Annotated in this window: 101 protein-coding genes, 1 pseudogene and 3 riboswitches (1 of these 105 only partly in view); of the genes and pseudogenes, 77 read left to right on the forward strand and 25 right to left on the reverse strand. The window is 32.6% G+C overall.

Features of this window, described 5'->3' with window-relative positions; translation table 11 throughout:
- Window positions 1–74: 74 nt before the first annotated feature.
- From LC076_RS13990 to LC076_RS14005, 4 genes are read left to right on the forward strand one after another with little or no spacing between them, the layout of a single operon-like run.
- Window positions 75–974 carry an HIT family protein gene (locus LC076_RS13990; protein WP_226669716.1) on the forward strand — a complete coding sequence of 300 codons (900 nt, stop codon included), beginning with the start codon at window positions 75–77 and terminating at the stop codon, window positions 972–974.
- A 17-nt stretch (window positions 975–991) separates the two neighbouring features.
- Complete coding sequence (locus LC076_RS13995) at window positions 992–1,318, forward strand: nucleoside triphosphate pyrophosphohydrolase (RefSeq protein WP_226669717.1); 327 nt, start codon at window positions 992–994, stop codon at window positions 1,316–1,318.
- On the forward strand, window positions 1,311–3,722 hold the full coding sequence (locus tag LC076_RS14000; protein ID WP_226669718.1) for a DEAD/DEAH box helicase family protein: 2,412 nt from the start codon (window positions 1,311–1,313) through the stop codon (window positions 3,720–3,722). The genes LC076_RS13995 and LC076_RS14000 overlap by 8 nt, the downstream gene beginning before the upstream one ends.
- Window positions 3,722–4,567, forward strand: a complete 846-nt coding sequence (locus tag LC076_RS14005) for a GIY-YIG nuclease family protein (RefSeq protein ID WP_226669719.1) — start codon at window positions 3,722–3,724, stop codon at window positions 4,565–4,567. The genes LC076_RS14000 and LC076_RS14005 overlap by 1 nt, the downstream gene beginning before the upstream one ends.
- A 203-nt stretch (window positions 4,568–4,770) precedes the next feature.
- On the opposite strand, the gene LC076_RS14010 is transcribed toward LC076_RS14005, so the two are convergent.
- Both LC076_RS14010 and LC076_RS14015 read right to left on the reverse strand, forming a co-directional pair.
- On the reverse strand, window positions 4,771–7,734 hold the full coding sequence (locus LC076_RS14010) for a UvrD-helicase domain-containing protein (protein WP_226669720.1): 2,964 nt from the start codon (window positions 7,732–7,734) through the stop codon (window positions 4,771–4,773).
- Between the two features lie 159 nt (window positions 7,735–7,893).
- Entirely contained in the window at window positions 7,894–9,207 is a 1,314-nt protein-coding gene (locus LC076_RS14015) for an HRDC domain-containing protein (protein WP_226669721.1), read from the reverse strand.
- A gap of 443 nt (window positions 9,208–9,650) precedes the next feature.
- Here LC076_RS14015 and LC076_RS14020 point away from each other — a divergent pair, with 443 nt between their 5' ends.
- The 19 genes from LC076_RS14020 to LC076_RS14110 all read left to right on the forward strand — a co-directional run bounded on the left by LC076_RS14020 (window position 9,651) and on the right by LC076_RS14110 (window position 26,480).
- The gene (locus LC076_RS14020) at window positions 9,651–11,666 is read left to right on the forward strand and encodes a deaminase domain-containing protein (protein WP_226669722.1); all 2,016 of its coding nucleotides are present in this window, start codon (window positions 9,651–9,653) and stop codon (window positions 11,664–11,666) included.
- Between the two features lie 15 nt (window positions 11,667–11,681).
- On the forward strand, window positions 11,682–12,038 hold the full coding sequence (locus tag LC076_RS14025; protein WP_226669723.1) for an Imm3 family immunity protein: 357 nt from the start codon (window positions 11,682–11,684) through the stop codon (window positions 12,036–12,038).
- A gap of 562 nt (window positions 12,039–12,600) precedes the next feature.
- Window positions 12,601–12,762, forward strand: a complete 162-nt coding sequence (locus tag LC076_RS24175; protein ID WP_264191550.1) for an RNase A-like domain-containing protein — start codon at window positions 12,601–12,603, stop codon at window positions 12,760–12,762.
- A 156-nt stretch (window positions 12,763–12,918) separates the two neighbouring features.
- Window positions 12,919–13,218 (forward strand): contact-dependent growth inhibition system immunity protein, encoded by a 300-nt coding sequence (locus LC076_RS14035; RefSeq protein ID WP_226669724.1) that lies wholly within the window; start codon window positions 12,919–12,921, stop codon window positions 13,216–13,218.
- Window positions 13,219–13,580: 362 nt separating this feature from the next.
- Window positions 13,581–13,850, forward strand: coding sequence for a hypothetical protein (locus LC076_RS14040; protein ID WP_226669725.1), 270 nt, complete (start codon window positions 13,581–13,583; stop codon window positions 13,848–13,850).
- Between the two features lie 387 nt (window positions 13,851–14,237).
- The gene (locus LC076_RS14045; protein WP_264191556.1) at window positions 14,238–14,333 is read left to right on the forward strand and encodes an HNH/ENDO VII family nuclease; all 96 of its coding nucleotides are present in this window, start codon (window positions 14,238–14,240) and stop codon (window positions 14,331–14,333) included.
- An 89-nt stretch (window positions 14,334–14,422) separates the two neighbouring features.
- Complete coding sequence (locus LC076_RS14050; protein WP_226669726.1) at window positions 14,423–14,878, forward strand: SMI1/KNR4 family protein; 456 nt, start codon at window positions 14,423–14,425, stop codon at window positions 14,876–14,878.
- 552 nt (window positions 14,879–15,430) lie between these two features.
- A complete protein-coding gene (locus LC076_RS14055; RefSeq protein WP_226669727.1) occupies window positions 15,431–15,682 on the forward strand; it encodes a hypothetical protein in 252 nt (83 codons plus the stop codon).
- 308 nt (window positions 15,683–15,990) lie between these two features.
- Window positions 15,991–16,239, forward strand: a complete 249-nt coding sequence (locus tag LC076_RS14060; protein WP_226669728.1) for an Imm59 family immunity protein — start codon at window positions 15,991–15,993, stop codon at window positions 16,237–16,239.
- A gap of 291 nt (window positions 16,240–16,530) precedes the next feature.
- Window positions 16,531–16,704 carry a hypothetical protein gene (locus tag LC076_RS14065; RefSeq protein WP_226669729.1) on the forward strand — a complete coding sequence of 58 codons (174 nt, stop codon included), beginning with the start codon at window positions 16,531–16,533 and terminating at the stop codon, window positions 16,702–16,704.
- A gap of 39 nt (window positions 16,705–16,743) precedes the next feature.
- Window positions 16,744–17,151, forward strand: coding sequence for a hypothetical protein (locus LC076_RS14070; protein ID WP_226669730.1), 408 nt, complete (start codon window positions 16,744–16,746; stop codon window positions 17,149–17,151).
- Window positions 17,152–17,456: 305 nt separating this feature from the next.
- A riboswitch (cyclic di-GMP riboswitch) is annotated at window positions 17,457–17,539 on the forward strand.
- Window positions 17,540–17,624: 85 nt separating this feature from the next.
- The gene (locus LC076_RS14075) at window positions 17,625–18,374 is read left to right on the forward strand and encodes a hypothetical protein (protein WP_226669731.1); all 750 of its coding nucleotides are present in this window, start codon (window positions 17,625–17,627) and stop codon (window positions 18,372–18,374) included.
- Window positions 18,375–18,879: 505 nt separating this feature from the next.
- Window positions 18,880–21,276 carry a T7SS effector LXG polymorphic toxin gene (locus LC076_RS14080; RefSeq protein ID WP_226669732.1) on the forward strand — a complete coding sequence of 799 codons (2,397 nt, stop codon included), beginning with the start codon at window positions 18,880–18,882 and terminating at the stop codon, window positions 21,274–21,276.
- A gap of 19 nt (window positions 21,277–21,295) precedes the next feature.
- Window positions 21,296–21,751 carry an immunity protein YezG family protein gene (locus LC076_RS14085; RefSeq protein ID WP_226669733.1) on the forward strand — a complete coding sequence of 152 codons (456 nt, stop codon included), beginning with the start codon at window positions 21,296–21,298 and terminating at the stop codon, window positions 21,749–21,751.
- 370 nt (window positions 21,752–22,121) lie between these two features.
- Complete coding sequence (locus LC076_RS14090) at window positions 22,122–22,625, forward strand: hypothetical protein (protein ID WP_226669734.1); 504 nt, start codon at window positions 22,122–22,124, stop codon at window positions 22,623–22,625.
- A gap of 141 nt (window positions 22,626–22,766) precedes the next feature.
- On the forward strand, window positions 22,767–23,252 hold the full coding sequence (locus tag LC076_RS14095; protein WP_226669735.1) for a DUF6985 domain-containing protein: 486 nt from the start codon (window positions 22,767–22,769) through the stop codon (window positions 23,250–23,252).
- Between the two features lie 407 nt (window positions 23,253–23,659).
- Window positions 23,660–24,100 carry an SMI1/KNR4 family protein gene (locus LC076_RS14100; protein ID WP_226669859.1) on the forward strand — a complete coding sequence of 147 codons (441 nt, stop codon included), beginning with the start codon at window positions 23,660–23,662 and terminating at the stop codon, window positions 24,098–24,100.
- A 298-nt stretch (window positions 24,101–24,398) separates the two neighbouring features.
- Window positions 24,399–25,778, forward strand: coding sequence for a toll/interleukin-1 receptor domain-containing protein (locus LC076_RS14105; RefSeq protein ID WP_226669736.1), 1,380 nt, complete (start codon window positions 24,399–24,401; stop codon window positions 25,776–25,778).
- Between the two features lie 42 nt (window positions 25,779–25,820).
- Complete coding sequence (locus tag LC076_RS14110; RefSeq protein ID WP_226669737.1) at window positions 25,821–26,480, forward strand: YdcF family protein; 660 nt, start codon at window positions 25,821–25,823, stop codon at window positions 26,478–26,480.
- A gap of 338 nt (window positions 26,481–26,818) precedes the next feature.
- Here the strand turns inward: LC076_RS14110 and LC076_RS14115 are convergent, their stop codons facing one another.
- Complete coding sequence (locus LC076_RS14115; RefSeq protein WP_146950281.1) at window positions 26,819–26,965, reverse strand: BH0509 family protein; 147 nt, start codon at window positions 26,963–26,965, stop codon at window positions 26,819–26,821.
- 593 nt (window positions 26,966–27,558) lie between these two features.
- The gene (locus LC076_RS14125; protein ID WP_264191551.1) at window positions 27,559–29,301 is read right to left on the reverse strand and encodes a glycoside hydrolase family 13 protein; all 1,743 of its coding nucleotides are present in this window, start codon (window positions 29,299–29,301) and stop codon (window positions 27,559–27,561) included.
- 255 nt (window positions 29,302–29,556) lie between these two features.
- On the opposite strand from LC076_RS14125, the gene LC076_RS14130 reads away from it, so the two are divergent.
- The 6 genes from LC076_RS14130 (at window position 29,557) to LC076_RS14155 (ending at window position 39,145) form a co-directional block, all read left to right on the forward strand.
- Window positions 29,557–30,834, forward strand: a complete 1,278-nt coding sequence (locus LC076_RS14130) for an extracellular solute-binding protein (RefSeq protein WP_226669738.1) — start codon at window positions 29,557–29,559, stop codon at window positions 30,832–30,834.
- Between the two features lie 309 nt (window positions 30,835–31,143).
- Window positions 31,144–32,460, forward strand: coding sequence for a carbohydrate ABC transporter permease (locus tag LC076_RS14135; protein WP_413465990.1), 1,317 nt, complete (start codon window positions 31,144–31,146; stop codon window positions 32,458–32,460).
- A gap of 1 nt (window position 32,461) precedes the next feature.
- Window positions 32,462–33,304, forward strand: a complete 843-nt coding sequence (locus LC076_RS14140) for a sugar ABC transporter permease (RefSeq protein WP_226669740.1) — start codon at window positions 32,462–32,464, stop codon at window positions 33,302–33,304.
- A gap of 211 nt (window positions 33,305–33,515) precedes the next feature.
- Complete coding sequence (locus LC076_RS14145; RefSeq protein ID WP_226669741.1) at window positions 33,516–34,328, forward strand: nucleotidyltransferase domain-containing protein; 813 nt, start codon at window positions 33,516–33,518, stop codon at window positions 34,326–34,328.
- A gap of 14 nt (window positions 34,329–34,342) precedes the next feature.
- A complete protein-coding gene (locus LC076_RS14150; protein WP_226669742.1) occupies window positions 34,343–34,999 on the forward strand; it encodes a hypothetical protein in 657 nt (218 codons plus the stop codon).
- 639 nt (window positions 35,000–35,638) lie between these two features.
- Window positions 35,639–39,145 (forward strand): bifunctional 2',3'-cyclic-nucleotide 2'-phosphodiesterase/3'-nucleotidase, encoded by a 3,507-nt coding sequence (locus LC076_RS14155; RefSeq protein WP_226669743.1) that lies wholly within the window; start codon window positions 35,639–35,641, stop codon window positions 39,143–39,145.
- Window positions 39,146–39,534: 389 nt separating this feature from the next.
- On the opposite strand, the pseudogene LC076_RS14160 reads toward LC076_RS14155, so the two are convergent.
- Window positions 39,535–39,630, reverse strand: a pseudogene (locus LC076_RS14160) (glutamine amidotransferase); the annotation flags it as partial.
- A gap of 119 nt (window positions 39,631–39,749) precedes the next feature.
- Here LC076_RS14160 and LC076_RS14165 point away from each other — a divergent pair.
- The 6 genes from LC076_RS14165 (at window position 39,750) to LC076_RS14190 (ending at window position 43,173) form a co-directional block, all read left to right on the forward strand.
- The gene (locus LC076_RS14165; RefSeq protein WP_226669744.1) at window positions 39,750–39,899 is read left to right on the forward strand and encodes a hypothetical protein; all 150 of its coding nucleotides are present in this window, start codon (window positions 39,750–39,752) and stop codon (window positions 39,897–39,899) included.
- A gap of 294 nt (window positions 39,900–40,193) precedes the next feature.
- Window positions 40,194–40,670, forward strand: coding sequence for a hypothetical protein (locus tag LC076_RS14170; protein WP_226669745.1), 477 nt, complete (start codon window positions 40,194–40,196; stop codon window positions 40,668–40,670).
- A gap of 78 nt (window positions 40,671–40,748) precedes the next feature.
- Window positions 40,749–41,513, forward strand: a complete 765-nt coding sequence (locus LC076_RS14175) for a MerR family transcriptional regulator (RefSeq protein ID WP_226669746.1) — start codon at window positions 40,749–40,751, stop codon at window positions 41,511–41,513.
- A gap of 136 nt (window positions 41,514–41,649) precedes the next feature.
- Window positions 41,650–42,111, forward strand: coding sequence for a hypothetical protein (locus LC076_RS14180; protein ID WP_226669747.1), 462 nt, complete (start codon window positions 41,650–41,652; stop codon window positions 42,109–42,111).
- 116 nt (window positions 42,112–42,227) lie between these two features.
- On the forward strand, window positions 42,228–42,659 hold the full coding sequence (locus tag LC076_RS14185) for a VOC family protein (protein WP_226669748.1): 432 nt from the start codon (window positions 42,228–42,230) through the stop codon (window positions 42,657–42,659).
- A 58-nt stretch (window positions 42,660–42,717) separates the two neighbouring features.
- Entirely contained in the window at window positions 42,718–43,173 is a 456-nt protein-coding gene (locus LC076_RS14190; RefSeq protein WP_226669749.1) for an SRPBCC family protein, read from the forward strand.
- A 161-nt stretch (window positions 43,174–43,334) separates the two neighbouring features.
- On the opposite strand, the gene gdhA is transcribed toward LC076_RS14190, so the two are convergent.
- Entirely contained in the window at window positions 43,335–44,717 is a 1,383-nt protein-coding gene (gene gdhA, locus LC076_RS14195; RefSeq protein ID WP_226669750.1) for an NADP-specific glutamate dehydrogenase, read from the reverse strand.
- A gap of 142 nt (window positions 44,718–44,859) precedes the next feature.
- On the opposite strand from gdhA, the gene LC076_RS14200 reads away from it, so the two are divergent.
- The 9 genes from LC076_RS14200 (at window position 44,860) to LC076_RS14240 (ending at window position 53,224) form a co-directional block, all read left to right on the forward strand.
- Entirely contained in the window at window positions 44,860–45,765 is a 906-nt protein-coding gene (locus LC076_RS14200) for a LysR family transcriptional regulator (RefSeq protein WP_226669751.1), read from the forward strand.
- Window positions 45,766–46,069: 304 nt separating this feature from the next.
- Complete coding sequence (locus LC076_RS14205; RefSeq protein ID WP_226669752.1) at window positions 46,070–48,196, forward strand: BglG family transcription antiterminator; 2,127 nt, start codon at window positions 46,070–46,072, stop codon at window positions 48,194–48,196.
- Between the two features lie 36 nt (window positions 48,197–48,232).
- Complete coding sequence (locus LC076_RS14210) at window positions 48,233–48,541, forward strand: PTS sugar transporter subunit IIB (RefSeq protein ID WP_226669753.1); 309 nt, start codon at window positions 48,233–48,235, stop codon at window positions 48,539–48,541.
- A gap of 39 nt (window positions 48,542–48,580) precedes the next feature.
- Entirely contained in the window at window positions 48,581–49,870 is a 1,290-nt protein-coding gene (locus LC076_RS14215) for a PTS sugar transporter subunit IIC (RefSeq protein ID WP_226669754.1), read from the forward strand.
- Between the two features lie 31 nt (window positions 49,871–49,901).
- A complete protein-coding gene (locus LC076_RS14220) occupies window positions 49,902–50,300 on the forward strand; it encodes a tetratricopeptide repeat protein (protein WP_226669755.1) in 399 nt (132 codons plus the stop codon).
- Between the two features lie 41 nt (window positions 50,301–50,341).
- Entirely contained in the window at window positions 50,342–51,208 is an 867-nt protein-coding gene (locus LC076_RS14225; RefSeq protein WP_226669756.1) for a class II fructose-bisphosphate aldolase, read from the forward strand.
- A gap of 104 nt (window positions 51,209–51,312) precedes the next feature.
- Window positions 51,313–51,933, forward strand: coding sequence for an AAA family ATPase (locus LC076_RS14230; RefSeq protein ID WP_226669757.1), 621 nt, complete (start codon window positions 51,313–51,315; stop codon window positions 51,931–51,933).
- 260 nt (window positions 51,934–52,193) lie between these two features.
- Complete coding sequence (locus LC076_RS14235; protein ID WP_226669758.1) at window positions 52,194–52,439, forward strand: HPr family phosphocarrier protein; 246 nt, start codon at window positions 52,194–52,196, stop codon at window positions 52,437–52,439.
- Window positions 52,440–52,927: 488 nt separating this feature from the next.
- Window positions 52,928–53,224 carry a hypothetical protein gene (locus tag LC076_RS14240; RefSeq protein WP_226669759.1) on the forward strand — a complete coding sequence of 99 codons (297 nt, stop codon included), beginning with the start codon at window positions 52,928–52,930 and terminating at the stop codon, window positions 53,222–53,224.
- Between the two features lie 294 nt (window positions 53,225–53,518).
- Here LC076_RS14240 and LC076_RS14245 read toward each other — a convergent pair whose 3' ends face one another.
- Window positions 53,519–54,382, reverse strand: coding sequence for an RNA polymerase sigma-70 factor (locus LC076_RS14245; RefSeq protein ID WP_226669760.1), 864 nt, complete (start codon window positions 54,380–54,382; stop codon window positions 53,519–53,521).
- Complete coding sequence (locus LC076_RS14250; RefSeq protein ID WP_226669761.1) at window positions 54,372–55,667, reverse strand: phytoene desaturase family protein; 1,296 nt, start codon at window positions 55,665–55,667, stop codon at window positions 54,372–54,374. Before LC076_RS14250 ends, LC076_RS14245 begins: the two co-directional genes overlap by 11 nt.
- Before the next feature lie 406 nt (window positions 55,668–56,073).
- On the opposite strand from LC076_RS14250, the gene licT reads away from it, so the two are divergent.
- The 6 genes from licT (at window position 56,074) to LC076_RS14280 (ending at window position 67,244) form a co-directional block, all read left to right on the forward strand.
- On the forward strand, window positions 56,074–56,901 hold the full coding sequence (gene licT / locus LC076_RS14255; protein ID WP_146950295.1) for a BglG family transcription antiterminator LicT: 828 nt from the start codon (window positions 56,074–56,076) through the stop codon (window positions 56,899–56,901).
- Between the two features lie 406 nt (window positions 56,902–57,307).
- A complete protein-coding gene (locus LC076_RS14260; protein WP_226669762.1) occupies window positions 57,308–59,149 on the forward strand; it encodes a beta-glucoside-specific PTS transporter subunit IIABC in 1,842 nt (613 codons plus the stop codon).
- A 54-nt stretch (window positions 59,150–59,203) separates the two neighbouring features.
- On the forward strand, window positions 59,204–60,646 hold the full coding sequence (locus tag LC076_RS14265; protein ID WP_226669763.1) for a glycoside hydrolase family 1 protein: 1,443 nt from the start codon (window positions 59,204–59,206) through the stop codon (window positions 60,644–60,646).
- 190 nt (window positions 60,647–60,836) lie between these two features.
- On the forward strand, window positions 60,837–62,570 hold the full coding sequence (locus LC076_RS14270; RefSeq protein ID WP_226669764.1) for a methyl-accepting chemotaxis protein: 1,734 nt from the start codon (window positions 60,837–60,839) through the stop codon (window positions 62,568–62,570).
- A gap of 377 nt (window positions 62,571–62,947) precedes the next feature.
- A complete protein-coding gene (locus tag LC076_RS14275; protein WP_226669765.1) occupies window positions 62,948–66,703 on the forward strand; it encodes an alpha-L-arabinofuranosidase C-terminal domain-containing protein in 3,756 nt (1,251 codons plus the stop codon).
- Window positions 66,704–67,073: 370 nt separating this feature from the next.
- Window positions 67,074–67,244 (forward strand): hypothetical protein, encoded by a 171-nt coding sequence (locus tag LC076_RS14280; protein ID WP_226669766.1) that lies wholly within the window; start codon window positions 67,074–67,076, stop codon window positions 67,242–67,244.
- Between the two features lie 186 nt (window positions 67,245–67,430).
- Here the strand turns inward: LC076_RS14280 and LC076_RS14285 are convergent, their stop codons facing one another.
- Window positions 67,431–67,613, reverse strand: coding sequence for a hypothetical protein (locus LC076_RS14285; RefSeq protein ID WP_226669767.1), 183 nt, complete (start codon window positions 67,611–67,613; stop codon window positions 67,431–67,433).
- Window positions 67,614–67,789: 176 nt separating this feature from the next.
- On the opposite strand from LC076_RS14285, the gene LC076_RS14290 reads away from it, so the two are divergent.
- The gene (locus LC076_RS14290) at window positions 67,790–73,054 is read left to right on the forward strand and encodes a LysM peptidoglycan-binding domain-containing protein (protein ID WP_226669768.1); all 5,265 of its coding nucleotides are present in this window, start codon (window positions 67,790–67,792) and stop codon (window positions 73,052–73,054) included.
- Between the two features lie 95 nt (window positions 73,055–73,149).
- Here LC076_RS14290 and LC076_RS14295 read toward each other — a convergent pair whose 3' ends face one another.
- Genes LC076_RS14295 through LC076_RS14305 form a run of 3 tightly spaced genes read right to left on the reverse strand, consistent with a single transcriptional unit; the run spans window position 73,150 to window position 75,804 of the window.
- Window positions 73,150–73,707, reverse strand: coding sequence for an SCO family protein (locus tag LC076_RS14295; protein ID WP_226669769.1), 558 nt, complete (start codon window positions 73,705–73,707; stop codon window positions 73,150–73,152).
- Window positions 73,708–73,728: 21 nt separating this feature from the next.
- Window positions 73,729–75,129 (reverse strand): sensor histidine kinase, encoded by a 1,401-nt coding sequence (locus LC076_RS14300; protein ID WP_226669770.1) that lies wholly within the window; start codon window positions 75,127–75,129, stop codon window positions 73,729–73,731.
- Window positions 75,130–75,132: 3 nt separating this feature from the next.
- The gene (locus tag LC076_RS14305) at window positions 75,133–75,804 is read right to left on the reverse strand and encodes a response regulator transcription factor (protein ID WP_226669771.1); all 672 of its coding nucleotides are present in this window, start codon (window positions 75,802–75,804) and stop codon (window positions 75,133–75,135) included.
- Between the two features lie 215 nt (window positions 75,805–76,019).
- Between LC076_RS14305 and LC076_RS14310 the strand changes: the two genes are divergently transcribed.
- From LC076_RS14310 to LC076_RS14355, 10 genes are all read left to right on the forward strand, one after another.
- Entirely contained in the window at window positions 76,020–77,381 is a 1,362-nt protein-coding gene (locus tag LC076_RS14310; RefSeq protein ID WP_226669772.1) for a PepSY-associated TM helix domain-containing protein, read from the forward strand.
- A 17-nt stretch (window positions 77,382–77,398) separates the two neighbouring features.
- Window positions 77,399–77,869: a FixH family protein gene (locus tag LC076_RS14315; RefSeq protein ID WP_226669773.1), complete on the forward strand. Its 471-nt coding sequence runs from the start codon at window positions 77,399–77,401 to the stop codon at window positions 77,867–77,869.
- Window positions 77,870–78,127: 258 nt separating this feature from the next.
- The gene (locus LC076_RS14320; RefSeq protein ID WP_226669774.1) at window positions 78,128–78,268 is read left to right on the forward strand and encodes a hypothetical protein; all 141 of its coding nucleotides are present in this window, start codon (window positions 78,128–78,130) and stop codon (window positions 78,266–78,268) included.
- A gap of 279 nt (window positions 78,269–78,547) precedes the next feature.
- Complete coding sequence (locus LC076_RS24525) at window positions 78,548–78,691, forward strand: YjcZ family sporulation protein (RefSeq protein ID WP_413465993.1); 144 nt, start codon at window positions 78,548–78,550, stop codon at window positions 78,689–78,691.
- A 309-nt stretch (window positions 78,692–79,000) separates the two neighbouring features.
- Window positions 79,001–79,234 (forward strand): DUF3953 domain-containing protein, encoded by a 234-nt coding sequence (locus tag LC076_RS14330; protein WP_226669776.1) that lies wholly within the window; start codon window positions 79,001–79,003, stop codon window positions 79,232–79,234.
- A gap of 110 nt (window positions 79,235–79,344) precedes the next feature.
- The gene (locus LC076_RS14335) at window positions 79,345–80,067 is read left to right on the forward strand and encodes a YqjF family protein (RefSeq protein WP_226669777.1); all 723 of its coding nucleotides are present in this window, start codon (window positions 79,345–79,347) and stop codon (window positions 80,065–80,067) included.
- A 216-nt stretch (window positions 80,068–80,283) separates the two neighbouring features.
- Entirely contained in the window at window positions 80,284–81,048 is a 765-nt protein-coding gene (mreC, locus tag LC076_RS14340; RefSeq protein WP_226669778.1) for a rod shape-determining protein MreC, read from the forward strand.
- 344 nt (window positions 81,049–81,392) lie between these two features.
- Entirely contained in the window at window positions 81,393–81,944 is a 552-nt protein-coding gene (locus LC076_RS14345; RefSeq protein WP_413465991.1) for a sigma-70 family RNA polymerase sigma factor, read from the forward strand.
- Window positions 81,929–82,339 carry a PadR family transcriptional regulator gene (locus LC076_RS14350; protein ID WP_226669779.1) on the forward strand — a complete coding sequence of 137 codons (411 nt, stop codon included), beginning with the start codon at window positions 81,929–81,931 and terminating at the stop codon, window positions 82,337–82,339. The genes LC076_RS14345 and LC076_RS14350 overlap by 16 nt, the downstream gene beginning before the upstream one ends.
- 5 nt (window positions 82,340–82,344) lie before the next feature.
- The gene (locus tag LC076_RS14355; protein ID WP_226669780.1) at window positions 82,345–83,607 is read left to right on the forward strand and encodes an FtsW/RodA/SpoVE family cell cycle protein; all 1,263 of its coding nucleotides are present in this window, start codon (window positions 82,345–82,347) and stop codon (window positions 83,605–83,607) included.
- 131 nt (window positions 83,608–83,738) lie between these two features.
- On the opposite strand, the gene LC076_RS14360 is transcribed toward LC076_RS14355, so the two are convergent.
- Window positions 83,739–85,376, reverse strand: coding sequence for a hypothetical protein (locus LC076_RS14360; RefSeq protein ID WP_226669781.1), 1,638 nt, complete (start codon window positions 85,374–85,376; stop codon window positions 83,739–83,741).
- A 2-nt stretch (window positions 85,377–85,378) separates the two neighbouring features.
- Window positions 85,379–86,158, reverse strand: coding sequence for an ABC transporter ATP-binding protein (locus tag LC076_RS14365; RefSeq protein WP_226669782.1), 780 nt, complete (start codon window positions 86,156–86,158; stop codon window positions 85,379–85,381).
- Window positions 86,159–86,995: 837 nt separating this feature from the next.
- Between LC076_RS14365 and LC076_RS14370 the strand changes: the two genes are divergently transcribed.
- Window positions 86,996–87,514, forward strand: coding sequence for a DUF4871 domain-containing protein (locus LC076_RS14370; protein WP_226669783.1), 519 nt, complete (start codon window positions 86,996–86,998; stop codon window positions 87,512–87,514).
- A 79-nt stretch (window positions 87,515–87,593) separates the two neighbouring features.
- Entirely contained in the window at window positions 87,594–88,064 is a 471-nt protein-coding gene (locus LC076_RS14375; RefSeq protein ID WP_226669784.1) for a hypothetical protein, read from the forward strand.
- 162 nt (window positions 88,065–88,226) lie between these two features.
- Here the strand turns inward: LC076_RS14375 and LC076_RS14380 are convergent, their stop codons facing one another.
- Window positions 88,227–89,420 (reverse strand): MFS transporter, encoded by a 1,194-nt coding sequence (locus LC076_RS14380; RefSeq protein ID WP_226669785.1) that lies wholly within the window; start codon window positions 89,418–89,420, stop codon window positions 88,227–88,229.
- An 86-nt stretch (window positions 89,421–89,506) separates the two neighbouring features.
- A riboswitch (purine riboswitch) is annotated at window positions 89,507–89,606 on the reverse strand.
- A 465-nt stretch (window positions 89,607–90,071) separates the two neighbouring features.
- On the opposite strand from LC076_RS14380, the gene LC076_RS14385 reads away from it, so the two are divergent.
- On the forward strand, window positions 90,072–90,338 hold the full coding sequence (locus LC076_RS14385; RefSeq protein WP_226669786.1) for a hypothetical protein: 267 nt from the start codon (window positions 90,072–90,074) through the stop codon (window positions 90,336–90,338).
- A 436-nt stretch (window positions 90,339–90,774) separates the two neighbouring features.
- Window positions 90,775–90,975 carry a hypothetical protein gene (locus LC076_RS14395; protein ID WP_226669787.1) on the forward strand — a complete coding sequence of 67 codons (201 nt, stop codon included), beginning with the start codon at window positions 90,775–90,777 and terminating at the stop codon, window positions 90,973–90,975.
- Window positions 90,976–91,166: 191 nt separating this feature from the next.
- On the opposite strand, the gene LC076_RS14400 is transcribed toward LC076_RS14395, so the two are convergent.
- Entirely contained in the window at window positions 91,167–92,549 is a 1,383-nt protein-coding gene (locus LC076_RS14400) for a PLP-dependent aminotransferase family protein (protein ID WP_226669788.1), read from the reverse strand.
- Between the two features lie 114 nt (window positions 92,550–92,663).
- Between LC076_RS14400 and LC076_RS14405 the strand changes: the two genes are divergently transcribed.
- Both LC076_RS14405 and LC076_RS14410 read left to right on the forward strand, forming a co-directional pair.
- A complete protein-coding gene (locus LC076_RS14405; RefSeq protein ID WP_226669789.1) occupies window positions 92,664–93,080 on the forward strand; it encodes a GNAT family N-acetyltransferase in 417 nt (138 codons plus the stop codon).
- A 101-nt stretch (window positions 93,081–93,181) separates the two neighbouring features.
- Window positions 93,182–94,501, forward strand: a complete 1,320-nt coding sequence (locus LC076_RS14410; protein WP_226669790.1) for a D-serine ammonia-lyase — start codon at window positions 93,182–93,184, stop codon at window positions 94,499–94,501.
- 75 nt (window positions 94,502–94,576) lie between these two features.
- On the opposite strand, the gene LC076_RS14415 is transcribed toward LC076_RS14410, so the two are convergent.
- On the reverse strand, window positions 94,577–95,593 hold the full coding sequence (locus tag LC076_RS14415) for an FUSC family protein (protein WP_226669861.1): 1,017 nt from the start codon (window positions 95,591–95,593) through the stop codon (window positions 94,577–94,579).
- 528 nt (window positions 95,594–96,121) lie between these two features.
- On the opposite strand from LC076_RS14415, the gene LC076_RS14420 reads away from it, so the two are divergent.
- Together LC076_RS14420 and LC076_RS14425 are read left to right on the forward strand one after the other, a co-directional pair.
- Window positions 96,122–96,736, forward strand: coding sequence for a DJ-1/PfpI family protein (locus LC076_RS14420; RefSeq protein ID WP_226669791.1), 615 nt, complete (start codon window positions 96,122–96,124; stop codon window positions 96,734–96,736).
- A 251-nt stretch (window positions 96,737–96,987) separates the two neighbouring features.
- A complete protein-coding gene (locus tag LC076_RS14425) occupies window positions 96,988–97,209 on the forward strand; it encodes an inner-membrane translocator (RefSeq protein WP_226669792.1) in 222 nt (73 codons plus the stop codon).
- Window positions 97,210–97,556: 347 nt separating this feature from the next.
- Here LC076_RS14425 and LC076_RS14430 read toward each other — a convergent pair whose 3' ends face one another.
- Window positions 97,557–97,703 carry a BH0509 family protein gene (locus LC076_RS14430; RefSeq protein ID WP_226669793.1) on the reverse strand — a complete coding sequence of 49 codons (147 nt, stop codon included), beginning with the start codon at window positions 97,701–97,703 and terminating at the stop codon, window positions 97,557–97,559.
- Between the two features lie 271 nt (window positions 97,704–97,974).
- A complete protein-coding gene (locus LC076_RS14435; RefSeq protein ID WP_226669794.1) occupies window positions 97,975–98,466 on the reverse strand; it encodes a CBO0543 family protein in 492 nt (163 codons plus the stop codon).
- A 681-nt stretch (window positions 98,467–99,147) separates the two neighbouring features.
- Between LC076_RS14435 and LC076_RS14440 the strand changes: the two genes are divergently transcribed.
- Together LC076_RS14440 and LC076_RS14445 are read left to right on the forward strand one after the other, a co-directional pair.
- Window positions 99,148–100,170, forward strand: a complete 1,023-nt coding sequence (locus LC076_RS14440; RefSeq protein WP_226669795.1) for an SGNH/GDSL hydrolase family protein — start codon at window positions 99,148–99,150, stop codon at window positions 100,168–100,170.
- A gap of 640 nt (window positions 100,171–100,810) precedes the next feature.
- The gene (locus tag LC076_RS14445) at window positions 100,811–100,993 is read left to right on the forward strand and encodes a hypothetical protein (protein WP_226669796.1); all 183 of its coding nucleotides are present in this window, start codon (window positions 100,811–100,813) and stop codon (window positions 100,991–100,993) included.
- A 129-nt stretch (window positions 100,994–101,122) separates the two neighbouring features.
- Here the strand turns inward: LC076_RS14445 and LC076_RS14450 are convergent, their stop codons facing one another.
- The 4 genes from LC076_RS14450 to LC076_RS14465 form a co-directional block, all read right to left on the reverse strand.
- Window positions 101,123–101,269 carry a BH0509 family protein gene (locus LC076_RS14450; RefSeq protein WP_226669793.1) on the reverse strand — a complete coding sequence of 49 codons (147 nt, stop codon included), beginning with the start codon at window positions 101,267–101,269 and terminating at the stop codon, window positions 101,123–101,125.
- 346 nt (window positions 101,270–101,615) lie between these two features.
- The gene (locus tag LC076_RS14455; protein ID WP_226669797.1) at window positions 101,616–103,076 is read right to left on the reverse strand and encodes a DHA2 family efflux MFS transporter permease subunit; all 1,461 of its coding nucleotides are present in this window, start codon (window positions 103,074–103,076) and stop codon (window positions 101,616–101,618) included.
- Between the two features lies 1 nt (window position 103,077).
- On the reverse strand, window positions 103,078–103,665 hold the full coding sequence (locus LC076_RS14460; protein ID WP_226669798.1) for a TetR/AcrR family transcriptional regulator: 588 nt from the start codon (window positions 103,663–103,665) through the stop codon (window positions 103,078–103,080).
- A 413-nt stretch (window positions 103,666–104,078) separates the two neighbouring features.
- Window positions 104,079–104,387, reverse strand: coding sequence for a transposase (locus tag LC076_RS14465; protein ID WP_226669799.1), 309 nt, complete (start codon window positions 104,385–104,387; stop codon window positions 104,079–104,081).
- Between the two features lie 324 nt (window positions 104,388–104,711).
- Here LC076_RS14465 and LC076_RS14470 point away from each other — a divergent pair, with 324 nt between their 5' ends.
- Window positions 104,712–105,185 (forward strand): YjdJ family protein, encoded by a 474-nt coding sequence (locus tag LC076_RS14470; protein WP_226669800.1) that lies wholly within the window; start codon window positions 104,712–104,714, stop codon window positions 105,183–105,185.
- 108 nt (window positions 105,186–105,293) lie between these two features.
- Here LC076_RS14470 and LC076_RS14475 read toward each other — a convergent pair whose 3' ends face one another.
- Together LC076_RS14475 and LC076_RS14480 are read right to left on the reverse strand one after the other, a co-directional pair.
- Window positions 105,294–105,440, reverse strand: a complete 147-nt coding sequence (locus LC076_RS14475) for a hypothetical protein (protein WP_168714496.1) — start codon at window positions 105,438–105,440, stop codon at window positions 105,294–105,296.
- 235 nt (window positions 105,441–105,675) lie between these two features.
- Window positions 105,676–106,239: a TetR/AcrR family transcriptional regulator gene (locus LC076_RS14480; protein ID WP_226669801.1), complete on the reverse strand. Its 564-nt coding sequence runs from the start codon at window positions 106,237–106,239 to the stop codon at window positions 105,676–105,678.
- 265 nt (window positions 106,240–106,504) lie between these two features.
- Between LC076_RS14480 and LC076_RS14485 the strand changes: the two genes are divergently transcribed.
- The 5 genes from LC076_RS14485 to thiM all read left to right on the forward strand — a co-directional run.
- Entirely contained in the window at window positions 106,505–108,451 is a 1,947-nt protein-coding gene (locus tag LC076_RS14485) for an efflux RND transporter permease subunit (protein ID WP_226669802.1), read from the forward strand.
- Window positions 108,451–110,268 carry a YhgE/Pip domain-containing protein gene (locus LC076_RS14490; RefSeq protein ID WP_226669803.1) on the forward strand — a complete coding sequence of 606 codons (1,818 nt, stop codon included), beginning with the start codon at window positions 108,451–108,453 and terminating at the stop codon, window positions 110,266–110,268. The genes LC076_RS14485 and LC076_RS14490 overlap by 1 nt, the downstream gene beginning before the upstream one ends.
- 618 nt (window positions 110,269–110,886) lie before the next feature.
- Entirely contained in the window at window positions 110,887–112,821 is a 1,935-nt protein-coding gene (gene fbp / locus LC076_RS14495; protein ID WP_226669804.1) for a fructose-1,6-bisphosphatase, read from the forward strand.
- Window positions 112,822–113,091: 270 nt separating this feature from the next.
- Window positions 113,092–114,774 (forward strand): hypothetical protein, encoded by a 1,683-nt coding sequence (locus tag LC076_RS14500; RefSeq protein ID WP_226669805.1) that lies wholly within the window; start codon window positions 113,092–113,094, stop codon window positions 114,772–114,774.
- Between the two features lie 266 nt (window positions 114,775–115,040).
- A riboswitch (TPP riboswitch) is annotated at window positions 115,041–115,149 on the forward strand.
- 159 nt (window positions 115,150–115,308) lie between these two features.
- Window positions 115,309–115,343, forward strand: partial view of a hydroxyethylthiazole kinase gene (gene thiM, locus LC076_RS14505; RefSeq protein ID WP_226669806.1) — the start only. It continues 772 nt past the right edge of the window; only the first 35 of its 807 coding nucleotides appear in the window; it begins with the start codon at window positions 115,309–115,311; its stop codon lies off the right edge, out of view.

Below are 115,343 nucleotides of genomic sequence, written 5' to 3' on the forward strand. Positions count from 1 at the left end.
AAAAACATAAGAAAATGAAGTGTCAAATAAACACTGAAATGATAAAAGTGAGATGAGGGTTTAAGGTGGTTACAATGAATGAAAATTCTATTAAAATCCCAAAACAATTAAGAGGACGAGATTTACATACAAATATAATTCCTACAGTGTGTAACCTAAAAAACATGTTGAATAAACTCAAAATAGTTAACGGTGATTATAAAAAATTAAAACAATGGGAAAAAAGAAGTTATCAAGCATATTTAATTGATGAAATAAATGAGCAAATTCTAAATTCAGCAATAGAAGAAAATATTGAAATTATTAGAAATCACATCTTGAAAAACAACCCTTACAAGTTAGGTGCTAGTTGTATTGATATTTACTTAGTTGCTTATGTAGCTGAAACATATGGAACAGGAAAAGACACCTTTTTTAAATATATATTTGAAAGTGGAATTTCGGATAAAAAAAACTCAGCTCAAGCAATTTGGCAAGTTGGAAAAGGCGATGGAATTTTTCTAAGGATATTGAATGAAGATGGGTCTGTACGTGATTGGAATTTCTTTATTAACTGGATAAAGGGAGAAGCTACAAGTATTCAACAACTTCAGGATAACATCGATAAAGAAGAATCTTGTCCATTTTGTACAATCACCGATCCTATTCTCCAAAATGAATTAGCCATCGGTTTTTTTGACAAATACCCAGTTAATAAAGGTCACCTGCTAATCATTCCTAGGAGACATGTAGATCAATACTTTGATTTAAAAATAGAAGAAAGACAAGCGATAGATGACTTACTTTTTCAAGGAAAATCATTAGTAGATGAAGAATACTCTCCAGCTGGATACAACATCGGAATAAATAATGGTGAAGTAGCAGGACAAACAATTTTTCATGTTCATGTGCACCTTATTCCAAGATATAAAGGAGATATGGAAGAGCCTCGAGGTGGTGTACGAGGAGTTATTCCTGAAAAAAGAATGTATTAACTAAAAGGAGAAAAATAATGCCAGTATACAACAAGCTTGTACGAGATAAAATTCCATTTATCATTGAAAAGACTGGGAAATCATATAAAACTACTATATTAGGAAATGATGAATACATAAAGAAACTGCAAGAGAAAGGATTTGAAGAGTTACAGGAATATGTAGATGCAACGAATACTGCTAACTCTCTAGAGGAATTAGCTGATGTATTAGAGATCATACATGCATTAGCAGAATATCACGGTTCTTCTATAGAAGAAATTGAGAAAATCAGAGCTGAAAAAGCAGATGTACGAGGTGGATTTAAAGAGAAAATATATTTAATTGAGGTTGACGATGAGTAAGGTCCAACTAATTACTGATCATTTAATATCACATCTACTTGAGAAAATAGAGCAAGCCTCAACAATATGCATACTAACGTCATTTGTTATGAAATCAGGTGTTGAACTGCTTCGAAACCCTCTGAAAACTGCTGCTGAAAGAGGGGTAGATATTAAGGTGTGTACTGGAGATTACTTATATATAACTCAGCCAGAAGCGCTAAGGACTTTAATCGATATTCATCCTGAGATAGAAGTAAGAATATGGAATAGTAACGGAATTTCTTTTCATCCAAAAGCCTATCTTTTTCATCTTCAAGAGGATGGTCATCTAGTTATCGGTTCTTCTAATTTATCACGGTCTGCTTTAACAAGCGGAGTTGAATGGAACTTATCGATAGAAAGGGAGCCAGTCATTTTTAAAGAAGCACTCGATCAATTTACAAAGTTAATGTACCATAAGCAAACAATCTCAGTAAATGTAGAAACAATTAAAGGATATCAAGAAAACTATGAGAAGTATCACAAGAAGCATCCTAATCTTGTGAAAAAATGGACTGAACAAGAAGAAATAGAGATAATGCTCCCAGGTATAGAAAATCAACAACCAATTATTGTAATAGAAGATACACCTGATTATTGTGAAATACAACCTCGGTTTGCCCAAATAGAAGCACTAGATGAATTAGAAAAAACCTATTCGGAAGGATACAAATCTGCTCTAGTTGTAATGGCGACAGGGCTAGGTAAAACTTACCTTGCTGGTTTCTTTGCAAAAAAATTCAAAAAAGTTCTATTTATTGCTCATCGTGAAGAAATACTAACTCAAGCCAAGAAATCTTTTTCTAGCATTATGAAAAATAGTTCATTTGGAATCTACAATGGGATACACAAAGAAGCAAATGTTGATTATGTGTTCGCATCCATATTTACGTTAAGTATGAAACAGCATCTGGAGAAATTTAAGGCAGATGATTTTGATCTTATCATTTTAGATGAATTCCACCATGCAGCGGCAGCTTCTTACCAAAGAGTTTTAGATTATTTTCAACCAGATTTTTTATTAGGAATCACAGCGACACCAGATAGAAATGATAATAAAGATGTTTACTCTATTTGCGATGGTAATGTGGCGTATCGAATTGACTTTTTAGAAGCTATACAACGACAGTGGCTAGCTCCGTTTCAATATTATGGTGTATACGATGATACGGATTATAATAAAATCACTTGGTTAGGTAATCGATACGATGAAGAACAGCTCTTACAAGCTCAGTTAAAAGACGATATGGCTAAAAATATACTTGATGCTTGGAAAAAACATAAAAAAACTAGAACGATTGTATTTTGTTCATCAATAAGGCAAGCGGAATTTCTATCAACTTTTTTTAACCAGCATAATTATCACACATTATGCTTACATTCAAAGCAAAAGGAAGTACGTAGGGTAGATGCAATCAAATTATTAGAGCAAGGAAAAATAGATGCTATCTTCACTGTTGATCTTTTCAATGAAGGAGTTGATATCCCCAGTGTTGATACACTTTTATTTGTCAGGCCAACAGAATCGCTGACAGTGTTTACTCAACAAGTAGGACGCGGACTCCGCTTACATAATCATAAGGATCACTGTGTCATTATTGATTTGATTGGGAATTATCGAAATGCTGATATTAAGCTAAGTTTGTTTGATATTGGAGAGAAGATAGAGAAGAAATCATCAACAATTCCAACAGTTCCGCAGAGTTGTGTCATTGATTTAGAGCTGGACGTTATAAATCTACTAAAAGAAATGACAAAAAAGAAACAACCAAGGAAAGAGAAATTATTTAAAAATTACTATGCCCTTAAACATGATATTGGAAGAAGACCTTCATATCTCGAATTACATTTAAAAGGAAAGTCAGAGTCTATTCAATATAAACAAGAATTCAACTCTTATGTTGGCTTTTTAAATTGGGCTGAAGAACTATCTGAGAACGAGAAATTAGTTTATAACAAATATGAGAATTGGCTTATAGAAGTTGAGAAAACCGGAATGGCTAAAAGCTATAAAATGGTTGTTTTATTAGCAATGTTACAAAGAGGACGATCAGAATGGTATAAGTCAATAACACCCTCAGAAGTGGCACCTTTCTTTCATCAGTTTCTTACAGAAACGCAATACAGAAAACGAATTGATTTTTCTGATAAAGAAACTAGATCATTATGGAATTATAAAGAAGATAAAGTTAGTAGGTTGATTGTTAAAATGCCAATGACTAAGTGGAGTGGAAGTTCAAAAGGGCTTGTTACATATGAAGATAATATGTTTTCTTTTAACTTTCAAATAGATAGACAGCACGAAGAAGTATTATTTCGTTGGACAAAAGAAATTTGTGAATATAGATTACATTATCATTTTGAAAGGAAGGCTGAAAATTAGTGGAGCTAGGAAAAACTATTCAAATATATATGCCAGATGGATCGCCAACTAGTGTTAAAATTGCTGAAATCACAACTCGCATTGTTCAAGTTATATTAATTCCTAGAAGTAAATTAAATGAGATGAACGTACGAGAAGAACCCAAAAGTGTTGGTATTTACTTCTTATTTGGCAAATCTGACATAGATGGTAAGCCAAATGTCTATATTGGTGAGGCTGAAAATTGTTATGATCGCTTAAAACAACACAATCGTGATACCACTAAAGATTTTTGGAATGTAGCCGTTATTGTTGTTTCAAAAACAGCAAGCTTTACTAAATCACATGTGAAATTTTTAGAATCCTATTGTTATAAAAAAACTTTAGAAATTGGTCGTTATAAATTGGAAAATGGGAACATTCCAACACAATCATCCTTACCTGAACCAATGATAGCTGATTTAATGGATAACTTTGATACGATGAAAACTCTATTATCAGCTCTGGGATTTCCTATTTTCGAGAAGCTTAGCAGTAATGAAGCACAGGAAATTTTCTATTGTAAAGGAAAAGATGCACTTGCAAAAGGAGAATTTACAAATGAAGGATTTGTTGTTTTCAAAGATTCAATCTGTAATCTTGTAGAATCTGCAACTGCAGGAAATTGGATAGAAAATATGAGAAAAGATTTAAAAGAGAACGGTATTCTTATCCAAGAAGATAGTGTTCTAAAGTTTGTAGAAGATCATATCTTTAGTTCTCCGAGCGCTGCTGCAGGAACAGTGTTAGCTAGGAGGGCAAACGGATGGACTGAATGGAAGGATGTCAGTGGTAATACGCTTGATCAGATTAAAAGGCAGGGGTAGATGAATGACGCCTGTTTAGAAAAGATTGGTGACAGTTCGCCCCCGACCACCGGTATCTAAATAAAAGGTAATGATTATTTCTTTTATATTTTAAACAATCTAGATTCAATCATTTTAAAGGTTAATCCCAATCAACAAACATAAGGATAAGTAGTCTTCTAACCTACTTATCCTTAACTTTAAACACGCACAAATTACAACCCCTATATTTTCATCTTCCCTTCACACCTTGGATAATGATTACATCCATAAAACTCTCCATATCTCCCTTTTCTTCTAACCATATACCCATCACAAAGTGGACATGTAATTGGTTGATTCAATAGCTCTACATTTTTGATGGTATAGTCGCAGCCAGGGAAATTTGTGCAACCAAGAAAGTGATTTCGATTTCCTGCATTTTCTCTTATAGTTAGTTGCCCTGATTTACATTTAGGGCAGGGTGGGTTATCTAGAATTGATTTCTCGTTTGTTTCATAAGTGATGTTGTAGTTGCTTCTCAGTTCCTTGACGAATGATGATTGTTTTTGTTCTGGTGCTAGCACATAGGTTGTGTTTTGCGTTCTTGTTAGTGCAACATAAAATAGTCTTCTTTCTTCAGCGAACCAATAGCTTTCTTGCTCATTTAAAACCCAGGAAAGGATAGGATCATCTGATATTTTATTTGGAAAACCAACAGAGCTATTTTGTCCATTGATGATAATGACATTTTCAGCTTCAAGTCCTTTTGAACGATGTGCTGTTAAAAACGTTATCTTAAGTTTAGGATATTTTTGATAGACGATTTGTTTCGTTCCTTCTGATCGATTGTCTTTAATATGAAAGGAAGATCCACCTATAAGACGTTGAATATCAAAATTATTTCTTCCGAGTAACATCACTGACGAGTTTTCACCGAAAGCTTTGACAACCTCTTCTAGCGCTTGTTTGAGAGAGTCCAGAAGATCTCGTTTATAGCCTAGTACTCTAATGGGTTGTTCCTTAAGTTTATTTGATGTTAAGTTTTTCTTAAATTGTATTGGGTTTTTCATAACGAAATCTCCAGCAATATTGATTAGTTCCTGAGAATTTCGGTACGTTTTTTCCATTTTGAGAAGTTCATAGTGACCAAAATAGTCACCAAAGTTGGTGAATAGCTGAATATCACTTCCAGCAAAACGATAGATAGATTGCCAGTCATCTCCAACACACATGATTTTCGCATTTGTTTTCTCTCGAATTGCTTTTATTAAGTGATAGCGGCTTTTTGAGATATCTTGATATTCATCAATCATAATGTATTTATAGGGAAAGGTTATATCTTGTTGTATTACGATATCTGTTGCGATATTGATCATATCATTAAAATCTATCTGCTTATGCTTCTTTAAGTAGTTTTCATAATAAGTGAAAATTGGCTTTACAAGCTCGAAAAACAAATTCGATCTTTTTTGTGAAAAAGGATGTTGAATGCTTTGCTGATGTTGCTTGAATTCATCAAATTTCGTTGCTTCGTATCCATTTGATTTAAATAAGTTTAAGAATGTTGAAATGAGTTTTTTAAACTCAGTAAAATATGGATCGTTTGTTGAATCATAAATCGAAGAAAACAGCTCATAATAATCAATTTTCTTAAATTCTACGTGATGATTCTTTAAGTTTTGCTCTAATTTTTCAAGTAGGACGCCTTGCTTATTATAGTAGGAGTAGGACTCTATTAATGTTGTACCATGTTCTTTATGTTTACTTCTTTTCCAAACGATTCCATCAATATATTTTGCTTCTTCTATTTTCGATAGCCAAGGTGCTGTATTGTTTTCAGTTATCCCAAAGTGTTCGATGTAAAGATCATAATCTGGTAAATAAAAATCAGGTTTATAGTGTCGGTACGTTTGATTTTCTTCATGAAAAGGGTAGGGATGTTCATATTTATATGAAATACCATTTAAAAATAAGAAGTTAGCAATAATAAATTCTTCAATACTTTTCACCGTTTCACCACTATACGTCATATATTGATTTTTTAATTTATTCGTTTGTTCGGAAAGATAGCGATCCATTTTATCTTTTTTTCCTTTTAACGTTTCAAAATCAACATTACGATAATGCTCGTGATATTCACCTAAGTCTTCAAATTCATCGATATCTTTAGGAATATTTAAGAAATAACCAAAGAAAGTCATCAATTTTTGAATTAACTCTTTATCTTTATAAATTTCTTTATGGAAATAGTCGTCTAGTAAACTTGTCATATTTTGAAAAACATCAGGCTTATTATTTGTATTTTTAGAGATAATATCTAACCCTAATTTATGGAATGTATTTACCGTCACTTTGAGACCAAGACGATTTGAAATTCTCTCATTCATTTCTTCAGCTGCTTTTTTTGTAAAGGAGATGAGAAGAATTTCTTCTGGCTTGACCTGTTTCTTTTCGACTAAATACTTTACCTTTCCTGATATAGTTAAGGTTTTTCCACTACCAGCTCCAGCAAGAATCAAATTGCTATCCTCATCAGTGACAATAGCGGTGCGTTGCTGTAAATCAAGAGATTTCCCATCAATATCGTTGAAAAATGCCTCGTAAGTAGCTAATTCCTTTTGTATAAATTCTTTGTTCCATTTTTCAACAGAATCATCTAAGTTTTCATAAAAATGAAGAAATCCTTTTATCTCTTTATCTACTACGTGATCTTGATTTGAAACGCTGAAGAAATCGTAAGTTTCCTTAAAAGATGTTCTAATATCTTCACGTTGGGAAGAGGTAAAATAAACTTGACGGTTTCCCACGATTTTCTTTTTAAAGGAATTAATATCATCCTTGTATGTTTTGATAGTAGTATTTACAGTTCTCTGAATATCCGGTAATTCGTTATGTATAGAATGGGTTTTAGTTTGTATCATTGAAACCATTTCTTCAAGCTGTTGCAACTTTTTTTCATGTACTTTTATATTGATTATCTGCTGTGAAAGAGAGGAGAACTTCAGATTCTTTATTTCATTTATGTACTTGTTCTTTAAAAAAGTAATTTGATCATCAGTTATTAGTGTTCGTTGATGTGAAAGAGCTTCAACTTGTTTTTCGAATTTTTTAAAGAACATATGAAGATCAGCAACTGTTTGCTTTATTTCTTTCAGCTGTTTCTTTGTTTTTGTTTGTTGAAAATAATTTACGATGTAGTTAATCATTATTCTTAAATCCTATCTATTTCTATTTTGGTAAAATTGTCCCAATTGATATTGTAACATAGTGGAAATATGATGTTACTAATGATGTGCGAATCATCTTAAAACAAATAAGTCCCCAGCTTCTTGATGAAACAAAAAGGAGGGGACAAAGTAAAAATATTAATAAACCTTCTTACAAACAGCGATAATGTCTTGCCCAAACTCTTCGGCCTTTTTAGGTCCAATTCCCTCTATCTCTAGAAGTTCTTTCATTGTACGAGGCTTTTTTTCTAAAATCTTATCTAGAGTATTATTTGTAAAAATGTAATATGGTTTCGTATTTAGTTTTTTAGAAAGCTGAGTTCTAAGCTCTTGTAAAGATGATCGTAATTGATCTGAAGGAACTTGTATAGTTTCATTAGATTTTGTAGTTATGTCTTTAGTACTTTCGTTATTACAATTTTGAATAATATTCAGTATATCTTGTCCAAAATCATCAGCTTTCTTTTGACCAATTCCTTCTATATGAAGCAGTTGATCTAAAGTTTGTGGTTTATTTTGTAAAAGGTTTGCTAAGGTTTTGTTGGTGAAAATATGATATGGTTTTATGTCTAGTTCCTTAGAACGTTTTAATCGGAATTCAGTTAATGCCTGCTGCATATTTTGGATATTAACAGGTGAAGAAGTATCATCTTTGCTACTAGTTTCACTTTCTTTGACTACTGGAATTGAAGTGTGAGTAGTCGTCAACATATAGTCTTCAATTTTTATCGTTTTATTTCTATGTAGATTCATGATAGCATCTGATATTTGGTAAAGCTCTTTATCTAACATATTGACCGGAGACTTTAATTCTAGTTCACTTTTAATAAAGTTTTTAATTTGATCATGACGAATAAGTCTTGTTTTGATATCGTCAGGAGCATTTGAAGATACTTCTAACATCGTTTTATCATTTGCAAAAGTAACTGCATATTTAATTGGACACTTGTTAATATACCCTCTAGATTTCAAGAACTTTTCAAGAATTGCTACTTGTCTCTCGACTTGATTTATTGGACTATACATACCTTCTTTATGAATCACTTTATTATTCTTAGTCATTACTCTGAAAAATTCACCTTTTTCAGAAACTTGCACATTTCCATATAATTTCTTAACTTCTAACACCAATATGAATTTATGTGTAATAACAACAAAGTCTAATTGAGCAGCATGATTCTCAAATACTAGGTTGACATCATGCAAAATCAATAGGGGAAGCATCGAATTCTTCAGTTCATAACAAACTTTTTTCTCTCCAACTTGGCCAATAGAGAACATTTTCAAATGCTTCTGAACTTTCTCTATATCTATATCTTGTCGATTGCTTTCTGATAGTTCTGTTAAAGCCTTAATCAACTCAGATTCCTCAGGAAAGTCTTTAATCATTTTTGGTTCTTTTAATTCTCTAGGATCTGTTAATCCTTTAAACATATTTTTTAAGAAAGACATAATTAACCTCACTGTTTTATTTGTTGGATATCTTGATGGTAGTATTTAATACTATATTAGTACTATTATAACAAATATTTTTACTAATTTTACATTAATTAGGCAAATTAGGTGTTTTGAATTTGGTTCTTTCGGTCTAGTAAACGAGTAAGGGATTGAATGAAGAAATATTAATCTATATTAATGGTTGGAATTTATTTCTCTATCTAACTTTTAAAGGTTTTCTAAAAATCCTTGCACTCAATTTTCATTATTTCTTCCTATAGACAACAACCATTCATAAGTATAAAGTTCCTTTCTTTAACAATTACCTGTTAAATTGTGTATTTAATTGGGTGTATATGGTATTTATAATAAGTGGATATTATTGGATATTAAAAATACCTAACCTAGAGTTGATACATAACAACGTATAGAAATTGAAAGAAAGGTAGTCGATGTCTTTGAAAGTTTATGAGGCAAGAAGCTTAATAGAGTCAATGGAAGATCGCGCCAAGGAGTATTCTAGCCTGAGGGAAAAGCTGGTTCTTCTACGGAAACGTTTTTTGGATATTGTGCAGCTTGATGATGCTCTTCAAGGAAAAGGGGCAAATTCGATCAAGGGTTTTTATCAAGCTCAAATAGATGTTGTTGATGCATGGATGCGACTTGTTGATCGGCAAATCGCCTTTTTTAATGGAGTATCAGGTGATGCAGGAGATAATGATTTATCAGGGAACACCGTTGTTTATCAAAGCTTTCTAGAATCAGAATTATCACATCATGAGAAAAATTACATGATGATGGTTGATAGTCAGCAGGATGAACTAAAACGAATATTTAATCGAGTGGATGATTTAGTTCCTTTAAATGTATTTTCAACAGATCGGTTCATGGATGCGGTCGCAGAGGCAAAAAAAGGTCGAAATGAAACACTTCAAGCTGTTGAAAATTTTGATGAAAAGTTAAAATCAGAATATACATTATCTGAGGATGATGAGCATTATGTTGTGGCACTATTTCAACAACTTCTAGAGGCAACTCGTCAAGGAAATGAGATTCTTCCGATCCATTTTAATGCGGAACAATACCAAACTAGTGATGTTTATCTACTAAAAGAACAAGCAGAAAATCAAGCTAACGACTATCTGAATTTTAAAGAAGAACAAGAAAAAGCCAGAGAACAAATGAAACGCCTTGAAGAGCAAAAACAACGTCCATGGTATGAAAAAACATGGGATGGCGTAAAGAACTTCACAGGTGAGTTAACTGGATATTACGATTACATACGTGCCTCTGAAGGTGTTGATCCCGTCACTGGTGCTGAACTTACAACAGCTCAACGTGTGACAGCTGGAGCAATGGCAGCAGCAGGTTTTATCCCAGTTGTAGGATGGGCCGGAAGAATCGTTAAAGGTGGAGGAGCCATCTATAAAACCGCCAAAGGTGTGCATGCAGCGGATCAGGCTTTGGATGTTTACTTAAATGCGAAGACATTCTCAAATCTCGAAAAAGCAGAACTAGGAATCTATGGTCTTGTATCAGTTAATGGCTTTAACGAATATATACTTGGCAAAGATATGTTCGGTAACGAGTTAACTGATCTTCAGCGTCAACAAAGCTTGTATTATAGTATTCTAGGTCCTGCGCTAATGGCTACGCCGTTTATCCCAAGTTTAGTGAAGAATGGTAAAGTTGTTACAGAAGAAACCATCGGGAAGTTGCATCAGTTAACACAGAAAACAAAAACTGGGGCTGTTTCTTTTGGTAGAGAATTACAAGGTGGTATGAATGTCCTTCTTCAAAATCCTAAAAGTAATTTGGCGATTAGTTCAATTGGGAATTCACCAATAAATGTTATGAATCCTATGCGGATATTGAAGGATATTGACCAGGGAATGTCGAAGTTTTCTTTTGGAGATATGAAGGATAGTACGAAAACTGTTAATCCTCTTAATGTATTAAACGATGTTAGAACTAAGAGTACGGGTAAAGTATATCCAACAAGACAAATAGATTCAGTAGAAGAAGCACAAATAATTGATAGAGTGAAAGAGTTAAGAGGGGTTTTACCGAGCAAATATAAAAAATCCGGTAATTTTGCCTTTGCTGAGGTAGATGTTAATGGCATTAATAAAAAGGAGTTTTATGCTTCAAGTAAAATAGATGAATTTAAAGGGGTTTTAGAAGAAAAGATTCCTGAAATTTCATTAAAACCAAATGAGCCCATTTTCAAGGCATCTTTAGCGCCTGGTAAAGATGGAAAACCCTTCATGCGAGATTCTGACACGGAGTATAAGATTTTAAATGAAATTGCATTAAAACTGGGTGATGACGTTAATGCTACTGGAAAAATTAAGTTATTTACTGAATTAGACACTTGTGATAGTTGTAGTAAAGTAATAGCTGAATTTGCAAATAAATATAAAAATATAGAATTGGAAATTATTCATAATAACGATGAAAGAATTAGACCATAAAAGAGGAGTGAGAGCGTGGAAGATTGGGAATATAATGAAATTTTTGAAGCTATTAACGAAGATTATAATGATTATTTGAAATTAAATAGGGGTCATGAATATGCTATAGCAAGAACTGTTAATGAGTATATAAACCTAGGGAAGGTAGAAGACTTTATTGTTGATACTGCCATAGGTGAAATATTGTTATCCAAAGATAAGGTCTTTATTGGATATGTTGAAGGTATAATAAACAGATTAAGTATGTTTAAAGATTTAAATGTTACAGACGAACTGACACAAGAGGAAATAGCAGATTTGACTAATAGAATAGAAAAAGTATTAGAGGGTCTTAGTAAAGTTGGGAAAGATTATAACCCATATTCCGAGTAAGTTATATGAGAGTTCCAACAAACAGATAACTTAAAAGCACTTGATTGTCTTTAAGGCAACAAGTGCTTTTTTGTAAGAAATGTTACTTGGGACAACATAAAAATGCCTACGTGAAATTCATAACTCATGATGTTTGTACCATCAAGGCATTATGTTTTAATACTTATTTTGTAAAAATAATAAGATAAATATGCGAGATGACATTTTACATGCCAAGATGACTTATGTAACCGTAAACCCACAAACTAAGGACAATGATAAAGGTCGTGGCAATAAACAGTGGGTAAAGTAAAAGGTCTACTTACTTTTATGGCTAATAAGATTTTTGTTTGTTTTTTATAAGAAAAGGTCATATAATACTCGATATTTGTAAAAAACGTTAGATAAATTTTAATTTACGGTACGATAAGTTTAATAGACTCTGATTTTATTTACTAAGGGTATAGATAATGTTAAGCAAGGAGATAAAAGTTCTCTAGCCCCAGGTGGTGGATTAGCTGCTCATGAGTTAAAAGGTGGGCATTTAATAGATAGGCATGTCGGAAAAACGGATGAACAATTATTGGAAAGGTTGAAAAATAACCCTAAAATTACTGGTTCTTCTACTTTTAAATATAGAATGACAGCTGAAAAAGTTGCTGATACAGTTCTTAGCGACACTAAGAATATACAGAAAATCCAAAAGTGGCTATCTGACCCAAATAGAGACCTACTTTACCTTTAAAATTCAAAGGTAACGGGGAAATAATTGGTAGAAGTACTACTAGGAATTCAGAAGGAATTGAGAATGTTACAAACGCAAAAATAATACTTAAAAAGGATAATAATGATAGTTTTATTTTAACAGGATATCCTGTTAAATAGAAAGAAGGGATAGTTTATGGATGAAACTTATGATTACTTAGAAGAGCTGGAAGATTTTTTAGGAGGAACATTTCATCAAGACATCAGTTCTCCAGAACAAGCATTAGTTGAGTTTGTAAACGAAGCTAGCAAAGAATGTCTGCTGTCTACAATAAAGGATTGTGAGAAGTTTTTGAATAGTAATTTAACAAAACAGGAGAAAGAAAATATTATTCAAAATAATGCTGAAGTTTATTTTCCAGCTATTGAATTAAATCCTCTACAGTGGCTAAATAATGTAGTAGAGAAAATGAAAGTAGGAGTGAAAATAAAATAGAAATAAATTAAAGATAACCTTGAGTAGCTAATGCCTTTCAAGGTTTCTTTTTTTATGGGGGCGACCTAGTGTCGAATGAACCGACAGTTATTTATAGAATATAGATAAACCTTGTAGCCCCATATGATATTAAAGCAAATTCTTTAGTACGATAACCCTATTAAAGCGTATGACCTATTTAATGTATTCTACCTCTTAAAGTGCCAAAAGGACAAATCTTAAATATAGGTAGAGTAGAAAAGCAATATACAAAAACAGGAGCGCTACTAGAAGGTGATGGAGATCAAACATTATTAACTCAAGACTGGCCGTCAGAATGGGTAAAGGAGATAAGAGAGTTTCCTAATAGATAGGAGGATATAATGGATAAGAAAAAGCAGTTAGTCGAACAGATAAAAGTTGTGATATATAATCTAGAAAAAGATTACTATGAAGAACTAAATAGTGGTATTTTAAAACTTATTTATACGAGATATAAGAATGCATTAGATATATTAGAAAATAATAAAGATATTAAAGGTATCAATTTCATTGGTGGTATAAGAGCCTATATGGATAGTTATAATGACTTTCAAAATCCACTGTTAGGAGAAATGCATAAAGCAGAAAAATTAAATGAAGAATTATTATAAAAATAGATGTTTAGAAATATAATATAGAACTTCATGAAAAAACCTTGATGGACTAATGCTAATCAAGTTTTTTGTTATTATAGTTATTAAAAATAAGATGAAAGTCCAATAACAAAATACTAGAGACGTTTCTTTATTTGTCCCTATAAACACAAATACCTCGAAAAATTTTATTCGTAATGAAGGGTAGAAAACTTTAATAGACCATCATTACCTAACTTCCAATTTAGATAAAGTATAAACCAAACAAAAACAGCATTTTTATAAGCTACAATTGCTGTTTATTTATAGCATCATTCAATTATTAAAATATATTTCTTACATATAATCGTAAAGAGAATCTTCGAATTAGAACTTCATCATTTAATTAAAAGAGAACCTGGTTCACTGGTTGAGCTCCCGAGTAGTATGCATAAAGAATATGATAGAATATTGCATGGTCTAGTGGAGAATGGAGGAAGTTTTAGAATGACCTTGTTTTGAAAAAACAATATGAAAACTTTAGATCGAAATATTAGATATGGAGAGCTAAACAAATAGATAAAGGCAAATTGTAAAAGGAGAAATTCTGAATGAACAAAGATGAATTAATCAATTTTATTAAGAGGAATATGGTTTTGGATGATGTTACTGGAGGAGTAAATAGCAAACAGGTTAATTATGTTCAAGACACGCTTAAGTTAAAATTGACAGAAAGTTATAAGTGGTTCTTAAATAATTACGGTTCTGGCGGTTTATTTGGTGTAAATATTTTAGGAGTAGCTAAGTCCGATATTGCTACTGTTATTATTGAAACGGAGAATTATAGAGATTTAGGAATGAGTGAGTATTTAGTAGTTATTGAGGATATAGATGAATATGCTTATTGTTTAGATACAAGTAAGTTGGAGAATAATGAATGTCCGGTAATTGCGTGGAATAGGCAAAGGCAAGGAGGACTTGATGACTACAATACAGCAGAAACTTTTTATGAGTTTTTATCGCAAAGGTTAATGGATGCAAAAGAAGCTTGGGAAGAAATTTTCTAAGATAAATAGAAAAAATTTTAAAAAATATTAATGAAAATCAAAAAATAATGAAATTGTCCCATCAAAGTTTTTATAATAATATTTTGTTTTTAACTTGTCTCCTATAATTATAATAGATTACATTTTATCTAATGAAGTATTCTCAAAGGGAAATTAAGAGATTTAACAGGAACGTTGCTTTAAAGTCGTAAAAGTAAAGAAGTATTTTATATTGCACTTGATTACCTATTAGATGTTTTTCGTTTTTTATTTGAAATTTTTGCTTTGGATTAAGATGAATGTTGTATTACTGATTTCATAGCTTATGAAGGTGGTACCATCATGGAGTATTATTTTATTTGAGATTTTGTGTGTGTTATACATATTATATACAAGTGAGATGAAGCTATATATAGCTAGAGTAGGTAAAAACGGGGATAGGTAACAAACTCACGAGGATGACACAGATGGTGGCGAAAAATTATGGTGGAGTTGCACAAATCGTAACTCATCTAAATACACAAACATTGGAAACGCTTGGAGTTATACCGACATATTAGAAGGAGGGTAGAAATGACAAAACAAGAGTTCTTAAAGAGATTAGAATCTGAAAAGTTAATTATTGGTGAATATATTATAAAACTCGATAAGCTATCTGATGCTCCACTTGTATTAGGGTGCGCATTTGATCAAGGGGTATGGAAAGTATATGAAACAAGAGAACGTGGTGGTCATTTCATAATTAAAAAGATAGATAATGAAGATGAGGCGTTTGATTATTTTTATAAAATAGTGTTAAGTCAACAAAACAGACTTAACACTTAAAATACTTTAAAATTTGATGTTTAAATAGCTGAATCGTTAGAGTATTTTTTGAAAGAATTTTGCAATTATACTGAATATTATATAGTTGGTATTTAAAATTAGCCTTATTTGGTAGAAGAAGTAAAAATTAGTTGACCTTGATTGGCTTAGAACTACCTTTCAAGTTTTTTACTTTTTATTCAACCACTGTTTAGTAGACAAAATAAGAAAATGATTAAATGGAAAATCTAAAACTCATGATGTTTGTAACATGAAGGAGTATCGTTTTAAGTAAGATTGTAGAAGGAAATTAAATAGGAGGATTAACCATGAATATAAAAGAGGCAATAAGAATTATACATGAGGAGAAATTACAAGATTATAATATGAATGAAGTTAGAGATAATAAAGAAAATGAAGTTGTGTTAAGGCATGAGAATGATAAATGTATTGTTTATGTAACAGATGAAAGAGCTAGCAAGATTACAAAATCAGAAGATACCTATGCGGATGAGGAAGAAGCTTTAGATGATTTTATTGCTAGATTAAGAGCTGGAAAAATATTAAGGGAGCTATAAAGCTTTTACGATTCAATGAAACTTACAAACTTAAACTCAAACATGGAAGCTTAGAAATACATGAATTTAAAGCACTCGATTGTCTATTACGCAATAAGTGCTTTTTTCAATAAATGTATACTTAGTCCACATAAAAAATGACTGTATGAAAACCAAACTAAAATAGCGTTTGTATATGATACAAATGCTGTTTATTTATATAATTATTCAATTATTATCATATTAGATATAAAACCAATAATGAAGTATCTGAAATATCAATCCCATATGTAACAAGCATGGGTGGTTCAATTGAAGATGCTGCTCTATTCACAGGTAAATGGTTTTACTAGATCCAGAAATGGTGAAATAGTTCCAGAATGGCAATTTGATAGTAGATATTTTCCTGATAATGGAGCTGAATTATATAGAGTTACAGACGGTATTGAAAAACTAGTAGCCATATTTTATTTGATAGTGACTTAAAAGTATTTATTCCAGTTAAATAGAAAGGAGTGGAAATGTATGGAAAGAGGAACTTTTGCAAAATATACAAACAAAACCTTTAGAGTTAGTAATAATGATGGTGATAGTTTAAGATTAGTCAGTGACGATCAAGCTGATTTGAAGAATGGTTTTAAAGAGAAAATTTATCCTAGCAACTTTAAAGATAGTGCTAACTTACCTAGGCTGTATATTAAGGAAGTAAATAAATCAGATATTGATGAAATTTATGAAGTTGATTACAAAGCAAAGTACAAAGGGAATATATTTAATTTGAGTTTTAATAAAACAGGTTCACAATTAAGACTTGGAACTATTAATGCAGACCTTGCAAAGCAGTATGGATTCGAACGAACAGATAAATACTACTATGAAAAGATAGTAAATCAAGATGAAATTGAGGTTTTAGAATTTATAAAAAAACTTTAATTCTTAAGAAATCTGTTAAAGATAAATAAATTGGTACATTTTTTAATTGGGTAAATAACGTGAACTTTAGTTGTTTCACCAAATAATTATTTAGTGTAGCTATATTACAAAAAAGCTTTTAAGAGTAATGATCTCTAAAGAGCTTTTTTTGTTTTACAGGGACATTAAAAATACTTGATGACAACAAATACACTTAATGTCTCTTAATAAAATCTTATAAACTAACTGAAATATATTAATTTTTTAAAATATTTCGTTTGATAATAGCGTATTTCGTAGTACAATTAACCTATTACTTTTAGATTATTAGATAAAGGCAAACCTATCGAAAGGTAGGGACGCAAAACTACGGGCCTAAAGCAAATGCTATGGTAGCCGAGTCGCCTATTAAGATGGATGTTCTTACAAATGATGATCCACCTATTTAGGTGGGTCTTTTTCTAGTTAATCAACTATTGAGGAGGATTACAGTTATGGGATTTTTAAGAGATATGGGTAAATTTGCTGGTAAAGCAACAGGAACTGTTATTGGTGGGGCAATCAATGTTGTTGGAGATGTAACAGGTAGTAAGTTTATTAACGAAGTTGGAGATGGTGTTAAAAAAGCATCCGAATTTGCTGGTGACACTGTAGGGCAAATTGCCGATGGTGCTTGGAATACTGCTTCAGGATTGATCCAAGATGATAAGCATAAAATGGATCAAGGATTGAACGATATGGGAGATTCAGTAGGTAGAACAGCAAAGGGAGTCTATCATACTGCAAAAAATACATATGGTAGTGGCAAAACTGCATATGAGGGATTTAGAGATGGAGACGACATAAAAGTCAAACAAGGATTACGAGATATTGGTAAAACAGTAGCAATAAGTACACTTGCTGTTGGAATGGTAGATTTAGTTGATGGAGCAGATGGTGGTGACCCAGCTTCACCTACTCAAAATATGGCCGATGCAGGAACAGAAGGAGTATCAAATGTGCAATATGCAGAAACTCATGTGGCTCAAACAGAGGTTGCATCTACGACAGAAACACCAGAACAACCTGGAACACACCATGTACAACCTCATTGGGTAGAAGGACATTGGCGGGATGGTGTATGGATTGAAGGTTATTGGAGAGACGGAGATGGGAATACTGCCGTCAATTTGAGTGAAGAAGAAGGTGGAGGGTATTTACGAACTGATGCCGATGGAAATCCTACTAATAATTTAAATTCATAGGATCCATGCTAGTCTAATAGTTTAGTATTGTTTTAATAGAGTTCCTTATTAATGGTAATTAACGTTTACTTTTTTTATCAAAAATTTTAGACTCAGTAATATGAAAAGTTTTAGAACTGCTTAAACATACTTACTTCAATGGTTATTGAGTTCAAGTAAAAAGGTTAACTTGAAGAATTTTTCAAGTTAGCCTCTTTTGCGTTTTATCAAATTTAACTCACTTGTTTAAAAAACTATTAATGCATGATGATATCATTCTTCTTATTTTAACCTCGATTCATAAGTCATTTCGCCTAATCAAGATAAGTTATTTTGTTATTTTCTTCCTACAGACAACAACTATTCATAGGCACAAAGTTCCTTTTTCTAACAATTGCCTGTTAAATTGTATATTTGATTGGATTTATATGGTATTTATAATAAGTGGATTTAATTGGATATTACAAATACCTCGCCTAGAGTTAATACATACAAACAGAAATTGAAAGAAAGGTAGTCGATGTCTTTGAAAGTATATGAGGCAAGAAGCTTAATAGAGTCAATGGAAGATCGCGCGAAGGAATATTCAAGCCTGAGGGAAAAGCTGGTTCTTCTTCGGAAACGTTTTTTAGATATTGTGCAACTGGATGATGCTTTAAAAGGAAAAGGGGCAAATGCCATCAAGGGTTTTTATCAGGCACAAATAGATGTTGTTGATGCATGGCTACGACTTATTGATCGGCAAATCGCCTTCTTTAAAGGAATATCAGGTGATGCTGGAGATAATGACTTATCAGGGAACACTGTTGTTTATCAAAGCTTTCTAGAATCAGAATTATCACATCATGAGAAAAATTACATGATGATGGTTGATAGTCAGCAGGATGAACTAAAACGAATATTTAATCGAGTGGATGATTTAGTTCCTTTAAATGTATTTTCAACAGATCGGTTCATGGATGCGGTCGCAGAGGCAAAAAAAGGTCGAAATGAAACACTTCAAGCTGTTGAAAATTTTGATGAAAAGTTAAAATCAGAATATACACTATCAGAGGATGATGAGCATTATGTTGTGGCACTATTTCAAAAACTCCTAGAGGCAACTCGTCAAGGAAATGAAATTCTACCGATCCACTTTAATGCCGAACAATTCCAATCTAGTGATGTATACCTATTAAAAGAACAAGCAGAAAATCAAGCAAACGACTATCTAAACTTTAAAGAAGAACAAGAAAAAGCAAGAGAACAAATGAAACGTCTTGAAGAACAAAAACAACGTCCATGGTATGAAAAAACATGGGATGGTGTAAAGAACTTCACAGGTGAGTTAACTGGATATTACGATTATATTCGTGCCTCAGAAGGTGTTGATCCCATCACTGGTGCTGAACTTACAACAGCTCAACGTGTGACAGCTGGAGCAATGGCAGCAGCAGGTTTTATCCCTGTTGTTGGATGGGCAGGAAGAATCGTCAAAGGTGGAGGAGCCATCTATAAAACCGCCAAAGGTATGCATGCAGCGGATCAGGCACTGGATGTTTACTTGAACGCGAAAACTTTCTCAAACCTTGAAAAAGCAGAACTAGGAATCTATGGTCTTGTTTCAGTCAATGGTTTTAATGAATATATACTTGGCAAAGACATGTTCGGAAACGAATTAACAGACCTTCAGCGTCAACAAAGCTTATATTATAGTATTCTAGGTCCAGCATTAATGGCTACGCCGTTTATCCCAAGTTTAGTGAAGAATGGTAAAGTTGTTACAGAAGAAACAATTGGAAAATTGCATCAACTAACACTGAAAACAAAAACTGGGGCTATTTCTTTTGGTAGAGAATTACAGGGTGGTATGAATGTTCTTCTTCAAAATCCTAGAACAAATTTAGCGTTTAGTTCAATTGGGAATTCACCAATGAATGTTATGAATCCTATGCAAATATTGAAGGATATTGACCAAGGAATGTCGAAGTTTTCTTTTGGAGATATAAGGAGCAGTGCGAAATCTGCTGGAAGTACAAATAAGTATACTCAAGTTGAAAATGTAGCAGTTAAACAAACATTCACAGACGAAGAAATCGAAGCACTGAAGCAATTTATGAAGAGCAACCCAGAATCCAATATTAAAGACTATCTGAAAATTACACCTCCTGAATACACATCAAGCTTTGATGATATTCGAAGAGTTCTTGGTGGTCAATCCGAATTAGCTGGGGATATGCATCAAGCAGGACATTTGAACAAAGCTGCGCTTGATTTCTTACTAGAAGATGTCATGACGGTTGTAAGTAAAGATTCTAGTTTGTCTGAACGGGCTTTGGCGGGTTTCTTTTTGATTAATAAACCTGGTAAAGTAGTTGATAAAGTCTATGATGGGATTGGCAAGAAGATAGATGGTGTTGGTGATGGTACTAAGGGTACAGGAAATCGTTTGGCTGGAGCAAGTGATGTTAAAACATTAGTGGGAAGAGGAGAACAGTATACAAACGGAAGGAAAAATCGATTAAAATCTAATATTAGGTATAAAACTGGAGAGTATAACTACTTCTATGAAACAGATATTGCAGGTAGGATTGTAAAATTTGAAACAGAAAATTTACATTTAACAACGAGAACAGATAGATTGTCACACAGTAAAAATACACCAGGTAAAGTAAAAGGTCAGGACCACGCTGGACATTTGGCAGGTGATAGGTTTGGAGGCTCACCTAAAATTGATAATTTGGTTTCGCAATTGTCTGATGTTAATTTGAAGCAATATAAGAAAATTGAAGATGAATGGGCTGCAGCTTTAAAGGAAACCCCTCCAAAAGAAGTAACAATTAATCTAGAAGTAATATACTCTGGGAAAAACGTGAGGCCGGAAAAATTCCTAGTAAAATACACAATTGATGGTGACTCGTTCTCCGAAGTCCTTTTAAACTAATCTAAGGAGTGAAAACTAGATGAATACTTTTGAAGATAGATTTAGTGAATTGCAAGCTGATATGATATCCATATGTATGGAGTATATTAAAGAGAGAGCGGATAAAGTATATGTTTACGCTTCATGTGAGGAAACTGTTATTTCGAGCAAGTTTTTTTATTTAATTAATAATCAGTATGTGAAGCCTCATAAAGTGAATGATGCATTGGCGAATGGGGATGAAAGTTACGATGTATCTTCGGAACGCCAGTTTATGGTATTAGATATCTTAAATGAAGATATTGAAAAAATTAAAGAATTATGTTTTGAATATGAAAAAGACATGCCTACTGAAATGAAGTTAATATATGATGTTAAGAGTGGCAAATTCAAAGCTGAATACAAGTATGATTTAGTTTATACTAATCATGAAACTAAAACGGCTCGTCAGATTGCTGATGAGTGGTTTGATGAGATACAAAATAATAAACTTTAAGGTTTGATTATCAAGCCGTTTTATTATTGAAACTATAAAGCACTTGATTGCTTGCCGATTAGGAAACAAGTGCTTTTTGTTTTTTATGAGACAATTATGCTTTAGATATCATGAAAGATGCTTTACTGAAATTCATAGCTCATGATGGTACTACCTTCATGGAGTATTGATTTTATATTTGGTTTAATGAGAAGTACGATAAACAGGCGAGATGACATTTTACGTGGTAGGAGGACTTATGACAGGGCATTGACAATAAACATACGAAAGAAGCAAGGGGACGGATCTCTTGCTTCTTTTGTTTCGCTAAGCTAAGGACGCAAAAGAAACGTCCCTATGGTTTTCGCTTGATTTCTTATTAGAAGATGTGATGACGGTTGTAAGTAAAGATTCAAGTTTGTCTGAACGGGCTTTGGCGGGTTTCTTTTTGATTAATAAACCTGGTAAAGTAGTTGATAAAGTCTATGATGGGATTGGCAAGAAGATAGATGATGTTGGTGATGGTACTAAGGGTACGGGTAAAGGTAAACCGATTTATACAAAAGGTTTTGAAATAGAGCCTAAGTATAGTTCTTATGAGCAAAGGGTAAAAACAACACCAGTTAACAAAGGAGAATGGATTAGCGAACGTGCAGAGTCGTTATTTATCTCAGATAAGACTGGTGAAATAAAAAAGTATCTTGATGAAGCTGGTATTGACGGCGTTGAGTACAAAAACGGTATGCCAGACTTTTCTCCATTTTCTAAAGGTGAGGTCAAGCTAGAAAATATGACTAATGATCGAAAATCTAATTTTTCAACTGCGGATGAAAACTTAGCCAAAAAATGGAGTACTCCAGAACAAAAGTGGACAGCAGACGATATTGCTTATTGAAGAGAAGATAATAAATATACTTAGTATGAACTTAACGATTTGGAAACAATTCACTTAGTACCAAATAAGATTAATAGCGTCTTTAAACATTAGGGTGGAGTTGGCGAATACAACAAAAGTTAAGTTAGGAGAGTATATAAAATGACATTGATTAATGATGAATTGTTTGGAAAACTTGAGTATAAAAATAATTTCTGGCGAGGCGAAATGACTATTAAAATGTTTAATCTCGAAAAAAAAATATTATTGAGTGTTGATGCACATGAAGATGCAGACTTTTCAACTACACAAAGAGATGCATTTATTAATTTTATTCAAGATATGAACCATATTATGAGCGAGGCGGAAAAGGAAGTCTATGAGTACTATAGTGAGAATGTCGATGAATACAGAGAAATGTTAGAAAATGAATCACTAGAAAATAAAATTGCTCCTAAGATAGATTCTTTATCTAGCTTAGCAGAATTAGTGAAACCTACTGAATTAATTGTTAGAAGAGTAAGGAAGAATGGTAAGAGAAGATTGGGGTTATTGTGCGATGTTTCTTGGGACATTGAGGATGGATTGGGTATAAAAATTGAAGATGAAGTTGTAGAAGAAGTAGGGTATCAAGATATAGTTTTATAATATTTCTACTTACAATTTGAGCTAATGAAAAGCACTTGAATCAGAATTTGAGCATCAAGTGCTTTTTTGCATTTATTTAGAATACTTGAACACAGTAAAGAAAACACTGACATACTAAGGAGATTTATTTATTTTAAGATAAACGTAAGGTTCCTAGCGAAATAATAGTGAAATATAAAAATCTTGTTCCAAAAGAAATAATAGACTTGTGGTAGGAATATGGATTTGGAACATTTATGCAGAAATATTTTAAAAGTGTTAATCCAGAAGAGTACATTGATATTTTACAAGGGTGTAGTCCAAGGTATACGGATTCTGTAGTGTTATTTGCTACTGTTATGGGAGATTTAGTATTATGGGCTGGTTATGTAAGATTGCTTAATTTTAGATACGGAGAGGTATTAATAATGCGCTATGAACTAATTAAGACAAACGAAGAAAATAGTTTTTATCCAGTTACTGAAAATAATATAAAAGAGGTTGAGCAGAAACTCGGGTTGAATTTTCCTAAGGAGTTAGTTAATTTTTATATAGAAGTTGGCTACGGGTTTATTAAAGGTTCAGGGTTTAATATTAATTGTATTATGGATCCTTATTCCGTAAGAGATTATCGGTTAAGAATTAATGATTTTGAGTTCTATCCCGACATAGAAATCTATGATGAATTTGAAAGTGACAAACTAATATTTTTTGAAGGTAGTGAATCAGCTTTAATGTCAATCGAATTGAATGAAAAGAATAGCAGCCCAGTATACTATTATGATATTCAAATTGCGACTTCTCTTGAAGAATTTTTAAGAAAATTAGAAGAAAATGATAAATATTACTTGGAGTTACTAGTTGATTAAAAACAAAAGTTTAAAGATTTTGGGTATATACAATTCTGTCTCATGACTTAGCATATTTGGATATTGTTCTCCTGACTTAGGTAGGTACCAAATTTCGATTTAAAGAACTAGATCAACTACAAAGGTCATATAAAATCAATAAAATTGTAGGAAAATATCACATACTTTATTATAATAACCACTAGATAGTAAACTACTATATTCAAACAATAAATTATAAAAAGACTTCAGATGTTCGGTTTATGTCAGGTATCATTTTGACTTCTAAACAGTCTTTATTTGAATGGAATGATTTTATATGAAAATTAATATCGATGTGTTTATAAGTTATAGTTCTAGTGAGTTTAATAATGTATATTCGATAAAAAATATATTAGAAAAAAACAATATTCATTGTTGGATGGCACCTCATAGTATTCCAGGGGGTTCCAGTTATGCCAACGAAATTCCTGTAGCGATAAAGAATAGCGGGATGTTTTTATTAATGTTGTCGGCTAAATCCCAAAAATCTCAGTGGGTCCAAAAAGAAGTGAGTCTAGCTCTTAGTTACGGAAAAACCGTATTACCTTTTATGCTGGAAAAATGTGAGTTGTCTGAAAGTTTTAACTTCTTTTTAACAGATGTACAACGTTATAATGCTTATGAATCCCAATCAGAAATACTTAAGCAGTTAATAGCAGAAATTCTGAGTCAATCCACTAAACGAGAATCTGCCGAGAATAGTTCTACAGTTACAGGAAATCATCATTCACCTATTAAAACTGATGCAATTTTGATGGATAATGAAAATCGAGATATAAAGGAACTGGGAGTATGGTTGTCAACAAAAGAAACTTCCACTGTTGATCGAACTTTAGCAAGCATTCTTACTAAAATTAAACGTGCATATAAAAACAATCCGAATGCTCAATTTATCAAAAGCTTGTTGGAGCAGAGTTACATGGACACATTTAAGCTTGAAACCTTCTTAGACACGTTACCAATGATAGGTATATATTCTAACATTGCTGCTGAAATTGATATTCAAGTAGCTGTCATGTATATTCACTCAGGAGAGCGAGTATTCACAAAGCAGGCAAGAAAGTACATAGAACGTGCTGTTACTATTTTAACTAAATCTTCGTCATATGATGAATCAAAGTTTAAGAGAATAGTACATGCAAAATGGCTTTTAGCTGTTACATATAAACAAGAGAGAAACTATGGTTATGCAATAGATATCTGCGAAGAACTTATTAACTTCATTAAGGATGAGAATGAAATATTTGACGTTCCCTTTGCGGATGCTTTACTTTTACCACAGCGTGAAATTGCAGTTATCAACAAAGATAGGGGTTTGAGTGACTATCTAATGGTTCAGACGGATGAAATTCGTTATAATGTTAAAGAATTATTTTTCACTCAACGACGAATTTTTGAATTATATATTAGCAATAAAGACTTCGACAAAGCCAAAACGCTTCTTCCAAATCTACTTGATTCATTTTCAAAATGTAAAAATCATATTGACGATATCTATCAGATTGCTTTATATCAGAACCTTTTTGAATACTACATTAGTATTGGCGAAAAAGTAAAATCTCAGCTTTATTATAAATTGGCTTATAACAGTGCAGAAAGGAACTACTGGAAAGGCAAACAACAAAAATTGGTCGATATTAAGAATCTATATAATTAGTCACGAAATTGATTTATAGAATAAATAAGGAGGAAGTTCCGTATGTATGATTTTAACGCTGATGCAAAACTGTTGTGGGATTACCATCACTTAAATAATAAGCTTAGTAAAAAAGATTGCATTATAGCATTTGGCAGCCACGATACCAATGTTGCAGAAAGAGCAGCTGAGTTATATAATCAAGGCTATGCCAAATTTGTCATTTTTACAGGTGGTTTTGGTAGAATAACTAAAAATAAGTGGGAAAAAACCGAAGCAGAGATGTTTTCAGACATTGCTATTGCTCGCGGTGTTCCAAGTGATAAGATATATATTGAGACTGAATCAACAAACACAGGACAAAATATTGACTTCACAAAAAAATTAATAGAGAAAGAAAAGCTTACGTTTTCAGATTATATTGTCGTGGATAAACCATTTAAAGAAAGAAGAATATATGCAACGTTAAAAAAGCAGTGGCCTACTCTTCATTTCATCGTCACCTCACCTCAAAATTCTTATGAATCGTATTGCACATACTATAATGAATCGGTAGAGTTTGATCTTTCAGATTTCATAAATATTATGGTAGGGGACCTCCAACGAATTGATCTGTATGGAAAAAACGGCTTTCAAATTCCACAAGATATACCTGAAAATATTATGGAAGCTTATATGCGATTAGTTTCTAATGGATTTGATACACAACTTATTAAGGCATGATTTACTTATTGTATTGATATCAAATTAGCTTAAATTTGGCTGTGTGATATCTTCGCTAAAGAGACCTAAGCGAATCTCATATGCAGGGATTTTATTATTATAAACGGTAAAAAATAAGATGAAATGCTGGATTTTAACTCCAAAAAGCTATAGGCCTTTCTTTAGTAATCCTATATACACACCAATTTCAAAGTTCCATCTTGGAACCATGGGTAAATAAGAATGAAAGACAATCTAAAATTAGTAAAGTAAATATGACGAAAACAAAAACAGCATTTGTAGTAGCTACAAATGCTGTTTATTTATATATTCATTCAATTATTAACGAATTTCACACCTTACATATAATCGTATACAGAATCTTCAAAATAGAGCCAGTGAAAGTATTCAATCTGTGGATCTGTCATATCTGAAATTTGTTTCTCGCTGAATTTTTGCTTATTTAATAAGTCTTTCACTTTAGAATCTCTTGCTGTTTGGCTCATTTTAAATCCTCCCTTATGTACTTGTAAACATTTCCTTTGTTCTTCTTGATCTCATTATATATCTCAATTTGATATTAAACCAATATCATTTTGAGATGATTTAGTTAAAACTAATATAGAAATTGTAAGTTAGTCTTCAAAAGGTATCATACTAGGTCATTTATGTATTTTAGGTAACGATAATAGTTAGAAAAGAATAAAAAAATGGCTGATATTAGTGAAATACATCCGATAATTTCAAAGGGATTTGCTCAAGATAATGTTTATCTCTTTATTTGAATAAAAGGGGAGGATGAGAAAAAGGATATAATGAAAAAGATGTTGACAATGTAGAAGCCTGTAAGAAAGAGCAAGGGGACAGTAAAGAAGCAGTTACTTCAATACTGCCTTTTTTTGTATAAGGTTGCTTATAAAAAATTTTTAAAACAAGTCGAGCTTAAATTGATTTATACAATACAAAATAGAATACCTAGAAGTTGAATTCTTAAGTGAAGGCGCTACTTCAAATGCTTGGTGTGATTCAACAAAACATGCAATTGTTTTAAGAACGGCATAGTACTCATGTGTTATTTTAATATAATGTAATGAACGAATTATTCACCTAGTATCATTACCTCATATTGAGATAAAGTAACAAAATGCTGAACAGTTTCACTATTTATTAAATTTGTCAAAGGAGCATCATGTGGTAACGGCACTGTTAACTCTTCGTTTGAGTTATTCATTAAAAACCATATTGTTTGAGTTTGATGGCTTTTCGTATAAATAAGTAGATTAGTAGCTGGATTGGCCTCAACAATATCAAACTTTCCTAAATGACCCATTGCAGGTATTGTTTTTCTAAGTGTTATAAGTTTTTTAACATAATTTAAAAGCTCTTGATCTTGTTTTTCCTCGTTCCATTCCATACAAGCTCGACAACCAGGATCTTGATCTCCTAACATACCGATTTCATCACCGTAATAAATGCAAGGAGTTCCTATATATGAAAGGAGGAACGTGAATAACATTTTTACTTTGGATGTGTTGTTTTTACACATTGTTAAAACACGAGGTGTATCGTGACTTCCTAATAGATTGAACGCTACTTCATTTATATTTTGTGGGTACATATGATAGACGTTTTGGATTTTGTTCGCAAATTCTTCTACATGAATGCTATCTTTTGCAAAAAAACTTAACGCAGCGTCTGTAAAAGGGTAATTCATCACTGCATCAAATTGATCACCTTGCAGCCATGTTATGGAGTCATGCCATATTTCGCCCAAAATATAAATATCAGGTTTACACTTTTTCACTTCTTGTCGAAATTCTCGCCAAAATTGATGATCCACTTCATTTGCTACGTCTAATCTCCAGCCGTCAATATCAAATTCTTCTACCCAGTAACGACCGATTTTTAATAAATACTCTTTCACTTCAGCATTTTCTGTATTTAGCTTTGGCATATTTCCAACAAAACCAAAGGTCTCATAATTAGGAATTGGTTCTAGGATTAAGGGGAATTCATGGATGTGAAACCAGTTAACAAAGCTAGAATTAGCTCCATGTTTTACTACATCTTGAAACTTATCGAAAAAGTATCCACTATGGTTAAAAACAGCATCAAGCATGACTTTTATTCCGTGTTCATGGCACGTTTCTATTAATCTTTTAAATGTATGCTTATCTCCAAATTGTGGGTCAATTTCCATATAGTCGATTGTGTCATATTTATAATTTGAATGTGCCTTAAATATCGGAGTGAAATAAATTCCTGTAATTCCTAAGTCAGAAAGGTAATCGACTTTATACATAATGCCTTGAAAATCTCCACCAAAGAAGTTGTCACGATTTGGATCTTCACTTGCCCATGGACGAGTATGTGGAGGATTTATCGAAACATCTCCATTTGCAAATCGATCCGGAAATATTTGATACCAAACGGTGTTCTTTACCCATTCAGGAGGAGAGAATACATCGATTTTATTTAAGAAAGGAAAACAAAAATAGTACGCAACATCATCAGTAGGAGGTTGATCAAAAAAGCCTTTTTCTGTATAAACAAATGTTTCACAATTATTAAATGAAGTAAACTCAAAAGCATATCTTAACCTTCGGAAGTGTGGATTTACAGCTATTTTCCAATAATCAAACATCGCATCTGTCCCAGTTTTCACCATATCTGCTTTTGAAAAATCCCATTTTGAATCAATAAAAGCGTAGGGATCTCCATATAAAAGAGAAACATGTTTTGCTTCATTTTTTTTACACCTTACCATCATATGCAAGGTGTTTTCATCATAAGCATAAGCATAATTGTTACATGATCTGTGGTAAATGGCTTCCCTTAACATAGAAAACCTCCTTTTTTTGTAAGCAATCGCTTGTATAATTTTAGGATAAAAAGAAATGTTTTTAAAGTCAATAAGCGAATAATCTAATAAATTAAAAAATTCTGAAAAGTGGGTTGTCAAATTAATCCAATGAAACTATAATGAAAATGTACTTGAGCAAGCGCTTTCACAAATTGGTTAGCGGAAATATTCGTTTTATATTTTTTGTCGATTTGTGCAAACGTTTGTGCAAAAAATAGAAATAGGGGGATGACAATGAAAAAGTACTTAACAATTTTTATGGTTTTCATTCTTGCGTTAAGTGTTCTTGCAGCATGTGGACCGAAAGATGTAGAAGAGACTTCTAGTGAAAATGACGGGAATGAAAAAGCAACGGAAGAAACAACAAAACCTGAAAAGTTAGTTGTGTGGGAGGATAAAGATAAATCTCCATGGTTAAAGGAAGTAGCCCAGAAATTTACCGAAGAACATGGAATTGAAGTAGAAATTACTGAAGTATTAATGGCAAGTGATATGCGTGAGCAATTGCGCTTAGATGGTCCTGCTGGAACAGGTCCAGACGTTTTAACTTTACCTCATGATCAAATCGGAGAATTAGCAGTTCAAGGACATCTTGCAGAATTAACTGTTGATCAAGCAGTTGTTGATCGTTTCTCTGAATCTTCTATCAGTGCTCAAACTTATGATGGGAAACTTTACGGTCTTCCAAAATCATCTGAAACACCAGTCTTCATCTATAATAAAGAGTTAATGGATGCTCCTCCAGCAACAATGGATGAAGTATATGACTTCTCAAAAGACTTCACTGGAGATAAAAAATATGGATTTTTAGCTGTATGGGATGACTTTTACATGGCTCACGGCGTAATTGCTGGTAACGGTGGATACGTATTCGGTGAGGAAAACGGTATTCCAAATCCTAAAGATCTTGGTTTAAATAATGATGGCGCTGTTGAAGGTGCTACATATATTAAAAAATGGTATGACGAAGGATTATTCCCTAAAGGATTAATTGGTGAAAATGGTGGATCAACTCGTGATGGATTATTCGGCGAAGGAAAAGTCGCATCTGTTATGAATGGACCATGGCAGTTCCAACCTTACAAAGATGCTGGTATTGATATCGGTATTGCTCCAATGCCTAAGCTTCCAAACGGTGAAGCTATGAAAACATTTATGGGTGTAAAAGGTTATCATGTATCAGGTCACTCTAAAAACCAAGAGTGGGCTACAAAGTTTGTTGATTTTATCACAACTGATGAAAATTCATTAATTCGTTTTGAACAAACACAAGAAGTTCCAACAAACCTTGCATTAGCTGAAGATCCTAAAATCACAGAAAATGAAGGAGCAGAAGCTGTTGCTGTTCAATCACAAGATGCTATTCCAATGCCTAACATTCCTGAAATGGGAACTGTTTGGGAGCCGATGGCAAATAACTTACAAACAATTGTTACTGGAAAATCTGAACCTAAGAAAGCGTTAGATACTGCTGTTGAACAAATTAGCAAAAATATTGAAGCTAGTCACTAAGAAAAGCGCAAGCGCCTTGGTCAACGCCGTACAAACTGGAGGAGCATCGACTGAGATAAAGGAAACACGAAGAGCGTTAGCGATTCGATGTTGAATTATCGTAGGAAGATGATCTGAAGTTTGATAGGCGATAGGTGCTGGAGCTAGACAACAAAACTAAGTAAAAAATTTTATACTTTCTGATACTGTAAATAAAAATAGCGGTATCTCCAATAAAGAGGTACTGCTATCACTTTAACAAGATAGCTTACTAAAAGGTAATCAGAGGCATTATGAATAAGTTGCTTTCTATTCATAATGCCTCTGCTGATGAATGGTTGTTTGAAAGGAGAGTGTAAGTTGAGTAAAGAAAAGCAAAATCAAACCAACCATAAAAAAACAGCGAGTATCCTTTCGATTATTCCTGGACTGGGACAACTCTATAATAAGCAATTTGTCAAAGGCGGTTTATTTTTAATTTTAACAATCGCGTTTTTTGGTGTATTTAGAGATTTATTAAATATGGGGCTATGGGGAATCGTCACATTAGGTGAAAAAGTTCCTAGAGATAACTCGATTTTCTTATTAGCTGAAGGAATATTAGCCATCATTATTTTGACATTTTTTCTTCTCTTTTTTATTTTCAATATGTTTGATGCTTATAAAAATGGTCAGAAGCGAGATAAAGGGGAACCCCTCGCTACTTTATGGGAACAATACAAAAACTTAATTGACTCTGGTTTTCCCTATTTAATTATGACTCCAGGCTTCATGTTATTAGTGTTCGTTGTTGTATTTCCAATCATTTTTGTTATTTTACTTGCTTTTACGAACTACGATCTATACCATTCACCACCGGCAAAGTTAGTTGATTGGGTATTTTTTAAAACATTCATCGACATATTTGAAACAGATGTATGGCGTGAAACGTTCTTTGGTGTTTTATCTTGGACACTCGTTTGGACGTTTGTGGCAACAACCTTACAAGTATCACTCGGTATTGTACTAGCTGTCATTGTTAATCAAAAAGATTTAAAAGGGAAAGCCATCATTCGTACGGTGTTAATTTTACCATGGGCGATACCGGGCTTTGTTTCGATTTTAATTTTTGCTGGAATGTTTAACGAATCGTTCGGTTCGATTAATCAAGATATCTTAGCTTTATTTGGCATAGAAGGATTGCCGTGGATGACAGAGGTTTTTTATACGAGAATCGCTTTAATTTCCATTCAAACATGGCTTGGTTTTCCATTTGTATTTGCCATGACAACTGGTGTCTTACAATCGATTCCAAATGAATTGTATGAAGCGGCAACTGTTGATGGTGCAAATAACTTTCAAAAATTCAGAAAAATTACGTTACCACTCGTTCTTTTTGCCACAGCACCAGTGTTAATTACACAATATACGTTTAATTTTAATAACTTTAATGTCATTTACCTTTTTAATGGTGGAGGACCTGCATTACCAGGACAAAATGCTGGGGGAACAGATATTTTAATTTCCTGGATTTATAGCTTAACGATGACATCTGCTGAATACTCAAAAGCTGCAGCTATTACTTTATTATTATCAATCATTGTGATAACCGTTGCGATCTGGCAATTTAGAAAAACGAAATCTTTCCAAGAAGAGGATATGATGTAATATGAATATAAAAACACAGAAGATCATCAGACTCGGACTATCGTATTTAGTCATTGGGATTATGTTTGCGATTATTCTCTATCCAGTGGCTTGGATTATCGGTTCCTCTTTTAATCCAGGTCAAAGCTTATCCGGAACAACGATCATACCTGAAAATGCTTCTTTAAAACACTATAAGCATTTGTTTAACCCAGAAGAAACTCCTTATTTAAAATGGTATCTCAATTCAATCATTGTAAGCTTATCAACTATGTTGTTTACCGTCATCTCCGTTAGTTTAATTGCGTACGCGTTCTCAAGATATCGATTTTTCGGGCGGAAATATGGTTTAATGACATTCTTAATTCTTCAAATGATCCCAAACTTTGCGGCGTTAATAGCCATTTATGTATTAGCATATCGCTTTAATTTATTAGATACGTTAAGAGGTTTAATCCTTATTTATGTAGGAGGACAGATTCCTCTTAATACATGGCTAATGAAGGGGTATTTAGATACAATTCCAAAAGAGCTTGATGAATCTGCAAAAATTGATGGTGCAGGTCATTTCCGAATTTTCTTCCAAATTGTTCTGCCATTGGCCAAACCAATCATTGCTGTGGTCGCATTATTTTCATTTATCGCACCATTTGCAGACTTTATTATTGCAAGTATTTTACTCCGAACGGAAGATAGATACACATTACCAGTGGGATTATTTAACTTGATTGACGATCAATTTGGGGCAGAATTTACAACATTTGCTGCTGGCTCTGTATTAATTGCTATACCAATTGCGTTACTTTTCTTGATTTTCCAAAAATATTTCGTCTCAGGCTTAACAGCTGGTGGGACAAAAGGGTAGAAGGAAACAGGTTGCTTAGGGCAGCCTTTTTTTCTTTCAAAATACTTATCTTAATTTCATATTTTTAGTTTTAAACCAAGATATAGTAGTGTTGTAATGTGTTTTTAATGGATAGAGATAACAAATGGGTTAATTTGTAAAAAATACATTGTGTTTGTTCTAGAGAAGCGTTTATGATGATAAAGTAATCTTTTCTTTAAAGGAGAGTTTTATGTTGAAGACAATAAAAAAAGCTGTTTTAAACATATCACACGAATTTTCTAAGCTGAATGAGGTAGAAGCTGTTGTACTCTCAGGTTCTCTTGGTGCAAATACAGAAGATGAATACTCTGATATTGACTTATATATATACAGTGATGTAGATATTCCGATCAATAAGCGTAAAGAGATCTTTGAGCCGTTAACTAATGTCATGGAATATCATAATCAATTTTGGGAAACGGAAGATGATGGAATATTGATACATCCTCCTATAGGAATTGAAGTCATTTACCGTAATATAAATTCGATGAAAAAAGAATTAGAAAATACGTTAACTAACTTTCAAGCAAACGTTGGTTATTCTACATGTTTTTGGAGTAATGTACTCAACTCAGAAATTTTGTATGATAAGTTTGGGAGATTAGAAGAATTGCAGAAAAAGTGCAAGATCCCATATCCTCCTAAATTGAAGAGGAATATTATCGAAAAAAACTATCCGTTACTTCGTGATAGTGTAGCATCATATTATCATCAAATTGATAAAGCACTTAAAAGAAATGATCATATAAGTGTTAATCATAGAATTACCGCATTTTTAGCGAGTTACTTTGATATTATATTTGCAGTCAATGAGTTGCCTCATCCTGGTGAAAAAAAATTAGCTACACTCGTTAAGAGTCAATGTAAGCATATCCCAGAAAACATGGAAAAAAGTATAAACAAAATTCTACATAACAAAACGGAAACTTTGCTTGAGGATGTAAGTGAACTTATTGATAACTTAGATAAATTACTAGTAAAACAAAATCTTAAAAACAAATAAAAGGAATGTTACTTTTGAAAAAATTCATCTATCTCTTGTTTGGAAAACCTCACGATGAAAATAAGTATTATTCACTTATCTACAAGTTCGCTGTTGGTTTTTATTTATTGTCTATGACTTTATTTCTGATACAGAGTATCTTATATGGTGGTATGGTCTGGTTTTCCTTCTTTTTCTCAGCTATTGTATTTCCAGTTTTATTTAGAGTAGTTTATAAAGTGAATATTAGCTTCCGTCAACATTTCACTAAATCAGGTTCACTTAAAAAGAAGTTGAAATGGCCTTTGATTATTGGAAGTGTATTCGTTTTATTTACAACCTTGGTCATCACTTTGTTTTTATTTGGTAATCAAGTAGCAGTAAACGTGAATAAAACAACAGTTAACGGTGATATCGAATTATCTATTGGTTCTTTAAAAGGGGACTACCAAATTGAGACGTTTGAGTTATCTGAGCCACAAGAGGAAACGATCGTCATCCCTTTTCAATTAAATGTTGAAGAAGGCGAGGTGACACTTTATATTAAGCATCAAAATGAAACGGTTTGGGAAAAGACGTATGTTTCATCAGAAGAAGAGACGATTGAGTTCATAGGTGTTAAAGGCGTGTATGAAGTCGGATTTACAACAGAATCAGCAAGTAATATCCAATTAAACCTCTCACTATACTAAATTCGAAATAATCATACGAAAACATACTATAATAAAACTTACTCAGAAATAAATGGAGATAAAAACCTGATTTATGTGATGTTTAGAAAACTTTGATATTTATGTGTAAAGAGTGTTTTTATACAATAGTCAATTCCAAAATTCCAACTTGTTTGTTAAAGGGGAATTTTTACAAAGGCTTAGTATCTGACTGGATATAATATTTATTAAAATTAGGAAATATTAGTAAAATATAATAGCGATATAATTTTTAAGGAAATAGAGAAAGAGGCCCCTACCTATTATTCTAATAAATATACTTCATGTAAAAAGATCTATTCCACAACTAAACTAAAGTCATTAAAAAAACGTTTAAATACCCTTCATAGTTAGGGATTTAGACGTTTTTTTAAATCTCTAATTAATGCAAAGTGTTATTAATACATCTTTTGTGACGGATTTTAGAGGCATTATACCCAGATTACCCTTGTTATAAAACGTAAATGATAAGTATCTAGAACTACTTATTTTTACACGAAAAAAATTATGATAGTAAAATATAATCATTATTCAAAAGTATTAAACTATTACAAAATAATTCTGCTATATTTAGCTTTAGAGATTTTATCTCATAAAAAAATTAAAGGATGGATGGATCGAATGAAGTTGCAAAGCAAGCTTAAAGGTAAGAAGATTTTGACTAGTACACTGGCAATTTGTTTGTTATCAACCCCGTTTATGACAAGCGTTGTAAATGCAGCAAAGCCTACTACTTCTAAGGTTCAATCACAAGTAGAGCTTCGAATTATGGAAACAACAGACATTCATACGAACCTATTAAACTTCGATTATTACAAAAATGCTGAAGCTCCTAAGCTGGGACTAGCAAAAACAGCAACACTTGTGAAACAAGCAAGAAAAGAAGCAGAAAATTCGGTTCTTGTAGACAATGGTGACCTCATTCAGGGTACTCCTCTTGGCACTTATAAAGCTAAGATCGATCCATTAGAGGACGGCGAGGTACATCCAGCGATTGAAGCAATGAATATCATGGACTATGACATGGCTACACTTGGTAACCATGAATTCAACTATGGTCTAGACTACTTAGATGAAGTGTATGATGATGCTGAATTTCCTTATGTAAATGCAAATGTATATATCGATGACCATGATAATAATCCTTCAAATGATGTTAATAAATATAGCCCTTATAAAATCGTTAATAAAAAAGTAAAAGATGAAGATGGCAAAACAAAGGTTATAAAAATAGGATATATTGGTTTTGTTCCTCCACAAATTAATGAATGGGACAAAGCTAACCTTGATGGCAAGGTGATAACAAAAAACATTATTGAAAGCGCTGAAAAATTTGTTCCTCAAATGAAGGAAAAAGGGGCAGATGTTGTTATCGCATTAGCTCATTCTGGTTTTAGTGGTAATGAAGATAACACAGAAGATACTGTTTATGGTTTAAGTAAAGTCGATGATATTGATGCGATCACATTCTCACATACTCATAAAACATTCCCTGCTAAAGATGAATCTAGCCTTGATTCACTTTTTAAAGGCTCTGATGGAAAACCGTTACCTGGAGTAGATAATAAAGAAGGTACTATTAATGGTGTGGCTGCTGTTCAAGCAGGATATGGCGGTGGATCACTTGGAATCATTGATCTTACTCTTCAAAAGATAAAAGGAAAATGGGAAGTTGCTGAATCTCAATCTTCTACTAGAGATGCTTCAGTAGTTGAAGCAGACCAAGAAATTGTCAAATCTGTAAAAGGTGTACATGAAGATACGATAAAGTATGTGAATACACCAATTGGTACAACAACAGATGATATTTACAGCTATTTTGCTCTAGTCCAAGATGATCCTTCGATCCAGGTTGTAACAAATGCACAAAAATGGTATGTAGAAAAATACATTTCATTAAATAAGCCTGAATTAAAAGACCTACCAATTTTATCAGTTGGTGCACCATTTAAAGCAGGGCGTAATGGTGTTGAGGAATATACAGAGATCAAAAAAGGTGATTTAACCATCCGTAGTGCTGGTGATTTATATCTTTATGACAACACATTAAAAGCTGTCAAAGTAAAGGGTTCTGTTGTGAAGGAATGGATCGAAATGTCAGCTGGCAAGTTTAATACAATTGATGAAACTAAAACAGAAGAACAAGAATTATTAAATTCTTCTTTCCCAGTGTATAACTTTGACGTGATTGATGGAGTTGAGTACAAAATTGATGTAACTAAGCCGGCTAAATATGATTCAAAAGGGAGTATTGCTAATCCTGACTCAAGCCGCGTTGTTAACTTAGAATACAATGGTGAACCAATCGATCCAGAACAAGAATTTGTTGTGGTAACGAACAACTATCGTGCTGGTGGTGGAGGGAATTTCCCTGGTTTAAAAGGTAGTGAATTAGTAGTAGATTCAGCTGATGAAAACCGCCAAATTTTAATGGATTATATTTCTGAAGAAAAAGAAATTACTCCAACTGCTGATAAAAACTGGTCAATTGCACCAATCTCAAGTGATGTGAATGTTACTTTTAAAACGTCACCTAATGCAAATCAATACATTTCAGAGGGAAGCCCATTTTCTTATACTGGACAAAAGGATGATAAAGGATTTGGTATTTTTCATATTGATTTAAACCGTGGAATAAAAGTTCAACTTTTAGGGTTAAATGATTTACATGGTCAATTAGATACCGCTACAAAAGTAGGTGAAGCATACGCTGGGAAAATTGAATATACAGCAGCTGCTCTTAAAGCGGAAGAAGCAACAAATCCAAATACACTTATCGTTCATGCTGGTGACATGATTGGTGGTAGTCCTTTAGTTTCAGCTCTTTTCCAAGATGAGCCAACAATTGAAGTTTTAGAAGAGATTGGCTTTGATGCTGGAACATTAGGAAATCATGAGTTCGATGAAGGAATCGATGAGCTAAAGCGTATGATAAATGGTGGAGTTCACCCAAATGGTAGCATTGGGTATGACGGAATGAACTTTCCGCTTGTAGCAGCTAATGCCTATGATATGCGAGACGGACAGCTAATCACTGAACCTTATACAATATTAGAAACTGGTGGTCAAAAGATTGGTATTATTGGAGTTGTAACACAAGAAACTCCCTCTATGATTGTGACAAAAGGAAACGAATTTCTAAAAATTACAGATGAAGTAGCTGCAATTAATAAATATACGGCAGAATTAAAAGCACAGGATGTAGAATCAATTGTTGTTCTAGCTCATAACCCTGCTAGTCAAAATGGTTATACTGATTCCTTTGACGCAAGCAGAATTGCTGAACAAATCAATGATGAAGTTGATGTGATCTTTGCCGCTCATAACCATGTAAGAGTTAATAGAGTGGTAGATAATAAATTGATTGTCCAAGCCTATTCTTATGGCACGGCTTTCTCCGATGTTGATCTTGAAATTGATCCGTTTACAGGAGATATTTATAAAAAAGAAGCAGAAATCAAAACCGTTTATCATGACAAGTATTCACCAGATCCAGCAGTGTTTACCATTATGAAGAAATATATAGAAAAAGTTGAACCAATCAAAGCACAGGTAGTTGGTCAGTCTGTATCTACCCTTGAAAAAGGCTATCCAACGATTGCAACAGAGTATGGCGACCTTGGTCTTGGTAACCTGATCGCTGATGGCATGAAAAAAGCAATGGACGCTGACTTTGCTCTGATGAATGGTGGTGGAGTTCGTGCACCTCTAGAAGCTGGTGAAATCACATTCGGTGACTTATTCGCGGTACAACCATTTGGTAATGTATTAAATAAAGCTACCCTTAGTGGTGATGATTTAAGAATGATTCTTGATGAACAAATTTCCGCAAGAGGTCTTGATTATCATATTTCTGGCTTCAACTACACATACACATTTGATGATCAAACTAAAACAGGTAAAGTCGTTGATATCTTTTTACCTGATGGCACTCCAATTGATCCAACAAAAGAATACACAGTGGTGGTAAATAACTATATGTACGGTAATCTTAACACTAGTTTTGGAAAACTTTCTTCAAGCATGGAAGTGGGTCCAGTAGATCTTGATGCTACAGTTGATTACGTGAAGAGTTTACCTTCTTCACTTGACTACAAACCTGAAGGAAGAATTAAAAGAGTAAACTAAATGAAAAGAGGCTGACATATTTTTGTCAGCCTCTTTTGTTATTTGTAGGTGCTACATTGTTGTTTATTTTCGTTACAGACTTCTTATCGTTGAAGTAAAAGGTGGAACAATGGTAACGTTAGCTATTTCATTAATATATTCTCTATTTGCTGTTATAATCGCCATGATTATATGTTTTAAAAATAGAAAGTGAATAAAATAACTAGGAGTAACTTTAGTTGTAATTCCTTGTATTTCAATTTAAATTACTGTAAGTCAATCGTTTGAATTAAGTTCAACATTAAATGATGTCGAGTACTATTACCGAATGTTAACTATAAGGAATATCCAAGTTAAAAATTCTAACTTCTCTACAAATCAAGATAGAGAAATTGAGCTCTTCAATTACTTCATTTATTTATTGAATTCATTAACTTGAAGAAGCATTCAGGTTTATGAGTCTTATTTAGGTTATAACGTGAATGTAATGTATCTACAGCACAAATCGTGCGATAAATTCAGGATTTATAATATCTGTGACTCCAATGTCATTATTTTTCATAGTTAAATATTATATTGATGATATAATTAAGTATATGGAATATCTTGAGCGGAGATAAATACTGTGGAGGATATATTAAAACAGATTTTAAGTGAGCTGAAAGACATAAAAACAGATGTTGGTGTTTTAAAGACAGATGTTAGAGATCTGAATGCAGATGTTGGTGCTCTAAAAACAGACGTTGTAGATCTAAAACAGGACAAGAAAGGTTAGAAATTGGGCAACAAAAATGACAGAAAAACTTAATTGAAAATCTAGGTACCTCCACAGAAAAAATGACTAAACATGTTGATGACAAAACGGAAGTACTAAACAAAAGAGTGTACAATGTAGAATTTGAAATAGAGGGATTTAAAAGGCAGTAGAGAAGATATCACTTCACCACTGTCTTTTTCTTTTGAATTATCTGATACTGATAATAACATCATTCCAGAAAAGATCAGTAAAAACGAATATAAATAAGGAATTGGAACGGCTTCACAGTACCCTAAAAAAGTGAGGAATAAAATGAGAACTTACATCTTGATTTTACTAGTACCTTTGTTATTCATACTAACTGCTTGTTCTGGAAATGAAGAAGAAAAACAGGACTATTCAGGCATTATTGGTGAGGAAAATGTTTTGGGTTATGAATATATCGTAATAAAAGAAAAAGATACATATACATGGGAGATCAAATATAAAGAAGAGAGATATATAATTAAAGAAGATACACATAACAAAGATACCTTAGAGAATTTTAGAATGGCAGTTAATGAAAGTGAATTAACATTAGTCACGTTAAGTATTACATTAGGATACTTTCTAATTGTTGCTTTCACCTTATTCATTTTAATGAAGAAAAATAGAAAGTTGTTAAAACAACCGGGACCAATAATCGCTTTAGCAGCTTTTATTTCACTCTATATTTCGTCAGATGCATATTTTGAATTAACTACAACCTTTCAAGATGTAAAATACTATTACAGAATGCTCACAAGTTAAGTAAAAAAACTGAAAATAACCTATTGACCTTCAGGCAACGTAAATGTGTAAAGTAAAGTTATCAAGGAGGTTTAGAAGATGGAATATACAATCCAAAAGCTAGCAGAAATCGCGGGAGTTAGTACGAGAACATTACGGTATTATGATGAGCTTGGTATTCTTAAGCCGGCGAGAATCAACTCATCAGGATACCGAATTTATGGACAATATGAAGTCAATCTTATGCAACAAATTCTCTTTTACCGTGAGCTAGGATTACAGCTAAATCAAATAAAAGACATCATAACTGATCCTTCCTTTGACTTTTCTAGAGCGTTAAAGGAGCATAAGGAACGTCTCCTTGATAAACGTAGCCAATTAGATCTACTAATTGAAAACGTGGAAAAAACCATCGCACAAAGTGAAGGGAGAATAACCATGACTGATAGTGAAAAATTTGAAGGTTTTAAGAGAAGAGCTCTAAACGAAAATGAAGATCAATTCGGAAAAGAAATCCGTGAAAAATATGGGGAAGAAACCATTAATAAATACAATGAAAATTTCATGAATATGCCCAAAGAAAAGTATGAGGAATCGGTGAAGATTGAAAATGAATTGATGGAAACATTAACTGAGGCTATGAAAACCGGTGATCCTGCAGGAGAATTAGCACAAAAAGCGGCCCAATTGCATAAACAGTGGCTAACATTTTATTGGCCAACTTATAGTAAAGAAGCACATGCAGGTGTTGCACAAATGTATGTAGATGATGAAAGGTTTACTGCTTATTATGATAAAAATCAGCCTGGTACAGCCCAGTTTTTAAGAGATGCTGTTGCTATTTACACAGGTATAAAAGAGTAAGAATAATATTGTTTTGAAAAAAACTTCTAAAACAGTTCAGTACATAAAATGTGCTGAACTGTTTTTTTCTACTTGAAACTTTTTCACTCTTGTTTCGTAAATAACTGTAGAAGGTTTTCATTTGGAGGTTATTACTATGAAGCAACATGTTGAAAAGATAAAAGCAACAATAAATGAGTTAAAAAGAATTGATAACAAAAAGATAAATACAAAGCTTGATTTAAATAAATCTGAAAGAGTTCTCGATAAGTTAGGCACGTTAGCAAGTGATTGCCAAGAATGTGAGCAGCAATTAGTAGAATTTGAAAATCATTATAACCAAATTCTTGATAAGAACAAGCATCTCCAAGAATCTGATTATAAGCAACATAAAAAGCTCATTCGTGAAGCTTACTCACATCTTCAAAAAAATCATAAGCTTTTACCAGAAGGATATTATCTTAGTGTGTTTATTTCAGTGGGAATAAGTATCGGTGTTATGTTTGGATTAACGATATTTGATAATATTGCTTTAGGTTTACCAATTGGCATGTGTATTGGAATAGCCATTGGATCAGGCTTGGATGCAGACGCGAAGAAAAATGGAAAAACAATATAATTTTTTCACATATAGATCTTAGAGATAAAATTATTGTTTATGTTAAACAGTAGCAGGAATAATTGTTTCTACTATAGAAAGGTAACCGTACTTAATTATTTTAGGAGGTTACAGTTATGGTGTTACAACGTGTAAGTTTGTTAACAATTGGGGCTTATAATTTGCCTTTGCTTCGTTCTTTTTACCAAAAATTAGGTTGGGAAGAAACAGAATTTAGTTCAGATAACTATGCAGCATTTAAAACTGCAGGCGTGATGTTTTCGATTTTTCCTATTGAAGAGCTAGCGAAGGATGCTGGAGTAGAAATCGCTCATCATCCAGAGCAATTCCGTGGAGTTACGTTTGCTATCAATGTTGATTCTTCAGAAGAAGTTGATGCGACGATTGAAGAAGTTCGCTCTGTTGGTGGGAAAATTCTAAGACAACCAAGTGAAGCCTTTTGGGGAGGTAGAACAGCGTATTTTGCCGATCCTGAAAATAATCTTTGGGAAGTTGCGTGGAATCCATCAGCTGTTTTTGATGAAAGAGGTGCGATGGTTTCATACTAATTTAGCTGTTATTATACTTATATGCTTTCGATAACAATATTGAGTTAAGGAGGGGTGAATGTTGAGTATTAATTTTGAAGTAAAAAAAACAACTGATGTATCTATACAAAAAGCTTACAAAGGTTTGCTTGAACTTGATGCTGCTAAGAACTGGATGCAAGGATTAGTGGAAATTACTCGCTTAGATGATGGTCCTGTGCAAGTGAAAAGCGAGTGGAAGGAAACAAGGAAAATGTATGGCAAAGAAGCTTCTGAATATTTTGAAGTAGTTGAACTTCATGAACCTAATAAAATTGTGCTTCGCTGTGATGGAACAAAAGGTACAACAGGCAAAGGCGAATATTTGTATACATATTTACTTACTTCGATAGAAGATAAAACAGAGATTACATTAAAAGGTGAGATCCACGGCCTTACTGGTATAACTAAATTGTTCGGTAAAATGATGGCAGGAATGTTTAAGAAGGCCTGTGCAAAAGATTTGGATGCACTAGTTGATTATTTAGAGAAATAAGTTGATTACACCTAATCAGGATAAAATACCTTAACATAAAACTCACCAAAAAAATATTGCCTTTCTCTCTTCCTGCAAGAAAAAGAGAAAGGCTTCAAAGAATATATGGTGAAATATTTATTTAAGAAATTAACTACATATTAATAGTAAATAACCCTAAATCAAATTACTCCTTGCTCAATCATGGCATCTGCTACTTTAACAAATCCAGCAATATTCGCTCCAACGACAAAATTACCTGGAGCTCCATATTCGCTAGCTGCTTTTTTACTATTTTGATAGATATTTTTCATAATGGTTTGTAATTTGCTATCAACTTCCTCAAATGTCCAAGATAGTCTTGAGCTATTTTGAGACATTTCTAATGCTGAAACAGAAACTCCGCCAGCATTTGCCGCTTTAGCTGGGGCAAATAAAACGTTATTTTCTAAGAAAATTTCTACAGCTTCTAATGTTGAAGGCATATTTGCTCCTTCGCCAACAGCTTTTACACCATTTGAAACTAACATCTTTGCAGAAGCTGAATCAATTTCATTTTGTGTTGCGCAAGGTAAGGCAATGTCACAAGGTACGCTCCAAATGCCAAGACAATTTTCTGTATAGATCGCTTCTGGGTGATCTGTTACATAAGCACTTATTCGTTTCTTTTCCACTTCTTTAATGCGCTTAACAGTTTCTAAATTGATTCCATTTTTGTCATAAATATAGCCATTGGAGTCACTGCATGCTACAACTTTAGCTCCTAGCTGAGCCGCTTTTTCCATAGCATAAATTGATACATTTCCTGAGCCTGAAACAACAACTGTTCTTCCTTTAAAGCTTAAATTTTGGTCTTTTAACATTTCTTCTACAAAATATACAGTTCCATATCCTGTTGCTTCTTTACGAGCTAAGCTTCCTCCATAACCAATGCCTTTTCCAGTTAAAACGCCAGCTTCATAGCCGCCACGCATTTTTTTATATTGACCAAACAAATAGCCAATTTCTCTAGCGCCAACACCAATATCACCTGCTGGAACATCTGTATTAGGTCCGATATATTTACTAAGCTCTGTCATAAAGCTTTGACAAAAACGCATAATTTCTCGATCTGATTTTCCTTTAGGATCAAAATCAGCACCACCTTTACCTCCGCCAATTGGTTGACCAGTTAATGAGTTTTTAAAAATTTGTTCAAAGCCTAAAAACTTAATAATACTGGCATTTACAGAGGGGTGAAATCTTAATCCTCCTTTATAAGGTCCTATTGCACTGTTATATTGAACACGAAATCCACGGTTCACCTTTACATTACCTTCATCATCAACCCAAGGAACACGAAATGAGATCACTCTTTCAGGTTCAACGATTGTTTCAAGGATACCTTGCTTAATATAGTAAGGATTCTTAACAAGAACAGGTATCAAAGAATCAAATACTTCTTTAACTGCTTGATGGAACTCGTTTTCATTCGGATTGCGTTTTTTTACTGTTTCAAATACACGATTAACATAATGGTGGACACTTTCTGTATATAATTCTTGCTTGTTTTCAATTGTTTTCATATTTTACTCTCCTCATTTTTATTTTTATATTTACAGAATTGTTATTATGGAATATTTTATAATTAAACAAACGATCGAATCAATATAAAGAAACGATAATATTAATGCGTTTTTTGCATTAATTAAATTGGAGGATAAGACATTGGATTTTAGACAAATTCGTTATTTTATGGAAGTTGCCATTCGTGAACATGTAACAGAAGCAGCAGATGCTTTACATGTTGCACAATCTTCTGTAAGCAGACAAATTGTTAATTTAGAAAGTGAACTTGGAGTCGATTTGTTCATAAGAGAAGGAAGAAGGGTTCATTTAACACCTATAGGTAAAATATTTTATGAGCGGATGAAACACGCGATGAATGTGATGGATGATGCAAGACGTGAAGTTGAAGAATATTTAGATCCGGAAAAAGGGACAATCCGTATTGCGTTTCCAATTAGTTTAGCAGCTTATACATTACCTACTGTGATTTATGCATTTAGATTGCGTTATCCTGAAGCCAAATTTCAGCTAAAACAAGCACTTTATCGTGACTTAATTGAAGGTGTTATTAAAGGAGATTTTAATCTTGCCTTGATGGGACCACTGCCTCTTGAAGAAAAGAAATTAAATCGTAAAGCACTATTTACTGAAAATATCGTAGCTCTATTGCCAATTAATCATAAACTGGCAAAAAAATCTTCAATAAAACTATTAGAGCTAATAGATGAACCTTTCGTTTTATTGCCACAAGGCTTTGTATTTCGAGATATTGTTGTAAAAGCATGTCAAAACCTTGGTTTCACCCCACATGTTGCTTTTGAGGGTGATGATATTGATGCGTTAAAGGGTCTTGTTTCAGCAGGCTTAGGTGTTACCCTCATGCCTGAAGTGACATTAGTCGATAGCTTGCCAAGATCAACAGTGAAGATACCAGTAGAAGAACCAAATGTTACTAGAACAGTTGGGGTTATTACTCCTAAAGATCGAGTATTATTACCAACAGAAAAGATGTTTTATCAGTTTCTACTCGAATTTTTTGCGAGATTGGATCATTTTAAGTATTGAGTATTATATATAAAACCTAGTGAAATTAAATAATAGAAGCTAATTTTTACTTAAAATGTTAGGAGTTCGATTCTCTAGGAATTTTTCAAAAAGAGAAGCAGAGAAGCTCCAATTCCTTGGTAATTAAGGGATTGAAGCTTTTATTCTTTTTGATTCTACATTATTCAACAAATAAAACTAATTAAATACTTTATATGTCTAAAGTTGTTAACGCTTACATTATTGCAATTTCAAGTTGCAAAAAGATACACTAAACTATTAGAAAATTCCGACTTATAATGAAATTAAGAAAGGAGTTACTTAGATGAAAGAACGGACTCAACGAGTATTAACCAGATTTTTATCAGTAAATACCTTCTTGACTTGTAAGGATTTAAGTAAAGAATTCAATATTAGTGAGCGTACTTTTCGAAATGAATTGACACTCATTAATAACTATCTAGTTGAAAATAAATATCCAATCATTGCATCGACTAGAGGAAGAGGTTTGAAGTTAGCACTGTCTGATAAAGATAGGGAAGAACTCATCTCTAGAATTGGTGATAGCAAAGAATCAAATTATTATAGTCCGAATGAACGCTTTCTAGCTTTACTTTTGGAAATATCAGATAACACGAAAACAACATTACTTTATGAAATGGAAGAAATTCTTCAGGTATCGAAAAGTACAATGGATGAAGATATGAGGAAACTGCGTCACTATTTAAAGAAATATGGAATTTTTGTAGTCAGTTTAACTAAGCAAGGGATCGTATTAAAAGGTGATGAACGATCAATACGTTCAATGCTATATGACGTGATTAATAGTATGACAGATATCGATTATCTAATGGGATACCGAGAGAAAGATGGAGTAAGTAAGTTTGTAGATCAATTTGTCTTGGAATATTTGGATAGTCGTGTATTGAGGATAATTGGGAAGCAGTATGACAATATCATGAAAAAGTCCGTAATAGAGATTAATCATGTATATCGAAATCAAAGCATTCTATTTTTAGCTATTTGGATACGAAGGCTGCAAGAAGGAAATACACTTAGTGAATTGGGTAAAGTTCGGACGGCTATAAAAGAAGGTTCTGTCAGAAATTTAATAGATTCGATCTGTATAGAGCTCGGCTTATTTCCATCAGTAAATGAAATTAAATATGTGAACTTTACAATCGAATCATTTAATCCAAAAGATATGAATAATTCGTTCGATTGGGTTACCGCACAATTATTAGCTATTCAATTAATCGAACATGTTGAAAAAAAGACGAACATTCCATTTTCTAAGAGAGAAGAAGATTTATATGAAGGGTTATATAAGCATATCATAGGCCTATTAAGCAGGTCGAAGAACGATTTGCAAGTGTTTAATCCGTTGAAAGAAACAATTAAAGAATCTTATGCTGAGATTTATCAGGCAGTTAATAGCTTTAGAAAGCAAATAGAAAGTTACATTAAAATACCATTATCCGATGATGAAATTGGGTTCTTGACCGTTTATTTTTCAACTTCTGCAATCCAAATTAAACAGAAAGAACACCATGTCTATCAAGCTGTTGTACTTTGTAATCATGGAATTTCAACAGGGAAACTTTTGGCTGCTAATCTGAAAGAGCAATTCAATATTGAAATTGTCGCCGTATTAAGTACCTATGAGCTAGGCTTTATTGATAAGCTCGATGTTGATTTGGTTTTTACGACAATTACCATTAATTATCCAAGAAAACCAGTATTAGTTCTTAATCCTATATTAAGAGATAGTGATAAAAAAGAAATTAAAGATTTTCTACACAAAAATATAAATATGAGAAGAACTGTATCTAATATAGTAGATGCTACACAGCTGATGCAGGATATTTTAAACGTAATTGTAGAAAGTGGTGGCAGAGTAACAAAGGATAGCTATCAAAAAGTAGAAAAGACTTTCAAAGAACATCATTTAAAAATTAATACAAGGGAGATACAGCCGATGTTACAGGATATTTTAAAGGATTCCAACATTTTATTAAATCAAGAATGTAACGATTGGAAAGAAGCGATAACAAAATCGGCTCAACCGTTATTCTCAGATGAGGTTATTGAAGAACGATATATAAACGCAATGATTAAATCTGTGGAAGATTTTGGTCCTTATATTGTGGTAGGTAAGCACTTAGCTCTAGCACACGCAAGACCTGAGGATGGTGTAAATAAATTAGGTGTTAGTGTTATGACATTAAAGGAACCGGTGATTTTCGGAAATCCAGAGAATGATCCAGTGAAAATTGTTTTTTGTCTAGCTGCAGTGGATTCATATTCACATTTAAATGTTATGAAAAATCTACTTGAGCTAATTAATGATGAACAGAAATTAAACAATTTAATTTTAGCAAACGATCTAAACAGTTTTAATGAGGTGTTATATGGAAATGAAGAGATCGAGAGTGATGAACTAAAGTTTTAATAGAACCTATAAATTTTGAAAAGAGGAGAGAGTGAAATGAAAAAAGTAAATATATTATTTGTATGTGGTGCAGGTTTAGGTAGTAGTTTTGCCTGTCAAATGGCTGCGGAGGATGTTTTAAACAAGTTAGGGATCAACGCAATGTTAGATCATAGTGATATTTCTTCTGCTGTTTCAATGAAACCAGATATTATTATTACGGCACAAAATTTCAAATCGCAATTTGAAAAATTTTCAGTAGATCCTAAACAAACGACAATTGTTTATTTGAAAAATATTGTATCAAAAAAGGAAATTGAAGAAAAGGTCACACCTGTTTTGAAGGATAAAGGTATATTAGCATAAAGATTTTTAGAGATTCTATCTAGAGAAGGGGGCTAAAAAATGAGTGTTGTAAACTTTATTATCGATAATATTTTAACACAGGCTTCTGTCACGATTGCTTTGATTGCTATGTTGGGGTTAATTTTACAAAAGAAATCAGCAGGTCAAGTTACTTCTGGATCGTTAAAGACGATGTTAGGCTTTATGGTATTATCAGCAGGTTCTAGCATTATTGTTGGTAGTTTAATCTATTTCGGTAAGATTTTTACAGAAGGCTTCGATATGCAAGGAATTATTCCTTCCATTGAAGCAATTAATGGTCAAGCGATGAATGACTTGGGTTTGGGCCGTGATATCGCACTAACTTTTTTAGCAATCTTTGTTTTTAATATTCTTATTGCACGGTTTACGAAATGGAAATATATCTTTTTAACTGGTCAGGCTATTCTTTGGATGGCTACAATGACAACAGTCTTTGGATACTTTGCAGGCTTACGTGGTACTGCATTGATTTTAGTAGGTGGTTTCATCGGTGGTATCTTTGCGGTTGCTATGCCTGCAATTGCACAACCATTTGTACGAAAAATAACTGGCATGGATGATATTGCTTTAGGACATTTTTGTACAATTGGATATGTTTTTGAAGCAGGTGTGGCAAAGATCTTTGGAGGTAAGGGAGAAAAGAAAAGATCTGTTGAGGATTTAAAATTACCAGCACAATTTGAATTCTTACAAGACACTTATCTATCTTTAATGGTAGTAATGACGCCGCTTTTTATTATTACAGCAGCATTTGCAGGATCTGAGTTCGCTTCCACATTATCAGGAGATACGCATTATTTAATGTTTGCTTTCTTACAATCTATTCAATTCGTCGTTGGAGTGTATGTATTATTAGCCGGTGTTCGCTTATTACTAGGAGAAATTGTACCGGCATTTAGAGGAATTGCGATGCGTTTGGTTCCGAATGCAAAGCCAGCATTAGATTGCCCGGTATTATTTCCTTTTAGTCCTAATGCCGTTATTGTAGGTTTTATTACAACGACGATAGGTTCGATTATTGCGATGTTTGTTCTACCTGTATTTGGATTAGCCATGATCTTACCAGGAATGCTTACAGCCTTCTTCGCAGGAGGTACTGCCGGTATATTTGGAAATTTAACAGGTGGCCTTCGCGGAGCAGTTATAGGTGGTATTGTACATGGATTCTTCATTACATTATTACCAGCACTTTTAGTCACGACTTTCAATACTATGGGATTTGTAAATGCAACAGCTACAGATGTTGATACTGTAACAGCTGCTTTATTATATGCATGGCTCATTGGTCCACTTATCAAAGCTTTCTAAGATTTGTTTAGAGATAAGGAGGTTTTAAGGAATGTTTGGATTCGGTAAGAAGAAAATGAAGGAATTTCCAAGTGAAACAAAGGAAGAGGTACTGTTGACACAAGAAAGAAAAGAAGAGTTATTACGTACCATTTCTATTAAAAAAGATCAGGTGAATCAAAAAAATTCAGAAGAACAAGCGAAAATATATGAAGAGATTGGCTTAGCTTTTAATGAACTGGGTGAAGAAGATGATGCTATTGAAATGTTAGAGAATAGTATTGAGTCTAAAAAGTCATTAGGTGATGGGTACAAAACTTTATTAAAACTATATAACAAGAAGAGAGCAGAAGCAGCAAAAATGCAGGATGAAGAGTTATTACAAATCTATTTAAAGAAAATGGATCAAATGATGCAAGTTTCAAAAGAAGTAACACGTGGTGTTCGGTAAAGGGAAAATAAATCATTCATATAAAGGGAGAGTAATAGATTATGTTTATAACATTAAAAGAAGTAACACGTAGAGCTGAAGAATTGAATTATACAGTTGGTTCATTTAATGCACATAATTTAGAGATGTTACCAGATATGATACGTGCAGCAAAAGAGCTTGGAGCACCAATTATTATTCAAACAAGTATTGATACTGCAAAATATATAGGCCATGAAAACTTTGTTGCTGTTTGTAAATCAATGGCTTCTAATGAAATGGTAGATGTGGTATTACACCTAGATCATGCAAGAGACTTTGATGATATTAAAGAGGCGATCAAAAAAGGGTATACGTCAGTGATGTTTGATGGATCTCATTTACCCTTCAAAGAAAACATCATGAAAACAAGAGCAGTAGTAGAATATGCACATCACTACGGTGTTTCAGTAGAAGGGGAATTAGGAACGATTGGTGGAACGGAAGAAGGAATTCACGTAGCTGAGAATGATAAGGTTTACACTGACCCTAAAGATGCCGCAGAGTTTGTCAAAGCAACAGGGGTTGACGCACTTGCTGTTGCAATTGGTACAAATCATGGACAATATAAATCTAAAACAGAAGTTAACATACCACTACTAAAAGAAATAAATGATGTAGTAGATGTACCTCTAGTTATTCATGGAGGGACAGGTGTAAATGAAATGGATATACATGAATTAATTAATAACGGTATTCGTAAATTTAATGTTGGAACCGAATTGTTGGTAGCATGGACAAAAACGGCAAAAGAAACATTCAGAGAAACAAAAGAAACAAAATCTTTACGACATAATATTATTCCATGTAATCAGGCAGTCAAAGAAATCGTAAAACATAAAATTGACATTTTCATGAATAAGGAAGACCGTACTATTTTATTAAAGTAAAACAAAAATAATTTTGAAATAAGTCTTTTGTTGGGTTGAAAAAGAAAGAGTACGGGGGAATTCCTAGTACTCTTTCTTTATTCGTTAAAACATGAGGTGATCGAATGGATAAAGTCTTAATCTTATTAGCTGGTTTACCAGGAACTGGTAAAACCTATTTAAGTAATGTTATAAAGAATAAGCTAGGGTCATTTTTTGAACTGTCTCAGGATGACTTGAAAGAATATTTTAGTGATATATACGGTTTTCATAACTTAGAAGAAAAGCAAGAGATTGAAAAAATAGCATGGACGAAATATTACGAGATAATGGAACAGAAAATGCAAGAAAGTACAAATATGATTTCAGATTATCCCTTTAGTCAAAAACAAAAACCTTATATTCAGAATTTTGCAGAAAGATATAACTATAAAGTTATAACCATTAGATTGGTTGCAGATCTAAATGTATTGTTTGAAAGACAAAAGAAACGAGATATGGAGTCTACAAGGCATTTGAGTCATATTGTAACAAAATACAAAAAAGGGGACCAATTATCTGATAGAAGCAATGCAGATCATTTGTTAACTTATGAAGAGTTTATAACAAGATGTAAAACAAGAGGATATCACTTGTTCGAATTAGGAGAATTATATGAAGTAGATGTAACAGATTATACAAAAGTAAATTATTCTACATTGTTAGAAAAAATAAGTTTAAGTTATACCTTTAGGATAAATTTTTAAACTAGAAAGTAAGTGAATTAAGATGATTTTCTATTATTAAGGCTTTTTTCTGAAAGAATGTTACTATTTAACCAAAAAATATGTACTAGAAAACAGTGTATTTTCGTAGAAAGGCTCCTATTTTATGAAGAAAATATGCCACTAGACTTCATAAAATGCTGATTTCTTAAGTATTTATAAGCAACAATGTATTCTAAAACAGCCTTTATTCATTAAAAACTAATAAACGGAGGAATAAAATGATTGAAAAATTATAAACAGTGACAAATGATTCTGGAATTCATGCAGGACCAGCAACATTATTAGTTCAAGTAGTTCCACCATTTTCTTCAGAAGTAATCCTTGAGTGCAAAGGAAAACAAGTAGATTTGAAATCAATTTTGGGAGTGTTGTCCCTAGGAATTCCTAAAGGAGAAACCATTAAAATAATTGCTCAGGGTGAAGATGAAGAACAAGTTCTATCTAGAGTCAATGAAATAATGGAAACAGAAGAACTCTGTGTATAAATATGCGTTAGTATTACTTGGGATGTGTTTTTGATGTACTATTGTCGTCATCTGAAAGAAAAAAGAATTAAAAAGAAAAATGTTCAGAATCCTCAACCAAGTAAAAGAATAAAATCTCTAAAAAAAGGGTGTGCTAAGGGGTATACCCTTTTTAAACTAACTTATTAAAGAGAATTATATTCCACGATAATATCAATCTTCTTATATTTAACTTCTCAATGCATAAGTCATTTCACCTATTTCGCACAATATAATTTGTTATTTTCTTACTATAGACAAAGACCACTTCTAAGTAAAAAGTTTCTTTATTTAACAATCATCTTTTAAATTGTATATTTAACTGGATGTTTATGGTATTTATAATATGTAGATTTTATTGGATATTATAAATCACCTAGCCAGGTAATTGAGGATTAGACTTAATTTACTTTCTATGAAGATACGATGTAAATATAAATATTTTATAGATTATTGTTAGGGGGAAAGAAATGGCTGAACAAATTGGGTCTGTCATAGGAACGATCATAGGAGGATTTGTTATAGGTTTTATAGGATTTAAGGTTATTCAGATTATTTATTTAGCTATTAGAGGGATTTTTAGGTTTATTAGATTTCAAACAATGACTCCTGAACAAAAAAAAGAAGCAATCTATAAGCGGAAAAAATATAAGAGAGCAGCCTCAAGATCAGATACCGGTGGTGGTAATTGGTTCTGGTCATCTTCGGATTCAGGCTATGATGGTGGTGGAGATTCCGGCGGAGGAGATGGTGGTGGTGGTGATTAATCACCCCATTTAATAACTACTATCAAAATTTAAGACTGTTATTAAAATAAATAATTTAAACTTTCAAGCATTAAAGATTGTTAATAAACAATGTTAAGTGAGGAATGTAGGAAAGACAATAATGAGATCAACAGGTGTTTTTAGATAAGCCGATTAATTTATAAGTAGATATAAAACGAGGCTGTTCATAAGTACAAATAAATGTACTTATGTAGAACGGCCTCATTTTTAATAGTTAACCAACTCTAAAAATCAGGACTATGGCTAGCCCTGATTTTATTAAATCGTTTATCTCTATAAAATAGGCAACTTATCAGGATTCATCGTTATATAGATTTCGTTAATTTTGTTATCACAAATATAAAAACTAAGGATGCTCTGAAGTGTTCCATTCATATAAATGATGATTGCAGGTTGACCATTGACATTTTTAATTTCAAAATAAGAGTCTTCTGGAGCCTTTTTTAGGATACCGAATAATAATGCCAAGACGTTAGGAAGGGAAACAATTGGACGAACAGCAGCATTAACTTTTCCTCCGCCATCGGAATATAGTGTGACATTTTCTGATATAAGTTCTAATAAAGCATCCATATTTTGCATTTGAAACGCTTCTATAAAACGATTAATCAATGACTTATTCTTCTCATAGTTTAAGCTTTCACCTTCAACAAGGGAGATCTTTTGCTTAGCTCTGCTAAAAATCTTTCTACAGTTTTCATCTTTCTTTTCTATGATGTTAGCAATCTCTGAGTATGGGAAATCAAATACCTCTCTTAACAGGAGGACTGCTCGTTCATCTGGTGTCAAATGCTCCATCATCCGTAAATATGCAATACTTAATCCTTCATTTTGTATCATTTTTTCAGATGGATCAAAGGTATGCAATTTCTCTAGTAATAGTGGCTCAGGATTCCAAGGACCTACATATTGTTCTCGTTTGTATCGAGCTGACTTTAGTACATCAAGACAGCGGTTGGTCATCATTTTGCAAAGATACGCTTTTTTATTATCTATGTTTTGTTCATTTATTTCGAACGCTTTTAAAAAAGTTTCTTGCATAATATCTTCTGTTTCTATGACTGAACCCAACAGCCTGTAACCTAATGAAAACAACAATGGTTTATATTGTTTATACTCCTCATTACTAATTTGCACTATTTTTCCTCTTTTCGTTTAAAATTAGATCTTCTGCTGCATCTTTTGCGCTGCTAACTGCGCCGTCTGCCAAAATGGAGTCTGGAGAAGCCCAATCTCCTGCAATATATAATCCTGGAATTTTTGTTTTAAGACGGTTCAACATATTCTCATCACCTATTTGAGGTAAACGTTGATTAACCGTAATGTTAGGCAGAAAACGTTTTGTGATGACATATTGCTGCCAACCTGGCTGCAGGTTATCTAAAAAGTGTTCAAGCTCAGTTTGAACAATTGCTCCATCTATATGCTCATCATGATGATGATATTTAAATACATAAAGAACAGCACTTTTTGCATCATCAGAGAGGCGGGCATAATGTGAATGCACAGAATAATAGAGGGGATCAGAAATACCCATAGCGAACAATACCTTTGGGTTTGGTAGCTGTGTTAAAGCAATATCCAATGTTGCGCCTTTTACAGGTGTTAGTTGGTTATATACGCTGTTTTGTTCATAATTACCTTCTTCAATTAACATTTCACTTAGTTCATGAGGACCAGTTGTACAAATGACATACTTCCCGAGAATTTCTTCGTTAGTAGAGAGAATCAATTTAAATTCATCTTGTTCTATAGGTTTTATTTTTTTTACAAGAGCTTGTGATTGAACCTGAACACCTGAAACGATTGCTTTATTGTGAAGTTGGTCAACAATCATTTGCCAGCCACCATCTAAATAAAGTACGCCTCCCATAGCAATTTGCAGATTCGATACCACTACTTTTGCACTTACCAATTCATGAGCATGACAATAGGTAGCAAGTCTTCCAAGTGTATATAGTATTGATTCAACTTTTTTAGATTGTGTTACGTCTTTAGCCCATTGTTGGAACGTTTGATCTGCCAATTTTTCAGGGTTTATCTTCATCATTTTCAGTAAAACTGACATCCATTCGATACGTTCTTTCCAATTCAAAAGCTTAGTCGTAAAAAGACCTAAAGGTGAAAATGGAGCAACATATTCGATATTGTCTTCAATTAAAACACCATCTAATTTGGGGGATTTTCCATTAAGAGTAACTCCTAATTCTTCGAGAAAAGACTTTGCTATTCCTTTTTTATTAAGGGCGTGAGGACCTAAATTAAAAAATTGTTGTTTCATCTTGTTTGTTCTAGCTCTTCCACCAACACTTTTGCCTTTCTCTAATAATAATATAGATAAGTTTGTTCTACTTAAAAGATTAGCTGCGACATAACCTGCCAATCCACCACCAACAATGACAACATCCCATTTTTGAGTCATGAGATAACCTCCTTTTATTATTTCATAACTCAAGACGACTAAGGGTGGTTAGATGTGACATCGTTTTAAAAATTTATTAGAGATTAAATGAAAGTGAGAATAAGAACCATTTTATTCATAATTGTACGTTATAACTTTTATCATAGCTTTTGCTTTTTCAGTCATATCCTTCTATTTGTAATGAGATATAAATGCATTCATAAACTATTTCTATTTAAAATCATTTGATGCTGGATATATTTACAACAACCAAGCCAAGAAGAAAGGGGTTGCACATAAAAAAATCATGTAGTATAATCAACTCAAAGTTAATATAGTACGGATTGTTACTGTTAAATCAGGCAAAACCGAGTCCTTGTTACACAGGGAGGGTTTTGTCTTTTTTTGACTCTTCGGGGGTGATTAAATGAAGATTGCAAAGATACTAAATAACAATGTCGTAATCTCAGAAAAAGACAAACAAGAAGTGATTGTCATGGGCCGTGGTATTGCTTTTAATAAACGTGCCGGTGATGATGTAAACGAAGAACAAGTAGAAAAAGTCTTTATTTTGGAAGGTGAGGACCTAACAAGTAAATTCAAAACATTAATTTCATATATACCTATTGAATATATGGAAACCTCTGAAAAAATAATCCAGTATGCTAAATTACAGCTTGGTAAGAAGCTTAACGATAGTATTTATATCTCTTTAACAGATCATATCCATTTTGCTATAGAGCGTCACAAAGATAACTTACCGATTAAAAATGCATTACTATGGGAAACAAAACATCTTTATAAAGAAGAGTTCGAAATCGGGCTAGAAGCATTGAATATGATTTGTGATCAATTTAATGTGATTTTACCCGAGGATGAAGCTGCATTTATTGCGCTCCATATTGTGAATGCTCAACTAAATGAAGACATGTCGAACATCATGGATATGACAAAGGTGATGCAAGACATTTTATCCATTGTTAAATATCATCTTAAAATGGAATTTGATGAAAATTCCTTAAACTATTATCGCTTTATCACTCATCTGAAATTCTTTGCACATCGATTAGTAAAAGGCACTCATTATAAAAATAACAATGAAGATGACTTGTTAAATGTGATTAAAGACAAGTATCCAAAAGCCTATCAATGTACAGAGAAAATCAAACGCTTTGTTGAAAAACAATATCGCTATGAATTAACAGAAGAAGAAATGCTCTACCTAACGATTCACATCCAAAGAGTTATAAAATAATTCAATAATTTATTAGGATTGTTACTTTTATTAGGCAAAACCTAAACTAATCTTTTCAAAACTAGAAGAGATCAGTTTAGGTTTTTATTTTTGCCAAAATATAGTAAGTAACTATTGTTAATTGAATCTATTATCTCTTGGTTTTGTTAGTATTTAACGTTAATTTAAACCACTTTGTTGATTGTAGTGAAAGGTATGAGACTCCTGCGGGAGAAGTGTGTCAATGGGAGACCCCACAGGCGCTAGCGCCGAGGAGGCTTCCGGAACACCCGCGGAAAGCGAATACCTGTAACGGAAATCAACAACTAAGTTAATAGAACCATCATATTAGAACCATTGTATTTTAAATTTAAATTTACATTATCTGTAATTAAACAGAAAACACAACCTAGAGGAGGAAAAAACAATGAAGTACGAAAAATTAGCAAAAGATATCGTGCAAAACGTTGGTGGAGAAGAAAATATTTCAAGCCTTGTCCACTGTGCAACTCGCTTAAGATTTACACTAAAAGACATAAAAAAAGCTAATAAAAATGAACTAGAAAATAATGAAGGTGTACTTAGCGTCGTTCAAGGTGGCGGTCAATTCCAAGTTGTTATTGGTTCACATGTGTCAGAAGTTTTTAAAGAAATCTTGAAGAATACCAATATTAATAATGGAAACTCCTCAGAAGAATCAAAGGGATCCATTCCTTCACAAATTTTTGATGTAATTTCACGAAGCTTTTCACCATTAATAGGAGCACTTGCTGGGGCAGGTATGCTAAAAGCGTTATTAACCGTTTTAGTAATGGTAGGATGGTTATCAGCTGAAAGCAGCACGTATTTCATCTTGTCTGCTGCTGGAAACGCTGTATTCTTCTTTCTACCAATATTTCTAGGAATTACACTTTCTATCAGATTAGGAGCTAATCCATATGTTGGTGGGACGATTGGGGCAGCTTTACTAGAGCCTAATTTAACTGGTTTAATTGGAAATCCAGCTTCTTTCCTAGGAATTCCAGCGATCGTTGTTGATTACTCTTCAACAGTATTTCCGGTGTTTATTGCCGTTTGTATTTATGCTGCATTAGAAAAAGCACTAAAGAAAATGATTCACAAAGATATTCAAATGTTCTTAGTTCCGATGATTTCATTAGTTGTCATTGTACCGTTAACTGTTTTACTGTTTGGTCCATTTGGTACGTATGTTGGTAATGGAATTGGTGTAGGTATCGAATTTTTATCTGAACGAAGTGGTTTATTAACTGGTGCTGTTATGGGTGCTGGTTGGACATTCTTGACATTATTAGGATTACATTGGGGTCTTGTTCCAATTATCCTACAAAACCTTGGTGCTGGTGGAGATCCACTTGCTCCTATGTTAGCTGCAGCACCTTTTGCACAAATTGGTATAGCATTTGCAATATTTATGAAAGCCAAAGACAAACAACTCAAAGCATTAGCAGGATCAACAATGCTTCCTGGAGCATTAGCTGGTGTAACAGAGCCAATACTATATGGTATTATCCTTCGTTATAGAAAGACACTTGTTTATGTTATTATTGCCGGTGCAATTGGTGGCGCAATAAATGGTTTACTTGGTTCAAAAGCTATGGTATTTGCTTTCCCAAGCTTCCTTGCTATCCCAGCATATTCACCAATGAGTTTATTTATCGTAGGTGCGTTTACTGCTTTCATTTTAGGAGCTCTATTAACAATATTCTTAGGCTTTGAAAATAAAAAGAAAGAGAATAGCGATCATGAAATTATTACTCCAAATGATGAACAGTCTGATGCTTTAACAAAAAGAGAAATACTTGTAAGCCCATTAACAGGAGAAGTAAAAGAGTTATCTGAAGTTAGTGATGCTGCATTTTCTTCTGAAGCAATGGGTAAAGGAATTGCGATTATTCCTTCAAAGGGCGAAGTTGTATCACCAGTAAATGGAACCGTAACAGCAGTTTTTCCTACAGGTCATGCGATCGGAATTACTTCTAATGATGGAGCAGAAATCTTAATTCACATTGGAATTGATACTGTTCAACTAAATGGAGAGCATTTCACACCACTAGTACAATCAGGAGATACTATCACTCAAGGTCAACTTCTAGTAAAGTTTGATAAAGAAAAAATTCAAGAAGCAGGCTTTGATATTATCACTCCTATCATTATTACAAATACAGATCGTTATATTGAGATTTTAAATGTAAATAAAAACAAAAGAACTATTGAAACTAACGAAGATTTATTAACACTTATTGTTTAAATAGAAGGGGATACTTTTCCTTTCTTACTACATACATTTTAGGAGGAAAATCACATGACAAATTCAACTAATCAATTTCCAGAAGGCTTTTTATGGGGGGGAGCAACAGCAGCAAACCAAATTGAAGGTGGCTATCACGAAGGAAACAAAGGCTTAAATATTGCAGACGTTCTTCCAGGTGGAAAAGAAAGATTAGGTATATTAGCTAATCCAGGATTTGATTTTGAGATTGATCATGATAAATATAGCTACCCAAATCATGAAGCGATTGACTTTTATCACCGTTATAAAGAAGATATCGCGTTGTTTGCAGAAATGGGATTCAAAGCATATCGTATGTCGATTGCTTGGTCACGAATTTTCCCTAATGGAGATGAACTAGAACCAAATGAAGAGGGCCTTGATTTCTATGATCGTGTATTTGATGAATTACACAAGCGCGGAATTGAGCCAGTTGTCACGATTTCACACTATGAAATGCCTTTAACATTAGTAAAGCAATATGGTGGATGGAGAAGTCGTGAAGTGGTACCTTTCTTTGAACGATATGTGAAAGCTATTTTTGCTCGTTATAAAGATAAAGTAAAATACTGGATGACATTTAACGAAATAAACAGTGCTCTACATTTCCCGATTATGAGCATGGGCTTTTCGATTGAAAAGGAAGAAGACAAATATCAATCGATTTTCCAAGCGTTTCATCATCAATTTGTCGCAAGCAGTATTGCTGTAAAAGCATGCCATGAAATGATTCCAGATGCTACGATTGGTTGTATGCTGTTATCTGCTCCTGTTTATTCTTATGATAGTAATCCTGAAAATGTTATGTATGCATTACAAGAAGAACGTATTTTTAATTATTTCTGTGGTGATGTTCAAGTTCGTGGTGAATATCCAGCATTTGCGAAACGTTTCTTTAAAGAACATAATGTCAACTTAGATATTCGTGAAGGTGATTTAGAATTAATTAAAGAACATACAGTTGATTATATTGCATTAAGTTATTATATGTCTCTTACACAAGTAAAAGATAAATCTGGATTTGAAGTAACGCCTGGTAATTTGCTTGAAGGAGTGAAAAACCCATTCTTAAAAGCGAGTGATTGGGGTTGGGAGATTGATCCAGAAGGATTACGTATTACATTAAATAAATTGTATGATCGCTACCAGCTTCCTTTATTCGTCGTTGAAAATGGCTTAGGAGCTTATGATAAAGTAGAAGAAGATGGATCAATTAATGATGACTACCGAATTGATTATTTACGTAGCCACATTAAAGCAATGGGTGAAGCAATTGAAGATGGAGTAAATCTGATGGGATACACAAGCTGGGGATGTATTGATCTAGTAAGTGCATCAACAGGTGAATTCTCTAAACGTTACGGATTTATCTATGTTGATAAACAGGATGATGGTAGTGGATCATTAGATCGTAAAAAGAAAAAATCCTTCGATTGGTACAAAGAAGTGATCACAAGCAATGGAGAGAAATTATAATCACTAATAAAATAAATACACATGAAAATTAAGCTGAAAAATCTGTGCGAACGAATTAGTTGCACAGGTTTTTTCTTTTTTCTTCTTAAACATTTAAAAATTTTACGACCAAAATAATGAAAACGTTAAGAGTTTGTCGCTTTTTGTCGATATATAAGGAAAGGGCAAAAAACAAAGGAGAATAAACACCATGAAAAACAGGTTAAAGCTTACATTTTTCCAAAATATGAACATTATGAAAAGATTAATTATCATGATCGTAATATCAGCATTAGGATTAGGACTTGTTGGGTTTGGAGGTATATCAGCACTCAATAAGATAGCGACTGGGGAAAAGATCATTTATGAAGAACAATTAATTCCAAATCAAATATTTGGAGAATTGAGAAGTATCAATGCTGATTTAGATATTTATTCATTGCAAATACTTGCTAGTCCAGATGTTCAAGAAAAAGAAGAACTACTAAATGAATTAATTGCTACTGCAGAAGAGGTAAATAAGCTCCAAAAAAAAATAGAAACATTAAAATTAATACCTAATATCCAAGAGAAATTCGATCAGTACAAAGAATTAAACATACAGGTCAGTGGGAATGCTGAAAAAATGGTCGGACTTGCTTTGCAAAATAATAGTCAAGAAGCATATGCGAGCTATTTAGAAGATGTGAAACCTCTAAGAGATCAAGTAAATCAGTCTCTAACTGACATCCAAACATTAAACGCAGAAAATGCAAAGAAAATTTACGAAGCTGATGTAAGCATTGCAACAATAACGAATACTTTCTTAATTTCTATCATTATTGTTTCTTTACTCGTGTCACTTTTAGCTGGTATTTTAATAGCTAGATCAATTGTGAATCCCATTAAACAACTACAATCTTTCCTATTTAAAGCCGAAAATGGGGACTTTACTGTTGAAGGCACATACAAATCTAAAGATGAAGTTGGAAAACTAACAGATTCATTTAATAATATGATTCGTTCCGTTAATTCTATCATCAAAACGATGAGCGAAACGTCTGAGCAATTAGCAGCTTCTTCTGAAGAATTAAGTGTAAGTGCAGAGGAAAGCACAAAAGCTAGTGAACATATTTCCTATACAATACAAGAACTTTCAGAGGGTGCGAACCATCAATCACAAACTGTTGATACGAGTAGACTGGTAATTGAAGAAATGTCGAATTCTACTGAAAGTATCTCAACACGAACGGACAATGTCTTAACTAATGCTCAAAAAACTTCTCAAATGTCTAAAGAAGGTAATCAGTCAATAAACAAGGTAAGCGAACAAATGAATTCTATCAATCAAACTGTCATATCTTTGGCAGAAGCCTTTAAAGGATTACAAGAACGCTCAAATGAAATTGGGAATATTACAGGCGTTATCACAGGGATAGCAGAGCAAACAAATCTTTTGGCATTAAATGCTGCAATAGAAGCTGCACGTGCAGGAGAGCAAGGAAAAGGATTTGCCGTTGTTGCTGGTGAAGTGAGAAAATTGGCGGAGCAATCAGCTCATTCTGCCGATCAAATTTCTAAACTGATTAAAATCATTCAAATTGATACTCAACAAACAATGAATACTGTTAAAACGGCAACAACAGAAGTAAATGAAGGATTAGTCGTCGTACAAGAAGCTGGAAATATCTTTAATAGTATAGAGGGTTCCATAAGTGAGGTAGTTTCTAAAATTGGTGAAGTCGCTAACTTAGTTAATTCGTTAGTTTCTGGTATGGATCAAGTAACTGATTCAATTAGTGGTGTAAAAGAAATCGCAGATGAAACAGCAACTAGTTCACATTCTATATCAGCTAGTACCGAGGAACAATTAGCTTCAATGGAAGAAATAACTTCTTCAGCACAAGTCCTAGCTAAAAATGCAGAATCATTACAAATGTTAATCCAAAACTTTAAGGTTAAGTAGATAAAAAAATACGATATATATAAATAGACTTAAAAAATTCAAAGAGAGATATACGCGGTAGTAACTTTCTACTTATCAAAAGCACTTGATTGTCTTAATGACAAAGGGTGCTTTTATTTTTTTATCTCCTCTGAAATTTTATAAAAACATCCTTCACAAACACTATTTGCTAAAATTTTTCATGAAATTTAAAATTATAAACTTTACTATTGGGAAATAAGTAGTTTACTATTATAATAGTTATAAGTACAAGTTGTAATTAAAAAGACATATTACAATAACTTGTAAGTACATGGTTAAACGCTTCCAAATTTCCATAAACATTAAACTTACTTTTTATTTGTACTTACATATCTAATCAGCAAAGGAGACTATTCATGACACAAGACAAAACAACCATCTCATTTAATGACCGCATCCTTGCTCATTATCATTTTGATGATCCTGCTTCTGTTGGAAAAGATCGTTCAGGTCATGCTAATGATGCAATTGCAGAAGGTACAATAAAACCACTTGTAGAAACAGTAGGAGGAAGAAAAGCTGTTACGCTTGTAGGCGGAAATAACGGTACTTCTTATTTAAAGCTTCCTTCAGGATTTCTTGAAAGTATAAATGACTCTACTGGTATTACTGTTAGTACATGGGTTTATTTAAGAAAAGGAACAAATGTTTGGGAAAGAATTTTCGACTTTGGTAAAAGTGCGGCAGGGCCATACCTTTTCTTATCACGAAATTTACGTGGAGTTTGTTTTTCAGATTCAGATATTGTTGCTGATGCTGGCAAAACATATTCAGCTGGTGAATGGCTACATATTGCAATGTCTGTTAAAGGAACAGAGGGCGGAACATTAAGTAGTGCCGGGCCTATCATTTATGTAAATGGTGAAGTTGTCGGAGATGGATCGATTAGCCAAACGTCAAGTGGTACGTATAAGAAGCTACGTAGTTGGTTTGAAACATTCAGTGACAAGCAAGGTTATAGCAATAACTATATTGGACGATCACAGCATGATGTAGATACAGATTTTAACGGATCACTATCTGATTTTCGTGTGTATAAAGCAGGTTTAACACAGGATGAAGTAATAGAAGTCATGTGTGAATCTCTGACAGATGCTGAAATTGTTCAGCTTGCGAAGGATAAATATCTATCATTTCCAATAAAAGTTGTCACAAAAAATGTCTCTCTACCTTCTTCTTTAATGGGTGGAAAAGTGACAGTTTCTTGGAAATCAAGTGATGAAAACGTGTTAAATCATGATGGTGTAGTTGAAGAAATCAACGAACCAAAAGGCGTAACATTAACGGCTGTATTAACAAAAGGAAATCAAACGACTGAAAAAGAATTTAATGTGTCCGTTCTTCCTAGTGGAGTTCCTTCTCATTTATTAACAATAGATGGTAATACAGAAGTACTAGATATTAGTGAAACATTGTATGGTCTTTTTTATGAAGATATTAATAATGCAGCAGATGGCGGTATTTATGCAGAGCTTGTACAAAACCGTTCATTCGAGTCATTTGTATTTGATACGTATTCTCATGCTTCAGGGGAATGTGGCTGTTCGACAGGACGAAATCATCAACCACTTCATGCTTGGTTTGGGGATATTGAAAAAGTAACCGTAAATAATACGGGTGGTTTGAACCAATATTTTGGAGTAACTGATAAAGAAGTTAACTCTCATTACATTACTGCATCTAATGGCAGCACGATCGTAAACAAAGGATTTACAGATTCTAATCATCAATGTGCGATGTCTATAAAACAAGGTGATAAATATGACTTTACCATTTGGGCAAAAGCAGAATCTGCAGCAAGTATCACATTACAGCTTCAAGATCAGAACGGTGAGTCAATCAGTGATTCTGTAACGATTCAAATTGAAGGCGCTAACACGTGGAAGAAATATGGCGTTGACTCGAAGATTGTGTTAACGGGTACGAAAAATGTCCTTGGACAGTTAGCATTAACGTTTAATGGTGATATTTCAATCGACATGGTTTCTTTAATGCCAGAAGATGTATGGGGTGCTAGTGAAGAAGAAAGATCCCAAACTGCTCATACAAATTATAAAGGCAACTCGAATTATCGTTTAAGAAAAGATTTAGTCAACGCACTTGTTGACTTGCACCCAACATTCCTTCGTTTCCCAGGAGGCTGTATTTCAGAAGGCTCGTATATTTGGGATAATGTGTACGAATGGACGGATTCTGTTGGCGATGTTGAGCTACGTAAAGAAAACTTTAATGTATGGGGTTATATGATGACAATGGGGTTAGGTTATATGGAATATTTCCAATTAGCTGAAGACCTTAATGCAACTCCACTACCAGTTATGGCTTGTGGTGTACTTTGTCAGGCGCGATCTGATTATGTCCATCCCGCAGGTGGAGATTTGAGAGATTATTTTGTTAAAACATTTACAGATTTAATTGATTTTGCGATCAGCACAGATTTTGATGGTAACGAGTGGGCAAAACTACGTAAAAAGATGGGCCACGAAGCACCATTTGATCTACGTTATTTAGGTGTAGGTAATGAAAACTGGGGTACAGAGTTTTTCGCTAATTTTGAATACTTTAAAGCTGCGATTGATAATTATATGGAAGAACATTATCCAGATCATGAACTGCATATCCTTTCAACAGTTGGTGCTCAAGCAGATGATGACGCGTATCAAGAAGGCTGGAAGTTCTTAAGTGGTAATTTAAAGGGGTCTGCAACAGTAAACTTTACGGATGGTAATAATGTAACAGAAGAAACCGTCACTTGGTATGAAAAACAACCAAACTATATGGATACAATTGCTGATGAGCATTATTACCGCTCAAATGAGTATTTATTAAACAATGTTGATCGATATAACTATTATTACAGAGCATATGAGCAAGATGGTCGCTTGAATGAAGCAGCAAGCTCAAAGGTGTTTGTTGGTGAATTTGCTTCAACTGATAAAAATACGTTAGCAGGTGCTGTTGCTGAAGCAGCGATTATGACAGGATATGAAAAAAATTCTGATGTTGTTAAGTTAGCTGCTTATGCACCGCTATTTAACAAAGTATTAACAGACGGCACTTACCGATGGACACCAGATTTAATTTGGTTTGATGATGAAACAGTTTGGTACACTCCGAACTACTATGTTCAACACCTTTTTGCTAAATATCTTGGTACTACATTGTTAGGTACATCATTCTCAGCTTACCAAAATGGAAAAATGACAGAGCTTGCTTCACATGGAGGAATTGAAATCGCAGCAGGCAATGCTGAAGTACATGTGAAACGGGTAAAAGTTATTGATAATAAAACTGGTGAAACACTGCTTGACCAAGATTTCACGAAGAATTTGAATGCTGAATGGAAAGAGATTCCTGGTTCTGTTGGATACACAATTGATTCAGAAAAAGGTCTTATTCTAAAAGCTCAAAATGGTGGATTAAACGGTTTATATTTAATGAATGACAATTGGACGGACTACAAAGTGGAAGTAACTGCTTCAAAAGAAGGCGGAAACGACGGTTTTTATGTAGGAGTGGGCTTAACGAATATTTCACCTGAGAAAAAGAATGTTCATGAATATGCTGTAGGATATAACGGGAATAGCACGGCTGTAAAGGTGTACAAAGATGGCATCGAAGGATATACACTAGGCGATTATTCATCAAGTACGGCTGCTGGTAACCTGCGCTCTAGCTGTTATGAAGAGCTTGCAGATCATACTGCATACACGATCACCGTTAATTATGGAGCTGGTACAGGAAACCGCCTTATCTGCTCGTACACAGATGGAACGTTTACTAGTAAGGTGTTGGATTACAATTTAGAAGCTTATAACCGTGACATTTTCAACTCTGTTACAAAAGATGATCAACACGTTTATGTGAAGCTTGTGAATGCAGATCCATTTGAGAAAATAACAAAAATCTCATTAAAAGACCTTGCTGTTGAAGAAAAGGGAAGATTGATAACAGTAACAGGAGATGAAAGCCTCGTTCACATACCGAATGTGAACAAAAAGAACGCTGAACAAATTGTACCTATAGAATCAGAAATCAACTTAGATGATAACTGTACCGTTGTTACTTTAGCTGCAAATTCAGTTAATATTATTGTACTTAATAAAAACTAAAATTTATAAGAACATGTTTGTAATAACAAGCATGTTCTTTTTTAAATTATGGCTCTGTTAAAGGGAAACGTTGATATTTGAACCCTTCTCAAAATATTTGTATAATTAAGAAAATAATAGCTGTTAGTAAGGTTAAGCAAAGCGGTTAGTAATCTATTAAAACATATCGACGAATTATCACGTACAGAAAAAGAGTGAGTGTTTCAATTGGTAAACCGCTAAGTTGTAACTGCTTCATCAGTCGGCGGTAGTATCTAATCACAACAATACCTTTAAATTGTTCCATATCCATTTGATTAAGGGCATCAAACGGTTTTTAAACTTTCATTTTCACAACACGCCTCGTATGTTAAATAAGGAGTTTTCTACTATGAATACACCCGAACAAAACGAAAAAAATTTATTTGAAATGAAAAAAATGATTACAGAAATTGTATTAGTCTTGTCTATTACATGGATAGTGTGTTGGTTTATTGTAGACAATACATTCTTTTGGTTTTCAGTATTGAGTTCTGTACTTATTTTCTTTCGAGATTTTTAAAGGTTTCTTTAAAATCCCTTTATGTAGGATGTTCCATTACTTTGTCTATTGCAATTTTTGTTACAATTTTTATTTAATAAAATTACTTTCATTTGTAATCTTGATGGGGAGGGCGAATAAGTATCGCTTCCCTTAATTTTTATTATAAAAACACATGATCATTTAACAAAGTCAAATTTAACAAACTTAATGAAACGCAATTTCCTCATAAACCTTATCTACAGTAACATCATCTGTCACATCAAATTCCATTCTTAAGTTATAGCGAATGATCTCTTTATTTACTGAGCCTTCAGTAACTTCAACAACATTTCCTTTAAGCCAATTCGCCATCTTATTAATTTCGTTAACATCAATAGATCTATCCAAGTTAACATCTCCTTACCTTACGATCATTTCTTATAGAATCCTCGATTAGGACTATTTATATTCGTATTAAAGAGTTTGTTTAAAAGCATTAAGGAATTAATCGTAAAAATGCATGAATCAGGGATAGGTAGGTAAAACCTAATAAGTAAGATTTTAACGATAGAGGTGTTTTTTTCATGAAGTTTGATCGCTATGAAGTAAAATTAGATCAGCAAAATAACTATACTCTTTTTATCTATCTTGACTCTTATTTAACAGAGTTTTCAGATGAACTTCATACTATCCAAGTAGAGACACAAGAATTGCAAAAAAGCATTCGTCAATTAATTAAAACAAAATTCCCCCATATCCCTATTAAAACAGCAAAGGTAGTGGCGGGTACGATTATTGTAACGACTCTATATTTATACGGAGCACCAGGCTTCCAAAGCCATAAAAGTGTTAGTGCACAAACACTTCAAGGAGTTCAATACGATACCTATACGGTTGCTTCAGGTGATAGTTTATCGTTAATAGGTAAAAAATTGAACGTGTCTGTTGCTACCATCAAAACATTAAATAACTTAACTTCTGACACGATTTTTATCGGACAAACATTAAAATTACCTTATTACACGTATACGGTTGTATCTGGAGACAGTCTTTCAGTTATTGCCAAACGATACAATACAACAACTGAACAAATTGCTTCCTTCAACGAATTAACAACTTTTACAATTAACATAGGTCAAAAGATTAAAATACCGCTTAACCTATCAACACCTGTGCAGGAACCAGTTTCAACACCTACTGAACCTATAACAAATAGTGATACATACACAGTTGTATCAGGTGATACTCTTTCATTAATCGCTAAAAAATTGAATACAACTGTTGAAAACTTAAGATCACTAAACAACTTAACAACAGATATGATTTTCGTTGGCCAGGTTTTAAATGTTACGAAATCACAGCAAGAGACGATTATACAAAAACCAATTACGACGACTCAACCAATGCCAACCGAAAATGAATCAACTTACACGGTGGTAGCAGGTGATTCGTTATCTCTAATTGCAAAAAGATTTTCTACAACAGTTGCTTCAATTCAGGAAACGAATCAGTTAGCTTCAACAGTGATTCGTGTAGGCCAGGTATTGAACATTCCTATTAACAAAGCTAGTGTTGTTACACCTGAAATAGTGAAAGAAGATCCAGCTTTAACGATAACAACTTATACTGTCGTTTCTGGAGATTCATTATCTCTCATTGCTAAGAAATTCAATACAACCGTTACTGCCATAAAAGAAAATAACAACTTAACAAAAGATGTAATCTACATTGGTCAAGTGTTAACCATCTCACCATTAACAAAGCAGGCACAAGTAGATGTAATTGCACCAACCTCACCAGTGATAGAAATTGTAGATGTTATAAACAATCAAAACCAATCAAATGTATCAATAAGTGGAAAAGCAGAAGAAAATGCAACGATAGTAGTGGTGATCACTGATACACAGCAAAAAACTGTAAGCTTTGAAATGAAAGCAGACAACAATGGTCAATATGTACAAAATGTAGATATTTCCAAGCTTAGCGACGGTGCCTTAACAGTATCAGCTATCGCGGTTGATTTAGCTGGTAATAAAAGTGCAGAAAAGCTGGTTACATTGAAGAAGGATACTGCATCAACAGCACCATCGATCACAACATCTAATATGAACGAAAACAATAGTTCCTCGTATTTTATCTCTGGTATAGCAGATGCCGGCTCGGTTGTAGCAATCATCATGACAGATGATACAAAAACGATAAGTGCTGAAACGATTGCTAATGAACGCGGAGAATACCAAGTTTTTATCAATGGTTCAACATTACAAGATGGAGATATTAGGATTACAGCTAAAGCAATTGACCCTTTAAAAAATGAAAGTGAATCTACAACAAGAATTGTGACAAAAGATACAACAATTACAGCACCTACATTGATGCCAATTTCTTTCATTAATGAACATTCGTCAAAAAATGTTGTTGTAAAAGGAAATAGTGAGGAAAACACATCAATAGTACTAACTGCAACAGATGATTTAACACAAGTTCAAACAGAAATTATAGCAGATGAAACGGGTTATTTTCAACAAACCTTGGATTTGTCCAAGCTAAAAGACGGAAATATTACAATTTCATCTACTTCAACTGATGCTTTCGGAAATAAAAGTGAAGCAGCAACAATGATAGTTAAAAAAGATACTCAAAGTACTCAACCGATAGTAGAAATAAAAGAAAATGTTACACCACAAAATGCACACGAATTTCAAATAAGTGGTATCACCGAAGAATATGCAGTAGTGAATGTTTCAATAAGTGATGAGCAAAATCAAACAACTGAAAAGAAATTGAAAGCTGACGAAAATGGAAGGTTTCAAGAAAGCTTCGATCTTCGTACACTTCATGATGGTAAATTAACTTTAACTGCTTACTCAGTTGATGAATTAGAAAATAAAAGTATTACAACTGAAACAATAATGGTGAAGGATACGGTTGTTAATCCACCAAAAATAAAATTGCCTGCATTTATTAATAATGATAATGAAACGAATGTTTCCATCACTGGCTTTGCTCTTCCAAGGTCAACAATTTTGATCACTTTTACAGACAAAAGTAATGCAGTGAAAATTCTTGAAGCAACAGCAAATATAGATGGAGAGTATGAAGCAATAGCAGATCTAAGTGATTTGCAAGATGAAGAAATTATTGTAAGTGCTATTCAAACGAGTTTGGCGGGAATTAAAAGTGACGTTACTGAAAGTAAATTAATCAAAGATGTCGAAATCCCACTTACTCCAATTTTCCATAACTCTACCTATATTAATCGTGAAAATCAGCATGATTACCTGTTATCAGGAACTGCAGAAGCTTCCGCGATTATCAGCATATCGATTGATCAACTTAACGGGCAATCAATCAATTTAGAAACAACAGCGGATGAATCAGGAAAATTCACATTGCCTGTTGATCTGTCTTCGTTTAATGAGGGAGATATTAACTTTTCACTATCTCAAGTCGATTCAGCAGGAAATAAGAGTGAGTTTATTTCAAAAACGTTAATCAAAGACACAATATCTTCGAATAAGTTAGAACTGAATGTCTTAAAAACCATTTTTAGTGGTAATGTTTACAATTATCAATTAAACGGTTTTGCAGATCCACATACATCACTTGCTTTCCTATTTTCTGATGGTGAAAAAATACTAAAACAAACAGTTGAATCAGATGAAAATGGACTCTTTAAAGTAATCAATGATATGAGCACACTAAATGATGGTGAAATAAAAGTCACTGTTCAAACAAAAGATTCTGCTGGAAACATAGGAGAGATTCAACCAGAAATCATCACAAAAGATACTACTTCACCAGCAGAAGCGGTTGTGACAGTAGCTCCTTATATTAATCAACACAATAGCACCAAATATAAAGTAAGTGGATCAAGTGTCGAAGAAGGAGCAACTATATCGATCACAGCAACAGATGGAGTTACATCAATAAAAGAAACAGCTTTAGTGGTCAATGGGAGTTTTTCTAAAGATCTTAATCTTTCTACTCTAAAAGATAGCGTGATTACTTTTACGATCACACAAACAGACAGAGCAGGTAACACAAGCATTGTACAAGCAGCAACCATTGAAAAAGATACAGAGATAAAAGAACCGATTGTTTCTAAAAATGGATTTCGCTATGAAAATCTCCAGTCAATTTACACATTAATTGGCACATCTGAGCCAAATGCTACAATTGACGTGATAGTTAGGAATCAAAATGGAGAAAGCCTTTTAACCACTTCGTCAGAAGCAGACAATCATGGTTTTTACACAATTTCCATGTATCTAGATGTTTTAGAAGCAAGAGGAGATGTGACAGTCTCTATTTCACAAACAGATTTAGCAGGAAATATAAGTGAAATCAAAACAATTCCTCTTCAAGCTCATACAGTAGGTGAAGGAGAAACACTAGAGGATATTGCCAAAAGGTATAACACATCTGTTGTAGCACTAACATCTCTTAATCAGCTTTCAAGTAGTATTGTTTCAGCAAACCAACAGCTGCTATTGCCTATTAGTGCAAGTGAAGTAATCAATTTAGGGTATATGTATTTTGGAAATACAAAGGATTATATCAATATGGTTAATTCCACTTCTCATTCAGTGAATGTTGTGGCACCAAGTTACTTTGATATTCATCATGATGGATCTTTAAAACTTACGTATCAAGTAGATGTTTCTTTTATTTCGATGATGCATATGCAAGGAAAACGAGTTGTTCCTTTCTTGAGTAATCATTGGGACCGTGAACTTGGACGTGCGATGTTAGCAAACAGAGAAGAGGCAGCACAGCAAATAGCCGATGCTATCGAACGATACAATTTAGACGGTGTGAATGTTGATATTGAAAATGTCACAGCTGAAGATCGACAGGATTATACAGAGTTTGTTCGTCTTTTACGTGAGAAAATTCCAAGCTCTAAGGAAGTTTCTGTAGCGGTTGCAGCAAATCCGAATGGATGGACAACTGGTTGGCATGGTTCGTATGATTATACTGAATTAGCCAAATACGCTGATTATCTTATGATTATGAGTTATGATGAAAGCTATCCTGGCGGTGCAGCAGGCTCAGTTGCAAGCTATAATTGGGTTGAAAGATCTGTTCAATATGCGTTAAATCAACATGTTTCCAGCGATAAAATTGTATTAGGAGCGGCTCACTTCGGAAGGTATTGGATGGAAGGTGCTTTATTCGGAGGACACGGTATCTCAAACTCTCAAGTGCAAATGTTAATTGATAGATACAATGGTCAAGTGAATTTCGATGAATTAAGCAAAACACCTAAAGCAACAATTATAATTCGAGAAGGTGATCCAGTAACTGTTATTGGTGGAAACACTCTTGCACCAGGATCATACGAAATATGGTTTGAAAATGAAGAATCTATTTCACATAAGCTATCTTTACTTAGTCAATATAATCTCAAAGGAGTAGGAAATTGGAGTATTGGCCAGGAAAATACAGAAGTGTGGAAAACGTATGCCACATCATTACCACAAGCACAGGCAGTGTCAACATCAAGTGCAGCTGTTACAGCACCTACTTATTTGGAATACAGAGTAGTAGCAGGTGATACACTGTGGGGGATTGCTCAAAGAAACAATACAACCATTCAAACAATTAAAGAAATCAATGGGTTGTCTTCAGATTCTTTAACAATTGGTCAGATTTTAAAGCTACCGCAAAAACATCAAGAACCAGTTAATGAGGTTACGACTTCTTATAAAGTTGTAAGCGGTGATTCTCTATCGTTGATTGCTAAAAAGTTTAATACGACGGTTACAGCGATTAAAGAGGAAAATCAATTAACATCAGACATGATTTATGTTGGACAAACACTAGTGATTCCAAGTACGTCATGAATATAACTGAAAATAAAGAGCGCAGATTGAATTGCGCTCTATTTAGTAGCTTTTAATATAACCAAGTTAAAAGCTTGTGGTCATTGTTTATGCACTCATTTTAGTTGCTTTATCTCAGTAATCATTTCCTCAAAATGACTTTGCTGAAAGCCATAGCTATTAACAACCTCACCCTGTTGATTGATCAAATAAAAGCTAGTAGAATGAATAACTTGATCAGAAGAAGAGGGCTTTTGAATAAGTGTTTGAAATTCCTCTCTTGCAAATGCTTCGATTTCAGCTTGTTTATAACCAGTCAGCATATGCCAATTGGATGAATTCGTTGTGAATTTGTCCATGTATTTTTTCAATACTTCAGGTGTATCAATCATTGGATCAACACTAAAGGAAACAAGCTCAACATCAAGGTTTTGGTTGGTTAGTTCTTTTTGAAGAGCTGCCATACTTGCTGTCATTGGTGGACAAACCGTATCACAATTGGTGAAAATAAAATCTGCAATCCACACCTTACCTTTAAGATTTTCAGAACCAAACGCTTGTCCATTTTGATCAGTATACGAAAATGGCTCCATTTGAAAAACTAATTCTTTGTTACCGTCACAAGCAGACAATAGGAAAAAACAAAAAATGAGTAATAGTAAAGTTTTTTTCATAATATCCTCCGATACGATTTGCTAATCATAGGAAATAAGGGGTACTTTAATTGTCACAACTGTTCCTTCGTGGCTTTCACTTGTGATCGAAAAGGTGCCATTGTGTAAAGTGATAATTTGTTTAACAATGGATAATCCTAAGCCTGTACCACCAGTAGATCGACTTCTAGCTTTATCTGTTCGGAAAAAACGTTCTCCAATTCTATCAATATCTTCCTTGTTAATACCTTGGCCTTTGTTAGTAACAGTGAGAACCATACTGTTATGTTCTTCTTTTAATTCAATGAACACTTCACCATTTTGTGCTGAGTATTTAATCGCATTATCGATGATGTTATACATAACCTGCTGCATTCGTTTAACATCTCCGACAATGATGATATCTTCTTGAATAGAAGTACTGCACAATAGGTTATTTTCAGATAATCGTATTTTAAAAAGATCAATTGTATCTAAAAGAACCTGAGCTATTGCAATTGGCTCTTTTTCTACTACATATAAATTTTCCTCTAAATGATTGAGCTCGATTAAATCGTGAAGAATTTGATTGAGTCGATTCGTTTCTTTTTCAATTGTTGTTAAATAGCTTTCTGCTTCTTCCTTTGATTCATATAGCTGCTGCTTAAGTGCATGAGTATAGCCATTAATATAAGTAAGAGGCGTTCTAAGTTCATGAACAATATTGGAAAGAAACTCTTTTTTCCGTGATTCTTGGTCTTCCAGTGAAGAACTCATTGAATTAAATGCTTCGGCAAGTTTACCCACTTCATCTGAACTTGTTGATTTGATACGATTTGAGTAATTACCTTTTGCGATCTCCCCAGATAAATTCTGCATCGATGTTAATGGTTTAAATAGTGAAAGTCTAATTTTATTGACGATCAATAACAAGATAATGAAAAAGATGCTTCCTGCTAAAATAAGAATAGGAAGGCTTTCTTCAAATACATCATGTAATTCGGCTAATGGAACATAAATAAACACAATTCCAATTAGATCTGATTGACTTTGAATGGGAAACATCGCTCCAACGATATTTCGATCAAACTCAGAAACATAACCTTCTTTTAATATGTAATTACCTTTTGCTAATGTTGCTTGATCTTCAGGATTTATTAATGTGCTATTTGCGATTTGATAGGGAAAAAGATCCTTTAGTTCATCAACCGAATTGACTACAATTACCTCATATTCAGAGACAATATTAAACCAATGAATTTTTTCAATAATATCTTCATTTAATGATCCATAATGAAAATGGGATGCTGTATTTTCACCTTGATATATAACAGATTCACGAATGCTTTTTAGGTATAAGTCTTTATATAAAAAATGCAAAAAGAAAAATGAAAACAATATGGTGGAGCTAATACTAAGAAATATAAGAAAAAATACTTTTTTACTTAATGAGAAATTCCTCACTTTTTACACCTCAAATTTATACCCTTTTCCCCAAACAGTTTGAATAAGTGATCCATGTTGCTTTAGTTTTAAACGCAGAGTTTTTATATGTGTATCAACAGTTCTTTCGCTACCTGTGTAATAATCTCCCCATATGGCTTGTAAAAGCTGTTCTCTTGAAAATAGCTTTCCTTTATTTTTTGCTAAAAGGAATAATAATTCATATTCTTTTAAGGTAAATGGAAGTAGTTGATCCTCTAATTTAACAGAATGTGAAGCAGTATCGATCACAAGTGGTCCTAAAATTAGTCTTGAAGAAGGAAGTGATGAAACTTTTGCTCTTCGAAGGACAGATTCTATTCTGGCCAACAATTCACCTGGGTGAAATGGCTTCACAATATAATCATCACCACCTAATTTCAATCCATGAATTTTATCCCATTCTTCTCCTTTAGCTGTTAAAAAGATAAGCGGAATATCGTGAATTTTTTTTACTTCATTAGCAAATGTAAAACCATCCATATAAGGCATCATCACATCTACTAAAAGTAAATCAGGTATTTTTGTCTTTATTTTTGCAGTAGCATCCATTCCATTTGTTGCTTGTATAACTGTATAACCTTCCTTTAAAAGAAAAGTTTGCACGAGATTTCTCATTTGTTCTTCATCATCAACAATCATTATGGTTACACCCATCTTATGAACCTCACTCATTTACAATATGATTACTTATCATACACCTAATTATAAAGACAAATTGTGAAGTTTTTGTGGAATTGGTATCTTTCATTCTGAGAATTTGCTGCTGCATTAAAATTAACAACAAAGTAATTCAATTTCTTCACTTTTTCAACACATTATTTTTTTATGATGATATCAAAGGAAACTAATTGAAGAGGAGTTATGAAGTAATGACGAAAGAGAATATAAAAAATGAAAAAACAGCACGTTCATCATTATATAAAACAGTATGGAGATGGCACTTTTACGCAGCACTTATTTTTGCTCCGTTTCTGATTATTCTTGCTTTTACAGGCTCGATTTATTTGTACAAGCCTCAAATTGAGAATATGATTTACAAAGATCTTTACGAGGTAACACCTCGGGAAGAACGAGTCTTAGCTTCAGAACAGATCGAAGAAGTGAAAAAAAAATATCCAAATGCACTTGTGACGAAGTATCGACCTGGTGAAAGTGATGATCGATCTAGTGAAGTAAGTATTATTTCTAACGAGAAATCACTAACCGTTTTTAGTGATCCTTATACAGGTAAAATAATCGGAGAATTAAATAACGAAGACAAAATCATGGATAAAGTAGAAGAATTCCATGGAGAATTAATGGCTGGAACACTTGGTGATCGAATTGTTGAATTGGCAGCGTGTTGGGGAATCATTCTTGTTATCACTGGATTTTATTTATGGATGCCGAAAAAGAAATTAGCCATTTCAGGAGTCATTATTCCACGATTTAATAAAGGAAAGAAGATACTAGTTAGAGACATGCATGCTGTTCCTGCGTTTTGGATTGCTGGAGGAATGGTGTTTTTAATTATGACAGGACTTCCATGGTCTGGATTTTGGGGAACTCAATTTCAAAACATCGCAACACAATCTGGTGTAGGATATCCACCTTCAATTTGGAGTGGTGAAGCTCCAACATCTACAATTAAAACAAAAGATATTGCAGATGTGCCTTGGGCAGCTGAAAATTTAGACATTCCTTCCTCAGATGTTGAAGGGTTTACTCCGATATCAATCGATGACGTTGTCACAATAGCAAACAGAGAAGGAATTGATCGTAGTTATTCAATTTATTTGCCAAGTGAGCCGAGTGGAGTATATACGTTATCAGCTTATCCAGCTAAAGCACAAGATGAACTGACAATGCATGTTGATCAATACACAGGAGCCATTTTGACTGACTATCATTTTGATAACTATGGAATTGTAGGAAAAATTGTTGCCTTGGGAATTACTTTACACAAAGGAACACAATTTGGTTGGTTCAACCAACTTATCAGTCTTTTCATCTGCTGGGGAATTATTTTTGTCGCATTAAGCGGGTATTATTTATGGCTTATTCGCAAAAAGAAACATGACATTAGCGCACCTAAAGCACCAAGTGTATTCAAAATGAAATCATTTTTCATTCTTTTAATTGTACTAGGGATTATTTTCCCATTAGTTGGATTGTCTCTCATTATTGTGTGGTTAATAGATTTGTTGATCATCCAAAGAAGTTCAAATTTGAAGAAGACTTTCAATGCTTAATAAAGGAGGGTACAAAAGTGAAAAGTAAATTTTTCTATCTATTACCTATGTTATTACTATTATTAGTAAGTGCATGTTCAAATCAAAAAGATGTTGTTAAGCTATACCCTCAGGAATCACCGATTAACATTGATATTCTTCTTCCTGAGACAATTACTGTTAATGAAAATACAAACTTCAAAGTACAATTAAATCAAGCTGGAAAAGCATTAGAAAATCCAGACTTTGTTCATTTTGAAATTTGGAATCAAGAAGGAACTGTTTATCATTCAATGGAAGAAGCCGTTGAAGAAGGAAACGGTATTTATAGTTTAAGCAAAGAGCTTGAGCAGGAAGGTCTTTATTTTATTAAAGTACATGCGAGCAGCAATGGATCAATTATCATTCCTCAAAAGCAATTTGTTGTTGGAAGATTAACAGAGAAGAATGAGGAATTTTTATTAAAAGGTTCAAAACCGGATGTAGAGGGACATGATTCCCATCATTAGAATTCGTTAAAGTCTGTATTTGATATTGCAGGCAGATGATAAGAAAAAATACATGACGTGCAAAGGGTGTTTGATGGTCGGTAACTTGGTGAGTGGCGTGTAAAGAACGGAGAATGGTCGATAAAAAAGCATATATGACGTGTAAAGATGAAAAGATGACGTGCAAAGTCCGTTTTGTGGTCGGCAACATGACGAGTGGCGTGAAAAGTACGGAGAATGGTCGATAAAAAAGCGTATATGACGTGTAAAGTGGGTTTGATGGTCGGAAATATGGTGAGTGGCGTGCAAGTTCGAAGAATGGTCGATAAAAAAGCGTGCATGACGCGTAAAGATGAGAAGATGGCGTTCAAAGTGAGTTTAATGGTCAGTAGAAGATGGGGAGCATATCGTTCAAGTTAATTCGTTAAATGCTTAGTTGTCTTGCCGAAGTAGGAAACACCTACCAATTTAAAAATGGGCTTCATTTTAGGCGCTTTCATGAATACTTTCTCCATCTAGACGGGCTCCAAATTTCGATAAACGTATATACTATAGCGAGTTAGTACTTTACACAATCGAAAGGAAGATGTTTACATGTACGGTTACGAAAACATGCCACATATGGCTGGTGCAAATGCACCACATATGGCTGGTGCAAATGCACCACATTTGGCTGCAGCAAATGCTCCTCACCAACCAATGATGATGCCTTACACTTATGAAGCTCCTGCTTATGGATATTGCGCTCCTACTTATAGACCTAACAATACATTCGCGCTGATCGTTGTGTTATTTATTTTATTAATTATCATTGGTGCAACGATTTACGGTCCTAATTGTTAATCACGTATCAACTGTGAACTAACAAAAAATTTTAAAAAGACCATCAAAATCTTCAAGGTTTTGATGGTCTTCTTTTTTTGATATTAAGAAGAGTATTACCACAATTTTACGTCATTTTCATATACAATTATTCATTTAAAGGGTAAAGTAACTATATATGTTAAAATTTGTATTAGGCTGTGACATTACCGAAAAGCAGATGAGGAATAATATCATAGTTAATTTATTTGATAGATGCAACAGATAAAGATTTATAAAATGAATTGTAGAAAATAAAAAAGACTTTTTTCATTGAAAGTGGGGATTTCATTGTTAAAATTTTTGCAAATTATACTATCTATAACTGTTATTTCCCTTGCAGGATATGGATTGATTACTGAGGACTTTAAATTTCAACCTTATATGATGCTGTTATTAGGTTTAACGATGTTTGTGATGGGATTAAGAGAATTTCAAAAGGGGAAAAAAGCTTATGGCTGGCTAATTATCGTTGTTTTTCTATTTATTTTATCTGTAACCATCAAAAGTTTTTTATTGAACTAACGGATAGAGTAAAAGTTTTGTCTAAATTCCGTTTGGGACCCTGCTATTTTATAAATCAATTGGGTGTAAGGAGAAGGTACATTTATTAGTTGTGATTGGAGGTTATTTTTATGAATGATAATCATCGTCCTTGGCCAATTCCAAGAAAACCTTGGGTTATGAAGCAGACATGGGAACATTTACTTTTTGCACATTGGAAGATTGATTTAGATTTAATTAAACCCTATATACCAGATTCTTTAGAAATCGATACATTTAATGGGGAGGCTTGGATTGCTGTCGTCCCGTTTGACATGAGAAATATCCGTCTAAGATACCTCCCAGAAATACCATTTACTTCACGTTTTCCTGAAATTAATGTTCGAACTTACGTGACCAAAAATGGAAAACCAGGAGTATATTTTTTCAGTCTAGATGCTGCTAATTTTTTAGCCGTACAAGTAGCCAATACTTTCTTCTATTTACCTTATTATTACGCACATATTTCATGCAGCAAAGATAAAGAAACAATAAATTATTATTCAAATAGACTTAAACAAAAAAGAAATTATGAGTTTTCTGCTTCATATAAGCCAATATCAGAAACGTTCTTTGCACAAAAGGGTACCTTAGAACACTGGTTAACAGAAAGATACTGTTTATACACAACAAACAACAACAAATTATTCATTTCGGAAATTGCTCATGATCCATGGCCATTACAACATGCAGAAGCAACAATAAATTGTAATACAATGATACCCATAAGTGGTTTTCAGTCCGAACAAAATAAACCATTACTTCATTATTCTAAAGGTGTCGACGTCATATTATGGGGGATAGAAAAGATCTAATAAAATCTATATGCAATTATAAAGATTATTTTTATGAATCAAATTTTAATATTGCTTTTACAAAAAGAACTTATCAGTAATAAACAAACTAGAAGGAAACAAGGTGAAAATGATTTATCATTATTAACACGAATGTTATCAGCATTTTCCTATCCTTCTTTATAAATTCGATTTTTCAAATAAAAATTTACTACATAACATTGAAAGGTGTCCATTTTGAACAAAAAATTACTAATTCTAATAATCTTAATTATCATACTTGCAGGTATATCCATCAAATTTTCCGGGGTATATCATCTAAAAGAAACTATCAGAAATAATGAGTTTTTATCTCAAATAAAAGATATATGGTTTACATATAAAGAGAATCAGTTGTTAAAGAATCGAATAGATGGTTATGAACAAGCAAAGATCGAAAAAGAGATAATTATTGCTGACACTGAAATATTAAACGAGATAAAAACTCTTGTGAATAAATACAAAAGCCATAACCCTGTTATTGGAACGGTGATTAAAAGAGAAATAGATCCCAATAATCCTCAGGTATGGTATAACTCTCTCATAATTGATAAGGGTAAGAATGATTCGATTAAGAAAAACATGGCAGTATTAGGCCCAGATGGTTTAGTCGGTATCATTCATAAAGTGAATGACACAACCTCTGAGGTTCAATTATTAACTAATACTGGGAGAAAGGGATTAATTCCTGCAACACTTAAAAAAGACAAATCTGTCTTTGGTATGATTGAAAAATACAATCTAGAAAAAAATCAGCTGCATTTCACTAGAATAGACACAGAGATAGAACTTGAAATTGGTAGTATAGTTATGACTTCTGAATTAAGTATAACTTTACCAAGAGAATTGGAAATCGGAAAAATTATCGAAGTGAAAAATGATAACTTCGGTCTAACTAAGACTGCTGTAGTTGAACCTTCCTCTGATTTTACTGATATTAAATATGTAGTTATACTGCAATAGAAAACTAGATAACCCTCTAATTAATCACTCTTTCGAAAAGGTAGAATCTAAGAAAAGTAGTAGGTAGTGAAGAAGATTAATAAACAGTAATTCTATAAACCAAAAACATTTTTCATATACTATAAAAATAGTGAAGTGAGCTTATGCAATGAAAGCTCAATGATTGTACATAAAATAAAGCTGTTGATTTGAAAATGTGATGTTTAACAAGCATCACATTTTTTATATTTTCGTAAACTTTTTTTAAAAAAATCCACAAATTGTGAGAAATACAAAATTTTTAAGAAAGTCAAAAACTTTGTTTGTTTTAGAATCGTCTAATGTATGGAAGGGAGCAGATTACATTGGAAGAAAGTATGACTCAAGACCTTATAACAAATGATCGAGAAATATTACTAGATGATTTAATGGATAAATACGGAAACTCCATCTTGCAGCTTGCCTACTTCTACGTAGGTAACAAAGAGGTTGCGGAGGATCTTACACAAGAGATTTTTGTGAAATGTTATCAAAAGTTGGATCAATATCAGAAAAAGTCTTCTATAAAAACGTGGCTTTGGAAAATTGCGATAAATCATTGTAAAGATTATCTAAGAAGTTGGCATTATAAACATATTGTTGTTTCAAATGAGCAGGATTTACATACTTCAAGTCAAGAAAATGAAGTGGAGCACCAAGTGATTCAAAAATATGAAGATGAGCAATTAGTGAAAACAGTATTTCGTTTACCAGATACATATAAAGAAGTCATCTTTTTATTTTATTTCGAGGAACGATCGATAAAAGAAATATCCAATCTGATTAACGTGAATCAAAATACAATTAAGACTAGGCTAAAGAGGGCAAAAGAAATGTTGAAAGAATGTTTGGAGGTAGAAACATGGAGGATCAGTTGAAACAATTTCAACAGGCAATGAAAAAAACAGTATTACAAGAGCTGAATTTTACAGAAGAACATAAAAAAAGCATTAGACAGAAAATTAAACAATCGCAAACAACGACAGAAGAAGATGTATTATTATCGTTATTTCAGCTATTAAAGCAAAAACGATCAGGTTTTGAATTAAGTAGATTAATGCGAGCAAGAGGGATAGAAAGATTTGAAAATGAAGAGGGTCTTCTATACATGTCACTACATAAATTCGAACAAAAGGGTTACTTGAATACATACTGGGAAGAACATGATGTAAAGCTTTATGAGCTTAATAATAATGGGTTGAAATTATTAAAAAAGCTTGAAAACAAAAGCAATGTTACAGTCTACTTTCTAAAAGAAATATTTGAGAGGTAATGATCATGGCTAAACTAAAAGAACAATTTCTAGCTGATGTACTGCAGTCCATTAAATCAAAAGAAGCTAAGTCAATTATATACAAGGAGTTAAATTACCATATAAACATGTCAAAGTCAGAGCTAATTTCAAAGGGAATTAGTGATAGTGAAGCTGAAGAACAAGCAATAAAGAAGATGGGTAGTCCATTAGAGCTTGGAATACACTTTAATAAACTGTATCGACCTTTATTTGATTGGAAACTTTTCGGTCTTTTCTTAATCATTATCTTAATGGGGCTTCTTCCGCACATCCATTCAAACGTTTACTCTGAAAATTTATTGATCAAACAAATCATTTATATTGTATTAGGGATTTTAGTAACAATAACAGTAATGTTTATTGATTATAGAAAGGTGAAAAGATTTGGCTGGTTTTTTCTAATCTCGGCGTTAGGTATATTGTTTGTTCTTAACTTTTTTCCTAATGCGATCATTAATGGAGTGGGCTATTTATACTTTCCTGGCTTTTTTGTTAGTGGAAATTCGCTTTATTTTATGTTTCTCGTGTTTTGGGCCTTCTATTTTTCTAAGGAAAAACCAAATTTGTACATAATAGGTGGTATCTACTTAATTTCTGTATTCTTGTTTATGAGTTTACCAAGTTTACCAGATGTATTTATCTACTCTATTTTTGTTTTTACGTTATTTTTTTGTAGCTCCATAAATAAAAAAGCTATTTATACCACAATTGGAGTCGTATTTAGTCTAGTCATTTCGCTCGTAAGTGTCTTTTGGTTTTCTATGGAAGAATATCATAAAGATCGGTTACTTGGTTTTTTACATCCTCATGATTACTCACAAGGTGCAGGTTATATGTATATTATGTTAAAAAATTTATTATCAAAAGGTGGATGGTTTGGAAATTCAGGTCAAGAGAATTTTGATTATGATTTAATAACAGATTTCGCTTTCGCTAATATTACCTATTATTTTGGATGGATCTTATCTGGCTTTCTTCTTGTAGCAATTTTATTACTTATATATCGATTGATCATTGTCTCAGCAGATATAAAAGATACTTTTGGGAAACAGTTAATTTTAGGAGTGTGCTCATTGCTCTCAATCCAAATTGTGTACAACATTGGGATGATTTTTGGACTTTTTCCAATTATATCAATGTCACTTCCGTTCATTAGCTACGGACTAAACTCAACTGTTTTAAATTCTATTCTTATTGGAATCGTACTAAGCGTGTATCGAAGAAAACATTTGGTTGTTCATGTATGATGAGTTTTAAAAAATTGCGAAAAATTCTATGACTTATTTAAAATCATATAATAAGAAAACGCTGTTGAATTTGAATAAACAGCGTTTTGAAATTCAAATCCTAATTTCTCTTAATAAATAAGATAAACAAATTACTCATGAATCTTTTCCCATGTAATATTGAATGCCCATTTCCATAAAATCCTCAAGAAAACAAGAGAAAGAACTACATATAGATAGATTCCATAAGGAAACAAAGTACTGATAAAGTGTAGACCAGCAAATAACGCAGCTATCACCATTAAACCGAATATAATGGCACCGTTACTATTTTGATTATATTCATCAAAAGACTCTGAAAAGGGAAGAGATTTTTTAAGAATCGCAAAGCATATAACAGAATATAAACAGGTATTAATAAAAACAACGATAAGATCTGGCAGAATTCTTATACCAAATAATGCGATAAATAGGACAAAAAGAATCAAGTAAACTGGTAAATATAAATTGATTAGAAACGCCTTTATTGTTCCAGTGAACAGCGGTTTTAAAGAATGAATAGGAGCTACCCTAAAAATCCACGCACCCTTATATTTACCTGAAAATTTTAGAAGTATCAAAATGGTAGGAACGATGATTAAACTAAAGTAAATAGATAAATAGGCTTTGCTTGTAGCAAGAGCATTAAAATCTGTAGAAAATCCATTCAAGATAAAAATAAAAGGAATAACAATGGAAAAACCTAAAGATGGATATACTTTTAGTTTGAAATCTCGTTCATTTTTCATCATTAAACTAGCAAAACGAAAAAAAGTTTTCTCCTCATGAGATCGACAAATAACATTAAGAAGATATTGTCCCAGCTTATTACGTGTTTTTTCTTTTGCTTTTCCATGATACGTAAGCTTTTGGAGGTTTTGCTCAAAAGCAGGATTGCATTTTATATAAATCAAGATCGATAAAAGAGGAAATAAGATTCCTAAGGCTGTAAATAACAGATAAAAAGGCTGAAAAACACCATTCATGATCAATTCCATATTTGCTCCAAACCACATTGGGAAAATAAAGACTTGCCACCACTGTGGTTCAAGTGAAACGGTTAAGTCAATTATTTCAAATGAACGAACAAGTAATTGATAACCAACCATGATTGCAAGCGACAACATGATTTGAACATAGTTAATAATATCTTTTAATTTTTCACCATCAAAGAAACGTAAAATAGACAAATAGATGAGTGCTGTTAGCCCGACAACAAAAAGATCAAGTAGAATAATGTTTAAAATTGACACAAGGAAAAACAGAAATCCATTCACAAAAAGTCCAACAATTAAGGGGATTCCAACAAGCGCAATCGTTAGGAAAGATAGGTAAATAATGACATGGACCATTTTCGCCGTACTAATTGTTCTTCTATCAACAGGCTTTGGAAACAGGATATTTCGATCACGGATGTCTAACAAAACAGAAGAAAAATCGGATATCATGGATGTCATAATAAAAAAGGTGAATACACCATAAAAAATGCTCATTTGAAAAAGGTAATTTTCTCCCATGAGTAAAAAAGGAATCATAAACAATCCAAATAACACATAAATCCATAATGATTTAATATACTGATTGCTCGTTTCTTTTTTCTTAGCATTTTGCGAGAAAATCGTAGGAACTCTTCGTCCATCCATTGTTAACTTCACTTGTAAAATTCTTCTCATGGTTTTGTAATCGATATTAAAACGATTAAAAACTCTCTCAAATCGATCCAATAGTTTCAGTGTTCGATAGTCTTTCATCATTACATCTCCCTTACAACAGAAACAAATCGTGAAGCAAGGTCTTTATGTTCACTAAATCCAGTAAGTTGGTTAAAGATCTGTTCAAGTGAACCTTCCGTACGATCTTGTTTTAGCTCCTCAAAGGTGCCATCTGCTGCAATTCTACCATCATGTAGAAGAATAATACGGCTGCTTATTTTTTCAACCACGTCCATAATATGGGAAGAGTAGAAAATCGTTTTTCCTTGAGCAGCAAGTTGTGTCATAATTTCTTTGAAAATCATCACACTATTTGCATCCAAACCATTGATTGGTTCATCAAAAAACAAAAGATCAGGATCATGCAGCAAGCTTGAGATAATTAAAAGCTTTTGTCGCATACCTTTTGAGTAAGAAGCAATGCGAGAATGATAGACTTCACCAATTCCGAAAAGCTCCATTAATTGTTTAGCCTTAGAGTTAGCGAGATCAAAATCGAGACCATACAATTCACCAATGAAAGTTAAATATTCACTACCAGTTAAATTATCATATAATTCGGCTATTTCAGGAACATAGCCAATTTTTCTTTTATAATCTATCTTCCCATCAGAAATATCATGATTGAAGATGTTAATTTCACCAGAATAGTCATCTTCAATTCCTAACATAAGTTTAACAGTGGTACTTTTTCCAGCCCCGTTTGGCCCAATATATCCAATGATTTCTCCTCTTTTTACCTGAAAAGACACATCATTTAGTACAGACTTACCACCATAACTTTTTTTTAAGTTATTGATCGATAATATTATTTCTTCCATTTCTTTAATCCCCCATGTCTAAATATTTCCATTTTCTAGTGTAACATTAATCCATTTAAATACTAAAGGGGGAAAATCAAATTTAATGATACCCTTCTGCTAATTTAAACATAATTAGCAATCCATAATTTATGAACGATTAAAAATTTATTGTGGAAAAAAAATAGAAGAAAGGTAACTTATGTTAAAATATATATAATAAAAAATAATTAATTAGATGTTATATAAGTTAAATCTAGGTCTATAAGATTATAGGTTACTATAAATGAAAGTAGGAGAGATGGGTGTGAAATATCTTTTGGATTTTATTTTAGCTGTATCATTGAATGGTTTTTCATATTATATCGCCAGCGTCATTCTTAGAAATGAATTAGCTCTTTGGCAAGCAAAATTATAATAGGTTTTACTGTTGTTTCGCTAGGAGCGTTAACTGAAGCCTTGAAAAGTCCAATTTGGTTAATTATTGTCGTTCCATTTCCAGTAGGAATGTTCTTATTGTACTTATTTCTTAACGGAACTGTTTGTCAATGGTTTCTTACGTATATCATTACTTTTTCTCTTTACACAGCTATACATATACCTATGAGTTATTTTTTTATTTCCATTCTTTAATTCCAGCATGGAAACTTTCTCGTTCTTGATCATAGTTGATTTAGTGGAGTGATTAATTGAAGTTTCACACAATAAAAGCGCATAGCAACAAATCAAAATTATTTGTGTGTTATATTCTTGGTAAATTTCTAAATTTGAATGGTGTTTTTATCCAATAAATAGAAATGTGAGGATCGAAAAAGAGAATTAGTTCATTAATAGTTTACTAAAGAATGGATGATTTTTATGCGCAAATGGTACCTATTATTTATTTTTTTGATCATTTTTGCAGGTTGTGAAGCAAACAAAGTGGATAAAGACAATAACTCCATTAAATTACCTAATAACATACCTAGCTATGTGAAGAAAGAAGATATAAGAGAAATCGATTGGAGTCAAAAGGCGGTAGAATTTGATAGTGATACCGGAAGTGAAATGTTTGGCGTGAAAGATAAGGTAGGAATTATAGGGCCCATGCTAAAACCAAACCAAGTTGAAAAATGGATGTGGCATTTTTGGGGAGTTAACGAAGGGGAAATGACAGTGGTGGGCATAAACAGATCCACAACGAAGATTTATCCTATTTTAATTAACGGCCAGTCTAAGGATGATCGATTTTGGTCGAAGGAGCTTGCTGGTGAAATTAATGGTGCTGATTACCATACACCATCAAATGTAATGATTAGTGAAGCAGGAGAATGGGCTTTTATGGTTTATATAAACGGTGAGTTATTTGAAACGTTTGTTATGGAGGTTAGGAATTAAATGAAAAATTAAAAGGGAATGTAGTAGAAGAGATTTTTTTATTCCTTCCAATTATTAAAATAAGGGTGTGTATCTAATCTTGAAATTTAATTCTTTTAAATTAAATGTTTTTATCATTATATTGATTCTTGGTTTTTCAATGCATCATTTTCACAACCCTTTACACGGTAAAGATAAGGAGTCTATTGTTAAAGTAATTCATTCAATCGAAGGATATGCTGATAAACCAACAGAGATTTTAGATATTAAAGATTTTGATGATGTAAGAGTTGTAGGATTTCTTTATAATAACAATCCAGCTTATATGACATTATACAAAAATGTGTGGGGAAATTATAAATGGAAAAGCATTGAAGTTAGAAATGATGAAACACTAAGTGCTTTTCTGCCTAGCCTTCCACAAAACATACCACCTAAAATGATGTATGTATCTACCTTTGATAATAAACTAACAACATCAGAAGTAGATGTGAATGGACAGTTAGTAAAACAACAATTTCCTACAAATAGAGCATTTGCACCTTGGGTGGATATCCCAACACATGATTAAAGGTGATGAAACAATTTTACATGAACATCCATGTGTAAATTCACCTTAAACATAAATGCCAAGAGACCTTCAAACGTTATAAATTGAAGGTCTCTATTTTATGAAAAATTCACTTTCGCTTCATCTATTTTTTTCAACGGGCATTTAACATCTCTAACTTGTTCAGGCCTTTGATTCTTGTGCAGACGATCTCATCATTGATTTGTCTCTTTCTATCGTTTTTCTTGTTATTGAAAACACTGCACAAAGTAAGGCGATAATGACAATAACTCCTCCAAACCAAGCAGTTTTAGCGACAGTTCCTGTTTGACTTAAAACAATACCACCAAAAGCTGAGCCAAGTGCAATACCTACTTGTAATGCGGAGTTATTAAAGCTTTGCTGAATATCTGATGTTGCAGGATCTGCTTGAATCAAGTAGCTTTGCTGTGGAGGTGCCAAACTCCAACTTAATGCTGCCCAAACCATCATGAACGGTATGAATAGAATAAGTGAGAAAGTAGTTAATGGCAATAAAAATAATACAAAGGCAAATGCACTAATGACAAAAATAATGCTTTTATGAGCTCCGATTGAATCGGAAAGAATTCCTCCGAAAGCTCCTCCACTTACAGCGGCAATTCCAAATAATAAATAACAAATACTAATCCAATAGGAACTTAAATGTAGTTGCGTTTCTAAAAATGGAGTGAAGTAAGCATAAATCGTATAATGTCCTGCTAACATAAATACAGTTGCAAGATGTGCACTACCTAATTTAGCGCTACTCACTGCTTTTAATTGCTGTGAAAGTGGAATCGTACTCTCACCAGGAATTCGCTCTAGAAAGATAGCAATAAGGACAAAAGATCCAAGAGATAAAATCGCAATTCCAAGAAAAATAACACGCCAACCAAATGTATCGGAAATAAGAATACCTAGAGGCACACCCATAACAAGTGATGAACTAATCCCCATATAGATAAGTCCTAAAGCTTTTGCTCGATGAGTTGGAGCAACTATTTTAGCAGCAATGATTAACGACAGAACAACAATTAAAGCTGTACTCATTGCCGTTATAACTCTAGCAAACATCATAAAGGAAAAACTTGTGCTAAAGTACGTCATAATATTGCCGATAAAGAAAACAAACAGTGAAGAAAGATATAACTTTTTTCTTTCTATTTTATTAGTTAATACAAGTAAAACAGGACCAGCAACTGCATATATAAGTGCAAAAACAGTGATTAGTTGTCCAGCAGAGCTTAATGAAATATTAAAATCGTTAGCAATCGTTGGCAATATTCCACCAACAATTAATTCAACTAGTCCTACTGCGACAGTTGATAAAGCGAGAATAAAAACTTTTACATTCATAATCTATTTTTCATCCTTCCTCATACATCAATGAAATACTTTGAATTAATTATCAGAAAAAAACAAAAAATCCTGATTACAAAAAACGAATAATATTCATTTTCTGTAATCAGGATTTTATGGTTCCTGGTAGAGACCCTCAAGCCATATTCTAGAGGTTATACAGGTAGTACATATTTAGTTGTAGGTAAGCACTTTGAAAAGATTACTATATTTTATCGTATTTATCAAGTCTTTTTTAAAATTGTGAAAGAAAATGCTTATTAATTTTTTATTAGAAAAATATCTAACATAAATCCACCTACTAGTAAAGAAATTATGATCGTAAGTGACTGATTTTCTAAAAGCATTCTCTTAAACTTCCAAGCTTTATGGCAATACAGATATTATTAGTTCCTGACTATACTTTGAATATCAGAAGATTCCCATGTAAATCGTTGGATATATATGTTAAAATGAGATTAGTTTTTATAAAGTGTACTTAAGTTTAAATAACAAGAAACCGATAAACCTTAATATTCTATATATACTGGATTAAAGTTGCTTATCACATTGAAGGGTACGAGTGTTCAATCAGAACAGTCACATTTCCATAAAAGAGCAGGTTAATTGAAGCAGCTATTATTAGTTTAATGGAGTGGTTAAAAGTAAATGAGAAAAATTAATTTTCGTAAAAAAATATGTTTTTACTTATCCTTAACTCTTTTTCTTTTTGGTGTTATTTCTTGGGTGCCTTATCTTGTACTTAACATCCAAGAGCCTTATGGAATGTTAACATTTATCCTTAATCCAATAGGTTTTTATTTAGGATACTTAGCAAAAAACAGACTTTTAGCATTAAGTAATTTAGCTATGTTATTTAGTATTGTCCCAGTAGCTATTTATGTTTACATAACAAAAGGATATATTCCTATGTAAGTTAATGAAAAATGGAATGTCATAAAAATCATTCTTATTAAAGGAAAATGTAAGATTATAAAATATGAATAGAGGCTTTTCACTAACGATATAAATCTGAAGTAGATTGAAAGAAAAGTTGAAGAGATATAAGGGGACTTATTCTTATTACTCTGGATATTTATTGACATCTTGATAAGATGATATATCGTTCCGTTTTCAATGAAAAATAAATATGGAAAGTAAGCTCGCTTTTATAAGCTCAAATATAGAAGGTGAGGAAAGTTCAAGAAAAACTAAATTCATAGTTTGGTGGATAGTGAGTACCTTAGCTTGGGGAATTTTGAGTTTCATTCTTATTGTATGGTGGGTTTTATAATCACTTTGGATAACAGTTGACTTAAAATGGACTTAAACGAACGGGTAGTCTTAAACTAAAAAAAGGAGAGTAGATTATTTGGGTATTGATCGTTCCTCAAGATTAGCAAGATGGAGAGAGAAGTATGGATCGGTAGCAATTGCGTTATGTTGTTTATGTAGTGCAATCATAACATGGGGAAATAACTGGGTTTTAACAGGAATTTTAGTGTTAGGTGTTTTGGTTTGCGGAGCAATAGGGGTCTTTGGAATGAAACAAGCTTTAAAGAAAAAGAATTAATATCTTCCTTCTAAACAGAAGAATTTTAACATTTAAACTCAACGTAAAGGAAGCGAGTGTTCATTAAGAACAGTCGCTTTTTCATTATCAGATGAATGAGTTCAAGTACGAAATATGAATTATATTAATGAATTAATAAGGAAACTAGCGATGATAAAATTGCATCCTTATTTACAATAACTTTTTAATAATCAAAGGAGGTGATTTGTGTTTTCAACAAAAAATACTTGATGAATTTTTAATTTGTTTATGTTTTTTGCTAGTTTTTCAATACCTTGATCTATTTGTGTTATGTCTACTTGAGAAATACACAATCTAATTAAAGAATTCTTCTGAAACTCTGGTAAATACATTCTTTTTGCATCAACTACTAATACGTTATCCTGTTGTAGCATTGTCATCAAACGATTTGCCTGAATCATTTTTGGCAAGTAGATAGATAAATAAAACCCTGATTTAGGTTTCGTAAAAAGAACATCTGGTGATAAGTGTTTTTCACATGATTGTATAACCATTTTCATTTTTGTACTATACAAATCTCTAATTCTTTCAATATGTGCATTGAACATACCACTTTTTAAATAGAGTTCTAATGCTCCTTGAGATATGGTTGTACTAAACAAATCAGAACTAAATTTATAACGTGAAAAAGTATTTATTAATAATTCAGGCAGTATGGCTAGGCCTATTCTTAAACCAGGAAGCATGATTTTCGAAAAACTTTTTAAATAAATCACTCTTCCCGTTGGGTCATAGGTAAACATAGGGTCTGATTTGGTATTTAAATCCAGATCACCAAATATGTCATCTTCTACAATATAAACATCATATTTAGTTGCAAGTTCTACAATTTTCTTTTTTACTTTGTTAGAGTAACTATGGCCTAGAGGATTATGAAATCTAGGAATGATATAAAAAAACTTAATGTTGTTATGTTTAAACAAATACTCTAATCGCTCTAAATCTATTCCTTCCATATCTACTTCAATACCAAACGTCTTAACATGATGAACTTTCACAGATTCAATCATGCCAGAATATGTGGGCTGTTCAACTAGTATATTTGTTTTTCCATTAGGAAAAGGCATATGTACGAGCAAATGAAGAGCCTGTTGTGATCCAGATGTAATTAAGATTCTTTGGAGATCTGTAAATACTTGCCGATCTTGCAAGTGTTTCGTCAATTCCTTTCGCAATGAAGGTAAGCCCTGCTGGTGAGAATACGTAAAAAGTTCTTCTTTATATAAATTAATCGCTTGATTAAAACAATGTTGAAAATCTTCATATGGCATTGCTTTTTTATCAGGACCTGCGGAAAGAAAATCAATTATGACCTTATTCGACTTGTCATTCATATGATTTTCATGGTTTACAACATAATATCCACTTTTTGGTATGGAATAAATTAAATGTTGATTTTCTAATTCATTATAAGCTTTAATTATTGTATTTTTACTACAGCTATACTGCTCAGATAACATTCGAATCGAAGGGATTTTTGTTCCAGACTTAAGGGAACCATCGGTAATTTTCTTTTTTAAATCATCCATAATAAGACTATATTTTGTATTCATGAGTGAATGACCTCCAAATCTGTACCTATACAGTTAATGAAAAATAGGATGTTCATTAGTAGATAAAACCTCTATGTTATTAGTATATCATTGTTTTAATAGGGGGCATGTTTAATGGAGTGGTACAAAGATGGTTATACAGTTGATGATACGAAAACTAGAATGGATACAGATGCTATTTACAATATGCTTTCAAACAGCTATTGGGCATCAGCGCGAACCAAGGAAGTGATTATTAATAGCATGAAAAACTCCATTTGTTTTGGTGTATTTGAAGGTGAAAAACAAATAGGTTTTGCAAGAGTAATTACAGATTATTATGTTTTTGCGTGGATTTGTGATGTAATTATCCATGATAATTACCGAGGAAAAGGATTAGGTAAAATGTTGCTCACGTGCATTATGGAACATCCCGACATTCAAGTGAAATCTTTTGGACTTTATACAAAAGATGCTCATACACTTTATAAGAAATTTGGTTTTACTAATGTGGAGACAATGCAATGTAAAATTTCACACCAGGAGGGCTAGTACGTAAATAAACCTTTTTCTAATTTTAATTCATATACTTGCGATATAATACATTTAACCATATAGAAATGAAATAAAAGCACAAAAGAAGGTATATGCATATGAAACAGATACAAGGAAAAACCGTGGAGGAATGGGTAAAAATTCATCCAATTATTAATCAGGTGATCAATACGGAAGAAACACTGTGGATCAATTCCAACCATAAAAATTTTGAAGAGGCGATCGAAAAAATCACGTTAACAATGGATGAAGTGGTAGATGCTGAGGAAAGATTGAGAAGATTTGCTCCTTACTTAATGGCTGTTTTTCCCGAAACAAAACCGAATGGTGGCATAATTGAGTCAGGTCTTGTTGAAATACCAAGCATGAAAATCGCCATGGAAAATCACTTTAACAAAAAACTAACTGGTCATTTGCTTCTTAAATGTGATCATACTTTACCAATTTCAGGTTCAATCAAAGCTAGAGGTGGCATTTATGAGGTGTTGAAGCATGCCGAAGAGATTGCACTTAAAAGTAGGATGTTAACAGTTGATGATGATTACAGCATGTTAGCTCAACCTCACTTTAAAGAGCTTTTTTCTCAGCATTCAATTTCAGTTGGGTCAACAGGAAATTTGGGATTAAGTATTGGAATAATAAGTGCAAAATTAGGGTTTAAGGTGTTTGTTCATATGTCAGCAGATGCAAAGCTATGGAAAAAGGATTTATTAAGAAAAAGCGGTGTTACAGTCATTGAGTATGATTCAGATTATAGTGTGGCCGTTGCTGAAGGTAGGAAACAGGCAGAAGAAGATGAAAGAATGCATTTTGTTGATGATGAAAACTCGAAAGATCTCTTTTTAGGTTATGCTGTAGCTGCATTGCGACTAAAACAGCAACTTGAAGAACGTAAAATCTATGTTAATGAGGAGCAGCCATTAATCGTTCATTTGCCTTGTGGCGTTGGAGGTGGACCTGGCGGGGTAGCTTTTGGGTTGAAATTAGTTTTTAAGGATAACGTCCACTGTTATTTTGCAGAACCAACACATTCTCCAGCCATGTTATTAGGTTTAGTCACAGGATTACATGATAAGATATCTGTTCATGATTTTGATATAGATAACATAACTGAAGCAGATGGATTGGCTGTTGGAAGACCATCTGGATTTGTAGGGAAAATGTTAGAAGAATTAATTAGTGGTGTTTATACTGTTGAAGATCAACATCTTTATCAATTGCTTTATATGTTAATTAAAACAGAGAATATATGGTTAGAACCTTCTGCAGTCGCTGGTTTTCCAGGAGTCATGAAGCTAAATGCTATTAAAGATGGTAACCATTTAGTTTGGGCAACTGGAGGAGATATGCTTCCGGATATTATTCATAAAGACAACTATTTGAGAGGAAAGAAGTATTGGATAAATCGACTGCAGTAAGAGTAAATCACTTCAAAGAAATAGTATTATAATAGACGATTTTTAAAACATCAGTAACCTAAAACTAATCAAAGGTTACTGATGTTTTAATTGGTTAATTAGTTTTTCTAGACGATTTAAATGAAAGGAATAATCAATAATAGATGATAAGACAATCAGCAAGCGAACATTTTGATCGGAATTTTGTAGATATAATTTCAGTTTGAGTTCAAAGCTTTTCTTAAAATCTTCTTTTTCAAAGCTTGTATGATTTTCCTTTATTTTTCCTTGGTACTTTAATAGTAGAAATTCATGATATTTAATTAAGTGTTCAAGTTGATCATCAAAAAATTGGGTGTCTTCATCAATTTTTTTACTTTGGAAAAAGTGTTCCTCGATATTCTCTAAAAGCTGTTCTCCTTCTTGCAGTGTTTTAAACAACTGCCGAAAAACTAGGATTTCTCTTCCGTGAAGTTGGTTTGATTTTTTCCCAAGTTTTGCTCTCTCTTCATCAAATAACAAATATTGCTCTTCTAATTTCTTAATATCACTTTTAAATTTCTTACTGTGCTCCTGATACGTTGCCTCAGTTAACTCATTGGAAATGGCTGTTCTAATGAGTAAGGACATATTGTGAAACGTGGTTTCAACAAGCTGTACAAACGTTTTTTTGTATTTTGGTGGAAATATGAGTAAGTTGATTAAAATAGCAGTGCATGTCCCAATTAAAATCACATAAAATCTTTCTAATGCAAAGTAAATATCCTCACTTCCAGCAGCACTCATAACAGCTAGGACCGTAACAAGTGTTAATGGAATCGTACTTTGTAAATTCATTTTTATACTTATCGCAATAACAAGGATAATGACAAAACCAATAATTACAGGATTTTCGCCAAAGAAATAGATGAAAAATAGTGAAATCGTTGCTCCGATTGTATTAGCCATAATTTGATCGACCATTTGCTTCCATGTACGATAAATAGAAGGCTGAATAGCTAGAATGGCCGCAACCCCTGCAAAAACAGAAAGCTCAAAATGAAATAATGAACATATGTATATCGATAAGGACACTGCTAATCCTGTTTTTAAGATGCGTGGACCAAAAGTAATGCTGAACCCTCCAAACTAAAATCATAAATTAAGTGTGTATCATAAAATCATTTTACCTTACTTTTTCCGTATCATAAAGCAATGATGAGTTTCATCTTTTAATAATGGATTTGTGTACAATAAATAATACAAATAACCGAGTATTTGTCATTGATGACGAATAGAGACGATAAGATCATCAATAATACTTACATTCTAGCAATCTTCTAATGTAATGGAAATCTATAAATGGAAATAAGGAAATTTACTGATTTACTTATCAATTGGATATTTATGTTAAACTATAAGTGTGAAAATGAAAATGACTAGTTATAAATAAAACTATTTATTTTAAAGACTGTTGAATAATAATACTTAAACTTATATGAGAACTTCAAGGGTTCATCATACTGGGAGGTTATTGGAACAGCCTTGGTGAAATTACTATTTGTAAAGCAAAAGTATATCTTTGTACATTCAATGAACAACAGTTAAATGAAGAATTCGTAATAAATTCTAATAAAGTTCAACTATTTAGGAGGAAGATTATTGCCTACAAAGAAACAATGGAGCGTTGGTATTTTACTTTTTAACGAGGTTGAGGTTCTTGATTTTGCAGGACCATTTGAAGTTTTTTCTGTCACTACATATGAAGATTTTGAAACAAAAGCATTTTTAGTAAGCACCATTTCAGAAACAGGTGAAATTATTTCTGCTAGAAACGGATTGAAAGTTCAACCAGACTACAATTTTGAGAATGCTCCTTTATATGATATCATCGTGATTCCTGGTGGACCAGGAGTTCAAGAAACCGAGATTCATAATAAACGAGTTTTAAAATGGATAGCATCTCATTCGCAAAATGTAAAAATAATGACCTCCGTTTGTACGGGTGCTTTCTTGCTAGCGAAAGCAAAATTACTTGATGGCAAACAAGCGACAACACATTGGTTAAGTTATCATCGACTTCAAAAAGACTTTCCAAGAATAGAAGTGCTAAGAGATGTGAAATTCGTTGATCAAGGTAATATTATTACTTCAGCAGGGGTTTCAGCTGGGATAGATATGTCTTTTCATATAGTAAATCGACTTCTAGGTAGTAAAATAGCAGAAAATACAGCTAAAGGTATGGAATACAATATTAAATTAGGTAAGATAAATTAGTTAGGATACTCATCTTATATTAAAGATAACGTATTTTTTCTTAACATGGTTATATTGTTGATGATCTCTTATATAAAAAAACCTCATAGAGTATGATCTCAAGTTAAATTTAGATTACTGCAATAGAATTATGCAGTATTATAATAAATGATTGAGAAAGGATTAATATGGACACTTTAATTTTAATATTATTTTTCATCGTTTTAATATCTCTTAATATTGCGTTTTTTTTATTGTTTAAAAGGGGAAAATTGAATCTTATTTTATCAGGCATCTTTATGATGATTCTTGCACCAATTCTTGGTTTTTTATGCGGTGCATTATTTCATCACTTTTATGATTGGGGTTCAGGAGGAACAGGTGAAGGTGCTGGATATGGTGGAGCAATTTTAGGAATAATCACTTTAATGAATGGTGTTCTTATTTTGGTGATTGGAATCATCAAATGGTTTATACTTGTCGTAAAAAAGTAAAAAGTTTCATTAGAAGAAGTGCTAGTTCCTTTTTGAAATAAGTGGGCAAAAATGGTTTTATATAAATACTGCACAATTAGAGAATAAGGAAATCATTAAAGCAAGAAATGAAAAGGCGATCAAAAATGTTCCTTTAGAGCAATTATATTGTACTCATTGTGGATTTGCTTCTACTCATCATGGAAACATTTTACCTAAAGAAGAGTAATGGGCAAAATTAAAATAAGTTGTTGATATTTCTAATGAAATTTTTGGGTTAAAGACGAGCCAAGAAAAATAGCGATCAACACACAAAAACAGCTTTGTACATGGTACAAAGCTGTTTATTATATCATTGGAATTTTAAATTACATATAATCGTAAACAGAGTCTTCTAAGTAGAGCCAGTGATAGTATTCAATTTGTGGATCTGTCATTTCAGACATTTCTTTTTCATTGAATTTTTGTTTTGCTAACAATTCCTTCACTTTTGAGTCTCTGGCTTGTTTACTCATTTTTAAATCCTCCTATAATATGAGAAGTAACGTTGATGCTACATTCATGTAAGCGATTTCTTTTATTACTTACTTTTATTATATATCTCAAACTGAGATTAAACCAATATCAATTATAGATGATTTTTTCAAGAACTGATATAGAAATGTTATTTATCAAGAAAGGATCTAATTTGCTTTCAGTAAAAATAGCCAAAGAGACGTTTTATCATTTTTTTAAGTAAAGATAAATGGTTAAGACAAGGTTAAAATATGTATATGTAGTTAGTAGTTATGAATTTTCGGGTATTCGTGAATTATCAGATTTACGAACCGCGGCAATAAACATACGAGATAGAAGAAATGTTAATGTTAATGTAAAAAAGCTAAAATAAATATTCCAACCTTTTTTAAATTTAATAAGTTTTGTATGTTGTTCTAATAAGTATTCAACTAAAGTCATCGGAATACTAAAATAGAGCGTTTTAACTACAATCATCACTTTATTTGAAACCTTAGTTGCTTGATTATAATAAATACATGCTACTGGAAAAAGTAGATAATCAAAAATAAAGCTTATATCGAACCATTTAAACAAGCTTACAGGATAAACTAATCTATCTTTAGTGACGGCAATTTTATCAAGAATCGATGAAATGTATCCTTTAAACAGGAAAATTAATAGCCAATCTTTAGTTGGGGGTTTTCTAATTAAGTTTATAAATGTTAACACACCAAAAATAAGTAAAAATCGAAGGAAATTTTTTTCAAAAGTAAGCTTCATAATTATACCTCTACTTTAACGTGCGAAGAATTGTATTTACTTTTATATTGCATTTAGGTTAGGTAATTTATACATTAAACATGATGATCTAAAAGAATAAAAATAGATGAAACCTAACATTTCTTGAAAACCTACATTCTAAAGTGTTACAAAAACAGCTTCTATCACATAATTTACGTATAAAGATGTATGCTAAAAAATTGATTTACTAAGGCTATTTTCGTAAACTTTGTTGCTTTAACAACTCCAAATTCACAGCACTATATAAAGCATAGTGGCATCTCTTCTTCATAGGATAGTACCTATTTTACTATAACAACAATCTTCCCACTGAATCTTCCCACTGCATAATTAGGTCTTTTAGCAACAATCTTTCAGAAAAGAGCCTTTACTAAAGAATGATACGGTAGACATTTGATTACTGTTGTTTCTAGGAAATGTTTAGGATTAAAGGTTAAGAGGAAATAATTCTCCTGAGAAAAATTGTTTCGAGAGTTATATCACATGAAAGTAGAAATAAAAAAAAAGCATGAAAATAGCGATGATCAAGAACATTTCACTAATTTTTAGTACTTTACGCTATTCTATTATCCGTGCTAGAATAAAAAAACTGCATTAAAATTTATATTTAATTTTTTCTTTCATAACACTATTTTACGATAAATAGATAGGTGTGGTTAGATGCAAAGACGGAGAGTACTTGTCATAATAGCTAGTTTAATAATAATTTGCTTTAGCCTATACTTCATTCTTTACCATACAAATTCAACAAAACAGCTTAATGTTGAAACAGAGATTATGAATGAAGCAATAGATTCTGCTGCTGAGAATATTGATGAAGTGATAACCGAGAAAGAAAGTGATTCTTTAGATAAAGAAGTTAATAAAGAGGAGCAGGCTGTTGATGTTTCTATTAATATTGTTGATGAAGAACTGCCAGCAGCTGAAGAGGTTGCAAGCAATGAAAAAAATACACTTACAGAAGGTATAAATGAAAAGGTTAAGCAGGTAGTAGAAGGTGTTTTCAAATTATTCAAAAAAGACTTAAAGGTTGTGGCAATCGGGGATTCACTCACACAAGGTGTAGGAGATGAAACAGAGAATGGCGGATATGTTGGTATTCTAAATCACACATTTGAAAATAATAACATTAATGTGAGTATTGAAAATTATGGGAAAAAAGGGAACCGTTCCGATGAATTGCTAAAACGTCTAGAAAAGAAAAAGATTAAAGCATCCATTCAACAAGCTGATATTGTTTTCGTCACAATAGGTGCAAACGACATTATGACTATCGTCAAAAACAATATTACAAATCTTCATATAGAGCTATTTAATGAAGAAAGAGAAGAATACATCAAGAGATTAGAAGCTATAATCAAAAGAATAACTGAAATCAACCCAAACACAAAGATTTATATAGTTGGTTTTTATAATCCATTTGATCGATATTTTCCAGAAGTTCAAGAATTACAAATGATTATTAATGATTGGAATGAAGCTAGTAAAACTGTTACAGAAGAATTTGATCATGTAAGATATATTCCTATTTTGGATTTATTTAGTAATTCCGACATCGAATTATTATCAAAAGATCATTTCCATCCAAACACTAATGGATATAAACTTATGGCAAAGCGAATACTAGAAAACATGGAAGAAATAAGCGTTGAACAAAAGGGTAGTAAGCAAGAAAAAGAATAACGTTATGCTATTATCAGCATCTTATAGGTACTAACCAGATAAAATATCTCTAAAAAGTACCTAATCTAAAAAAGCTATGTATGTAGGTAAAGTGTTTCTACCTATTTACATAGCCTTTTTAAATGGGTTAGTTTGGCGGATTGTGTCGAAAAACTAATATGTTAACTATTTTGGCAAATAAAAAAAGCTTTTTAGCAAATAAATTACTCTTTTCAGCAAATAAAATGGCCAAAACAGCCAATAAAATTTTCTATTTCTCAACTATGTCTAATCATCATAAGCAACATTTACATGAATTAATCGCTAATATAGACAAATTAGCGGTTTGATTCATTCTTTTAAGGATATTTGTTAGAACATTCTCTTGCTTGAAATAACTTTTTTAGTAGTATAAAATGAATAACGTATTTTAATATATTTCCGGCAACTACATTGTATATACAGAAACTAGCTTTTCTCTAAAAATTTAGGATTTGAGGTTCTATCCATTTCACTTTTGAGAATACAAAATTCATAAACTTTAACTAGAGTGTTTTTTAAAAAGCTGTATTCAATATATATAGCAACTTAATTATGAGGTAGAACTTAGATTATTACTACGTGTTCTGCGAATATATTGAAGGAGAAATTTAGTAAAAGCATGAAGAGATATATGCTGAATAATGACTTTAAAGGGATAAAAAAGGGAACAGAATTTTTTTTGATAGCAGAATCAGAATTTATAGGTGTGAAAGAATTTGTTTTACGTACGAAAGATTTGTTTATAAGAATATCAATTAATGAAAGAGAATTACTTAACAATTTTACTTTGCTTCAATTTTGAAAGTTTTTGTTTTTGTATAGATAAGTCATTTCTTTCTGGTAAAAATGAAAAAGCCTAATCCTTATGAAGGGTTAGGCTTTTTCATTATATGTTTTTATAGATATAAGCTATTTATTTTAAATGAACTACTTACATATAATCGTAAACAGAGTCTTCTAAATAGAGCCAGTGATAGTATTCAATTTGTGGATCTGTCATTTCAGACATTTCTTTTTCATTGAATTTTTGTTTTGCTAACAATTCCTTCACTTTTGAATCTCTGGCTTGTTTACTCATTTTAAATCCTCCTATTATATGTTAGTAACTATGATGCTACATTGATGTAAACGTTTTCTTTTATTTCTTATTCTTATTATATATCTCAAAATGAGATTAAACCAATATCAATTATAGATGATTTTTAGCAAACTTATATTGAAATGTTATTTAAGGTAAAACAAAGAGGGAAGGGTGGATTCTGCATTTAGACTACAATAACCTGATTATCGTTTTTGTATAAATAATTATGAATTAACATTAGATTTGTTCTTAATATTTTAATTTGTGCAATAAAAAAACGGATCCTCTCCCATATATGGCAGAGGATCCGTTTACACACACAGATTTCAACTATTTTTTGTTATTAAGAAGCTTGTTGTTCAACTTTGACTCTTTTAATAAATAAACTAATGATAAAGCCAACGATAGAAACGACTATCGCAAAGATAAAGGCATCTTGAACTCCTGATGTAAAGGCTAACAGCTGATTGACTGGATTAGCTACATCCGTGACACTTTGTAGATACTTATCAGTCCCAGAAGATAGTATAGAAATCGCTACTGCTGTTCCAATGGCACCCGCTACTTGCTGTAAAGTGTTCATAATCGCCGTACCATCTGGATAAAGTTCAGGTGGCAATTGATTTAATCCATTTGTTTGAGCAGGCATCATAATCATCGATACACCGATCATGATGATGATGTGCATGGAAACAATAAAGGCAGAAGTTGTTTCTAGATCAATGGTTGAAAATCCAAATAATGCTGCTGTGACAAGCACAAGTCCAGGAATAACTAACCATTTTGGTCCGAATTTATCGAATAATCCTCCCATAACAGGAGAGAGTAGACCATTTATAATTCCACCAGGAAGGAGGAGAAGTCCTGCAGCAAATGTACTTAGTGCTAAAGATGATTGTAAGTATAATGGTAGCAAAATCATTGAAGATAAGATGATCATCATACTTACTAAAATTAACAATAACCCAACAACAAACATTGGATATTTAAAGGCACGAAGATTTAACATAGGTTGTTTCATTTTTGTTTGACGGATGCAAAAAACAACCAAAGATAGAAAACCGATAGCTATAGAAAAGATCACAATTGGTTTTCCCCAACCTCCACCTTCACCAGCACTACTAAATCCATACACAACTCCACCAAAACCAATAGTTGATAGTATGATCGAATAAATATCAATTTTAGGTTTTGTTGGTGTTGATACATTTTGCATAAAAAATGATCCGAAAATTAATGCAACAATTAAAAATGGTAGTGAAATCCAAAAGATCCAATGCCATGTAAGTGACTCAAGAATAAGTCCTGATAATGTTGGTCCAACTGCAGGAGCAAACATGATCACAAGACCCAATAACCCCATAATTTTTCCACGCTTATAAGGAGGAATAATTAATAAAATGGTATTAAACATTAATGGGAGCATAAGAGCTGTTCCCATGGCTTGAACAACACGTGCTACCATTAAAAACCCGAATGTTGGTGCAAGGGCAGCTATAAGTGTACCAATAATCGATAACACAATTGATACGATAAATAATTGTCTTGTAGTAAACCACTGTAAAATAAGTCCAGAAACAGGTACGAGAATTCCTAAAGTCAAAAGGTAACCTGTAGTTAACCATTGTGCAGTTGTTTCATGTATTCCAAAATCAGTGATTAAATTGCCTAATGCCATATTTAAAGCTGTTTCACTGAACAAACCAATAAATCCGGCAATTAGGAAAGAAACGAGAATTGGAACAACTTTAAATTCACTCGTTTCCCTTTCAATTGAGTTGGTGCTTTGACTATCTAAATTCATTCTATTTTCCTCCATTATTCTTGTTCTCAAGCAAAGTAGGTATTATATTAGCAATAACTCGCAATGTATCACCACTTTTACGAGTTAAAGAAATTGTTGTTGCCCCCTCTAATAAAGCATTGATTGTAACAGCTAATTCTTGTGCGAAATTTTTCTCATAGCCATGCTCTTTTAATATATCAGCATAAAGTTTTTGACCTTCTGTAAAGGCTGTTTCGCATGAAAGACGTAGAGTTTCATGTGATGATGCAGTCTCTGATGCCAATAATCCTATTTTTAACCACTCTGTCACATCTTCCGTGTCGTAAAAATCGGCAATATTGTTTATATGCTGTTGAAAGGCTGATGTCACATCATTTGCTGATAATAAATCAATTTTCGTTTGTTCGAGGATCTTTTCTTTTACGAGCTGAATTGCTTCGATAGCAATCTCTTCTTTTCCATTTGGAAAGTGATAATACAAAGATCCTTTTGGTGTTCCACTCTCCTCAATGATTTGATTGATTCCTGTGCCGTTATACCCTTGACGTTGAAATAAACGGCTTGCAGTTTCTAATATCATATCTCGTGTATTATTTTTGCTTTTCACCTAAAACTCACCTTTTCAATGGATTATAGAGATCGGTCTACATAAATATAATCAATGATTTAGGTAAAGTCAATTAAAATGGCGCTAAATGAATGAAAGACTTTTTACGTTCACTTTCTGAATATAAAGATAAGTATTTAATAAACTTCTGATTAAATGTTCGGGGAAGTTGTTCGGTTTAATAAGGATTTCTTAATTGTGAGGACAATGCGTATAGACGCAAAACACTATGATAATAAATGTAAATTAATTTCTCTGTTTATTTAAAAAACGAAAATCAATTCGTGTATATGAATTTATCTAAATGAAAGAGGATTGTCTTAGCATAGTAGTTTTTGAAAACTATTTATGAAGAATTAGTTGTTTATTTATAAGAGAAGTTTTCCTTCTTCATAAAAATTGGATTGTTAAAATCATTTATTTTTTCTATATTCAACATCATGTAATATCCCTATAATAATTAGATAAAGTAAATAAATTCCTAAATATGCTCCAGTGCATAAGAAATAAGGATTTAAAAATACCCCATGAATATTGGTCATAAAGACTTTATCATCTTTAATAATGTTATGTATGGCAATGGAAGCAATATTACCAAAAATTAGAACTGATAGAAATGCGAGTATGTGAAAATAAATCTGGAACTTATATGATATTTTATAAAGTACAACCATTAAAATAGGAGTAGCAATACTACCCAAAATAAAAACGATATTCATCATGATCACCTCACATATCATTTTGATCAAAAAAAAAATGAATTAAACAGAATAAATAAAAAGTAGCTTAAAAATCAAGAAGATTGAATCCTAAACATACATAGGAAGATTTGAAGAAATGAACCTAGTTTCTGATGGAACTAAATTGGGTGATTATGGTAAAATATAAAAGTCGAGGAAAGGATATCTTTAAAGTTTTTTTAAAATTATCCTTGGTTGATTCGTCACTTGACAAATCAGTGAAAGAGAAGTGAAAAGTTTCCCATTAAAGTTTGAGTAAATCGTATTATATAAGAAATAGATTTAACTTAGATACAGGAGGCATTTATGATCCGTTTTATCATTCAATTTGGCATTTTTTCTATTTTATTTTTATTTTCAACAGCTGCTTCTTGGTATGAAGGCAGTGCAATTCTGAATAATCCATGGGAGTGGAAGTACTCTACACCTTTTACAACGTTTTTTTATGGAGGAGTAAACAATCAGAGTGACATTTCACAATTAGATTATTTTATCTATGCTTTTAAATTTCTACCTACTTATCCTGTTATCATGGTTTTAAGCAGTATGTATTTGCTCATTCTTATTGGCAACTATACTTTAAAGAAGCGAAAATGGTTTATTTATTATCTTTTCTTTTTAAGTGGAGGATGTTTTCTCGTTAGTTACTTAACAATTAATTCTATAACAGTTGGTGGTCGGATCCTGTTTTTCTTATTTATAATTTGTGGTATATGTTTAACAACGATATCAACTATTAATTTTCAATTGGAAACGAAATTAAGGAAAGTGATAAGTTAAATCGATCTGAAGTTCCTTAGTTTTTCATAATAAAAGCCTAAACCCAGTTTAATAGAGGGTTTAGGCTTTTCAATGTTAAAATGACATTATATTTATTGAGGTATTTAATTACATATAATCATAAACAGAATCTTCAAAATAAAGCCAGTGATAATATTCAATCTGTGGATCAGTCATTTCAGACATTTCTTTTTCATTGAATTTTTGTTTTGCTAATAGTTCCTTCACTTTTGAATCTCTGGCTACTTTACTCATTTTAAATCCTCCTAATGTATGGGAAGTAACAAAGCTGTTACATTTCGTGTAAACGATTTCTTTGATTTCTTATTTTTATTATATATCTCAATTTGAGATTAAACCAATATCAATATCAGATGATTTTTCGGAAAATGATATGGAAATGTTATTTATTGAATTTACATAGGAGAATTTACTAATTTAAGCAAGTGGGGATAGTGTTTAGTAAGTGTTAATTGGAATAGAGGTACTGTTACTGTACCCCTATTAATCCATTCTTGATCATGCTGTTTATCAACTCCGCCATTTCTTTTGGAGATTTGTCCATTCCATTGTTTAACCAGCTTTTTGTCACATAGATACTTCCACTGATGACAAAGATACTCAAGTATTCAGATAGTTCTTCATCAATGTGATTATTTGCTTGCCAGTTATTCATAAAGAAATGTTGGGCGACGACCATCACCTTCTTTTGAAAGGTAGTGTCAACTTTTTCACTAAGAAGTGTTTTACAGATTTCAGCTTTGGAAGCAAAATATTCTAATAATCTTTCAATCATCTGTATATCATCATCTTCGTAAGTGTATTGACTCAAATATCCTTTCATATCTTCAATAAGTTCTTCTTCAATTTTGTCGAGAAGGTCAAATTGATCATGATAATGTGTATAAAATGTCGAGCGATTAATGTCAGCTTTACCACAAATCTCTTTAACTGTAATGGAAGAAATCTGCTTTTCCTTTAATAAATGGATAAGACTATCCTTTAAAACCATTCGGGTATATTTTTTTCTTCGATCTAATTTAGAAGTACTCATATAAATCTCCTTTAAATTTATGAGTTATCCGACATAATTAATAAATATGTTGGAAAAGTCACAAATGAAGAATAACTGTTTGTTGAATAGACAACACCGTGTCCATATAATAATAGAGTGTATACGAAAAAGTAGCAAGAGAGGGTGAATAGCAATTAACATAGCAGCACGAATTATTAAACATAAAAAAGCCGTTGCGATTACATTTATGGTTTTGACAGTACTCTGTGCCATAGCAACCTTAAAAGTATCAGTGAACTACGATATGACAGACTACTTACCAGATGATGCAGGTTCGACCGTAGCAATGGATATCATGCAAGAAGAATTTGAGGGAAGTGTTCCTACAAATCGAATCATGATTGAAGATGTGACCATTCAGGAAGCACTTGATTTTAAAAATAAACTGGAGAAAATAGACGGTGTTTCTAATGTAACATGGTTAGATGATGCAATTGATCTAAAATCACCGCTTGAAATGGCTGATCAAGTTGTTGTTGAAACGTATTATAAAGATAATAAAGCATTATTTTCATTTAGCATTCGTGAGGGTGAGGAAGTTGTCATAACAGATAACATTTATGAACTCATTGGAGAAGATAATGCAATGTCTGGAGAATCACTGAATACGGCAACACAACAAAAAATGGCTGGAACTGAATCAATGTATGCAGCTGCCTTATTAGTGCCGATTATCATATTAATTTTAGTTTTATCCACTAATTCTTGGATAGAACCATTGTTTTTCTTAACAGCAATAGGTGTTTCTGTGTTAATTAATATGGGAACAAATATTTTTCTTGGTGAAGTCTCATTTGTAACTCAGTCTGTTGCACCAATTCTACAACTAGCTGTTTCACTAGATTACGCCATTTTCCTACTTCATAGTTTTGCAGATTATCGAAAAAAAGTAGAAGATCCTCATCATGCGATGGAGCTCGCTATGAAAAAATCATTTTCTGCGATTACAGCTAGTGCATCAACAACTTTCTTTGGTTTTATTGCCTTAACATTTATGAATTTTGAAATCGGGGCAGATTTAGGAATCAATTTAGTAAAAGGAATTTTATTAAGCTTTATTAGTGTCATGATCTTTTTACCAGCATTAACATTATTGTTTTATAAATGGATTGATAAAACAAAACATAAGCCTTTGCTACCGAGCATCAAAAACAAAGGAAATGCTGTAGTGAAAATGAAAATACCGAGTATATTACTTGTACTGCTTGTGATTGTACCTGCATTCTTAGCACAAAGTCAGACAAATTTTATCTATGGAATCGGAGATCAACCAGAGAATACAAGAGCTGGTAGTGATATTGTAAAAATTAAAGAACATTTCGGTGAAAGTACACCAATTGTTTTACTTGTTCCAAAAGGAGATGTCGCAAAAGAAGAGGAATTAGTGCAGGATTTAGAAAAAATCGAACATGTATCTAGTGTTCTAGCTTTTGTTAACACAGTTAGTGCAGCAATCCCACCTGAGTATTTAGATTCGTCCATTACAGATCAATTTTATTCAGAAAATTATGCACGAATCATCCTCCAAACTGAAACAAAAAATGAGGGAGAAGAAGCCTTTCATTTAATTGAGCGAGTTCAAGATAAAGCAAAATCCTATTATGATCAAGATGTGTTTATGGTAGGTGAAAGTGTAACGTTATACGATATAAAAAATATTGTTCAAAAAGATAATCAATTAGTTAATCTTCTAACAGTTTTAACAGTGGCTTTCGTCTTATTCGTAACCTTCAAATCAATATCGATTCCTTTTATTTTATTGCTTACTATTCAGACAGCCGTCTGGATCAATTTATCTGTTCCTTATTTTACAGACTCTCCATTAGTATATGTGGGATATTTGCTTATCAGCATTATCCAACTAGCTGCAACAGTGGATTATGCGATCCTACTGACAGATGCATATAAGGAATATCGACAGGAAATGCCTGCACTAGCAGCTATTAAAAGAACATTAGATGAGAAAATATTTGCAATAGGAATTTCAGCTTCCATATTATCAAGCGTTGGCTTTATATTATGGATTACCTCCTCAAACCCAATTGTTACATCAATCGGTTTATTACTTGGAAGAGGAGCGTTACTAGCGTTTATTATGGTTGTGTTTTTCCTACCAGCATGTTTATTGGTCTTTGATAAATTGATTACAAAAACAACATGGAAAGCAAACTTTTTTAAGGAGGACCGATAATGAAAAAAATCCTAATATTATTCGTAATAAGTATAATAATGATGCCATCTTTTTTAGTAAAAGCTGAATCAGATAACAAAACAGCAGAAGAAGTTTCTAGTGAAAAAGGGGAATTTTCTTCAAAAGACGAGGTTGTTTATGCGAACTTAAGTGCAACTGGTGAAAAACAAGAAATTTATGTTGTAAACATATTAGACATAGAAAAAGCGGGAAAGATCATTGATTATGGACCGTATTCTAGTCTGAAAAATTTAACAAATTTATCTTCATTAAATCAAGATAATCATTCTGTGGAGTTCTCAGCTCCAGAAGGGAAGTTTTATTATCAAGGTAATATGAATGAAAAAAATCCATTGCCATGGGATATCACCATTTCATATTTAATGGATGGAAAAGAAATAACACCAAAAGAGATTCTTGGAAAAGAGGGGCATATTCAAATTAAGATTGCTACTTCTGCCAATAATGAAGTAGATCCAATCTTTTTTGAAAACTATTTATTACAAATTTCTCTTTCCCTAAACACTGACCAATACAGTAACATTAAAGCTCCTGACGGAATGCTAGCAAATGCAGGGAAAAACAAGCAAGTAACATTCACAGTGATGCCTGGAAAGGAAGAGGAATTAGTACTTGAAGCAGACGTTATTAATTTTGAGCTAGAAGGTATTAACATATCTGCAATTCCTTCTTCCATGTCAATTGATGCACCAGATATTGATGATATGACAGGTGATATGCAAACTCTTACAGATGCGATAAAAGAAGTGAATGATGGTGTTGCAAAATTAGAAACAGGAGTTTCAGAATTAAATAATGGTGTAAAAAGTCTACAAAGTGGTTCAAAGGAATATAGTGATGGGATGAATGCACTCAATGATTCTTCCTCTGAGCTAATTAACGGTTCGAAAAACATTCAGCAAGCACTTGAAGCGATGAATGGTTCATTAGCAAATAATTCAGAGCAAATTGATCTAGCTGATTTCAAAAAACTAGAAGATGGACTCAAGCAAATGTCAGCTGTTTTAAAAGAAACATCAAAGAGCTTAATGACGTTAAAAGAAAATTATGAAGCAGCACTTTCTTCACTCGACAAAGCCATAAATTCTATTCCTGACTACGTCATTACAGAAGAACAAACTCAAAACTTATATAATAGTGGAGCAGATCCGAAAGTACTTGATCAATTACTAGAAACCTATTCAGCTTCAATAACTGCAAAAGAAACTTACGCAGCATCAAAAAAAGCATTTACTTCTGTAAATGCTACACTTCCGCAAGTTAGCGGAACTCTTACAGCAATGGCAAGTAATTTAGACAATATGACAAAAGAGCTTTCCACATCTCTTGAACAAATGAACATAGATGATTCACTCGCTAAATTACAGGAAGGTATAAATGGTTTAGCTTCCAATTATAAGAACTTTCATAAAGGATTAGTAAATTATACAGAAGGGGCAAGTCAATTAACTAGCTCGTATAATAGTCTGCATAATGGAATCAACGAATTATCTCAAGGTACAAGTGACCTAGAAAACGGTGTTAGTCAACTACACGACGGAACTACAGAACTCTATGAATCTACAAGTGACTTACCTGCTACAATGAACAAAGAAGTGGATAAAATGATGTCAGAGTTCGATAAATCTGACTTCGATGCTGTATCCTTTACTTCACCTAAAAATGAAAAAATTAACTCAGTTCAATTTGTCTTCAAAACAGAAAGTATAAAGCAAGAGGAAGAAGAACCAAAAGTCACGGAAAAACCTGAAGAAGAAAAAGGATTCTGGACTCGCTTTATGGAGTTGTTTTCTTAGTAATATGGAGAAAGGTACTATCCAAACGGGTAGTACCTTTTTTGATGTAATTGTACATAAATTAGAAATGTATATGTATGAGGAATAGATACTGTCCCCCGACTAGAGGAACTTTTTGTTACAAATAAACCAATTTACAGGTCACAAGAAAGATGTGTCCTGATATCAAAGAAATGTCGACCATTAAAGATAAAATGTAGATCATAAATGAGAAATTACACATCATAAGCTTGGATTTGCGCGCATTCGAAGAAATATAAACCATTAGAAAGAAAATACAGGTCATAAAAGAGATATTACACATCATTAACTTGGATTTGCGCGCCATTCAAAGAAATACAAACCATTAAAAAGAAAATACAGGTCATGAGCACAGCTTTTTACTCCACATGATGAAATGAAAATTATAAACTAAAGATCGCATGTGATAGTTAGTGATCTCACATTTCTAAGGTGATTTAACTTTTTAGAAAATTCAGTATCTGATATACTAGTTTATAAGATAATAAAAGACCCTGAAATTAATTAAGATACAGTTTATATAATACAAATAGTAGTATTTTAATCTATATTTCGTAGTGTAAAATAGAGGGTAGTTGTGAAGGGGGATACATAATTTTGAACACTAAGTACTTAGATTTATTAGCCCAGAAATATGATTGTGAAGAAAAAGTAGTGACAGAAATTATTAATCTTGAAGCAATTCTTAATCTACCAAAAGGCACAGAGCATTTTGTTAGTGATTTACATGGTGAATATCAAGCTTTTCAGCATGTTTTAAGAAATGGCTCTGGAAAGGTAAAAGAAAAAATAGAAGATATTTATAAAAAAGTATTAACCGAAAAAGAAATCAAAGAATTTGCCACATTAGTTTACTATCCAGAAGAAAAAATTCAACTCATTAAGAATGATTTTGATAATGAAAAAGAATTACATCAGTGGTACTCCGTTATCATTGAGCGTATGATTAAACTCATTTCTTATGCCTCCTCAAAATATACACGCTCGAAATTACGTAAAGCACTGCCTGATCAGTTCGTATATATCATAGAAGAACTACTATATAAAACGGATGAATTTACAAACTTCAAAGAACCTTACTATGCTAAAATTGTCCAACAAATTATTACCCTTAATCAAGCTGATAAGCTTATAACAGGTCTTGCTTATACAACTCAGAAATTAGTTGTAGATCATCTACATGTTGTCGGTGATATTTATGATCGAGGACCTGAGCCTGATCAAATTATGGAAGCACTCATTAATTATCATTCAGTTGATATTCAATGGGGAAATCATGATGTTTTATGGATAGGTGCTTTTGCTGGTTCAAAGGTTTGTTTAGCAAATATCATACGAATTTGTGCTAGATACAATAATCTAGATATTATTGAAGATGTGTATGGTATCAATCTTAGACCATTGCTTAATTTAGCTGAAAAGTACTATCAAGATAATCCTGCTTTTAGACCGAAGATTCATTCAGATGAAACTATTTTTGAAGAAGAGCAATTACAAATCACAAAAATTCATCAAGCGATCGCAATGATTCAGTTCAAGCTTGAAAGTCCAATTATCAAGAGACGGCCAACGTTTAATATGTCAGAACGACTTTTACTTGAGAAAATAGATTATGACACAAACGAAATTACGATTTCAGGAAAAAAATACCCACTAGACCATACATGCTTTACAACGATTAATCCATTACAACCTGATCAGTTGTTAGAAGAAGAAGAACAGGTGATGGACAAGCTGTTATTTTCTGTTCAACATTCAGAAAAACTGGCAAGACATATGAATTTTCTCATGAAAAAAGGGAGTCTTTATTTAAGATATAACGGAAATTTATTAATTCATGGCTGCATTCCTTTAGATGAACAAGGAAATATGGAAAAAATGATCATCGAAAATAGAGAGTATGCTGGTCGTGAGCTACTAGATATTTTTGAACATTATTTACGACATTCTTTTGCACATCCAGAAGAAACGGATGATCTTGCAACAGACATGGTTTGGTATTTATGGACGGGTGAATACTCTTCACTGTTTGGTAAAAGAGCGATGACAACCTTTGAAAGATATTTTATTAAAGACAAATCAACACATAAAGAGAAAAAGAATCCATATTATCATTTACGAGAAAATGAAGAAACGTGTGAAAAAATTCTAGCTGAATTTGAACTAGATCCTAATCAAGGTCATATCATTAATGGACACACACCAGTGAAAGAAATTAACGGAGAAGATCCAATAAAAGCAAATGGGAAAATGATCGTTATTGACGGAGGATTTTCTAAAGCTTATCAATCAACAACCGGGATTGCTGGTTACACATTATTGTATAATTCATTTGGAATGCAGCTAGTGGCTCATCAACATTTTAATTCAAAAGAAGATGTTCTATTAAACGGGACAGATGTGTTATCAGTTAAAAGAATTGTTGATAAAGAACTAGAGAGAAAAAAGGTGCTAGAAACGAATGTAGGAGAAGAACTACTACAAGAAGTTTCTATATTGAATAGTTTGATGGAATATCGATATATGAAGTAAAGGAAGAATGAAGGACTATTTAACTTTAATATTCCTAAACCCTGGGTAAAAATGTAGTGGGAAAAAGATTTCTATTTTAGAAGAAATAAGAGATAATCTTTCCAGTATTACTGGTCAGATTATCTTTTTTATTTTCACTAATAATTAATGATGAAATGGATGAGATATTATTTTTTCTTGCAATTAACTCTTTGACGTATCTAGATTACACGTATTAAAATAAATTGTTACATGCTTCTCTACCATTTTACATTTAAAAGGGGAATATCGATGAAAGAAGTAAAATTACGTAAAATCATGTCGCAAGTCAAAAGTTCAGATCCTGCTAAGCGGTATGAAGGATTAGATGAACTTGCCTATTTAAAAGGTGATGAAAGCTTAGAAGTACAAGTTGATGTTTTAGTAGATATGGTGAAGCTTGCGTCACGTGATTTTCCCGAGCCAGTAGATAAGTGGGACATCCCTTCTTATTATTTAATTGATTTTGCATGTGACTTTTTAATGCAGGAAGTTATTGATAGCGTTTTAAAGTACTTTGATGGGTTCCATCTATTTGCAAAAGAACGCGCAATAAGTTTTTTGTTACTAACAGAAGACGATAAAGTTCTATATGAACTAGAAAATAAACTTCAAGTGGTAGTGAAAACGGAAGAACTGATTTTACCTGTAGAAGAACTATCACAATATCCTTTTTTAGTTAAAAATATACTAGAAAAAAATATGAACCTATTTAGTTCTGAGCACTATAAATATTCTTTTTTTCAACTTCTTTTATCTCTTAATGAATCTGGAGATCAAGGATTTAAAAAAACTGAGATGTTTCCGATATTGGTTGAAGAGTATAAAAGCAAAAGAGATGACTATTTGGCATACGATAGTGAATATAAAACTGAGTTTGTTTATAAAGCGTGGAAAGTACGTTATCTTACTGTTCGTAATGAGATGAGGTTTCTTTTAAGTTTAATGAGCTATTATTATAATGAACAAACAGAAAATTTCCTAAAAGAAGCAACACAGTTTCAAGATCCACTGATTAAATCTGAAGCCATTTTAGTATGTATCGAAAAAAATATACCAATAGAAGAAAAAATGTTATTAGAAATTGCTCAACATATTGAAAGCGCTGAGATGATTTATTTTGAATTAAAGGATGCAAATAAAGAACATCTTTACCCAATAAAAGAAAACAAACAACCTTTGTTAGCTAAAACGAAGATGTTTTATCATATTCTAAATATTGAGGACGAAGATTCTGAAATAAGCAAATATACTGACGAAATAACAGTTATTGACAAAGTTGATACAGAAAATTCCTATGGTCAGCCTGTTAGGTATTATTTAATGAAATTTATAGAGTCCGGAATGTCTTACATTGGATGGGTAGGAGCATATAGTCTTGAAGATGACGATGATACAGCATACTCTTGGGAAGGAACGTACACAGAATTTGTTGAATTCGATTCTCTGTCCATCGAGGAACATAAACAAGCATTTTTTACGAATAGAAATGATGATCAAAAAGAGCTTGAACAATCACTATTTTATGTAAGTCATAGAAAAATTAGTAAAGGACTTTGGTTCTTTTATGGAATTGTTGGTTTGCGCTGGATTCAAGTGTTATTTGAAGGAATCTCCGAGGAAAATTTATATCTTCCACTACTTGCAACTCTCATTGCGGTTATTGGAACAATCATTGAGAAACATTTGAATAAAAATAGATGGGTTGCCATTGGTGGATTTGATTTACTATTTAAAAAAGGTAAAAAAGAAACGACTTTACCATTTGTAGATATTAAAAAAGTAGAAAAATCAAATCGATTTATTTTTGTTTACAATAAATCAGATAAATTGGAAATGAAAATTCCAGTTTCTTGGGTACGATATGAACATTTTAGTCACTATTTAAGAGAACAAACCCATCACTTGAAAGATGCTCCATTTATTGAGGAGTAAATAAGACAGTAAGAGTAATCCACATCACTAGTGATGGATTACTCACTTTATATTTCTTTTATTTAAGCTGATTTCGTAACCTTTGTTGTTTTTAGATTCTTATTGGAAACAACTTTGTATAAAGTCTAGTGATATCTTTATTTCGACAGATAAACCTTTTTATCATATAAAGAAATAATTAGTAACAACCTTTTAGAAAAGATTATTAATTGATAAGAAGCACAAATCCTTGTTTTTTTACTAGTAATTAAGTAAACTACGATTAATTGAATGATCCGGGTGCTAGTGGAAATTGGCTGAGATTGTAACTATACCGTTACTGACCGTGTAACCTGTTGGATAATGCCAGCGTAGGGAATGTGATTAGGTAAACTATGAGCACTTTGCGCTATGCAATGTGCTTTTTTATGTGTAAAAAGCTAAAAAATGTCATCTGAACATAAGCCATTTTTCAAGAAGGTCAATCAATTATTTTTTTCCATTTTATCAGAAGATTAATAAAGTGAAATCCAATAAAGAAAGGACGAAATCTCTATGAAAACAGAGCAAATTGAACAAACGTTAAAAAA

The sequence above is a fragment of the Metabacillus litoralis genome (assembly GCF_020524045.1).
Lineage (GTDB): Bacteria > Bacillota > Bacilli > Bacillales > Bacillaceae > Metabacillus > Metabacillus litoralis_C.

Coding starts and splice junctions, on each gene's coding strand:
- LC076_RS14060 (WP_226669728.1), top strand. CDS start 15,991: ATGAATATAAAAGAGGCAATAAGAATTATACATGAGGAGAAATTACAA.
- LC076_RS14310 (WP_226669772.1), top strand. CDS start 76,020: ATGACGAAAGAGAATATAAAAAATGAAAAAACAGCACGTTCATCATTA.
- LC076_RS14380 (WP_226669785.1), bottom strand. CDS start 89,420: ATGAATGTAAAAGTTTTTATTCTCGCTTTATCAACTGTCGCAGTAGGA.
- LC076_RS14140 (WP_226669740.1), top strand. CDS start 32,462: ATGAATATAAAAACACAGAAGATCATCAGACTCGGACTATCGTATTTA.
- LC076_RS14335 (WP_226669777.1), top strand. CDS start 79,345: ATGAATGATAATCATCGTCCTTGGCCAATTCCAAGAAAACCTTGGGTT.
- LC076_RS14465 (WP_226669799.1), bottom strand. CDS start 104,387: ATGATGAATATCGTTTTTATTTTGGGTAGTATTGCTACTCCTATTTTA.
- LC076_RS14305 (WP_226669771.1), bottom strand. CDS start 75,804: ATGGGTGTAACCATAATGATTGTTGATGATGAAGAACAAATGAGAAAT.
- LC076_RS14055 (WP_226669727.1), top strand. CDS start 15,431: ATGACAAAACAAGAGTTCTTAAAGAGATTAGAATCTGAAAAGTTAATT.
- LC076_RS14040 (WP_226669725.1), top strand. CDS start 13,581: ATGGATAAGAAAAAGCAGTTAGTCGAACAGATAAAAGTTGTGATATAT.
- LC076_RS14440 (WP_226669795.1), top strand. CDS start 99,148: ATGCAAAGACGGAGAGTACTTGTCATAATAGCTAGTTTAATAATAATT.
- LC076_RS14455 (WP_226669797.1), bottom strand. CDS start 103,076: ATGAATTTAGATAGTCAAAGCACCAACTCAATTGAAAGGGAAACGAGT.
- LC076_RS14295 (WP_226669769.1), bottom strand. CDS start 73,707: ATGAAAAAAACTTTACTATTACTCATTTTTTGTTTTTTCCTATTGTCT.
- LC076_RS14205 (WP_226669752.1), top strand. CDS start 46,070: ATGAAAGAACGGACTCAACGAGTATTAACCAGATTTTTATCAGTAAAT.
- LC076_RS14365 (WP_226669782.1), bottom strand. CDS start 86,158: ATGGAAGAAATAATATTATCGATCAATAACTTAAAAAAAAGTTATGGT.
- LC076_RS14210 (WP_226669753.1), top strand. CDS start 48,233: ATGAAAAAAGTAAATATATTATTTGTATGTGGTGCAGGTTTAGGTAGT.
- LC076_RS14400 (WP_226669788.1), bottom strand. CDS start 92,549: ATGAATACAAAATATAGTCTTATTATGGATGATTTAAAAAAGAAAATT.
- LC076_RS14240 (WP_226669759.1), top strand. CDS start 52,928: ATGGCTGAACAAATTGGGTCTGTCATAGGAACGATCATAGGAGGATTT.
- LC076_RS14000 (WP_226669718.1), top strand. CDS start 1,311: ATGAGTAAGGTCCAACTAATTACTGATCATTTAATATCACATCTACTT.
- LC076_RS14385 (WP_226669786.1), top strand. CDS start 90,072: ATGAGAAAAATTAATTTTCGTAAAAAAATATGTTTTTACTTATCCTTA.
- LC076_RS14500 (WP_226669805.1), top strand. CDS start 113,092: ATGAAAGAAGTAAAATTACGTAAAATCATGTCGCAAGTCAAAAGTTCA.
- LC076_RS14430 (WP_226669793.1), bottom strand. CDS start 97,703: ATGAGTAAACAAGCCAGAGACTCAAAAGTGAAGGAATTGTTAGCAAAA.
- LC076_RS14490 (WP_226669803.1), top strand. CDS start 108,451: ATGAAAAAAATCCTAATATTATTCGTAATAAGTATAATAATGATGCCA.
- LC076_RS14355 (WP_226669780.1), top strand. CDS start 82,345: ATGGCTAAACTAAAAGAACAATTTCTAGCTGATGTACTGCAGTCCATT.
- LC076_RS14230 (WP_226669757.1), top strand. CDS start 51,313: ATGGATAAAGTCTTAATCTTATTAGCTGGTTTACCAGGAACTGGTAAA.
- LC076_RS14260 (WP_226669762.1), top strand. CDS start 57,308: ATGAAGTACGAAAAATTAGCAAAAGATATCGTGCAAAACGTTGGTGGA.
- LC076_RS14050 (WP_226669726.1), top strand. CDS start 14,423: ATGAACAAAGATGAATTAATCAATTTTATTAAGAGGAATATGGTTTTG.
- LC076_RS14175 (WP_226669746.1), top strand. CDS start 40,749: ATGGAATATACAATCCAAAAGCTAGCAGAAATCGCGGGAGTTAGTACG.
- LC076_RS14450 (WP_226669793.1), bottom strand. CDS start 101,269: ATGAGTAAACAAGCCAGAGATTCAAAAGTGAAGGAATTGTTAGCAAAA.
- LC076_RS14435 (WP_226669794.1), bottom strand. CDS start 98,466: ATGAAGCTTACTTTTGAAAAAAATTTCCTTCGATTTTTACTTATTTTT.
- LC076_RS14115 (WP_146950281.1), bottom strand. CDS start 26,965: ATGAGCCAAACAGCAAGAGATTCTAAAGTGAAAGACTTATTAAATAAG.
- LC076_RS14445 (WP_226669796.1), top strand. CDS start 100,811: ATGAAGAGATATATGCTGAATAATGACTTTAAAGGGATAAAAAAGGGA.
- LC076_RS14270 (WP_226669764.1), top strand. CDS start 60,837: ATGAAAAACAGGTTAAAGCTTACATTTTTCCAAAATATGAACATTATG.
- LC076_RS14145 (WP_226669741.1), top strand. CDS start 33,516: ATGTTGAAGACAATAAAAAAAGCTGTTTTAAACATATCACACGAATTT.
- LC076_RS14015 (WP_226669721.1), bottom strand. CDS start 9,207: ATGTCTTTCTTAAAAAATATGTTTAAAGGATTAACAGATCCTAGAGAA.
- LC076_RS14265 (WP_226669763.1), top strand. CDS start 59,204: ATGACAAATTCAACTAATCAATTTCCAGAAGGCTTTTTATGGGGGGGA.
- LC076_RS14075 (WP_226669731.1), top strand. CDS start 17,625: ATGGGATTTTTAAGAGATATGGGTAAATTTGCTGGTAAAGCAACAGGA.
- LC076_RS14405 (WP_226669789.1), top strand. CDS start 92,664: ATGGAGTGGTACAAAGATGGTTATACAGTTGATGATACGAAAACTAGA.
- LC076_RS14215 (WP_226669754.1), top strand. CDS start 48,581: ATGAGTGTTGTAAACTTTATTATCGATAATATTTTAACACAGGCTTCT.
- gdhA (WP_226669750.1), bottom strand. CDS start 44,717: ATGAAAACAATTGAAAACAAGCAAGAATTATATACAGAAAGTGTCCAC.
- LC076_RS14350 (WP_226669779.1), top strand. CDS start 81,929: ATGGAGGATCAGTTGAAACAATTTCAACAGGCAATGAAAAAAACAGTA.
- LC076_RS13990 (WP_226669716.1), top strand. CDS start 75: ATGAATGAAAATTCTATTAAAATCCCAAAACAATTAAGAGGACGAGAT.
- LC076_RS14320 (WP_226669774.1), top strand. CDS start 78,128: ATGGTCGGAAATATGGTGAGTGGCGTGCAAGTTCGAAGAATGGTCGAT.
- licT (WP_146950295.1), top strand. CDS start 56,074: ATGAAGATTGCAAAGATACTAAATAACAATGTCGTAATCTCAGAAAAA.
- LC076_RS14105 (WP_226669736.1), top strand. CDS start 24,399: ATGAAAATTAATATCGATGTGTTTATAAGTTATAGTTCTAGTGAGTTT.
- LC076_RS14125 (WP_264191551.1), bottom strand. CDS start 29,301: ATGTTAAGGGAAGCCATTTACCACAGATCATGTAACAATTATGCTTAT.
- LC076_RS14290 (WP_226669768.1), top strand. CDS start 67,790: ATGAAGTTTGATCGCTATGAAGTAAAATTAGATCAGCAAAATAACTAT.
- LC076_RS14410 (WP_226669790.1), top strand. CDS start 93,182: ATGAAACAGATACAAGGAAAAACCGTGGAGGAATGGGTAAAAATTCAT.
- LC076_RS14070 (WP_226669730.1), top strand. CDS start 16,744: ATGGAAAGAGGAACTTTTGCAAAATATACAAACAAAACCTTTAGAGTT.
- LC076_RS14190 (WP_226669749.1), top strand. CDS start 42,718: ATGTTGAGTATTAATTTTGAAGTAAAAAAAACAACTGATGTATCTATA.
- LC076_RS14250 (WP_226669761.1), bottom strand. CDS start 55,667: ATGACTCAAAAATGGGATGTTGTCATTGTTGGTGGTGGATTGGCAGGT.
- LC076_RS14085 (WP_226669733.1), top strand. CDS start 21,296: ATGAATACTTTTGAAGATAGATTTAGTGAATTGCAAGCTGATATGATA.
- LC076_RS14220 (WP_226669755.1), top strand. CDS start 49,902: ATGTTTGGATTCGGTAAGAAGAAAATGAAGGAATTTCCAAGTGAAACA.
- LC076_RS14090 (WP_226669734.1), top strand. CDS start 22,122: ATGACGGTTGTAAGTAAAGATTCAAGTTTGTCTGAACGGGCTTTGGCG.
- LC076_RS14170 (WP_226669745.1), top strand. CDS start 40,194: ATGAGAACTTACATCTTGATTTTACTAGTACCTTTGTTATTCATACTA.
- LC076_RS14370 (WP_226669783.1), top strand. CDS start 86,996: ATGCGCAAATGGTACCTATTATTTATTTTTTTGATCATTTTTGCAGGT.
- LC076_RS14100 (WP_226669859.1), top strand. CDS start 23,660: ATGCGCTATGAACTAATTAAGACAAACGAAGAAAATAGTTTTTATCCA.
- LC076_RS14470 (WP_226669800.1), top strand. CDS start 104,712: ATGATCCGTTTTATCATTCAATTTGGCATTTTTTCTATTTTATTTTTA.
- LC076_RS14155 (WP_226669743.1), top strand. CDS start 35,639: ATGAAGTTGCAAAGCAAGCTTAAAGGTAAGAAGATTTTGACTAGTACA.
- LC076_RS14360 (WP_226669781.1), bottom strand. CDS start 85,376: ATGAAAGACTATCGAACACTGAAACTATTGGATCGATTTGAGAGAGTT.
- LC076_RS24525 (WP_413465993.1), top strand. CDS start 78,548: ATGATGATGCCTTACACTTATGAAGCTCCTGCTTATGGATATTGCGCT.
- LC076_RS14225 (WP_226669756.1), top strand. CDS start 50,342: ATGTTTATAACATTAAAAGAAGTAACACGTAGAGCTGAAGAATTGAAT.
- LC076_RS14185 (WP_226669748.1), top strand. CDS start 42,228: ATGGTGTTACAACGTGTAAGTTTGTTAACAATTGGGGCTTATAATTTG.
- LC076_RS13995 (WP_226669717.1), top strand. CDS start 992: ATGCCAGTATACAACAAGCTTGTACGAGATAAAATTCCATTTATCATT.
- LC076_RS14130 (WP_226669738.1), top strand. CDS start 29,557: ATGAAAAAGTACTTAACAATTTTTATGGTTTTCATTCTTGCGTTAAGT.
- LC076_RS14475 (WP_168714496.1), bottom strand. CDS start 105,440: ATGAGTAAAGTAGCCAGAGATTCAAAAGTGAAGGAACTATTAGCAAAA.
- LC076_RS14095 (WP_226669735.1), top strand. CDS start 22,767: ATGACATTGATTAATGATGAATTGTTTGGAAAACTTGAGTATAAAAAT.
- LC076_RS14485 (WP_226669802.1), top strand. CDS start 106,505: ATGACAGACTACTTACCAGATGATGCAGGTTCGACCGTAGCAATGGAT.
- LC076_RS14110 (WP_226669737.1), top strand. CDS start 25,821: ATGTATGATTTTAACGCTGATGCAAAACTGTTGTGGGATTACCATCAC.
- LC076_RS14180 (WP_226669747.1), top strand. CDS start 41,650: ATGAAGCAACATGTTGAAAAGATAAAAGCAACAATAAATGAGTTAAAA.
- LC076_RS14135 (WP_413465990.1), top strand. CDS start 31,144: ATGAATGGTTGTTTGAAAGGAGAGTGTAAGTTGAGTAAAGAAAAGCAA.
- LC076_RS14480 (WP_226669801.1), bottom strand. CDS start 106,239: ATGAGTACTTCTAAATTAGATCGAAGAAAAAAATATACCCGAATGGTT.
- LC076_RS14010 (WP_226669720.1), bottom strand. CDS start 7,734: ATGATTAACTACATCGTAAATTATTTTCAACAAACAAAAACAAAGAAA.
- LC076_RS14275 (WP_226669765.1), top strand. CDS start 62,948: ATGACACAAGACAAAACAACCATCTCATTTAATGACCGCATCCTTGCT.
- LC076_RS14280 (WP_226669766.1), top strand. CDS start 67,074: ATGAATACACCCGAACAAAACGAAAAAAATTTATTTGAAATGAAAAAA.
- LC076_RS14035 (WP_226669724.1), top strand. CDS start 12,919: ATGGATGAAACTTATGATTACTTAGAAGAGCTGGAAGATTTTTTAGGA.